The 93,138-nt window shown below is 71.1% G+C and carries 94 protein-coding genes and 3 riboswitches; of the genes, 12 read left to right on the top strand and 82 right to left on the bottom strand.

Going from position 1 to position 93,138, the window contains the following annotated elements:
* On the top strand, nt 1-280 hold a 280-nt coding region (locus VNG13_15935), incomplete at its 5' end, for a hypothetical protein (GenBank protein ID HVA62008.1).
* A gap of 39 nt (nt 281-319) precedes the next feature.
* Here the strand turns inward: VNG13_15935 and pheT are convergent.
* The 21 genes from pheT to VNG13_15830 all read right to left on the bottom strand — a co-directional run bounded on the left by pheT (nt 320) and on the right by VNG13_15830 (nt 20,650).
* Nucleotides 320-2,779, bottom strand: a complete 2,460-nt coding sequence (gene pheT / locus VNG13_15930) for a phenylalanine--tRNA ligase subunit beta (protein ID HVA62007.1) — start codon at nt 2,777-2,779, stop codon at nt 320-322.
* The gene (gene pheS / locus VNG13_15925) at nt 2,779-3,888 is read right to left on the bottom strand and encodes a phenylalanine--tRNA ligase subunit alpha (protein ID HVA62006.1); all 1,110 of its coding nucleotides are present in this window, start codon (nt 3,886-3,888) and stop codon (nt 2,779-2,781) included. The genes pheT and pheS overlap by 1 nt, the downstream gene beginning before the upstream one ends.
* A gap of 53 nt (nt 3,889-3,941) precedes the next feature.
* On the bottom strand, nt 3,942-4,991 hold the full coding sequence (locus tag VNG13_15920; GenBank protein ID HVA62005.1) for a HAMP domain-containing sensor histidine kinase: 1,050 nt from the start codon (nt 4,989-4,991) through the stop codon (nt 3,942-3,944).
* A gap of 18 nt (nt 4,992-5,009) precedes the next feature.
* On the bottom strand, nt 5,010-5,819 hold the full coding sequence (locus VNG13_15915; GenBank protein ID HVA62004.1) for an RNA methyltransferase: 810 nt from the start codon (nt 5,817-5,819) through the stop codon (nt 5,010-5,012).
* The gene (gene rplT, locus VNG13_15910; protein ID HVA62003.1) at nt 5,819-6,187 is read right to left on the bottom strand and encodes a 50S ribosomal protein L20; all 369 of its coding nucleotides are present in this window, start codon (nt 6,185-6,187) and stop codon (nt 5,819-5,821) included. Before rplT ends, VNG13_15915 begins: the two co-directional genes overlap by 1 nt.
* Nucleotides 6,188-6,216: 29 nt before the next feature.
* A complete protein-coding gene (gene rpmI / locus VNG13_15905) occupies nt 6,217-6,411 on the bottom strand; it encodes a 50S ribosomal protein L35 (protein HVA62002.1) in 195 nt (64 codons plus the stop codon).
* Nucleotides 6,412-6,443: 32 nt separating this feature from the next.
* Nucleotides 6,444-7,007: a translation initiation factor IF-3 gene (gene infC / locus VNG13_15900; GenBank protein ID HVA62001.1), complete on the bottom strand. Its 564-nt coding sequence runs from the start codon at nt 7,005-7,007 to the stop codon at nt 6,444-6,446.
* 397 nt (nt 7,008-7,404) lie between these two features.
* Complete coding sequence (locus VNG13_15895; protein ID HVA62000.1) at nt 7,405-8,199, bottom strand: alpha/beta hydrolase; 795 nt, start codon at nt 8,197-8,199, stop codon at nt 7,405-7,407.
* An 11-nt stretch (nt 8,200-8,210) separates the two neighbouring features.
* Nucleotides 8,211-9,101, bottom strand: a complete 891-nt coding sequence (locus VNG13_15890) for a DMT family transporter (GenBank protein HVA61999.1) — start codon at nt 9,099-9,101, stop codon at nt 8,211-8,213.
* Between the two features lie 46 nt (nt 9,102-9,147).
* A complete protein-coding gene (gene hisG, locus VNG13_15885) occupies nt 9,148-10,023 on the bottom strand; it encodes an ATP phosphoribosyltransferase (GenBank protein HVA61998.1) in 876 nt (291 codons plus the stop codon).
* Between the two features lie 34 nt (nt 10,024-10,057).
* On the bottom strand, nt 10,058-10,546 hold the full coding sequence (gene ribH / locus VNG13_15880) for a 6,7-dimethyl-8-ribityllumazine synthase (GenBank protein HVA61997.1): 489 nt from the start codon (nt 10,544-10,546) through the stop codon (nt 10,058-10,060).
* The gene (locus tag VNG13_15875; GenBank protein ID HVA61996.1) at nt 10,543-11,865 is read right to left on the bottom strand and encodes a bifunctional 3,4-dihydroxy-2-butanone-4-phosphate synthase/GTP cyclohydrolase II; all 1,323 of its coding nucleotides are present in this window, start codon (nt 11,863-11,865) and stop codon (nt 10,543-10,545) included. Before VNG13_15875 ends, ribH begins: the two co-directional genes overlap by 4 nt.
* Nucleotides 11,862-12,467 (bottom strand): riboflavin synthase, encoded by a 606-nt coding sequence (locus VNG13_15870; protein HVA61995.1) that lies wholly within the window; start codon nt 12,465-12,467, stop codon nt 11,862-11,864. Before VNG13_15870 ends, VNG13_15875 begins: the two co-directional genes overlap by 4 nt.
* Nucleotides 12,468-12,471: 4 nt before the next feature.
* Nucleotides 12,472-13,542, bottom strand: a complete 1,071-nt coding sequence (ribD, locus tag VNG13_15865) for a bifunctional diaminohydroxyphosphoribosylaminopyrimidine deaminase/5-amino-6-(5-phosphoribosylamino)uracil reductase RibD (protein HVA61994.1) — start codon at nt 13,540-13,542, stop codon at nt 12,472-12,474.
* An 89-nt stretch (nt 13,543-13,631) separates the two neighbouring features.
* Nucleotides 13,632-13,762: riboswitch (FMN riboswitch) on the bottom strand.
* A gap of 45 nt (nt 13,763-13,807) precedes the next feature.
* Nucleotides 13,808-14,755, bottom strand: a complete 948-nt coding sequence (locus VNG13_15860) for a response regulator (GenBank protein HVA61993.1) — start codon at nt 14,753-14,755, stop codon at nt 13,808-13,810.
* Nucleotides 14,752-15,432 carry a ribulose-phosphate 3-epimerase gene (gene rpe, locus VNG13_15855; GenBank protein HVA61992.1) on the bottom strand — a complete coding sequence of 227 codons (681 nt, stop codon included), beginning with the start codon at nt 15,430-15,432 and terminating at the stop codon, nt 14,752-14,754. Before rpe ends, VNG13_15860 begins: the two co-directional genes overlap by 4 nt.
* Before the next feature lie 63 nt (nt 15,433-15,495).
* Nucleotides 15,496-16,854, bottom strand: coding sequence for a transcription antitermination factor NusB (locus VNG13_15850; protein ID HVA61991.1), 1,359 nt, complete (start codon nt 16,852-16,854; stop codon nt 15,496-15,498).
* Nucleotides 16,851-17,777, bottom strand: a complete 927-nt coding sequence (gene fmt / locus VNG13_15845; protein HVA61990.1) for a methionyl-tRNA formyltransferase — start codon at nt 17,775-17,777, stop codon at nt 16,851-16,853. The genes VNG13_15850 and fmt overlap by 4 nt, the downstream gene beginning before the upstream one ends.
* Nucleotides 17,778-17,795: 18 nt before the next feature.
* Entirely contained in the window at nt 17,796-18,335 is a 540-nt protein-coding gene (gene def, locus VNG13_15840; protein ID HVA61989.1) for a peptide deformylase, read from the bottom strand.
* Between the two features lie 55 nt (nt 18,336-18,390).
* Entirely contained in the window at nt 18,391-20,376 is a 1,986-nt protein-coding gene (locus VNG13_15835) for a primosomal protein N' (GenBank protein ID HVA61988.1), read from the bottom strand.
* 91 nt (nt 20,377-20,467) lie between these two features.
* Nucleotides 20,468-20,650, bottom strand: coding sequence for a hypothetical protein (locus VNG13_15830; protein ID HVA61987.1), 183 nt, complete (start codon nt 20,648-20,650; stop codon nt 20,468-20,470).
* Between the two features lie 16 nt (nt 20,651-20,666).
* Here VNG13_15830 and VNG13_15825 point away from each other — a divergent pair, with 16 nt between their 5' ends.
* The 3 genes from VNG13_15825 to VNG13_15815 all read left to right on the top strand — a co-directional run bounded on the left by VNG13_15825 (nt 20,667) and on the right by VNG13_15815 (nt 21,683).
* Nucleotides 20,667-21,053, top strand: coding sequence for a hypothetical protein (locus VNG13_15825; protein HVA61986.1), 387 nt, complete (start codon nt 20,667-20,669; stop codon nt 21,051-21,053).
* 15 nt (nt 21,054-21,068) lie between these two features.
* Nucleotides 21,069-21,212 (top strand): hypothetical protein, encoded by a 144-nt coding sequence (locus VNG13_15820; protein ID HVA61985.1) that lies wholly within the window; start codon nt 21,069-21,071, stop codon nt 21,210-21,212.
* Between the two features lie 84 nt (nt 21,213-21,296).
* Nucleotides 21,297-21,683, top strand: a complete 387-nt coding sequence (locus VNG13_15815) for a hypothetical protein (protein ID HVA61984.1) — start codon at nt 21,297-21,299, stop codon at nt 21,681-21,683.
* A gap of 525 nt (nt 21,684-22,208) precedes the next feature.
* Here the strand turns inward: VNG13_15815 and metK are convergent.
* The 17 genes from metK to pyrR all read right to left on the bottom strand — a co-directional run bounded on the left by metK (nt 22,209) and on the right by pyrR (nt 41,076).
* On the bottom strand, nt 22,209-23,399 hold the full coding sequence (gene metK / locus VNG13_15810; GenBank protein ID HVA61983.1) for a methionine adenosyltransferase: 1,191 nt from the start codon (nt 23,397-23,399) through the stop codon (nt 22,209-22,211).
* A 32-nt stretch (nt 23,400-23,431) separates the two neighbouring features.
* Nucleotides 23,432-24,664, bottom strand: coding sequence for a bifunctional phosphopantothenoylcysteine decarboxylase/phosphopantothenate--cysteine ligase CoaBC (coaBC, locus tag VNG13_15805; GenBank protein HVA61982.1), 1,233 nt, complete (start codon nt 24,662-24,664; stop codon nt 23,432-23,434).
* 10 nt (nt 24,665-24,674) lie between these two features.
* Nucleotides 24,675-24,938 carry a DNA-directed RNA polymerase subunit omega gene (gene rpoZ, locus VNG13_15800; GenBank protein HVA61981.1) on the bottom strand — a complete coding sequence of 88 codons (264 nt, stop codon included), beginning with the start codon at nt 24,936-24,938 and terminating at the stop codon, nt 24,675-24,677.
* Between the two features lie 17 nt (nt 24,939-24,955).
* Nucleotides 24,956-25,510 carry a guanylate kinase gene (gene gmk / locus VNG13_15795; GenBank protein ID HVA61980.1) on the bottom strand — a complete coding sequence of 185 codons (555 nt, stop codon included), beginning with the start codon at nt 25,508-25,510 and terminating at the stop codon, nt 24,956-24,958.
* Nucleotides 25,500-25,829, bottom strand: a complete 330-nt coding sequence (gene mihF, locus VNG13_15790; protein HVA61979.1) for an integration host factor, actinobacterial type — start codon at nt 25,827-25,829, stop codon at nt 25,500-25,502. The genes gmk and mihF overlap by 11 nt, the downstream gene beginning before the upstream one ends.
* 78 nt (nt 25,830-25,907) lie before the next feature.
* Nucleotides 25,908-26,036: a hypothetical protein gene (locus tag VNG13_15785; GenBank protein HVA61978.1), complete on the bottom strand. Its 129-nt coding sequence runs from the start codon at nt 26,034-26,036 to the stop codon at nt 25,908-25,910.
* A 256-nt stretch (nt 26,037-26,292) separates the two neighbouring features.
* Complete coding sequence (locus VNG13_15780; protein HVA61977.1) at nt 26,293-26,718, bottom strand: response regulator; 426 nt, start codon at nt 26,716-26,718, stop codon at nt 26,293-26,295.
* A complete protein-coding gene (locus VNG13_15775) occupies nt 26,715-28,529 on the bottom strand; it encodes an ATP-binding protein (protein HVA61976.1) in 1,815 nt (604 codons plus the stop codon). The genes VNG13_15780 and VNG13_15775 overlap by 4 nt, the downstream gene beginning before the upstream one ends.
* Nucleotides 28,499-31,108: an EAL domain-containing protein gene (locus VNG13_15770; protein HVA61975.1), complete on the bottom strand. Its 2,610-nt coding sequence runs from the start codon at nt 31,106-31,108 to the stop codon at nt 28,499-28,501. The genes VNG13_15775 and VNG13_15770 overlap by 31 nt, the downstream gene beginning before the upstream one ends.
* Nucleotides 31,109-31,234: 126 nt before the next feature.
* The gene (pyrF, locus tag VNG13_15765; protein HVA61974.1) at nt 31,235-31,930 is read right to left on the bottom strand and encodes an orotidine-5'-phosphate decarboxylase; all 696 of its coding nucleotides are present in this window, start codon (nt 31,928-31,930) and stop codon (nt 31,235-31,237) included.
* The gene (locus tag VNG13_15760) at nt 31,927-33,000 is read right to left on the bottom strand and encodes a dihydroorotate dehydrogenase (GenBank protein ID HVA61973.1); all 1,074 of its coding nucleotides are present in this window, start codon (nt 32,998-33,000) and stop codon (nt 31,927-31,929) included. The genes pyrF and VNG13_15760 overlap by 4 nt, the downstream gene beginning before the upstream one ends.
* On the bottom strand, nt 32,997-33,878 hold the full coding sequence (locus VNG13_15755) for a dihydroorotate dehydrogenase electron transfer subunit (protein ID HVA61972.1): 882 nt from the start codon (nt 33,876-33,878) through the stop codon (nt 32,997-32,999). Before VNG13_15755 ends, VNG13_15760 begins: the two co-directional genes overlap by 4 nt.
* Complete coding sequence (carB, locus tag VNG13_15750; GenBank protein ID HVA61971.1) at nt 33,875-37,144, bottom strand: carbamoyl-phosphate synthase large subunit; 3,270 nt, start codon at nt 37,142-37,144, stop codon at nt 33,875-33,877. Before carB ends, VNG13_15755 begins: the two co-directional genes overlap by 4 nt.
* Complete coding sequence (gene carA, locus VNG13_15745) at nt 37,144-38,238, bottom strand: glutamine-hydrolyzing carbamoyl-phosphate synthase small subunit (GenBank protein ID HVA61970.1); 1,095 nt, start codon at nt 38,236-38,238, stop codon at nt 37,144-37,146. The genes carB and carA overlap by 1 nt, the downstream gene beginning before the upstream one ends.
* Before the next feature lie 8 nt (nt 38,239-38,246).
* On the bottom strand, nt 38,247-39,536 hold the full coding sequence (locus tag VNG13_15740) for a dihydroorotase (protein ID HVA61969.1): 1,290 nt from the start codon (nt 39,534-39,536) through the stop codon (nt 38,247-38,249).
* Nucleotides 39,533-40,462 carry an aspartate carbamoyltransferase catalytic subunit gene (locus VNG13_15735; GenBank protein ID HVA61968.1) on the bottom strand — a complete coding sequence of 310 codons (930 nt, stop codon included), beginning with the start codon at nt 40,460-40,462 and terminating at the stop codon, nt 39,533-39,535. The genes VNG13_15740 and VNG13_15735 overlap by 4 nt, the downstream gene beginning before the upstream one ends.
* A complete protein-coding gene (gene pyrR / locus VNG13_15730) occupies nt 40,459-41,076 on the bottom strand; it encodes a bifunctional pyr operon transcriptional regulator/uracil phosphoribosyltransferase PyrR (protein HVA61967.1) in 618 nt (205 codons plus the stop codon). Before pyrR ends, VNG13_15735 begins: the two co-directional genes overlap by 4 nt.
* 346 nt (nt 41,077-41,422) lie before the next feature.
* On the opposite strand from pyrR, the gene VNG13_15725 reads away from it, so the two are divergent.
* Nucleotides 41,423-41,935: a transcriptional regulator gene (locus VNG13_15725; protein HVA61966.1), complete on the top strand. Its 513-nt coding sequence runs from the start codon at nt 41,423-41,425 to the stop codon at nt 41,933-41,935.
* 9 nt (nt 41,936-41,944) lie between these two features.
* Here VNG13_15725 and nusB read toward each other — a convergent pair whose 3' ends face one another.
* From nusB to VNG13_15560, 33 genes are all read right to left on the bottom strand, one after another.
* Complete coding sequence (nusB, locus tag VNG13_15720) at nt 41,945-42,355, bottom strand: transcription antitermination factor NusB (protein ID HVA61965.1); 411 nt, start codon at nt 42,353-42,355, stop codon at nt 41,945-41,947.
* Between the two features lie 4 nt (nt 42,356-42,359).
* Nucleotides 42,360-42,923 (bottom strand): elongation factor P, encoded by a 564-nt coding sequence (gene efp, locus VNG13_15715; GenBank protein HVA61964.1) that lies wholly within the window; start codon nt 42,921-42,923, stop codon nt 42,360-42,362.
* A gap of 9 nt (nt 42,924-42,932) precedes the next feature.
* Nucleotides 42,933-43,388 (bottom strand): type II 3-dehydroquinate dehydratase, encoded by a 456-nt coding sequence (gene aroQ, locus VNG13_15710; GenBank protein ID HVA61963.1) that lies wholly within the window; start codon nt 43,386-43,388, stop codon nt 42,933-42,935.
* Nucleotides 43,385-44,437: a 3-dehydroquinate synthase gene (gene aroB, locus VNG13_15705; protein ID HVA61962.1), complete on the bottom strand. Its 1,053-nt coding sequence runs from the start codon at nt 44,435-44,437 to the stop codon at nt 43,385-43,387. Before aroB ends, aroQ begins: the two co-directional genes overlap by 4 nt.
* Nucleotides 44,434-44,937, bottom strand: a complete 504-nt coding sequence (locus tag VNG13_15700; protein HVA61961.1) for a shikimate kinase — start codon at nt 44,935-44,937, stop codon at nt 44,434-44,436. Before VNG13_15700 ends, aroB begins: the two co-directional genes overlap by 4 nt.
* A 7-nt stretch (nt 44,938-44,944) precedes the next feature.
* Entirely contained in the window at nt 44,945-46,120 is a 1,176-nt protein-coding gene (gene aroC, locus VNG13_15695; GenBank protein HVA61960.1) for a chorismate synthase, read from the bottom strand.
* 93 nt (nt 46,121-46,213) lie between these two features.
* Nucleotides 46,214-46,870, bottom strand: a complete 657-nt coding sequence (locus VNG13_15690; GenBank protein ID HVA61959.1) for a hypothetical protein — start codon at nt 46,868-46,870, stop codon at nt 46,214-46,216.
* Between the two features lie 12 nt (nt 46,871-46,882).
* Nucleotides 46,883-47,545: a type 4a pilus biogenesis protein PilO gene (gene pilO / locus VNG13_15685; protein ID HVA61958.1), complete on the bottom strand. Its 663-nt coding sequence runs from the start codon at nt 47,543-47,545 to the stop codon at nt 46,883-46,885.
* Nucleotide 47,546: 1 nt separating this feature from the next.
* Nucleotides 47,547-48,227, bottom strand: a complete 681-nt coding sequence (locus VNG13_15680) for a PilN domain-containing protein (protein ID HVA61957.1) — start codon at nt 48,225-48,227, stop codon at nt 47,547-47,549.
* The gene (pilM, locus tag VNG13_15675) at nt 48,224-49,294 is read right to left on the bottom strand and encodes a type IV pilus assembly protein PilM (protein HVA61956.1); all 1,071 of its coding nucleotides are present in this window, start codon (nt 49,292-49,294) and stop codon (nt 48,224-48,226) included. The genes VNG13_15680 and pilM overlap by 4 nt, the downstream gene beginning before the upstream one ends.
* 178 nt (nt 49,295-49,472) lie before the next feature.
* Complete coding sequence (locus tag VNG13_15670) at nt 49,473-50,255, bottom strand: prepilin peptidase (GenBank protein ID HVA61955.1); 783 nt, start codon at nt 50,253-50,255, stop codon at nt 49,473-49,475.
* Between the two features lie 33 nt (nt 50,256-50,288).
* Nucleotides 50,289-51,743, bottom strand: coding sequence for a pilus assembly PilX N-terminal domain-containing protein (locus tag VNG13_15665; protein HVA61954.1), 1,455 nt, complete (start codon nt 51,741-51,743; stop codon nt 50,289-50,291).
* A complete protein-coding gene (locus VNG13_15660; protein ID HVA61953.1) occupies nt 51,740-52,558 on the bottom strand; it encodes a prepilin-type N-terminal cleavage/methylation domain-containing protein in 819 nt (272 codons plus the stop codon). The genes VNG13_15665 and VNG13_15660 overlap by 4 nt, the downstream gene beginning before the upstream one ends.
* Complete coding sequence (locus tag VNG13_15655; GenBank protein ID HVA61952.1) at nt 52,555-54,345, bottom strand: type II secretion system protein; 1,791 nt, start codon at nt 54,343-54,345, stop codon at nt 52,555-52,557. Before VNG13_15655 ends, VNG13_15660 begins: the two co-directional genes overlap by 4 nt.
* Nucleotides 54,326-54,883, bottom strand: a complete 558-nt coding sequence (locus tag VNG13_15650) for a GspH/FimT family pseudopilin (protein HVA61951.1) — start codon at nt 54,881-54,883, stop codon at nt 54,326-54,328. The genes VNG13_15655 and VNG13_15650 overlap by 20 nt, the downstream gene beginning before the upstream one ends.
* A gap of 241 nt (nt 54,884-55,124) precedes the next feature.
* On the bottom strand, nt 55,125-55,583 hold the full coding sequence (locus tag VNG13_15645) for a prepilin-type N-terminal cleavage/methylation domain-containing protein (protein HVA61950.1): 459 nt from the start codon (nt 55,581-55,583) through the stop codon (nt 55,125-55,127).
* An 81-nt stretch (nt 55,584-55,664) separates the two neighbouring features.
* A riboswitch (cyclic di-GMP riboswitch) is annotated at nt 55,665-55,744 on the bottom strand.
* A gap of 151 nt (nt 55,745-55,895) precedes the next feature.
* Nucleotides 55,896-57,119 carry a type II secretion system F family protein gene (locus VNG13_15640; protein HVA61949.1) on the bottom strand — a complete coding sequence of 408 codons (1,224 nt, stop codon included), beginning with the start codon at nt 57,117-57,119 and terminating at the stop codon, nt 55,896-55,898.
* Nucleotides 57,120-57,133: 14 nt separating this feature from the next.
* Nucleotides 57,134-58,399, bottom strand: coding sequence for a type IV pilus twitching motility protein PilT (locus tag VNG13_15635; GenBank protein HVA61948.1), 1,266 nt, complete (start codon nt 58,397-58,399; stop codon nt 57,134-57,136).
* Nucleotides 58,400-58,635: 236 nt separating this feature from the next.
* Nucleotides 58,636-60,297 (bottom strand): ATPase, T2SS/T4P/T4SS family, encoded by a 1,662-nt coding sequence (locus tag VNG13_15630; protein ID HVA61947.1) that lies wholly within the window; start codon nt 60,295-60,297, stop codon nt 58,636-58,638.
* A gap of 79 nt (nt 60,298-60,376) precedes the next feature.
* Complete coding sequence (locus VNG13_15625; GenBank protein HVA61946.1) at nt 60,377-62,284, bottom strand: O-antigen ligase family protein; 1,908 nt, start codon at nt 62,282-62,284, stop codon at nt 60,377-60,379.
* 167 nt (nt 62,285-62,451) lie between these two features.
* The gene (locus VNG13_15620; protein HVA61945.1) at nt 62,452-64,398 is read right to left on the bottom strand and encodes a DUF1972 domain-containing protein; all 1,947 of its coding nucleotides are present in this window, start codon (nt 64,396-64,398) and stop codon (nt 62,452-62,454) included.
* A 120-nt stretch (nt 64,399-64,518) separates the two neighbouring features.
* Complete coding sequence (locus VNG13_15615) at nt 64,519-65,349, bottom strand: class I SAM-dependent methyltransferase (protein ID HVA61944.1); 831 nt, start codon at nt 65,347-65,349, stop codon at nt 64,519-64,521.
* Between the two features lie 166 nt (nt 65,350-65,515).
* Complete coding sequence (locus tag VNG13_15610; GenBank protein HVA61943.1) at nt 65,516-66,910, bottom strand: oligosaccharide flippase family protein; 1,395 nt, start codon at nt 66,908-66,910, stop codon at nt 65,516-65,518.
* 61 nt (nt 66,911-66,971) lie between these two features.
* The gene (locus tag VNG13_15605; protein HVA61942.1) at nt 66,972-67,892 is read right to left on the bottom strand and encodes a glycosyltransferase; all 921 of its coding nucleotides are present in this window, start codon (nt 67,890-67,892) and stop codon (nt 66,972-66,974) included.
* A 104-nt stretch (nt 67,893-67,996) separates the two neighbouring features.
* Nucleotides 67,997-68,920 (bottom strand): hypothetical protein, encoded by a 924-nt coding sequence (locus VNG13_15600; protein ID HVA61941.1) that lies wholly within the window; start codon nt 68,918-68,920, stop codon nt 67,997-67,999.
* A 296-nt stretch (nt 68,921-69,216) separates the two neighbouring features.
* Nucleotides 69,217-70,677 (bottom strand): sugar transferase, encoded by a 1,461-nt coding sequence (locus VNG13_15595; GenBank protein ID HVA61940.1) that lies wholly within the window; start codon nt 70,675-70,677, stop codon nt 69,217-69,219.
* On the bottom strand, nt 70,674-70,934 hold the full coding sequence (locus VNG13_15590) for a hypothetical protein (protein HVA61939.1): 261 nt from the start codon (nt 70,932-70,934) through the stop codon (nt 70,674-70,676). The genes VNG13_15595 and VNG13_15590 overlap by 4 nt, the downstream gene beginning before the upstream one ends.
* 2 nt (nt 70,935-70,936) lie before the next feature.
* The gene (locus tag VNG13_15585) at nt 70,937-71,515 is read right to left on the bottom strand and encodes an ATP/GTP-binding protein (GenBank protein HVA61938.1); all 579 of its coding nucleotides are present in this window, start codon (nt 71,513-71,515) and stop codon (nt 70,937-70,939) included.
* A 1-nt stretch (nt 71,516) separates the two neighbouring features.
* The gene (locus VNG13_15580) at nt 71,517-72,683 is read right to left on the bottom strand and encodes a DUF4388 domain-containing protein (GenBank protein ID HVA61937.1); all 1,167 of its coding nucleotides are present in this window, start codon (nt 72,681-72,683) and stop codon (nt 71,517-71,519) included.
* A 36-nt stretch (nt 72,684-72,719) separates the two neighbouring features.
* Entirely contained in the window at nt 72,720-73,271 is a 552-nt protein-coding gene (locus VNG13_15575) for a roadblock/LC7 domain-containing protein (protein HVA61936.1), read from the bottom strand.
* Nucleotides 73,272-73,363: 92 nt separating this feature from the next.
* Nucleotides 73,364-74,242 (bottom strand): CPBP family intramembrane glutamic endopeptidase, encoded by an 879-nt coding sequence (locus VNG13_15570; protein HVA61935.1) that lies wholly within the window; start codon nt 74,240-74,242, stop codon nt 73,364-73,366.
* A 28-nt stretch (nt 74,243-74,270) separates the two neighbouring features.
* Nucleotides 74,271-74,951: an aquaporin gene (locus VNG13_15565; GenBank protein ID HVA61934.1), complete on the bottom strand. Its 681-nt coding sequence runs from the start codon at nt 74,949-74,951 to the stop codon at nt 74,271-74,273.
* A complete protein-coding gene (locus VNG13_15560) occupies nt 74,948-75,355 on the bottom strand; it encodes an ArsI/CadI family heavy metal resistance metalloenzyme (GenBank protein ID HVA61933.1) in 408 nt (135 codons plus the stop codon). The genes VNG13_15565 and VNG13_15560 overlap by 4 nt, the downstream gene beginning before the upstream one ends.
* Before the next feature lie 81 nt (nt 75,356-75,436).
* Between VNG13_15560 and VNG13_15555 the strand changes: the two genes are divergently transcribed.
* Entirely contained in the window at nt 75,437-75,787 is a 351-nt protein-coding gene (locus tag VNG13_15555; protein HVA61932.1) for an Rv2640c family ArsR-like transcriptional regulator, read from the top strand.
* Nucleotides 75,788-76,225: 438 nt separating this feature from the next.
* Here the strand turns inward: VNG13_15555 and VNG13_15550 are convergent, their stop codons facing one another.
* From VNG13_15550 to VNG13_15515, 8 genes are all read right to left on the bottom strand, one after another.
* Nucleotides 76,226-76,549 carry a hypothetical protein gene (locus VNG13_15550; protein HVA61931.1) on the bottom strand — a complete coding sequence of 108 codons (324 nt, stop codon included), beginning with the start codon at nt 76,547-76,549 and terminating at the stop codon, nt 76,226-76,228.
* Between the two features lie 369 nt (nt 76,550-76,918).
* The gene (locus VNG13_15545) at nt 76,919-77,713 is read right to left on the bottom strand and encodes a shikimate dehydrogenase (protein HVA61930.1); all 795 of its coding nucleotides are present in this window, start codon (nt 77,711-77,713) and stop codon (nt 76,919-76,921) included.
* A 17-nt stretch (nt 77,714-77,730) separates the two neighbouring features.
* Nucleotides 77,731-78,843 carry an endolytic transglycosylase MltG gene (gene mltG / locus VNG13_15540; GenBank protein HVA61929.1) on the bottom strand — a complete coding sequence of 371 codons (1,113 nt, stop codon included), beginning with the start codon at nt 78,841-78,843 and terminating at the stop codon, nt 77,731-77,733.
* Complete coding sequence (ruvX, locus tag VNG13_15535; GenBank protein HVA61928.1) at nt 78,836-79,285, bottom strand: Holliday junction resolvase RuvX; 450 nt, start codon at nt 79,283-79,285, stop codon at nt 78,836-78,838. The genes mltG and ruvX overlap by 8 nt, the downstream gene beginning before the upstream one ends.
* An 8-nt stretch (nt 79,286-79,293) precedes the next feature.
* Nucleotides 79,294-81,969 carry an alanine--tRNA ligase gene (gene alaS, locus VNG13_15530; GenBank protein HVA61927.1) on the bottom strand — a complete coding sequence of 892 codons (2,676 nt, stop codon included), beginning with the start codon at nt 81,967-81,969 and terminating at the stop codon, nt 79,294-79,296.
* Nucleotides 81,969-82,199: a DUF6167 family protein gene (locus tag VNG13_15525; GenBank protein ID HVA61926.1), complete on the bottom strand. Its 231-nt coding sequence runs from the start codon at nt 82,197-82,199 to the stop codon at nt 81,969-81,971. The genes alaS and VNG13_15525 overlap by 1 nt, the downstream gene beginning before the upstream one ends.
* A gap of 4 nt (nt 82,200-82,203) precedes the next feature.
* Entirely contained in the window at nt 82,204-82,632 is a 429-nt protein-coding gene (locus VNG13_15520; GenBank protein HVA61925.1) for a DUF948 domain-containing protein, read from the bottom strand.
* Nucleotides 82,633-82,644: 12 nt separating this feature from the next.
* Entirely contained in the window at nt 82,645-83,973 is a 1,329-nt protein-coding gene (locus tag VNG13_15515; GenBank protein ID HVA61924.1) for a replication-associated recombination protein A, read from the bottom strand.
* 37 nt (nt 83,974-84,010) lie between these two features.
* Here VNG13_15515 and VNG13_15510 point away from each other — a divergent pair, with 37 nt between their 5' ends.
* The 3 genes from VNG13_15510 to VNG13_15500 all read left to right on the top strand — a co-directional run bounded on the left by VNG13_15510 (nt 84,011) and on the right by VNG13_15500 (nt 85,976).
* Nucleotides 84,011-84,757 (top strand): hypothetical protein, encoded by a 747-nt coding sequence (locus tag VNG13_15510; protein HVA61923.1) that lies wholly within the window; start codon nt 84,011-84,013, stop codon nt 84,755-84,757.
* Complete coding sequence (locus VNG13_15505; protein HVA61922.1) at nt 84,741-84,983, top strand: hypothetical protein; 243 nt, start codon at nt 84,741-84,743, stop codon at nt 84,981-84,983. Before VNG13_15510 ends, VNG13_15505 begins: the two co-directional genes overlap by 17 nt.
* A gap of 126 nt (nt 84,984-85,109) precedes the next feature.
* Complete coding sequence (locus VNG13_15500) at nt 85,110-85,976, top strand: phosphatase PAP2 family protein (protein HVA61921.1); 867 nt, start codon at nt 85,110-85,112, stop codon at nt 85,974-85,976.
* 283 nt (nt 85,977-86,259) lie between these two features.
* Here VNG13_15500 and aspS read toward each other — a convergent pair whose 3' ends face one another.
* The 3 genes from aspS to VNG13_15485 are packed head-to-tail and all read right to left on the bottom strand — an operon-like array spanning nt 86,260 to nt 89,947.
* Nucleotides 86,260-88,023: an aspartate--tRNA ligase gene (aspS, locus tag VNG13_15495; GenBank protein ID HVA61920.1), complete on the bottom strand. Its 1,764-nt coding sequence runs from the start codon at nt 88,021-88,023 to the stop codon at nt 86,260-86,262.
* On the bottom strand, nt 88,020-89,273 hold the full coding sequence (gene hisS / locus VNG13_15490; protein HVA61919.1) for a histidine--tRNA ligase: 1,254 nt from the start codon (nt 89,271-89,273) through the stop codon (nt 88,020-88,022). Before hisS ends, aspS begins: the two co-directional genes overlap by 4 nt.
* Nucleotides 89,274-89,275: 2 nt before the next feature.
* Complete coding sequence (locus VNG13_15485) at nt 89,276-89,947, bottom strand: MBL fold metallo-hydrolase (protein HVA61918.1); 672 nt, start codon at nt 89,945-89,947, stop codon at nt 89,276-89,278.
* Between the two features lie 103 nt (nt 89,948-90,050).
* Between VNG13_15485 and VNG13_15480 the strand changes: the two genes are divergently transcribed.
* The 3 genes from VNG13_15480 to VNG13_15470 all read left to right on the top strand — a co-directional run bounded on the left by VNG13_15480 (nt 90,051) and on the right by VNG13_15470 (nt 92,777).
* Nucleotides 90,051-90,866, top strand: a complete 816-nt coding sequence (locus VNG13_15480; protein ID HVA61917.1) for a peptidylprolyl isomerase — start codon at nt 90,051-90,053, stop codon at nt 90,864-90,866.
* A 142-nt stretch (nt 90,867-91,008) separates the two neighbouring features.
* Nucleotides 91,009-91,153, top strand: a riboswitch (cyclic di-AMP (ydaO/yuaA leader).
* Nucleotides 91,154-91,156: 3 nt separating this feature from the next.
* Nucleotides 91,157-92,041 (top strand): hypothetical protein, encoded by an 885-nt coding sequence (locus VNG13_15475; protein HVA61916.1) that lies wholly within the window; start codon nt 91,157-91,159, stop codon nt 92,039-92,041.
* A gap of 232 nt (nt 92,042-92,273) precedes the next feature.
* Nucleotides 92,274-92,777 (top strand): hypothetical protein, encoded by a 504-nt coding sequence (locus VNG13_15470; GenBank protein ID HVA61915.1) that lies wholly within the window; start codon nt 92,274-92,276, stop codon nt 92,775-92,777.
* The last annotated feature ends 361 nt before the right edge of the window (nt 92,778-93,138 follow it).

Genomic DNA, 93,138 nt, shown 5'->3' with positions numbered 1-93,138 from the left:
AACCGCCTACCCGGTGCAGGTCAGCGGGCTGGCCGGCGTCCCGTCCACAGCGACGGCGGTCGCGGTGAACATCACCGCGATCGGCCCGACCGGCGTCGGCTACCTGGAGGCCTACCCGGACGGCACCACCCGCCCGATCGCCTCCACCGTGAACTACACCCCGGGTGGCACCACCGCGAACTTCCAGGTGGTCGCACTCGGCAGCAACGGCCGGCTCGACCTGTACTCCGCGAGCTCGCCGGTCAACGTCGCCATCGACGTGGTCGGCTACCTGAACTGATGTGCGGCCGACGGCCGGTGTCCTCGTGAGCGCGGAGCGCTAGGAGCGCAGGGTCGCACCGTGCCGCTCGGCCGCCACCCGGACGGCCCCGTCCCGGAGCGCCAGCGCCTCCTCCGCGGTGAGCGTCCGGTCCTGGGCGCGCAGCCGGAGGTTGTATGCAAGCGACTTCTTTCCGTGGCCCACCTGCGGTCCGGTGTATACGTCGAAGAGCCTCAGCGACTCGAGCAGCGGCCCGGTCCCGTCGCGTAACGCGACGGCGAGGTCCGCGGCCGTGACTGCGGTGTCCACGACGAGCGCCACGTCGAGCGTGGCCACCGGGAACGGGGAGACGGCGGGCGCGGGAACCTGGTCGACCGCCGCGGCCAACAGCGGGGCCAGGGCGAATTCCGCCGCGCACGTCCGAGACGGGAGGCCGAATGCCTCGACCACTCGCGGGTGCAACTCGCCGGCGTGGCCGATGACGCCCCCTTCAATGACGAGCTCGGCACACCGTCCCGGGTGCCAGGGCGGCGCGGCTCCAGCCCGGACGACCAGGTTCACCCCGAGCTCCCCGGCCACGGCCCGTGCCGCACCGACCGCATCCGCCCAGCTGGCCCGCCGGCCGTCCCCCCACCATCCGGGCAACTCACGGTCCCCGCCGAGCACCACTCCGACCTGTACGGGCTGGTCGGGCAGCGCGGCCTCGATCGCGTCAAGCTCCGCCCGGCTCGGTCGCCGGCTCGAGACCGGCGCGGGGGCCGGCCCGGCACCCGGGCGGGCTCGGAACACCGGGGCGATCTCGAAGATCCCAAGGTCGGCGAAGCCACGTCCCAGGTTGCGCAGGAGCGCCGCGAGCAGCCCGGGGAGCAGGCTGGCCCGCAGCATCGATTCCTCCTCCGACAGCGGGTTGGCGACGGTCACCGAGGGCCGGCGTGGATCGGCCTCGGGGAGCAGGAGGGCGGGGGCGGCATCCGGTCCGACGAACGGGGCGGTGTGCACCTCGATGTAGCCGGCCGCGGCAAGCGCCCGACTGGCAACCCGGCGGCGACGCTGGTCTGGGGTGAGCCCCCTGCCGGCGGGCGCGGCCGGCAGGCGCACCGGCAACTGGTCATACCCCTCGAGCCGGGCGATCTCCTCGACGAGATCGACTGCCGCGGTGAGGTCGGGGCGCCAGGAAGGGGGGACGACCGTCAGCGGATCTTCACCTGTCAGCGTGGCGCCGACGTCGTCGAGGCGCCGCCGGATCGTGTCCGCCGGGTAGCGGATGCCCGTGATCCGAGCGGGCAGAGCGAGCGGCAGGGTCAGGGTCGGGCGACCCGGCCGGCCGTCGATGTCCGTGACGTCCGCCGCGGCGGTCGCTCCGGCGTGCTCGAGCAGGAGCTGGACGGCGAGCTGAGCGGCGACCGGAGCCAGCGCATCGTCGACGCCCCGCTCGAACCGGCGCGACGCCTCGGTCGACAACCGGTGGCGGCGCGCGGTCCGAGCGACCGAGGCCGGGTCGAAGTGCGCCGCCTCGATCACGACCGACGTTGTCGTCGGACCCACCTCTGTCGGGCCGCCACCCATGACGCCGGCCAACCCGATCGGTCCGCTGCCGTCGGCGATTACGAGGTCGTCCGGGTCGAGGTCGCGAGTCAAACCGTCGAGGGTCGCCAGGCGTTCTCCGGGCAAGGCCCTGCGGACGACGATCTGTCCGACCAGGCGGCCGGCGTCGAAGGCATGCAGCGGCTGACCGAGGTCCAGCAGGACGTAGTTGGTCACGTCGACGGTGAGCGAGATCGGCCGCATCCCGGCGACCGTCAGTCGACGGGCCAGCCAGGGTGGCGTCGGCCGGGACGGGTCGATGCGCTCGACCCCCCGAGCGACGTACCGATCGCAACCGATGAAGTCCTCGACCCGGACGGCAGGTCCGCCGGGGCGCAGGCGAGGCATCTTCACCTGCGCGGCCGGGTCCCGGTAGCGGACCCCGAGAGCAGCGGCAGCCTCCCTGGCGACACCGCGAATCGACAGGCAGTACCCGCGATCCGGCGTGACCGCGATGTCGAGGATGTCGTCGGCCAGGCCGAGCACCCGGACGACGTCGGCGCCGAGCTCGAGGTCCGCGGCGAGGACCAGGATGCCGGCATGGTCGTCGGAGAGCCCGAGCTCCCGGCCGGAGCAGATCATCCCCTCGGACGTCCGGCGGTACGCCTCGCGGGCCTCGATCCGAACCCCCCCGGGCAAGCCGGCACCGGGTTTGGCGAGCGCGACCAGGTCGCCGACAGCGAAGTTCGTGGCACCGCAGATCACGCTACGCACGGTGTCACCGTCGTCGACCCGGCAGTAGCGGATGGGCTTCTTGACCCCGGTGACCTCTTCGATGTCGAGAACCCGGGCGACGACGACGTTCGCTATGTCCGACCCGAGCGACTCGACGCGTTCCACCTCGAGACCGACCCGGATCAGGGCGTCGGCGATCCCGCGGGCAGGCGCGCCGGCCAGGTCGGCATAGTCAGCGAGCCAGGAAACCGGAACCCGCATCAGACCTCCCGGCCGAGGGCGAGCGGGATCCGAATGTCGCCCTCGACGAGATGGCGGACGTCCGCAATCCCATGTCGGAACATCAGCGCCCGTTCGAGGCCCATCCCGAACGCGAAACCGGTGTAGCGGTCCGGGTCGATCCCGGTCGCGGCGAACAGCGCGGGATGGACCATTCCCGCCCCGCCCCACTCGATCCATCCCTCCGAGCCGCACACCCGGCACGGGTCGGCACCAACCTCGATGGACGCCCCGCGGCAGGAGAAGCAGAGCAGGTCCACCTCGGCCGACGGTTCGGTGAACGGAAAAAAGGAGGGCCGCAGGCGGGTCCGCAGTCCGCTGCCGAACAGCGCGGACACGAACGTGTCCAGGGTGCCCTTGAGGTCGCCCATCGTGATGCCCTCGTCCACGGCGAGCCCCTCGACCTGGCTGAAGACCGGAGTGTGGGTAGCGTCCAGCGGATCGTTGCGGTAAGTGCGTCCCGGGCAGATTACGTAGACGGGCAGGGGCCGCTCGAGCAGCGCGCGGATCTGCACCGGCGACGTGTGCGTGCGCAACACGAGATTCGACCCGGCCGGGGCCACGTACAGGCTGTCCTGGGCGGCGCGGGCCGGATGGTCGGCGGGAAAGTTCAGTGCATCGAAGTTGAACCATTCGGCCTCGACCTCGGGGCCCTCGGCGAGCTCGTAGCCCATCGCCACGAAGATGTCGGTGACCCGCTCCTGGATGAGCGTCAGCGGGTGTCTTGCCCCGGCTGGGCGGCGGTCCCACGGCAGGGTGACGTCGACGGTCTCGGCGAGCAGGGTGGTTGCGTCGCGTTCGGCTTCGAGGCTGCGCAGGCGGCCCTCGTAGGCCAAGGTCAAGCGAGCCAGCGCGGCGTTGACGGCCCTCCCCGCATCCGCCTTCGCCTGCGGGGGCAGGGCACCTATCTCACGTCGGGCCAACGCGATCGGTGACCCGTTGCCGAGCTGGGCGACATGCTCCGCGGCCAACGCGTCGAGGCTGGCCGCCGCGGCGAACGCCGCCAGCCCCTCCTCGACGGCGCGCTTGACCGCCGCCGGGGCCAACGCGGCCACCTGCTTGGGATCGAAGGGATCGTTGGGCGCGGACATGGCTCCTCGTCGTTCGCGGGGGCGGCGGGCTGCGGCCCGGCCGGCTGGCGCGCTCAGGCGTACTCGGGCGCGCCGGCCGGCAGGGCCACGGTAAATCGCGCGCCACCGGCGTCGGTGGAACCGAACCCGATGGTTCCGCCATGCGCCTCGACCAGCCCGCGGGCCAGGTAGAGACCGAGCCCGCTGCCGGCGCGGCGTCCGCCGCGCCAGAACTTGGTGAACAGCCGCGGCGCGACGTCGGGCGGCACCCCTTCGCCCTCGTCCGTGACCTCGACGAGGGCCCCGGGCTCCGGATGCCGCGGGGAGATCGTCAGGGTGATCCGACCGGCGCCATGCCGTAGCGCATTGTCGACGAGGTTGCCGAACACCTGCGTGAGCTTGTCCGGGTCGGCCCACATCTCGGGCAGCGGGCCGGTTTCGACAACGACGAAACGGTCCGCCGCCTCCCCCGCACCCACCCGGCCGGCGACCACGGTGCGGGCGAGCGCCGGCACGTCGACGACCTGCCGGCGCAGCTCGAGCCGGCCGGCGTCGATCCGCGACACGTCGAGCAACTCGCCGATCAACCGGGTCACCCGGTCCGCGTCCGCGTTCACGGTTGTCAGCATCAGCTTCTTTTGCTCGTCGCTGAATCGATCCCATTTCGCGAGCAGGGTGGCGGTGAAGCCTTTGACGCTGGTCAGCGGCGACCGCAGCTCGTGCGAGACGACCGAGACCAACTCGGCCCGGTTCCGTTCCTGCCGCTCCCGCACGGCGGCGTCACGCAACACGACGACCAACCGCTCGAGGGGTTGGCCTCGACCGGGCCGGACGAAACGGGCGGACAGCAGGACCTCACGCGCCGGGCGCCCTTCCCCCGGGGCGATCTCGAGCAGGCGCTCGGGCACTCCGGTCCGGGAGACCAGACCGGCGTACGGGCGGATGCCCGCCCACCAGTCCCGGCCGGCCGGGTCCCGGACCGGAACCACCTCGGCATAGCAGCGGCCGACGGCGACCGACGGGTCGACGCGGAGCAGGCGCGCCGCGACCCGGTTGACCAGGGTGACGGCGCCGCGCGCGTCGGCGACCACCACGCCGTCCGGGAGATCGTCGGGGTCCACCACGAGGAGCGAGCGTACCGGCTACCGGGCGCCCGAACGTTGCGCCCGCGCGGAGGAATACAGACACACCGCGGCTGCCGCCGCCAGGTTGAGCGACTCCGCGCGACCATGAATCGGAACCCGGACCACCCGGTCGGCGAGGCCCGCGACCTCGTCGGGCAGGCCCCAGGCCTCGTTGCCGAACAGCCAGCCGGTCGGCCGGCCCAACGCCCCATCGTCGGCCAGCCGGTCCAGATCGTCCGAGCCGGCCGCGTCAGCGGCGAGGACCGTCAGCCCGGCCGACCGGCATGCGGCGACCGCGTCGGTCACCGGCACCCCGACGGCGATCGGTAGATGGAACAGCGAACCGGCCGAGGCCCGGACGCATTTCGCGTTGTAGACGTCGACCGAGCGGTCGGTGAGCACCACGGCGTCCGCTCCTGCCGCGTCGGCCGAGCGGAGCAGCGTGCCAGCATTGCCGGGGTCGCGAACGGAGGCGAGCACCGCGACGAGGCGAGCCCCGTTGCTAACCGCGGACTCCAGCGGGACGTGGCACATCGTGGCAACGGCCACGATGCCCTGCGGGCTGACCGTCTGGGCGAGGGAAGCCATGACTTCGCTGCTGACGACGTGAACTTCAACCCCCCCGACGAGCAGATCGCCGTGCCGGCTAGCAGCCTCGGGGGTGGCGAACAGTTCGCGGACCAGGCCGCGTCCGTCCTCCAGGGCCTCGCGCACCGCCTGCGGCCCTTCCACCAGGAAGGCGCCCGCCGCCGAACGCAAGGCCCGTTTGGCCAGCCGCCGAGCGGCCGCGACCCGGGGCGCCCGAACCGACGTGGTCAGCGCGGGGATCAGGCCGCCGTCGACGGCAGGGCGCTACGCGCGGACTCGACGAGCACCGCGAATGCGGCCGGGTCCACGACCGCCAAGTCGGCCAGGTGCTTGCGGTCGACCTCGATCCCGGCGGCCTTGAGGCCTTGGATGAATCGGTTGTACGTCATCCCGTTGGCCCGCGAGGCGGCGTTGATCCGCTGGATCCACAGCGACCGGAAATCGCCCTTACGTGCCCGGCGGTCCCGGTACGCGTAGGTCATCGAGTGGAGCATCTGCTCCTTGGCCTTGCGATAGAGCCGGGACCGCTGGCCCCGGTACCCGCTGGCCCGCTCGAGGACGGTTCGGCGCTTTTTGTGGGCGTTGACCGCCCGCTTTACGCGTGCCACTGGAAGGACTCCTTGCTAGCGCGTGGTGGTCAGAGACCGAGGAGGCGTCGAACCCGGTTGTTTTCGGCCGGAGCCATGACGACCTCGTTCTTCAGTCGCCGGGTCCGGGTCGAGGCCTTGTGCTCGAGCAGGTGGTTGCGGTTGGCTCGACGGCGCATGATCTTGCCCGAGCCGGTGATCCGGAACCGCTTCCCCGACCCGCTATGGGTCTTGTTCTTCGGCATGTCTCCCTCGTCGTGTGGTCGCCCGGGCCGGGCTACGGCATCGCTGGGGCGGGTGCCGGCAGCGGCCGTTTGGACTCGGCCTTGATGTTGCGGTGCGGCGTCATCACCATGATCATGTTTCGTCCGTCCTGCTTCGGCGCGGCTTCGACGTAGCCGAGTTCGGCAACGTCCTCGGCCAGCCGCTGAAGGAGCCGGAGGCCGAGCTCCGGTCGGGACTGCTCCCGGCCGCGGAACATGATTGTGATCTTGACCTTGTCGCCCTGCTTGAGGAACCGAACGACGTGACCCTTCTTGGTCTCGTAGTCGTGCGGGTCGATCTTCGGTCGGAGCTTCATCTCCTTGATGACCGTGTGCGCCTGGTTGCGTCGCGCCTCACGGGCCTTCTGCGCGTTCTCGTATTTCCATTTCCCGTAGTCCATGAGCTTGCAGACCGGGGGCCGGGCCGTTGGAGCGACTTCGACGAGGTCGAGGTCGGCCTCCTGGGCCAGCCGCAGGGCGTCGCCGATCGCGACGATCCCGACCTGCTCGCCCCCCGGCCCGACGAGACGCACTTCGGGGACGCGGATCCGATCGTTGATGCGGGGTTCGACGCTGATGGGGCCTCCTCGGGCTCGCGGTCAGTTGAGCGCGCAGCCCCAGCCCTCCGGACGTCGCCATCCAGCACGGCGACGCGCTACCGCCCGCGTTCGCAGCGAGCGGTTGACCGGACCCGACGACCTGCCGGCCGAGCGGGTGGGAGCAGGGACTCCACTTGATCGTGACGCCCGGCACGCCGGGCCCCACAGGTCCGGTTTGAGCGTAACAGAGTCCACCCGGGCACGGGGGCCCGCTCCGGGCGGGGCGCCCCGTCCCCTCCTGGGCACCCGGATCGCCGCGAGTGTGCAATTTCCGACGCCTCCCACGGCGAGTCGCGTCGGAAATTGCACACTCGCCCCGGGCACCCGCCACGGGCACTCGCCCCGGGCACCCGCCCCGGGCCCCGCGGGTGGCCGATCAGGCCGGCAGCGCGCCGAGGAACTCCCGGATCGCCTGATTCACCGGCTCGGGATGGGTGAGGTTCGCAGCATGCGCGGCTCCGGGGACAAGGACGACGCCACCCGCCCCGGGCAGGCCGGCGGCCAGCGCCTCCGCGCGCTCGCGTGGGATCGCGACATCGACCTCGCCGTGCACCACGAGCGCCGGCTGGGTGATCTCCGGGAGCCGCTCGGTGAGGTCCTCGCGGCCGAGCAGCGTCCGGCTGGCCTCCACCAGCATCTCGTCGAGCGGGCGGCGCTTCCATTCGCTGATCCACGGGGCCCAGACCGCCGGATCGGCGCCCAGGATCAGATACGCGATACCGGTGGCCGCGTCGTCGGCGAGCCCCTCCGCACGCCAGGTCTCGGCGATCTGGAGGTAGACCTCATCGGCCCCGGGCTGTTCGAGGCCCGCCTGGGAGTCGAGCAGCACGAGGGCGCGAACCCGCTCCGGAGCGAGCAGCGCAACCCGCAGCGACGCGAAGCCGCCCTGGCTCATCCCGGCGAAGACCGCCCGCTCGATCCCGAGGTGATCGAGCAGCGCCAACGCGTCCCGGGCCGAATCCCAGTAGTCGAAGGGCCCGGAGGCGATGGTCTCCCCGTGCGCGCGGGCATCCCAGCTGATGCACCGGTAATCGCCGCTGAACGCCGCCGTCTGCGGGGCGAACATCCGCCGATTCATGAGCAGTCCGTGACTGAAGACCAGTGCCGGCCCCGAACCACCGGTGTCGTCGTAGGCGAGCGTCGGGCCATCGGGCAGGCGCAGGGTCGGCATGGCCGTTGATCCTAGACGGCAACGGCGCGCCGGGTGCTTGCCACCGCCACCGCGATCAGGGTGAGCACGACGCCGACCCCGGCGACCGCGGTCAGCGGAGCTCTCGGCTCGGGGAACACCAGGTCCAACAGAACGGATCCGGCCAGCTGACCCCCGACGGTCGCGAGGGAGATCCGGAGGACGCCGAGCCGCCGTACCGCGGCTGCCGCTGCCGCGATGTAGACCGCCCCGTAGAGCCCTCCGGTGTAGAACCACCAGGTACCCGGCCAGCTCGGACGAGGCAACGCCCCGGCCGCCGCGGCGGCGACCGCGACGGCGGCGAGTCCGGCAAGCCCCACGGCGAACGAGATGAGCGCGGCCACGGCCACGTCGTCGGCCACCCGGCGAAGCTGGCCGTTGACCGCCTGCTGGCCGGCGGAGGCAAAGCCGGCGGCAACGATCGCAATGAACAGCAGGGGCTGGCCGGCCCGGGCCGGCCGGCCGATCGCGCCCAGCCCGACCGCGGCCACCGCCAGGGCGGCGCCGGCCAAGCGCCGCCGGGTCACCGGCTGGTGACCACCCGGGCCCAGCCCGACCCGGTCGACGAGCAGGGCGCCTGCGGTGGTGCCCGCGACGAGGCAGACGCTGACCAGCGAAACCCCGATCCGCGGCGCCCCCGCGGCGCTCGACGCGACCACCAGGCCGCCGGCGAGTCCACCCAGCCAGTAGTACCAGCGGGTCGGACCGGATCGGAGCCGGGCGAGCCCGGCACGGCTGCCCGCCCGGGCGGTCACGATGACCGCGAGCAGGGCGGTGCCGCCGGCGAAGGAGACCAGGGAAGCGAGTAGCGCCGAGTGCATCCCCACGCCGAGCGCGCCGTTCACCCGGGCCTGAACGCCGAGCAGCGCACCGGCGGCCACCATCGCTGCGAGTGGTCCGCCGACCGGCGAGCGCCCCGGCCGCGGGTCGCTACTCGACAATCTTCGAGATCGGCAGCTCGAGGATGTCCCGGGCGCCGGCGGCCTTCAACGCCGGGATCAGCGTGTTGACGCCCCGTTTCGCCACCACCGTCTCGACCGCGTGGAACGCCCCGGAGGCGAGTGCCGTCACTGTGGGCGACGTCATCGACGGCAGCAGACCCAGCACGGCCGACAGTTGCTCGTCCCCGACGTTGAGTTTGATCAAGCATTGGCCGCGGGCCCTGATCGCCCCCAGCAGCAGGGTGGAGATATCGGCGATCGCCGCACGTTTCTCCGGGTCCGCGAACGCGGCCGTGTTGGCGATCAGCTCGGTCCGGGAGACCAGCAGCGTCTCGATGATCTTCAGGCCGTGCCGGCGCAGGCTGGCACCGGTCTCGGTGACGTCGACGATCGCGTCGACGATGTCGGGCACCTTGGCTTCGGTCGCCCCGTAGGAAGGAACGATGATCGCCTCGACGCCGGCCTTGGCGAAGAACCGCCGGGTCAGCTCCGGGTACTCGGTGGAGACTCGGATCCCGGCCGGCAGATCGGTGCCTTGCTCGGCCGGGTGCTCCTTCGGTACGGCGAGGACTATCCGGACCGGGTTGGCGGTCGCCTTGGAGTACTCCAGCTCGGTCACCGAGGCGACCTCGGTGTCGGTCTCGGCGATCCAGTCCCGCCCGGTGATCCCGAGGTCGAACAGGCCTTCCTCGACGTAGCGGGGAATCTCCTGTGGGCGCAGCAGGCTCACCCGGTCGATCCTCGGATCGTCGATCGTGGCGTGGTAGTCCCGGTCGGTTGTCCGGCGCACGGCCAGGTCCGCGGCGTCGAAAAGTTCCAGGGTGGCCCTTTCCAGGGAGCCCTTGGGTAGCACGAGGGACAGCACGGTCGCCAGGGTAGGGGGCGGCGCGCCGGAAGGCTCAATCCCCCCGTCGGATGGCGCGTAGCAGCAGCGCGGTGGAAACCGCGGCGAAGGCAGCCTCCCGGCCCTTGTCCTGCGTCGAACCGGGCAGCCCGCAGCGGTCCAGGGCCTGCGTCTCCGTGTCGCAGGTGAGGACGCCTAACCCGATCGGTACCCCGGTGTCCAGCGACACCCGGAGGCAGCCGTCGGTCGCGGCGCGGCAGACGTAGTCGAAGTGCGGCGTGCCGCCCCGGATGACGACGCCGAGGCAGATCACGGCATCCGGTCTGCGCTCGGCTAGTGCCCGGGCGACGATCGGCAGCTCGAACGCCCCCGGGACGCGAACCACCGCCGCGTCTTCGACGCCGCAGGTGTCGAGCGCACGCATGGCGCCGTCGAGCAGCCCGTCGGTGACCGACTCGTGCCACCGGGTGGCCGCGAGGGCGATCCGCAGCCCCCGACCGTCGGGCGGCTCCGGATCGGCCACGGGTGCGCCGCGGCCGCTCACGGCATGACCTGGCCAACGGCAACCGCGCCTACCCCCGCATGACCGATGAACGCGAAGCCCGGCCGCAGGGCGTCGGCGCTGGCCTCCGTCGCCTCCTCGTCCGGCAGGTCGGGCAGGTCATGACCCATCCGGTCCCGCTTAGTCACCAGATAGCGCAGGTTCTCCGCGGTGGCTGTCACCGGCAACGCCACCCGCTCGACGATCGACAAACCGTAGCCCTCGAGTCCGGCGCGCTTGGCCGGGTTGTTGGTCAACAGCCGCATCGAACGGATCCCCAGGTCGACCAGGATCTGCGCGCCGATCCCGTAGTCGCGGGCGTCCGCGGGCAACCCGAGGTTGAGGTTGGCATCGACGGTGTCCTGCCCCAGGTCCTGAAGCTGGTAGGCCCATAACTTGTGCAGCAGCCCGATGCCTCGACCCTCGTGACCGCGGACGTAGAGCACGACCCCCCGACCCTCGGCGGCTACGGTCGCCAGCGCGGAGTCGAGCTGCGGCCCGCAGTCGCAGCGCCGCGATCCGAACACGTCGCCGGTGAGGCATTCGGAGTGCACCCGCACGAGCACCCGTTCGCCGTCGCCGATGTCGCCGCGGACGAGGGCGATGTGATCGGTACCGTCGACAAGGCTCTGGTACCCGACGGCCCGGAACGCGCCGTGCCGGGTCGGGATCCGGGCTTCGGCTACCGCTCGGATCTGGCGCTCCGTGTGCCGGCGATGCGCGATGAGCGCTGCGATCGAGATGAGCGGGAGGTCGTGCCGTTCGGCGAAGGTCACCAGCTCGGGCAGCCGGGCCATCGAGCCATCCTCGTTGACGATCTCGCAGAGCACCCCGGCCGGGCGCAGTCCGGCCAGCCGGGCCAGGTCGACGGCGGCCTCGGTGTGCCCGGCCCGGCGCAGAACACCACCGTCCCGGGCACGCAGCGGAACGACGTGACCGGGCCGAGTGAAATCTGCGGCGGTCGCTTCCGGGTCGGCCAGCAGCCGGATGGTCCGCGACCGATCCGCCGCCGAGATGCCGGTCGTGACGTTCTCCCGGGCGTCGACCGTCACGGTGTACGCCGTGCCGCGGCGGTCCTGATTGATGTGGTACATCGGCGGCAGCTCGAGTCGATCGCAGTCGGCCTCGGTGAGCGGGGCGCAGACGAAGCCACTGGTATAGCGGATCATGAAACCCAACAGTTCCGGGGTCGCCATCTGCGCGGCGAAGATGAGGTCGCCCTCGTTCTCCCGGTTGGCGTCGTCGACAACAACCACCGCCCGGCCAGCCGCGACCTCGGCGATGGCCCGTTCGACGGAAGAAAAGAACGGCTGGTCGGTCATGGTTGCTCCGGGATGTGAGGAGTGAGCATCTTCTCGACGTACTTCGCGAGCACGTCGACTTCGAGATTCAACCGGGAACCCGGGCCGGCGGCGCCGAGGGTCGTCGCCTCGAGGGTGGCCGGGATCAAACCGACGGTGAACGCCGACTGGTCCACCGAGACGACGGTGAGGCTGACCCCGTCGACGGCGATCGACCCCTTCTCCACGATGTAGCGGTCGAGACCGGCCGGCAACGAGATCCGGACGGCTTCCCACCGCTCGCCGGGGATCCGTTCGAGGACGACCCCAACCCCGTCGACGTGGCCTTGGACCAGGTGGCCGCCGAGCCGCGTCGAGGGGGTGACCGCCCGCTCGAGGTTGACCGCTTCGCCGGGGCTAAGGGCACCCAGACTGGAACGGGCCAGCGTCTCCGCCATGACGTCGGCGGCGAACCGGTCCGCCTCGACCCGCACGGCAGTGAGGCACACACCGTTTACCGCGACGGAGTCCCCCGGCCGCAGATCGGCCGTCACCGTCGGGCCGCGGACCGAAAGCACGGCGGACGCGGCCCCGGCGGCCACCGCGATGACGGTCCCGCGCTCCTCCACGATCCCGGTGAACATGGCGTCAGCCGTCCCGGAGGGGTCGGGCGATGACCCGCAGATCGCAGCCCACCACGGAAACGTCCTCGAACCGCCAGCGTTGCGCGTCCGACATCGTCGCGATCCCGACGTCGCCGAGGACCGGCGTCCCGGCCCCGAGCAGGGCCGGCGCCAGGTAGATGACGGCCCGATCGACCAGGCCTGCCCGGACGAACGAGCCAGCGAGCCGGGCTCCCCCCTCCAGCAGGACACTTCGGACGCCGCGGGCAGCCAGTGCCTCGAGCAAGGAGAGCGGGTCCAGTCCGCCCGGTCCTTCATCGACTTTAACGACACCCTCCCCCACCGCCTCGCACCCGGAGCCGACGGCGACCAGTGAGCCTGGTCCGAGGACTCGTGCGGTCCGTGGGGTGCGGCCGTGTGGATCGGCGACCACGCGAAGGGGCTGCGGACCCGGTGCGTCCCGGACGGTGAGCTCCGGATCGTCGGCGAGCACGGTTCCGATGCCGACGAGGACCGCGTCGTGCCGGGAACGCAGGGCGTGGGCGTCGGACCGAGCGGCGCTGTCGGTGATCCAGCGACTACTGCCGTCGACGGCAGCGGTCCGGCCGTCCAGGGTGGTCGCGGACTTCCAGGTCACGACCGGACGCCCGGCCGCGACAGCGGTCAGCCACCCGGCGAGGGCCGCTCCGGCCCGGGCTTCCGCCGCCAGCACGCCACCTTCGACGCAGACCTGCGCCTCCCGCAAACGGGCGGCCCCGCCGCCGAACGGCGGTTGCGGATCGGCGGCGGCGTGCACCACTCGACGGACCCCGGCGGCGACCAGCGCCTCGGTGCAGGCCGGAGTTCGACCCCGGGCAGCGCACGGTTCCAGGGTGACCACCACCGTGCCGCCGGCGGCTGCCGGACCGGCTTCGGCGAGGGCCACGACCTCCGCGTGCGGGCCGCCCCGCGGCGCGCTGACCCCGGTCCCGACCACCGCCCCGGACGGGTCCAGCACCACCGCACCCACCGTTGGGTTCGGGTGCCCCTGCCAGGGCGCGGCGTCGGCAAGCGCGAGGGCGCGGCGCATCGCCGCGATCTCGGTGGCGCTGGCCACGGGCCGACCTCCTCACCGGCGCGTGACGGGGCGGCGGAGGCGACGGCGCGACGTTCCGAGAGCCCGCTGGACGGGCGCCCGGGACGGCACCGCGCGCTGCCTCCCATCCGGACTCTCACCGTCGGTCCCGGAATTTCACCGGGTCCACCGGCCGCCGGCTGCGGTCGGGTCGCGGACTGTCACCGCCGGTTCGGAATTGCACCGACCCCGGAGCGCGCGTTGCGTTCGATCACAGTGTGCCACGCGCCGCCGGCCGCGCCCGCTATCAGGTCAGCGTGATCGAAGCGGGATCGGAGCGTCGGTCGATCGCGATCGAGGATCCCGGGGTGCCCTTCGCCACGGCCTTCATCTCGGTGGCGACCGCAACCGACTCCCGGTGGTCGCGGAAATGTCGCCGGTCGCTCGTTGCGACGCCGATCGAGACCCCGACCAGCGGGTACTCGTGCACCTGCCCCCGCCGGTCAACTACCGAGAGGTGCCCACGGGCCACGTCGGCCGGATCGTGCAGCGCAGGGACCGCGGCGTCGAAGGCGGTGACCATCCGGGTGCACAACGGCTCGGCCTGGTCCGGGGAGCAGATCACGACGAAGTCGTCGCCGCCGACATGCCCGACGAACGGGGTCGGCGCGCCTACCGAGTCGGCGGCGGATTTGATCGTCGTGGCGAGCAGCAGGAGGACCTCGTCGCCCCGGAGGAACCCGTAGCAGTCGTTGTAGGCCTTGAAGTTGTCGAGGTCTGCGTAGCAGATGGCCACCGGGGCCGATTCGGTGATCCGGCTCGCCAGCTCGGCTTCGATCCGGGTATTCCCGGGCAGCCCGGTGAGCGGCGAAAGCGCTCGGATCTCCGCGGTCCGGCGCAGGGTGAAACGGACCCGGGTGACCAGCTCCAACGGGTCGAACGGTTTGGCCAGATAGTCGTCGGCCCCGGCCGCCAACCCGACGAGGTGCTCGGCGGTGACCTGGCTCGTCGTCAACAGGATCACCGGAAGGTTCGCCGTCCTCGGACTGCGGCGCAGTTCCCGGCAAACCGCGAACCCGTCGAGATCGGGCAGGATCACGTCGAGCAGGACGAGGTCGGCGTGCCAGTCCGCAGCGATCGCGAGCGCCTGCGCGCCGTCGTGGGCCAGCCGTACGTCGAAGCCCTCCAGCCGGAGGTTCGTCTCGATGAAGCGGGCCACGATCCGGTCGTCGTCGACGACGAGAACCCGGTTCATGCTTCCCCCTCCGCGCGGGCGGCCCCCTCGGCGGCCAGCCGCAGCCGGCGCACCGCCGCCGCCGGGTCCGGCCCGGAGAACACCGCGGACCCGGCGACGAAGACGTCCGCGCCGGCCTCCGCGCATTCGACGATGGTGGTCTCGTCCACCCCGCCGTCGACCTGCAGCCATAGCGCCAGGTCCCGGCCGCGGATCAACTCGCGGGCCCGGCGCAACTTCGGCAGAACGTCCGCCCGGAACGCTTGGCCGCCGAAACCGGGTTCGACGGTCATGATGAGCAGGAGGTCGAACTCGCCGAGCAGGTCCTCGTAAGGCTCGACCGGGGTGTCCGGCTTGAGTGCGATTCCGGCACGCGATCCGGCCGCCCGCAGGGTTCGGGCCAGCCGCGCCGGGTCGGCCGCCGCTTCGACATGGAAGGTCACGCCACCCGCACCCGCCTCGGCGTATCCGGGCGCCCACCGGTCCGGATCGTCGATCATGAGGTGACAGTCCAGCGGTAGCTCGGTGTGCCGCATCAGGCTCTCCACGACCGGTAGCCCGATCGTCAGATTCGGCACGAAGTGGTTGTCCATGACATCGACGTGCAGCCAGTCGGCGACGTCGGCGACGGCGTTCGCCTCGTCGGCGAGTCGCGCGAAGTCGGCGGACAGGATGCTCGGCGAGATTTGCACACCCACCTCGACTCCCTGCTCGCGACCTCGCCGGAGTCTACGGGCGCGAAGCCGGATCCCGGTCGAAGTTCAGGTCCGCTCCCCCACCCTGATCAGGGCGAAGTACATGGCATCGGTGCCGTGCCGGTGCGGCCACAGTTGCACATCCGGACCTGCGCCCAGGTCGGGGACGCCGGCGAAGAATGGCCTGGCGTCGACCAGGGTCAGCTGGGGCCGGTCATCGAGCGCGCCCGCGACCACCGTCCTGGTTTCCGCGAGATGCGGTGAACAGGTGGCGTAGCCGAGCAGGCCCCCGGGCCGAACTGCATCCAGGCCGGCGCTGAGCAACTCGCGCTGCAACCCGGCCAGCCGGGCCACGTCCGCGGGCCCCCGCCGCCAACGGCTCTCCGGCCGCCGACGCAGCGCGCCCAGGCCACTACAGGGTGCGTCGAGCAGAACCCGGTCGAAGCTCTCGGTTCGCCATGCCGGCACCCGGCCGTCGGCCTGCACGACCACCGCCGCACCGTCCAGGGTCCGCATCGTGAGCCGGGCGCGGTGGGCTGACGGCTCCACGGCGAGCAGTCGCGCGCCCCGTGCGCCCGCGATCCCGGCAAGCACCGCGGCCTTGCCGCCGGGACCGGCCGCGAGGTCGAGCCAGTGCTGGTCCGCGTCCAGCGCCGGCGCGGCCATCGCGAGCGCCACCAGTTGGCTGCCGACGTCCTGGACGGCGGCCCGGCCGTCCGCAACGGCGGGAATGTCGCCGGGGTCACCCGCGGCCAGTTCGACTCCCAGCGGCGAGAAGTCGCTGGCCCGGGCCTCCGGCCCGGCCTCGGCGAGCAGCTCCGCGCGCGCGATCCGCCCCGGCCGGGCGACCAGGGAGACCGCCGGCCGGGCCGAGCCCGCAGCCAGCGCCGCCGCCAGCTCCGCGCCCGCGCCGACCGCGGTGAGGGAGTCGGCGAAGGCGTGCACGATCCACGTCGGATAGCCGTAGCGCAGCCCCAGGTCGGACGCCGGATCGCCGGTGGCGAGGTGCCCTAGCCAGCCCTCCCAGTCCCGCTGCGCCACCCGGCGCAGCACCGCGTTGGCGAACTTCGCCGGCCCGGGGCCGACCGCCGCACGGGTCAGGTCCACCGTGGTCGAGACGGCGGCGTGTGCCGGAACGCGCAGGTGCAGCAGCTGGTAGGCGCCGATCCGGAGCGCGTCCAGCAGGGGCGGATCGATCTCGGCGAGTGGCCGGCTGGCGGCGGCGGCGAGGACGGCGTCGAGGCTGCCGAGCCAGCGCAGGGTTCCGTAGCCGAGCTCGGTGGCCAACGCGGCGTCGCGGCCTTCGATCTGGCGTTCTCGCAGCAGCCCGGGCAGGACCAGGTTCGCGTAGGCGTCCCGGGCGGCGACGGCCCGTAGCAGTTGGTACGCAGCGGCCCGGGCCCGGTCCGGGGGGCCAGCGGTCACCGGAACCGGTCGCCCGGTCCAGGTCGTGCCCCGCGCGCCCAGGCCTCCGCCGCCATCGCCCGGCGCCCTTCGGGCTGGACCCCCCCGAGCTGCACGTCGAGGCTGCCGGTGCCGACGAGAACAGCCTCGCGGGTCACGCGTAACTGTCCCGGGTCCAAGTCGGAGCTGGCGGTCAGCTCCACCGGCGCCAGCTTGATCCGTCGCCCGGCGTATGTGGTCCAGGCACCGGGCGCCGGGGTGCAGGCCCGGATCCTCCGGTCCACGGCCGGCGCCGGGTCAGGCCAGCGGATCCGGGCGTCTTCGACGCCGAGCTTCGGCGCCAGGCTGACCCCGTCGAGGGGCTGCGGGCGGGCCGAGAGCCGACCGTCTTCGATCCCGTCGAGGGTGGCGACGAGGAGTTCGGCGCCGATCCGCGCTAGCCGGTCGAGGAGTTCCCCAGCCGTCTCACGCGGACCGATTTCAGCCGTGACGACCCCGTAGACCGGCCCGGTGTCGAGCCCCTCCTCGATCCGGAACGTGCTTGCCCCGGTGACGTCGTCACCGGCGAGCAGCGCGTGCTGCACCGGAGCCGCCCCGCGCCACGCGGGCAGCAGCGAGAAATGCAGGTTGATCCAGCCGCGGGGTGGAATGTCGAGAGCGGCCGGCGGTAGCAATGCGCCGTAGGCGACTACCGGACAGCAGTCCGGGGCCAGGTCGGTCAGTCGAGAAAGCAACTCGGTGTCGCCGGGTCGGCGTGGCGTCAGCACCTCGAGGCCGGCCTGCTCGGCTCGAACCCGCACCGGGCTCGGGCGGCCCGCCCGGCCGCGCCCGGCCGGGGCATCCGGACGGGTCAGCACGGCGAGCACCTCGTGCCGAGGCGCGGCCAGGATCGTATCGAGGGCGGGCACCGCGACCGCCGGTGTACCGGCGAAGACCAGGCGCACTCTGCCGCGACGCCCGCGTCAGCCGGGACCGGGATGGGGTGACAACCGGAAGGCCGGCACCGGCTCGCCGGCCCATTCCGCCTCCCGGATCGCCTTCATCGCCAGCTTGCGGCGCTCGGAATCGAGCCGGTCGATGAACAGCACCCCGTCGAGGTGGTCGGTCTCGTGTTGGACGCATCGGGCTAGCAACGAACTGCCCTCGAGGAGGACCGGATCGCCGTACATGTCGAACCCGCGGGCCACGACCCGTTGCGCTCGCCGGGTCGGGAACGCCAAGCCGGGGAAGGACAGGCACCCTTCCTCGCCGTCCTGCTCCTCCTCGGACAGCTCACCGATCACCGGGTTGACCAGATGGCCGACCTGGTCGTCGGCGTCGTAGGTGAATACCCGGAGCAGCACGCCGATCTGCGGAGCGGCCAAGCCGGCTCCGGGAGCGTCGATCATCGTTTCGGTGAGGTCGCGGACGAGTAGGCGAAGCTCCTTGTCGAAGGTCGTCACCGGCTCCGCGACGGCACGGAGCACCGGATCGCCGAACAGGCGAATCGGCTGCACGGCCATGCGGGCTCTCCTCGTCGGGCCGGGTGGGCCGCTCCAGTCTACGGACGTCCGGTGCTCAGCCGAGTTCTCGCGGATCGAGCTGCACCCGCACCGGCTCGATCGCCTTGCGCGCGGACCGCACGGCCGCGGCGGCCTTGAGTCCGGCCGCCAACCGCGCGCCGTCGCGGCGGGGCACCCGGAGCAGCAGGCGTTCCGCCGACCCGTTGCCGACCGGCACCGGTCCCAGCCGTTCAACGGAATCCGGCAGATCGCTGGCGGCGAGCAGGTCGGCGACGGCCGCGGGTGCCCCGCTGATCGCGGCCAGCCGAACGGCGGGCGGGAATCGCAGCTGCGTGCGTTCCTCCAGTTCGTCGTCGGCGAAGCCGATCGGATCCCAACGGATCAGGGCCTGGACCGGACGAATGCCGCCATCGGCCACGACAACCACTCGTCCGCCTTCGCCAGCCGGCCGGACGAGTGCCGCGGCCGCCGCCCAGCGACGCAGCGCCTCCTCTGCGGCTCGCAGGTCGGGCCGAGTCAGCAGGGCCCACCCGTCGAGGAGCAGAGCGGCCGCGTACCCACCGGAAGGCACCGGCTCGGCCCCGGGGGTGGCGACGACCAGCACGGGGTCGGTCGACACCGTGGCCAGCACCTCGTCCCGCCCGCTGGTCCGGACCGGCACGCCGGGGAACGCCCGGCCGAGTTCTTCCGCGGTGCGCCGTGCCCCGACGACGACCGCCCGCGCGCGGGTCGAACCGCACTCCGGGCAATGCCAGTCGGCAGCCGGCCGCCCGCACCAGCGGCAGGCCGGAGGGGAGCCGGGCCCCGGGCCGGGCAGGCCGAGCGGCCCGGCGCAGCGGTGGCAGCGGGCCGAGGCCCGACATGCGGCGCAGGCGAGCGTCGGGATGTACCCGCGCCGGGGCACCTGGATCAGCACGGGTCCGGTTCGAAGGCCGTCCCGGGCGGCGGACCAGGCAACGCTGGGCAATCGGGCGGCCTGCGCCGCGGCATCCCGGGCGAGCTCGTGATCCTCCCCGGAGGCGTTGACCCGTGGGGCGCGTTCCCGGACCGCCGCCCGGCTCGGGGCCAGCCGGTTCGCCCAGCGGCTGCGGCACAGTGCGGCACCCTCGGCGGTGCAGACGAAGCCGCCGACCAGGAGACCGGCCGACTCGAGGTGCGCTCGCAGGGCCAACACCTCTCGGACGTGCGGGTACGGGGCCCGTGGTTCCGCGTGCAGATCGTCGCCGTCGTCCCAACAGACCACGAGACCGAGCCGGGTCACCGGCGCGAAGGACGCGGAGCGGGTGCCGACGACGGCACGTACCGCCCCACGCCGAACCGCGAGCCAGCGCCGGTACCGCTCGGCGGGCCCGAGGTCCGCGGACAACTCGACGTGCCGGCCCGGCCCGAGCCGCTGCCGCAATGCCTGACCCACCCGGGTCACGTCGCGGGCATCGGGAACGATCAACAGGGCCGAGCGGCCACTTGCCAGCGTGGCGGCGGCCGCCGTTGCCAGCTCGGCCGGCCAACCCGGCCCCGGCAGCGCGGTCCACACGGCCCGCGGGCGGCCACCCTCCGCTATGGCGGCGAGGAACTGCGCCCCTCCCGCATAGTCCGACCAGCCGCCGGCCGGCGGTCGTTCGACCGGTTCGTGCGCCGACCGGCCCGCGGGTTCCGCCTCGACAGCGGCGTGGCGGGGCGGGATGGCGAGCCGGAGCACGTCGGCGAGCGTCCCGGCATAACGGTCAGCGACCGCCCGGGCGAGTGTTTCGAGCTCCGGGCTGAGCACGGGTTCGGCGGACACGGAGCGGACCAGGAAGGAGAGGTCACCGGCGTGCTCGGAGCCGTCCAACCGCGCCAAGACGAATCCGTCGACCAGCCGGCCGGCAAAGCGAACCCGAACGCGGGACCCCGGGACCGCGAGCTCATCGGCGCCCTCTGGGACGAGGTAGTCGAAGGGCCGGTCCAGGTGCGCCAGCGGGATATCGACAGCCACTCGGGCAACCGGCCGGTCCCCGGCCGGCCGGAGTTCGCGGCGGGACGCCGCCGAGGTCCTTCCCACGGGTCTGGTGTATCAGCCGGTGCCGACAACGCGAGAAGGCCGGGACCGCAACGCTGCGGTCCCGGCCTTCTCGCGGTTGTTGCACGAGGCCTCAGCCAGTCGACTTCTTCCGACCGGCGGCTATCCCGAGCACCCCGCCGCCGATGACGAGCAGGGCCAGCGCGATCAGCCGCTCGACGTCGGAACCGGTGAAGGGCAAGTCGCCCGCGCTCAATGTCTCGCCCAGCACGCTGGTCACCGGACGGTTGAAGCTGACCCCCAGCACCTTGGTCACCGGACGGTTGAAGCTGATGCCCAGGACGTTGGTGCAGCCGCTGGCGGTGGGGTTCGTCGCGCAGCTGGTCGGCGGCTTGGTCGTGCAGGGGTGGGCCACGGTCGGCGTGCAACCCGGCGTGGTCGTGCACGGGTGGGCCACGGTCGGCGTGCAACCCGGCGTGGTCGTGCACGGGTGGGCCACGGTCGGCGTGCAACCCGGCGTGGTCGTGCACGGAGCGGACGCCGTCGGCGTGCAACCCGGCGTGGTCGTGCACGGAGCGGACGCCGTCGGCGTGCAACCCGGCGTGGTCGTGCACGGGGCGGACGCCGTCGGGGTGCAGGTCGGTGGCGTGGTGCCCGCCTTGCACCCGGTGTGCGCGGGGTTCGTGCGACCGATCCCGTGGTTGCGGTTGCATTCGTAGCCGGCGTCATGGTGCGTGCCATTCGACCCGATCTGGTTCACCTGGCCGGGCGGGTTCTTGTTGTCCGCCTTGCCCACGCAGCCGGCGCAGGGCTTCCCGGTCGCCTTGCCGTTCCCGTTGCCGTTGCCCGACGGCGAGCCGTCGCGGGTCGAGCAGTAGGTGCCGCCGGAACACTGACCGTTCGCCCCGCCGGTGTTCTGGTCGGCGTTGGACGTGGGCTGCGGCTGGCTTGCGTTGCCACTGGTGCCCGCCGTCCCCTGGCTGTGGTTCGAGCTGGAGCTCGCACTGGACGTGGAGGAGGTGGAACTGGTTGACGTGGAGGAGGTGGCGCCCGAGCTGGCGCTGGAGTCGGCCTGGCTGGGGTCTGCATTGCCGACGCCATGGTCGTTGGAGTGGCCGTTGCTGTGCGCGGCGGCCGACGAACTGTGGCTCGAGTCGGCGAATGCCGGGCTGCCGAACAGCCCGACGGCGGGTAGGGCCAGCGCGAGGGCAGATACGAGCGTGAGCGCGCGGGCTGGGCGAGATCGAGACATCGGAAACTCCGTCCGGGTGGGGGCGGATGTCCGTGTCGTCGTGGCGGCCTCGAGCCGGTCTCGCCACTGGTTCCCTGGACGGTCTTGGCGACCGTAGTTCCTCCGTGCCGCGCCCCCGCGCGGTCGGTGAGGACCGTCCAGATCAACACCTCTCCAGGCCATCCGAGCCGGCACAGGCGCCCGCACAGCACTGGATAGGTCGGTCTCGCCATTAGCTCCCCGGGCGGTCTAGGCGACCGGGTCTCTCCGCGCCCACAGCAGCGTGCCGTGGGCCGGTGGGGACCGCCCGGATCAGGGCCTCCCGGAGGGATTGCTCCCCCCGACGACCGCCACTGGTGTGGTGGCCGCTAACAGGAATATGACAGGGGATGCACGCTCAGTCACCGGCCATTCGGCCTAGTTCACCCGGACGGAGTAATGGTCCGATCACCCGTCGTTAGGTGCGCCACTCGACCGCGGTCGGTGTTCTGGCCACCCGGGCGGCGAGTGGGCGGTTTGCCCGGGCACAAACGCCCACTCGCCTCGTGGCAGCGCAGCACAACCGCCCACTCGCCGGGCGGCCGAGCGCGGATGCGGTGGCGGCGGCGGTGGCGGGGCGGGGGCGGGGGCGGGGGCGGCGGCGCTACCCGGCCGCGCGCTTGAGGGCCTCGACCCGGTCGAGGGCCTCCCAGGTGAAGTCGAGCTCGGGCCGGCCGAAGTGGCCGTAGGCCGCGGTCTGGGCGTAGATCGGGCGCAGCAGGTCGAGGTCGCGGATGATCGCCGCGGGGCGGAGGTCGAACACCTCGAGGACCGCCTGCTGGATGGCCTCGTCGGAGAGCCGCCCGGTACCGAAGGTGTCGACGAAGGTGCCCACCGGGTGCGCCTTGCCGATGGCGTACGCGACCTGGACCTCGCATCGTTGGGCGAGTCCGGCCGCCACCACGTTCTTGGCCACCCAGCGCAGCGCGTAGGCGGCGGAGCGGTCCACCTTGGACGGGTCCTTGCCGGAGAACGCGCCGCCGCCGTGGCGGGCCATCCCCCCGTACGTGTCCACGATGATCTTGCGGCCGGTGAGGCCGGCATCCCCCATCGGCCCACCGATCTCGAAACGGCCGGTCGGGTTGACGAGCAGTCGGTATCCGTCGGTGTCGATGTCCAGGGCGGCGATCTCCGCCTCGATTACGTGCTCGGCGACGTCTGGCTTGAGGAGGGTCTCGATGTCGATGTCCGGCGCGTGCTGGCTGGAAACGACGACGGTGTCCAGCCGGGTCGGCTGGCCGTCGACGTACTCGATGGTCACCTGCGTCTTGCCGTCCGGGCGCAGGTAGGGGATGACCCCCTCCTTGCGGGCGGCGGTGAGCCGGCGGGCCAGCCGGTGGGCGAGCGCGATCGGCAGCGGCATGAGCTCCGGCGTCTCGGTGCAGGCGTAGCCGAACATCAGTCCCTGGTCGCCCGCGCCCTGCCGGTCCAGCTCGTCGTCCACGCCCTCGGCGCGATGCTCGTAGGCGTCGTCGACCCCCTGCGCGATGTCCGGCGACTGGGCCCCGATCGACACCGAGACCCCGCACGACGCGCCGTCGAATCCCTTCTTCGACGAGTCGTAGCCGATCCCGAGGATGACTTCGCGAACGATCGCCGGGATGTCGGCGTAGGCCTCGGTGGTCACCTCCCCGGCAACGTGCACCTGACCAGTAGTGATCATGGTCTCGACGGCGACCCGGCTCCTGGCGTCGTCCTTGAGCAGCGCGTCCAGGATCGAGTCGCTGATCTGATCCGCGATCTTGTCCGGGTGGCCTTCGGTCACGGATTCCGAGGTGAACAGGCGACGGGGCACGGGATCTCCAGAAGGTCGGGTTGTCGCGGAGTCTACCGAGCCCCCGCCCGCCAGCGTTCCGCCACGAGGTCCCACACCCGATGCGCCAGCGCTTCCTTCGGGCCGTGCGGCACCTCGACCGCCGAGCCGTCCGAGCCGAGGATCACGGCGCTGTTGTCGACCGACTCGAAGCCCCGATCGACGCCGACCTGGTTCACTACCAACAAGTCGACCCTTTTACGAGCCATCTTCTCCCGACCGTGGGCTAGTACGTCGTCGGTCTCGGCGGCGAAACCGACCACGATCTGGTCGTCCCGGCTCCGTTCGGCCGCCAGCTCGGTGAGGATGTCTTCGGTGCGGACCAGTTGTAATGGCGCGGGATCCGCGGCCGCGTCTTTCTTCAGCTTCGACACCGCCCGCTCGGCGGGGCGGAAGTCGGCCACCGCCGCGGCCATGACCACGGCGTCGGCGTCAAGCGCGGCGGCCAGCACCGCGCTTCGCATCTGGGCGGCCGAGCCGACGGTGACGAGCTTCGCCCCCGCCGGCTCGGGCAGCACGACGTGCGCGGAGACCAGGGTGACCTCGGCGCCCCGGGCCAGCGCGGTCCGGGCCAGCGCGTAGCCCTGACGCCCGCTTGAGCGGTTGCCGAGGAAGCGCACCGGGTCGAGGTACTCGCGGGTCCCGCCCGCGGAGACCACGACCCGCCGGCCGGCGAGGTCGCGCGGCTCCGCGGCGTCGGCCCGGGCCAGCAAGGTACGGGCCAGGGCGTAGAGCTCCGCCGGCTCCGGCAGCCGCCCGGGACCCGAATCGGCGCCGGTGAGCCGCCCGACGGCCGGATCGACCACCAGCACCCCGCGGGCGCGCAGCGTCGCCACGTTGTCCTGGGTTGCCGGGTGGGTCCACATCTCGGTGTGCATGGCCGGCGCGAACAAGACCGGGCACTGGGCGGTTAGGAGCACCGCGGTCAGCAGGTCGTCGGCGCGCCCGGTCGCCGCCCGGGCGATCAGGTCGGCGGTCGCCGGTGCCACCACGACCAGGTCGGCCTCCCGGCCGAGCCGCACATGGCCGACGGAATGCGGGTCGGCCCACACGTCGGTGGAGACCGGCTCCCCGGACAGGGCGGCCCAGGTCGCCTCGCCGACGAAGCGCAACGCGGCCGCGGTGGGGACCACCCGGACCCGGTGGCCGCCTTCGGTGAACAGCCGGAGGAGCTCGCAGGCCTTGTAGGCGGCGATCCCACCGGCGACGCCGAGAACGACCCGGGGACGCCGCTCGAGGTCGGCCATCGGCCCAGACTCAGACGTCGAGTTGCTCGTAGGTCAGCAGACCCTCGTTGATCTCGCGGAGGCCGATCGACAGCGGCTTCTCGTGGATGTGGGTGTCGAGCAGCGGGCCGACGTACTCCAGCAGCCCCTCGCCGAGCTGCGAGTAGTACGCGTTGATCTGGCGGGCCCGCTTGGCCGCGTAGATGACCAGGGCGTACTTGGACTCCACCCGCTCGAGCAGATCGTCGATCGGGGGGTTCGTGATGCCCTCGGGGGCGGCAACGGTGCCGGACACAGGTCTCCTAGTCGCAGTCAGCCAGACATCAAGGCTACCAGCCGGCCGGCCGCGCTCTCGACGTGATCGTTGACGACCACCGCGTCGAACTCGTCCTCGGAGGCCAGCTCCACCCGGGCGCGGTCGAGCCGGGCCCGACGCCGGACCGCGTCTTCGGTCCCTCGCCCGGCCAGCCGGCGGACCAGCTCCTCCCAGGACGGCGGCGCCAGGAAGACGAGGAAGGCCTCCGGCATCGCCGCCCGCACCTGCCGAGCGCCCTGCAGGTCGATCTCCAGCAGCGCCGGCTGCCCGGCGGCCAGCCGCTCCAGCACGGGCCGCTTCGGCGTGCCGTACCGGTGGCCCGCGTAGCTGGCGTGCTCGAGCAGCTCCCCGGCCGCGGCCGCCCGCTCGAACTCGGCCGGGTCGACGAACCGGTAGGTCACGCCGTCGATGTCACCGGGGCGCGGCGCCCGGGTGGTCAGCGACACCGAGACCCAGACCTCCGGATGGCTGCGCCGGACCTCGGCGACCACGCTGCCCTTGCCGACGCCGGACGGTCCGGACACGACGGTGAGCCGGCGTTCAGCCGTCACTGGCGCCGGTGGCGAACTCGCGTTCGAGGGCCGCCCGCTGGTTCGCCCCGAGCCCGCGGACCCGACGGGACGGGGAGATCCCGAGCTGCTCCATGATCCGCTGAGCCCGGATCTTGCCGACGCCCGGCATCGCCTCCAGGACGGCCGAGACCTTCATCTTGCCCACCACGTCGTCCCGCTCGCCGCTGTCGAGAACGTCGGTGAGCGAGGCGCCGGCGTGCTTGAGCCGGTCTTTCACGACGGCCCGGGCGCGGCGGGCCGCCGTGGCCTTGGCCAGCGCGGCGGCGCGCTGTTCGGCGGTCAGGTGCGGGATCGGCACGTGGTCACCTCGGTTGTCGGCACGCGCGCGAACGCTAGCGACTTCGAGGCCCTCCCGGCAACGTGACCGGCTCTTCTCCTAGCGGCGGCGTTGCATCACGAACGGGTCGCTCGACGGTCGGGTCCGCCGGTCGCCGAGGTAGATCCGCGCCGGGCTCGCCGCTTTCCCGTTGATCTGCAAGGAGAATCGGATGTCCTTGGACAGCACCGTGAGATCCGCATGCTCCAGGTCGACCCGGCGGTAGCCGATCGGCTCGGTGGCCGTGATCGCCCCGCTGAAGGCGGCCTTCTCGGGTCCCGGGTGCGTCCGGCGCCCGGTCGGGCAGCTGTCCGACGTGGTGGTGGACGGCGCCGCCCGGGGGCGACCGCGAGCGCGGTGCCGAACAGGACCGGGATGGCGGTCTTCCTCATGGTGGCCCCCGGGTCGGGGGACGGTTGCCGTTCCGTTCGGGGCCGGTAAGCCGCTACTCGGGCGGGCTGGGCAGCCGGGTGAGCTCGCTCCAGTACTCGGCGAGGGCGCGGACGCCGTCGCGCAGGCCGTCGAGGGTGGCCCCCTTCACCGAATAGGCGTTGCCGCCGAGCCGGTAGGTGCTCTCGATGTCCTCGCGCCGGTCCGAGGAGGACAGCACCACGGTCGGGATCGTCCGCAGCTCGGCCGACTCCTTGATCTCACGCAGCACACCGAGCCCGTCGACCTTCGGCATCTTCAGATCGAGGACGATCAGGTGTGGGCGAGACCGATCGGCGTACTCGCCGCGCCGGTGCAGGAAGTCGAGCGCGGCGGCCCCGTCCGAGACGGTCTCGATCTCGACCCCGGGGGCGCGGAAACCGCGCGCGGTGAAGAACGCGTGGTCCGGGTTGTCCTCCGCGATCAGCACGCGGGTCGTCATGCCGAACCATCCGATCCGCTAGTGGCGAATGCCGGCCAGCGCCGGACCAGGGCGGCCGGAAACCACATCTGCACGCAAGCGCCGCCGCCCGGCCGGGCGGCCAGCTCGATCCGCCCGCCGGCCGACTCCATGATCCGTCGGCAGACGGCTAGCCCGATCCCGGTTCCCGGGCTACCGCCGCCGGCCGGCTCGAGCCGTTCGAACATCCGGAAGACCTGCTCCCGGTAGGCCTCCGGGACCCCGACCCCGTCGTCGGTCACGGTGACGAGCGCCGCGCCGTCGAGTTGCGCGGTGGCGCGGACCGTGACGGTCACGTCCGGACGACCGGAGTGGCGGACCGCGTTCTCGATGAGGTTGGTGAACAGCTGCCGGCTCCGCAGATCGTTCATCCAGAGCACGGGCAGTGGCTCCTCGACGGCGACCCGCACCCCGGGGTGCTGGCTCTCGACCTCGTCCGCGACCTCGGCGGCCAGGCGGCGCACCTCGACCTCGATCGCGGAGGTGTCCGCCCGACCGACCCGGGACAGGTCGAGCAGGTCCTGGATCAGATCCGTCATGTAGGCGACGTTCGCATCCATCCGGCTCAGGTAGTGCCCGGCGCCGTCCGGCAGGAGCTCGCCGTAGTCCTCGCGCAGATACCCGAGGTAGCCGGCGAGGGAGATCAGCGGGCTCCGCAGGTCGTGCGAGACGCTGTACAGCACGCTCTGCAACTCCTCGTTGGCCGCCTCGGCCCGGTCCCGGGCCCGCTGCTCCTCGGCGTAGGCGTGCCCCCGGGCCAGTGCGAGGTCGGCGCGCTGACCGAGGGTTTCGAGCAGGTGCATCTCGTCGGCGCCGAAGAGCGGCGTGGCCGCCGAGACCTGAGCGACCAGCCAGGCCGACTGGAGCCGGCAGGCCACCAGATCGCCGGGCAGCTGGCAGGTGCCGCCGTCCCCGGAGCCTGGCAGCTCGCCGGCGGCCCGGGCCAGATCGTCCGGGCTCATCCGGTATGAGTCGATGCATCGCCCGTCCAGGCCGAGCAGCGCCGCCCCGGATCCGCCGACCAGCCGGGTGATGTGCGGCAGCAAGAGCCCCGCGACCCGCTCGGGCGTGAGCGCCGACATCAGCTCCGCCTCGGCCTCGGCCAGCTGGCGCGCTTCGGGCTGGCGCCAGAGAACGCGCAGGAAACCCGGCAGGGCGAAGGCGAGGACGAACAGCAGGATGGACACCAGCGCCATGCCCGCGACGACCACCTGGAACGACGTCGGGTTGCTGGCCGGGCCGAATCCGCTCACGACGAGGGTCACCGCGAGCGCCAGGGTCCCGGAGGCGAGCAAGCGGAGCCGGCGGCGCACCACGGTGGGCTGTCCCCGACCGGCTCGCCACAAGCCGGTCCCGGAGATGAACGACTGGACCACCCAGGCGAGCAGCGCGACGGCGAGCCAGATCCAGAACCAGACCGGGCGGCGCTCCCCACGCAACGGCAGTCGGGGTAGGGCGGCGGTGCCGACCAGCACCGCCAAGGTGCACGCCGTCGCCAGGCGTCGGCCGCCGATGCCGGCCAGCGCCTCGGCGAGCCGCACGAACAGGTAGGGGACGATGAACAGGACGGCGAGCACGACCTTGGCATAGAGGAGATAGCCCAAGGAGTGGGTCGGCCGGGGGGCCCAGACGCCGAGCAGGGTGATCGCGGTGAAGATGCCGAAGATCCCGACCAGCCAGGCCGTGCCGGCCGGGCGGGGCGGGCGGCGGCGCAGGATCGCCAGCAGCACGCCGCCGAAGGCCAGCACCTCGGCGATGTGGATCATGTCGAGCGCGGTCTGCGCGGGCTGCATCGGTCAGCCCCCTTCGCCTGGGAGTGCCGCCCGGACATCGGCTCCGGCGTCGCGCGGGACAGGGACGGCGGGCGGGACCACGCTGCCCGCGGGCGAGCGCAGCCAGTCGAGCGCGGTCGCGGGCGCCGGGCGGCCCAGCAGGTAGCCCTGCGCGAACGCCACGTCGAGGGCCAGCAGCTCCGCGAGCTGCGCGCGGTCCTCGACCCCTCAGCGATGACCCTCAGCCGCAGGGCATCGGCCAGCCGGACCACCGCGGTGACGATCGCCAACCGGTCCGGGTCGCGGTCCAACCCGTCGACGAAGCTCCGATCGATCTTGAGGATGTCCACGTCGAGGCGCTGGAGGTAGGCCAGCGACGAGTAGCCCGTGCCGAAATCGTCGATCGCGAGCATGACCCCGTCCTGGCGCAGGCTGTTCAAGGCGGCGTGGATGACCGGATCGTCGGCCAGGAGCAGGGACTCGGTGATCTCCAGGCAGAGCAGATGCGGCGCCAGGCCGGACCGGCTCGCCGTGTCGAGCAGCGCGCGATCGGAGTTCGCCCGGTTCAGCTGGCGCGGGGAGAGGTTCACCGACAACCAGAGCGGCACGGCGCCCCGGGTCCGGTTCCAGTCCACGACGGTGCGACACGACAGGTCGAGGACCCGGCGGCCGAGCTCCTCGATCATGCCGGTTTCCTCGGCGATCGGGATGAAGCTGGCCGGATCCCTGATCCCGTGCTGCGGGTGCGACCAGCGGGCCAGCGCCTCGACGGCGACCACGCTCTGGGTCATCAGGTCGACGATCGGCTGATAGAAGACGGTGATCTCATCCCGGTCGAGCGCGGACCGCAGCGCCTGCTCGGTGTCCATCCGGCTGCGCACGGCGGCCCGCATCCGGGCGTCGAAGACCTCGTAGCGACCGCGACCGGCCTCCTTCGCCCGGTACATCGCCGCGTCGGCGTCGCGCAGCAAGCCCTCGGTGTCGCCGATGGTGCCGGGCCCGGCCAGCGCGATGCCCATGCTGGCGGTCACCCGGACCTCGCGGTCGCCGACGTTGAACGGCCGGGTCAGCGCGGCGGCGAGCCGCTCCGCCACGTCGAGCACCGCGCGCTCGTCGCGCAGGTCCTCGCACAGCACCACGAACTCGTCCCCGCCGAAACGCGCCAGCGTGTCCGGGAGGCGGATCGCCTCGCTCAACGCGCCGGCGACCTGCACCAGCAGCTGATCGCCCACCCGATGGCTCAGGCTGTCGTTGAGCAGCTTGAACCGGTCGAGGTCCAGGAAGATCACGCCGACGAAGCCGGCGCGGCGCCGGGCCACCAGCAGGGCCCGTTCCAGCCGGTCGGCGAGCAGCACCCGGTTCGCCAGGCCGGTGAGGGCGTCGTGCACGGCGGCATGCGCGACGGCGTCCTCGGCGAGCTTCTGGTCGGTCACGTCCTGAACCGCCCCGACCACCTTCGTCGGGTGCCCGTTCGAGCCCCGGTTGCGGACCTCGATCCGGCAGTCCAGCCAGCGTTGCGTGCCGTCCGGATGGTTCAGGCGGTGCTGGAAGCTCACCGGGATCCCGGCGGTCGCCGCCCGGCGCAGCAGCTCGGTGACCGCCGGCCGCTCGCTGGGCGGCACCCGGGTCACGTATGCGGCGAACAGGGCGTCGGTGTGCGGCATCTGCTCGGGGGGGATGCCGAGCAGGCGGCCCAGCTCGGGCGAGGAGTCGACGCGCCCGGTGACCAGGTCGTGTTCGAAGCTGCCGAGCCGGGCGACCCGCTGGGCTTCCGCGAGCTGCGCCTCACGGTTGACCAGCGCAGTCTGCGCGCGCCGGGCGGCCGTCACGTCGGTGAAGGTGACCACCACCCCGGCGACGGCTGCCTCGTCGTCGTCGAAGATCGGCCGGACCCGCGCCTCGACCACGATCGCCGAGCCGTCGGCCCGGGTGAGGATCTGGTCCCCCAGGTCGACCGGCTCGGCGCTGGACAGAGCCGCCTCCAGGCCGCACTCGTCGTCGGGTCCGCGACAGCCGACCAGGTCGTGCCACCGGGCGCCCGCCACGTCCCCCGCCCGGTATCCGATGATCTCCGCGGCCCCCGGGTTGAGGTAGGTGCACCGGCCGTCGCGGTCGAGCCAGCAGATCCCCTCGGCGATCGCCTCGAGGACGAGGCGGAGGCGATCGGCGATGGCGACCTGGGAACGCTCGGCCCGGGCCCGGGCGCTGCGCTCGATGGCGAAGCGCAGCGAACGGGCGATCAGCGCCGGGTCGACGCGGCCTTTGACCAGGTAGTCCTGCGCCCCGGTCTGTAGCGCCGTCACCCCGAGCGCGTCGCTGTCGTTTCCGGTGAGGACGACGATCGGGACGTCGCCGGCCGCGCGGCGCACCATCTCGAGGGCCTCGAGCCCGCGGGCATCGGGCAGGGTGAGGTCGCAGAGCACGCAGTCGATCGGACTCCCGGCGGCCAGCGCCTCGACCGCCGCGGCGGCCGAGCCGACATGCTCCACGTGGACCTGCGGGGCGTCGAGACCGGCGAGCCCACGGGTCAGGATGAAGGCATGGTCGGGGTCGTCCTCTACGAGGAGGACGACCAGGCGGCCCCCGTTGGGACCAGCCATCTTTGCCTCGCCTTCGGGGTGGTGGGCGTCGCCAGCATGACCCGAAGCGGCCGGTCTAGATCGGGTTCGGGGCATAAATGGCCAAGAGACGACCCGAACTGGCCAGGACGGCCTGGGCCGTTCTGGCTAGCCGGCTCGGCCGATCGCCGCAGCCAGCCGGGCGGCGACCGCACCTGGGTCGGCGGCGCCGGTGATCGGCCGGCCGATGACCAGCAGGTCGGCGCCGTCGGCGAGCGCGCGCTCCGGGGTGGCGACCCGGGCCTGGTCCTGCGCGTCGTCGCCCGCCGGCCGGACGCCCGGCGTGATCAGCGTGACGTCCGGGCCGACCTCGGCCCGGACCAGCGCAACCTCCTGCGGGGAGCAGACCAGCGCCCGCGCACCGGCCCCCACCGCGAGAACCGCCAGCCGGCGCACCGCATCCGCAGGTGGTCCGGACACGCCGACGGCGGCCAGGTCCCCGGCGTCGAGGGAGGTGAGCACGGTGACCCCCGCGATGGCGACCTCCGGGGCGGCCTCGACCGCCGCCCGCACCATCGCCGCGCCGCCGAGCGCGTGCGCGGTCAGGTAGCGCGGCTTCAACCTGGCAACGGACCTCGCCGCAAGGGCGACCTGGGCCGGGATGTCGTGCAGCTTGAGGTCGAGAAAAAGATCCACCCCGCTGGCCCCGCGGACCGCTTCGACGATCCCGGGGCCGGACCGGCAGAACAGGCCCAGCCCGACCTTGACCGTTGAGACGTAGGGGGTGACGGCGGCCGCCCAGGCGGCCGCCGTCACGATGTCGGGAGCGTCGAGGGCGACCGCGATCGGGGCCCGTTCGTTCACCGGACGTCCTCGAAGCTGACCGGTCGGCGGGCCGGCGGCTCGGGTAGCTCCTCGGCGTCCCCGGGTGGGTCCGCGGCCGCGGGGATCGAGGGCTCGGGTGGGTGATGGGCCAGGCCAACGACGTCGGACACCCGCGCGACGCCGCGGTCGGCGAGCAGCCGACTCAGCTCGCCGAGGACCCGGACGGGTGCCCGCGGGTCGTGGAAGACCACCGTGCCGACGCTGACCGCGGAGGCACCGGCGAGCAGGAACTCCAGCGCGTCGTGGCCGGTCCGGATGCCCCCCATCCCGAGGATCGGGACCTGCGGCAGCGCCGCGTGCACCTGCCAGACGCAGCGGACCGCGACCGGGCGGATCGCCGGACCGGACAGGCCACCGGTCACCCCGGCGAGGACCGGGCGCATCCGGGTCGTGTCGATCGCCATGCCGAGCATGGTGTTGATCATCGACAGGCCGTCGGCGCCGGCCTGCACGCAGGACCGGGCGACCGCGACGATGTCGGTCACGTCCGGGGAGAGCTTGGCGAAGACCGGGACGGCGCTGTTCGTGGTGCGCCGCACCGCGGCGATGACCTCCGCGGCGGCTCGCGGGTCGCAGGCGAACACCTGCCCCCGGTCGTCGACGTTGGGGCACGAGATGTTCACCTCGAGCAGGCTGACCGGGCTGCCGCGCAGCCGGGCGGCGAGCTTGGTGTACTCGTCGACGCTGCCGCCGGCGATCGACACGACGGCGCGGGCACCGTGTTCGACGAGCCAGGGCAGGTCCTTGTCGAGGAACGCGTCGATCCCCGGCCCCTGGAGGCCGATCGAGTTCAGCAGGCCGCTCGGGGTTTCCGCCATCCGCGGCGTCGGGCGGCCGCTGCGCGGACCGAGCATGATGGACTTGGTGACGATCCCGCCCAGGACTGCCACGTCGAAGAACTGGCCGAGCTCCTGACCGGCGGCGGCGCAACCCGAGGCGGTGAACACCGGGTTCGGGAACTCCACCCCGCCGAGCACGGTCCGCAGGTCCACGTCGACCGGGGGGCGGTCGGGGCCCGGCCGGCCGGTGACGATCACCCCGTCGCTCACCGGTCCCGGCCCCCTTCCGCGCCGGCGAGGGCCCCGAGCGCGTCGCCCGGGACGCTGCCGAGATCCGGCCAACGTACGCGCTCGCCGCGGAACACCGGGCCCTCCACGCAGGAGCGCACCATCCGGGTGACCCCGTCGTCCCCGACGACCGGGAGCACGCAGGTCATGCACACCCCGATCCCGCAGGCCATCGACTCCTCGACCGCGACCTGGACCGGGATCCCGACACCCCCGTCGGCCTCCGCCGCGATCCGGGTGACCGCTTCGAGCATCGGCATCGGGCCGCAGGCGTAGACAACCTCGGTCCGGGTCCGGTCGATGATGTCGGCCAGCACGTCGGAAACCCGCCCGGCCTCCCCGTAGGACCCGTCCTCGGTGGTGAACACGACGCTCGCGGCCATCCGCTTCGCGTCCAGGGCACCGAACAGGCGATCCGCCGTCGCCGCGCCCAGCACGACGTCGACCCGGCAGCCGCGGCCGCGCAGCGCCTCGGCGAGCGGGAAGAGCGGCGCGGAGCCGTACCCGCCCCCGACCAGCAGGCAGTTCGCCGGGCTGCGCGGAAGGCCGAACGGGCGGCCCAGCGGGCCCACGACGTCGATCGGGTCGTGCGGTCGCTGCCGGGCCAGCCAGGCCGTGCCCTGCCCGGTCACCGCGAAGACGAACTCGACGGTCCCGCCGTACACCCCGCGCTCGCGGACCTGGTACACCGAGAACGCCCGCCGGCAGAGCATCGCCGAGCCCTCACCACCGACCGCGACCGCGACGAACTGGCCGGGCCGGGTGTGCTCGGCGATCCCGGACGCCACCACGGTCATGGCGTGGTAGGCGCCCATCTGCTTGACGGTCAGAACCTCCCCGCGGACCTGGACCGGGCTCATCCGACTCCTCTCGCGGCTCGGCCGGCGGCGAGCCGGGCGTGATGTTCCTGCAACGGGCGCACCCCGACGTCACCGCGGACCAGCGCCTCGATGCCCTGGACGCAGGCGCCCAGCCCCTGGACGGTCGTCACGCAGGGGACCCCCCGGGTCACCGCGGCGGTGCGAATCTCGTACCCGTCGAGCCGCGGGCCGACCCCGAACGGCGTGTTGACGATCAGGTCGACGCCGCCGTCGAGGATCATCTCGACCACCGTGGGTTCCCCGGCGGGTCCCCGGCCGGCGGAGTGCTTGCGGACCACGGTGGCGGCCACCCCGTTGCGCCGGAGCACGTCCGCCGTTCCCTCGGTGGCGAGGACGTCGAAGCCGAGGTCGGCCAGCCGTTTCACCGGCCAGACCATCGCCCGCTTGTCCCGGTTCGCGACGCTGACGAACACCCGCCCCTTGGTCGGGATCCCCCCGTACGCGGCCTCCTGCGACTTGGCGAACGCGGTGCCGAACGTGTCGTCGATGCCCATCACCTCGCCGGTGGACTTCATCTCCGGGCCGAGGATGGTGTCGACGCCGAGGAACCGGCCGAACGGAAGCACCGCCTCCTTGACCGACACCGGCGCGTCGAAGGGCAGGTCGGCCCCGTCCCCGGCGGGCAGCATCCCGGCGGTCCGAAGCTCGGCGATGCTCGCCCCGAGCATGATCCGGGCGGCCGCCTTCGCCAGCGGGACGGCGGTGGCCTTCGACACGAACGGCACCGTCCGGCTGGCCCGCGGGTTCGCCTCGAGCACGTACAGGGTGTCGCCGGCCAGGGCGTACTGGACGTTGAGCAGGCCCCGGACCCCGACGCCCCGGGCGATGGCCTCGGTGGAGCGGCGGATCTGCTCGATCTCGCCGCGGCCGAGGGTGATCGGGGGCAGCGCGCAGGCCGAGTCGCCGGAGTGGATGCCGGCCTCCTCGATGTGCTCCATGACCCCGCCGAGGAACAGCTCGGTCCCGTCGAACAGCGCATCCACGTCGATCTCGACGGCATCGTCGAGGAACCGGTCGACGAGCACCGGGTGCTCGGGGCTGATCTGGGTGGCCCGCTCGATGTAGCCGCCGAGCATCGACTCGTCGTAGACGATCTCCATCCCGCGACCGCCGAGCACGTAGGAGGGACGGACCAGCACCGGGTACCCGATCGTGTCGGCGATCGCCTTCGCCTCCGGGAACGACGTCGCGGTTCCGTGCCGCGGGGCCGGCAGGCCGGCCGCCGCGAGGACCCGGCCGAATGACCCGCGGTCCTCGGCCAGGTGGATCGCCTCCGGGGGCGTCCCGACGATCGGCACGCCGGCCGCCTCCAGCCGCCGGGCCAGGCCGAGCGGCGTCTGGCCGCCGAGCTGCACGACAACACCGACCAGCTGGCCGGTCGCCTGCTCCGCGTGCACCACCTCGAGGACGTCCTCGAAGGTCAGCGGCTCGAAATAGAGCCGGCCGCTGGTGTCGTAGTCGGTGGAGACGGTCTCCGGGTTGCAGTTCACCATGACCGTCTCGTAGCCCGCCTCGGCGAGGGCGAAGCTGGCGTGCACGCAGGCGTAGTCGAACTCGATGCCCTGCCCGATCCGGTTGGGGCCACTTCCCAGGATGATCACCTTGGGTCGGTCCGAGCCCGCGACCTCGGTCTCCTCGTCGTAGCTGGAGTAGTGGTAGGGGGTTCTGGCGGCGAACTCGGCGGCGCAGGTGTCGACCGTCTTGTACACCGGGCGGACGCCGAACCGGTGCCGGATCTCCCGGATCCGGTCCTCGCTGGTGCTCAGCAGCTCGGCGATCTGCCGGTCGGAGAAGCCGTGCCGCTTCGCCCGGCGCAGCGCCGCCGGCTCGAGGGAGACGGTGCGGCTCACCTCGTCGATCAGGGCCACCTGGTCGACGAACCACGGGTCGATCGTCGACGCCGCGCTGACCTCGGCGACCGAATGGCCGAGCCGGAGGGCGTCGAGGACGTCGTGCAGCCGGCGCTCGTGTGCCATCCGGCAGCGGGCGAGGGCATCGGGCCGGGGCGGGTCGGCCCAGGAGAACGCCGCCCCGGGCAGCTCCAGCGAGCGCATCGCCTTCTGTAGCGCCTCCGGGAAGGACCGACCCAGGGCCATCGCCTCGCCGACGCTCTTCATCGTCGTCGTCAGTTCCGGGTCGGCCGCCGGGAACTTCTCGAAGGCGAACCGGGGGATCTTGACGACCACGTAGTCGAGGGTCGGTTCGAAGCTGGCCGGGGTCTCGCCGGTGATGTCGTTCGGGATCTCGTCGAGGGTGTAGCCGATCGCGAGCCGCGCGGCGATCTTCGCGATCGGGAACCCGGTGGCCTTCGAGGCGAGCGCCGAGGACCGGGACACCCGGGGGTTCATCTCGATGACGACCAGCCGGCCGTCGGCCGGGTTCACCGCGAACTGGATGTTCGAGCCGCCGGTGTCGACGCCGACCGCGCGGATGACCGCGATCCCGACGTCGCGCATCCGCTGGTATTCGCGGTCGGTGAGGGTCATCGTCGGCGCGACGGTGATCGAGTCCCCGGTGTGCACGCCCATCGGGTCGAGATTCTCGATCGAGCAGACGACGACGACGTTGTCGGCCCGGTCCCGCATCAGCTCGAGCTCGAACTCCTTCCAGCCGAGCACGCTCTGCTCGACGAGCACCTCCCGGGACGGGCTGGCGGCGATCCCGGCCGCCACGGCCGCGCGGAGCTGTTCGGGATCGCGGGCGAGCCCGGACCCGCCGCCGCCCATCGTGAAGCTAGGCCGGACGACCAGCGGATAGCCGAGCCGCGCGGCGACGTCGAGGGCTTCGGCGGGGCTGCGCACGACCGCGCTGTCCGGCACGTCGCAACCGGCGGCGCGGACCAGGTCCTTGAAAGCCTGCCGGTCCTCCCCGGCCCGGATCGCCGCGATCGACGCCCCGATGAGCTCGACACCGAACTCCGCCAGGACGCCGGACTCGGCGAGGGCGACCGCGGTGTTCAGCGCGGTCTGCCCGCCGAGGGTGGGCAGCAGCGCGTCCGGGCGCTCCCGCTCGATCACCTTGCGGACCACCTCCGGGGTGATCGGCTCGATGTAGGTGGCGTCGGCGAACTCCGGGTCGGTCATGATCGTCGCCGGGTTGGAGTTGACCAGGATCACCCGCAGCCCCTCGTCGAGCAGGACTCGGCAGGCCTGGGTTCCGGAGTAGTCGAACTCGCAGGCCTGGCCGATGACGATCGGCCCGGAACCGATGACGAGGACGCTGGACAGGTCCGCGCGGCGCGGCATCAGCGCCCCCCGTCCATCAGCCGGGTGAACTCGGCGAACAGGCCGGTGGCGTCGTGCGGGCCCGGTGCGGCCTCGGGGTGGTACTGCACCGAGAAGGCCGGGCGGTCGAGGCAGCGCAGCCCTTCGACCACCCCGTCGTTGAGGTTGACGTGGCTGACCTCGACCCGACCGAACTCGGTGTCCACCGGCGCGCCGGTCGGCGCGTCGACCGCGAACCCGTGGTTGTGGCTGGTGATCGCCACCCGGCCGGTCCGCCGATCCTGGACCGGCTGGTTGACCCCGCGGTGGCCGTAGCGCAACTTGTAGGTGCCGAACCCGAGGGCCCGGCCGAGCACCTGGTGGCCGAAGCAGATCCCAAACACCGGCACCCCCGCGGCCAGCACCCCGCGGATCGCCGCGACCGCGTAGTCGGCGGTGGCCGGATCACCCGGCCCGTTGGAGAAGAACACCCCGTCCGGCTCGTGAGCGAGCAGGTCGGCGGCGGTGCTCGTCGCCGGCAGCACACGGGTCTCGACCCCCCGCTCGGCGAGGTAGGCCGGCGTCGAGCGTTTGATCCCGAGGTCCAGCGCGGCGACCCGGTAGCGCACCTCACCGGCCGCGGGGACCACGTAGGGCTCGGCGGTGCTCACCTCCCGGGCAAGGTCCGCGCCGACCATTCCCGGGCTCGCGGTGACCCGGGTCAGCAGCGCCGCCGGGTCGGACTCGACACTGGAGACGCCGACCCGCATCGCGCCGCGCTCCCGCAGATGGCGGGTCAGCGCCCGGGTGTCGATCCCGGCGATGCCGACCACCCCCTGGGCGACCAGAGCGTCGGCGAGGCCGCCGCGGGCGCGGTGGTTGCTCGGGATCCGGGCCGGGTCGCGGACGGCGTACCCGGCCACCCAGATCCGGTCGGACTCCGGGTCGGCGTCGTTGACCCCGGTGTTGCCGATCTGCGGGGCGGTCATGACGACCACCTGCCGGTGGTAGGACGGGTCGGTGAGGGTCTCCTGGTAGCCGGTCATGCCGGTGTTGAACACCGCCTCGCCGAGGGCCTCGCCGGGCGCGCCGTACGCCGAACCGGTGAAGACGCGGCCATCTTCGAGGACCAGCATCGCGCCGCTCACGTGGGCTTGCCTTCCAGCACGGTCGGCCGGCCGGCGAGGAACGTGGCGACCACCCGGGCCGGCAGCACCAGTCCCGCGAACGGGGTGTTGCGGCTCTTCGACGCCAGCTGGGACGCCTCCACCCGCCATCGGGCGGCGGGGTCGACGAGGGTGAGGTTGGCCTTCCCCCCCGGCGTGATCCGACCGCCCTGACCGGACAGCCCGCCGATCCGTGCCGGCCTGGTGGACATCCGGTCGGCGAGCCCGGCCCAGTCGAGGCGCCCGGTCTCCACCATCGCCTCGACGACGACGCCGAGCGCGGTCTCGAGGCCGAGCATGCCGAACGCGGCGGCCGCCCACTCGGTCTCCTTGTCCTCCAGGGCGTGCGGGGCGTGGTCGGTGGCGACCGCGTCGATGGTGCCGTCGGCGAGGCCGGCCCGAAGCGCCTCGACGTCCTCGGCGGTGCGCAGCGGGGGGTTCACCTTGTAGACCGGGTCGTAGCCGGCGACGAGGTCTTCGGTCAGCAGCAGGTGGTGCGGCGTCACCTCCGCGGTGACCCGCCAACCCTTGGCCTTGGCCCACCGGATCAGCTCGACCGAGCCGGCGGTCGACACGTGGCAGACGTGCAGCCGGGATCCGACATGCCCGGCGAGCACGCAGTCCCGAGCGATGATCGCCTCCTCGGCGGCCGCCGGCCAACCGGTCAGGCCGAGCTCCCCGGAACGCACGCCCTCGTTCATCTGCGCACCCTCGGTGAGCCGCGGCTCCTGAGCGTGCTGCGCGATGACCCCGTCGAAGGCCTTGACGTATTCCAGGGCCCGGCGCATGAGGACCGGGTCGGCCACGCAGTTCCCGTCGTCGGAGAACACCCGGACCCGGGCCGCGGAATCGGCCATCGCGCCGAGCTCGGCGAGCCGGGCCCCGGCCAGGCCGACCGTGACCGCGCCGACCGGGTGCACGTCGGCGTGCCCGGCTTCCCGACCGAGCCGCCAGACCTGCTCGACCACCCCGGCGACGTCGGCCACCGGGTCGGTGTTCGCCATCGCGTGCACCGCGGTGTAACCGCCGAGCGCCGCCGCCAACGTGCCGGACTCGACGGTTTCGGCGTCCTCCCGGCCGGGCTCGCGAAGGTGGGTGTGCAGGTCCACGAGGCCGGGTAGGGCGATGAGCCCGCCGGCGTCCAGGACGGTCGCTCCCGCCGGGGCGCTCAGGTGCTCGGCGACGTCGAGGATGAGGCCATCGTTGAAGAAAATGTCCTGGGGAGGGGCACCCACGATCTTTGCCCCGGTCAACAGCCAGCCGCTCATCCGCCGGTTCCTTCGACCGCTCCGCCGAGCAGCAGGTAGAGCGCCGCCATCCGGACGCTGACCCCGTTGGCGACCTGCTCGACGATCGTCGAGCGGACCGAGTCGGCGACTTCGGCGGCGATCTCCATGCCCCGGTTCATCGGGCCCGGGTGCATGACGATCGAGTCGTCGGGCAGCAGGGCCATCCGGCGGGCGTCGAGCCCGTAGCGCCGGGAGTACTCGCGGGCGCTGGGAAAGAACGCCGCGTTCATCCGCTCGCGCTGCACCCGCAGCATCATGACGACGTCGCTTTTCGGCAGCACGGCGTCGAGATCGTAGGAGACCTCGACCGGCCACCGCTCGATCCCCATCGGGAACAGCGTGGGCGGTGCGACCACGGTGACGTGCGCACCGAGGGTGTCGAGGAGCAACGTGTTGGAGCGGGCGACGCGCGAGTGCAGGACATCGCCGACGATCGCGACCCGCAGATCGGCGATCCGGCCGAGCCGGCTGCGCATGGTGTACGCGTCGAGCAGGGCCTGGGTGGGGTGCTCGTGGGTCCCGTCGCCGGCGTTGATCACCGAGCCGCGGATCCAGGTCGCCAGCCGGTGCGGCGCGCCGGAAGCCCAGTGCCGGACGACGACGGCGTCGGCGCCCATCGCCTCGAGGGTGAGTGCCGTGTCCTTGAGCGACTCGCCCTTGGACACGCTCGACCCCTTCGCGGAGAAGTTGATGACATCCGCGGACAGCCGCTTCGCGGCCACCTCGAAGCTGGTGCGGGTCCGGGTGGAGTCCTCGAAGAACAGGTTGACGACGGTCCGGCCGCGCAGGGTGGGCAGCTTCTTGATCGGCCGGTCAGCCACCCGGGCGAGCTCCTCGGCGGTGTCGAGGAGGAGGAGGGCGTCGTCGCGGCTGAGGTCCGCGGCGGAGAGCAGATGGCGGTTCATGACCCGGCCCCGGGGAAAGCGGCGGGGGCGGCGGGGTCCGCCGGGCCGAGCAGGACCGCGTCGCGGCCGTCGTTCTCGGCCAGCAGCACGTGCACGGTCTCGCGCAGCGAGGTCGGCAGGTTCTTCCCGACGTAGTCGGCCCGGATCGGCAGCTCGCGGTGCCCCCGGTCGACGAGGACTGCGAGCTGGACCGACTGCGGGCGGCCGAGGTCGGCGAGCGCGTCGAGCGCCGCCCGGACCGTCCGGCCGGAGAACAGCACGTCGTCGACGAGCACGACCACCTTGCCGTCGACGCCGTCCGGCGGCAGGTCGGTCGCGGCGAGCGCCCGGACGCCGCGCAGCCGCAGGTCGTCGCGGTAGAGCGTGGGGTCGACGCTGCCGGCCGGGACGGCTCGGCCCTCGACGTCGTTGATCTTCGCGGCCAACCGGCGGGCCAGCGTGACGCCGCGGGTGGGGATGCCGAGCAGGACGACGTCCACGCCGCCTTTGGTGCGTTCCAGGACTTCGTGGGCGATTCTCGTCAACGCCCGGCTCACGCCATCGGCGTCGAGCACCGGGCGGGCCGCGGCGGGATCCCCGGTCACCGGCCGGGGCCGTTTCGGGACAGCTGTCACGAACCGGACCTCCTTCCCCGCCTCGCAGGACGGGTCTTAAAGGACGTCGGGGAAAGCGCGTTCACCGTACCGCATTCCCGCCCCAGCGAGCGCGGAAGCGCACTCGGGCGGGGTTGCTTCGTGCCGCTGAGTGATCGCCCGACACGCAGAGTTCCGAGCATGGGCCTTGACCAGCGACCTTCGGGCACTTACCGTTACGCTCTGTAACTGGGAGCGAGGCGATGACTCCTGGGGGTCCGCGGTCACCACGCGCCCGACGGCCGATCCGGCCGGTGGGCGCATCCCCAGGACGAGCCACTGGTGAGACCGACGTTCCGCTCCAGACCGCATCCTCCCCGGAGCCCAAATGACCGAAGAACAGCCCTCGGGCTATGCCAAGGCGTTGGGCGCTCGGCTGCGCGCCATCCGGACCCAGCAGGGCTTGTCCCTGCACGGGGTCGAGGAGAAGTCCAACGGCCGCTGGAAGGCCGTGGTCGTCGGCTCCTACGAGCGTGGGGACCGGGCGGTCACCGTCCAGCGGCTGGCGGAGCTCGCCGACTTCTACAGCGTTCCGGTGTCCGAATTGCTCCCGGAGGGCATCTCCTCCGCTGCCGCGAGCGAGCCGCCGCCGAGGATCGTCATCGACCTCGAGCTGCTACAGGGCGTCCCGGCCGACGAGGCGGGTCCTTTGCACCGGTATGCGGCCACGATCCAGAGCCAGCGCGGTGACTACAACGGGCGGGTGCTCTCGATCCGCCAGGAGGACCTGCGGTCCCTCGCCGTCATCTACGACCGCTCCCCCGGCGACCTGACCGAGAAGCTCATCTCCTGGGGGGTCCTGAACCCGGAAGCCCGGCGGGCGGTCGACGCGGGGGTGTGACCCGCGGGCTCACCGGGCCAGGGTCGGCTTGAGCTCGAGCAGCCGCCCGAGCAACCCGTTGATGAACGCCGGCGACTCGTCGGTCGACAGCTGGCGGGCCAGCCGAACCGCCTCGTCGACCACCACCGGATCCGGTACGTCGTCGCACCAGAGCAGTTCGAACACCCCCACCCGGAGCAGGGCCCGGTCGACGGCGGGCATCCGGTCGAGGGTCCACCCGACCGCGTAGGTGCTGAGCAGCTCGTCGATCCGCTCGGCGTGCGCCCGAACCCCCTCGACCAGTTCCGCGGTGTAGGCGGACACCGGCGGGTCGGCGTCCGCCTGCCGGGCCTCGAGGGTCACCAGCGGGTCGAGCCCGCGCTGGTCGGACTCGAACAGGACGTCGAGCGCACGTTTGCGGGCCTTGCCGCGGGCGGACAACGGATCAGCTGTTGACGCGGCCGAGATAGCGCCCGTCGCGGGTGTCGACCTTGACCTTCTCGCCGGTCGTCAGGAACAGCGGAACCTGGATGGTGGCGCCGGTTTCCAGGGTGGCCGACTTCGTCCCGCCGGTCGAGCGGTCCCCCTGCACGCCCGGCTCGGTCTCGGCGATGAGCAGCTCCACCGAGGCGGGGAGCTCGACGTAGAGCGGGGTGCCCTCGTGCACGGCGACGGTCGCGGTCATGTTCTCCAGCAGGTAGCTGCTCACCTCGCCCACCGTGGCGGCCGGGACGTGGGTCTGGTCGTAGGTCTCGGTGTCCATGAACACGAAGTCGGCGCCCTCCTTGTACAGGTAGGACATCTCCCGTTTGTCCACGGTCGCCACCTCGACCTTGACGCCGGCGTTGAAGGTCCGCTCGACGACCTGGCCGGTGAGGATGTTCTTCAGCTTGGTCCGGACGAACGCTCCGCCCTTGCCCGGCTTGACGTGCTGGAACTCCACCACGTTCCACAGCACGCCGTCGATGGCGAGGGCCATCCCGTTCTTGAGGTCGTTGGTCGTCGCCATTGGCCCAAACTACCCGGTGGGGCGGCGTTCTCCGCCCAGCAGCCCGGCCACCGCGTGCAGCGCCAGCCGGTAGGAGTCAAGGCCGAAACCGGCGATCGAACCGACGCACACCCCGGCGGTGACGCTGGTGTGCCGGAACTCCTCACGGGCCGCCGGGTTGGACAGATGAACCTCGATCACCGGCGCGTTCACCGCGGCGACCGCGTCGCGGACCGCGTAGGAGTAATGGGTGAACGCCGCGGCGTTGAGGATCACCGCGTCGGCGTTGTCGGCCGCGTCGTGCAACCAGCCGATCAGGGTCGCCTCGTCGTCGCTCTGGCGGACGTCGACGTCGAGGCCCAGGTCGGCGGCCGTGGCGGCGCACACGGCCACCAGGTCGGCGTAGTCGGCGCGACCGTAGATCTCCGGCTCGCGTTGACCGAGCCGCCCGAGGTTGGGCCCGTTGAGCACGTAGACGGTCTTCATCCGCAGACCTCCGCGTAGACATCGGCCAGCTGCTGGTCGTCCGGGGCGTCGACCACCGCGGGGCGACCCATTGCCTCGAGAACGACGAAACGTAGCCGCGACCCCCGGGCTTTCTTGTCCGAGCGCATCGACTCCAGCAGCTCCGGCCAGGCCTCCGGCCGGTAGGCCGTCGGCAGGCCGAGTCCGGTGAGGATCTCGCGGTGGCGGTCCACGTCGCGCGCGGCCAGCCCGGCGACCCGCCGGCTCAACGCCGCGGCGTAGACCAACCCGACGCTGACCGCCTCGCCGTGGCGCCACCGGTAACCCTCGACCCGCTCCAGGGCGTGGGCGAGCGTGTGCCCGTAGTTGAGCACGGCCCGCAGCCCGGATTCCCGCAGGTCCGCGCCGACCACTCGGGCCTTCACCTCGACCGAGCGGACCACCAGTTCCTCGAGGTGGCGCTGCGGTCCGGCGTCGATGAGCTCAAGGATCCGGGCGTCCGCGATGAACCCGCACTTCGCCACCTCGGCCAGGCCGCTGGCGAGCTCGACGGCCGGCAGCGAGTCGAGCAGTTCGAGGTCGCAGACGACGCCCGCCGGCGGATGGAAGGCGCCGACCAGGTTCTTGCCGGCCGCCGTGTTGATCCCCGTCTTGCCGCCGACTGCCGCGTCGACCATCCCGAGCAGCGTCGTAGGAACCAGCCCCAGCCGCACTCCGCGCAGCCAGGTGGCCGCGACGAAGCCGGCCGCGTCGGTCGTGGCGCCGCCCCCTACGCCGAGGACCGCGTCGGTGCGGGTCAGGCGAAGCTCACCGAGCCTCGCCCACAGCTCGACCACCACCGCGCTGTCCTTCGCGGCTTCGCCGTCCGGAACGGGCAGCGCGGTCGCGGTGACCCCGGCGTCGCGCAGCGCCGCCTGGATCCGGTCGGCGAGGTGCGCGAGGCTCGCCGGGTGGACGATCGCCACCGTCCCGGCCGAGCCGACCAGTGCGGGCAGGGCGGCGTCCAATGCGCCCCGGCCGATGGTGACGGTGTACGGGGCGGGGCCTTCGACCACGACGTCCGCGCTCACCCGAGGGCTTCCAGCACGTCGGCGGCGACTTCCTCCGCGGACCGGCCGTCGGTGGCCACGGTCACCGTCGCCACCTCCTCGTAGAGCGCCCGGCGGTCGTCGAGCATCCGCTTTAGCTCGGCGCGCGGGTTGAGCACGAGCAGCGGGCGGGCGGCGTCGAAGCCGACGCGGCGCGCGGCATCCGTCAACCCGACGTCGAGGAACACCACCCGGGCGCCGCGCAGCCGATGTCGGGTCTCCAGGTCGAGCACCGCGCCGCCGCCCAGCGCGAGCACCCCATCGTGCTCGGCCAGCGCGGTGGCGACCGCGGTCCGCTCCAGCGCCCGGAAATGCGCCTCGCCATATTCGACGAACAGGTCGGCGACGCTCATCCCGGCGCGGGTCTCCACGTCCTGGTCGGTGTCCCGGAAGTCGACGCCACGGCGTTCGGCGACGATCCGCCCGACCGTCGTCTTGCCCGAGCCGGGCGCCCCGACGAGGACGACCAGCGGAGGGCTCATCGGCGGCTCACCGGAGCACGAGCGAGCTGAGATAGCCCTCGAGGTTGCGCCGGGTCTCGCCGGCCGAGTCGCCGCCGAACTTCTCCAGCAGCGCATCGGCGAGGACCAGCGCCACCATCGCCTCGGCGACGACACCGGCCGCCGGGACCGCACACACGTCGCTGCGCTGCGCGATCGCCTTGGCCGGCTCCCCGGTGCGCACGTCGACCGTGGACAGCGGCCGGGACAGCGTCGAGATCGGCTTCATCGCCGCCCGGACCCGGAGCAGCTCGCCGGTGGTCATGCCGCCCTCGATCCCGCCGGAACGACCGGTCAGCCGCCGGACGCCGGCCGCGGTCGGCTCGATCTCGTCGTGCGCCTCGCTGCCGCGGCGGCGGGCGACCGCGAAACCGTCGCCCACCTCGACGCCCTTGATGGCCTGGATGCCCATCAGGGCGCCCGCGAGCCGCGAGTCGATCCGCCGGTCCCAGTGCACGTGACTGCCGAGCCCCGGCGGCAGGCCGTACACGACGACCTCGACGACGCCCCCGAGGGTGTCGGCGGCGGCCTTCGCGTCGTCGATCTCCGCCTGCATCGCGGCGCTCGTCGCCGGATCCAGGCAGCGCACCGGGTCGGCGTCGACGCGTTCGCCGTCGCCCGGCTCCGGCACACCGGCCGGTGCCTGCACGGCACCGATCGCGACCACGTGGCTGAGGACCCGGGCACCCGCGACCTGCTCGAGGAAGCGGCGGGCCACCGCGCCGAGCGCCACCCGGGCTGCGGTCTCGCGCGCACTGGCCCGCTCCAGCACCGGGCGCGCGTCGTCGAAGCCGTATTTCTGCATGCCGACCAGATCGGCGTGCCCGGGCCGCGGACGAGTTAGCGGTGCGGCGCGGGCGAGCCCGGCCAGCTCCGCCGGGTCGACCGGATCGGCCGCCATGACCGTCTGCCACTTGGGCCACTCGGTGTTGGCGACCTCCACGGCCAGCGGGCCGCCCTGGGTCAGCCCGTGCCGGACGCCACCGAGGAAGCGGATCTCGTCGCGCTCGAAGGACATCCGGGCGCCGCGACCGTATCCGCCCCGGCGCCGGGCGAGCTCGTCCGCCACCTCGTCGGTCGTCACCGCGACGCCCGCGGGGAGCCCTTCGAGGATGGCGACCAGCGCGGGACCGTGCGACTCCCCCGCCGTGAGCCAGCGCAGCATGGGCCGGATTGTTTCACGGTGATCGAACCCGACCCGTAAACGCGCCGCGTCCCCGCACGCGCTAGTACGGGGACGCGGGGTGCGACGGCTGGCTCAGCCGAGGTTGTGCCGGTTCGCGTAGCCCTGCTGGAGCTGGAACGGCGCGCCGTCCCCTTCCTGCACGGTGGCGGTGCCGCTGCTCAAGGCGAGCAGGGAGAAGACGCCGCCGAAGGCGGTGGCCTTCCCCTTCACCGGGGCAGCCACGTTCTGGACGACGGTGACCGTGCCGTCGGTCCAGCCGATGTCGAAGGTCGCGGTCTTGGTTCCGTTCTGGCTGTCCAACTCGATGAACGAGGGTGTGGCGGCCGCAACGGTCGAGGCGCTGGAGGTTCCACCGGTCGGCGCGACCGGCGCCGTCGTGGCGGCCGGCTTCGGGGCGGCTGGGGTCGCGGCCGGCTTCGGCGGGCTCAGCAGCGACATGAACGGGTCGCGGCCGATCACGTCGTTGTAGCTCGCCGGGAGGGTTTGCACGCTCGGCGCCTTCCGGCTCACGTGCTGCGCACCCGTGACGGGCACCCGGTGCACCAACGGCGCGGCGCTCGGGGCTGCGCTGGGCGAGCCCTTCAGGACCAGGAAGTAACCGGCCACCGCGACCAGGAGGACCGCGACGAGCACCCCGGCGAGCACGAGCCGCCGGTTGCGGCCGTCGCCCTCATCCAGCGCGGCCGACCCGGCGGCGACGGGCTCGAACGGAAAAGCGGACTCGGTCATGTCGGCTGTCTCCTAGTGCCCGACGCCGGCGCTGCCGGCGCTCGAGGTGGTGTCCGGGGTCGCGTTCATGAAGACCTGGCCGGTGATCGAGGCGTTCAGCACCGGCGAGCTGCCGAAGGAGCTCTTGGAGGCGGCGGTGTTGTTGCCCAGGGTCAGCTGGGTGACCCGCATGACCCTAGTCATGCTCTCGAGGTTGCTGAAGAACTGCTCGACGTTGAAGTAGGTTCCGCTGACCTGAAGGGTGACGTTGATCGCCGCCAGCGAGGGCGCCGCGGCCCGGGTGACCGGTGCCGTTCCGGTCGACGTCGTCCGCGCCGCGGAGGCGACCGGAGCGACGGCCACCGGGGTGGACGGTGACAGGGACAGCAGGTTGACGCCGGCCGCGTCCGCAGCCGAGCTGAGGCTGCGGATCAGCGCCGGGAGCGCCGGAGTGAACGGGATCTGCTGCGCCAGCGCGGCGAGCTTGGCCTGCTGGGCCGGCAGGCCCGGCTCCTGGGCCCGGCGCATCTGGATCTGGTTGGCCACCTGCGCGTTCGCGGACTGCTGCGTGGCGGTCTCAGCTCGCAGGCTGGACACCTGCGCGCGCTGTGGCGACACCAGCAGGAACCACCCCGCGGCGAGCAGGGCCAGGCAGCCGAGCCCCGTGAGCAGGGACCACTGGCGGATCTTCGTCATGTCAGTTTCCAGCCGTCGAAGTGAAACGCCCCGACAGAGCGCTGTTCGTGAGGACAACGGAGGCGTTGAAGGTCACCGGGGGTGTCCCCGCCGACGGGGTGGCCGCCACCGTGTCACCGGACAGGTAGGCGAAGGTGTAACCCGGCTCCTTTGCGAGCGAGTCCAGGAAGTTCGCGACGTCGTCGTGGGTGAAGGCGGCTCCGCTGAACGCCACCGAGCCGATTCCGGTCGGAACCAGCGCCGTGGCCGAGCTTGCCGTCGGTGCACCCGCCGAGCCGTTCTCCGTCGCCGTCACACCGGTCAGCCAGACGTTGTCCGGCAGGCTGATGCTCAGGTCGTTGAGGTAGTGCGACCACTGGATCTCCGACGACATCGCCTCGACCAGCATGGTCTGGCGGGCCGAAACCTCCTGGTAGGTGGCCTCGACGTTCGCGTAGCTCGCGAGCTGCCCCTGAAGGGTCACCTGCTGCTGGCGGGCCGCGTCCAGCTGCTGGCGGGCGGTGGCCACCCCGGAGTGTGCTGTCACGTACAGGCCGGCGACGACGACCACGGTGACCAGGCCGGCGGCGCCGAGGGCCAGCTGGACCCGACGCAACCGCTTCCGCTCCTCGATCTCGGGCGGGAGCAGGTTGGCGCGGGGCAGGACCCCGAAGCCGACCTTCGACTCGACTTGCGTGGTCACGAGGCCACCCCCATCGCGAGCCCGACCGGTACGGCCGCAACTGGCTCTACGTAGCTGAGTTGCTCGGGCGTGAGCCCGGTCTTGCCGACCTGTAGCCGGCTGAACGTTCCGGCCCGGTCGACCGGAAGCCGACAGCCCGCCGCCAGTCGATCGGAGAAGTTGGTGAGTCTGGCACCGCCACCGGAGACCCGGAGCCGGCCGAGGGGCACCGCCGCCGGCTGGGCCAGGTAGTAGTCGAGTGACCCGCGGATCTCCTCGACCAGCGCGGACGCGGCGCTTTCCAGGACGCGGGCCCCCGGGTGCTCGCTTGGCAGCGCGCCGGCGACCGGCGACATGCCGAGTTGCTGCTTGACCGTTTCGGCCTGCTCGAGCGGGACCCCGAGACGCTCGGCGACGGCCTCGGTGAGGTGCTCGCCGCCCATCATCAGGATCCGGACGAAGCGGGGCACGCCGTTCTGGTGGACGATGATGTTCGTAACTCTTGCGCCGACGTCGACGAGGGCCTCGGTCTGCTGCTCGCCGAGCGAGAGGTGGTCGACGTCGACGAGCGCGCGGAGCACGGCGAACGGGGTGAGGTCGACCTGGGTGAGGGTGAGACCGGCCTTCTCCACCGCGTTCAGCGAAGACAGGACCATCTCCCGGGCGGCGGCCACGAGAAGCACGCGCAGGGTCCGGGCGCCACTGTCGGACACGAATTCCTCGACCGGGTGGAAGTCCAGGATGGCCTGCTCGACCGGGATCGGCAGGACGTCCTGGACCAGCATCCCGAGGGAGCGGCGCAGCTCGTCGAGCGGCATCCACGGAAGGTCGACCTGGCGGACGATGACCCGCTGGTTGGCGACCCCGAGCGTGACCCGCTTGGTGCTGAACTTGCCCGAGGACCAGAGCCGCTTGATCGCCTCCGCCACGCTGTCCGGGTCGGCGACCTCGCCGTCACGCACGGCGCCGGGTGGCAGGGCTACCTGCCCGAATCGCTCGAGCGTGACCGTGCCGCGCGCTACCGACAGCTCTGCTGCCCGCACGCCGGAGGTCCCTATGTCGAGCCCTACGGTTTTCCGTCCAGCCACAGCGGATTACCTGCCTTCCGTGGCGTGCCACCGCGGCCGGTGGAAGCCGACCGCGGATTGATGTCAAGAAAGGGGATCGGCCGTCTGTGCCCTCCGCTTGAGCGAAGATGCAACTCCGCTGCGCCAACGGGGCTAGTTCCGGACGGGGCCGACCGCGGCGGTCCGCCTGCTCAAGGCATCAGTGGACGAAGACCGAGGTGTAGCCGTGGAAGATCTGCTGGCCGGCCAGGATGCCCGCGAGTGCTCCGAGCAGCAGGAACGGCCCGAACGGGATCCGCGAGCGCCGCCCGGCCACCCGGCGCAGCAAGAGTACGACCCCGTAGAGGCCACCGAGCAGGAAGCCGGCGAAGCTACCGACCACAAGAGCGCCCCAACCGATCCAGCCGAGGTACAGCCCCAGCACGCCGGAGAGCTTGACGTCGCCGAAGCCCATGCCCCCCGGGTAGACCAGGGCCAGCAGGAAGAAGCCGGCGAACAGCGCCACCATGGCGATCAGGGCCCGTTGGTAGGCCCACCAGTGCGGTCCGGCCGCGGCCGCCGCACCGAGCAGGACGATCCCGACGGCGTAGGACGGGAGGGTCAGCGAGTTCGGTAGCCGTTGCACGTCGATGTCGATCAGCGCGAGCGCCACGCCGACCGCACCGAGGTAGAGGAAGGCCGGCAGCGCGGCGTTCGCGCCCAGGCGCACAGCGAGCGTGGCGAACAGCGCGGCGGTCCCGAGCTCCACGAGCGGGTAGCGCGGGCTGATCCGAGCCCCGCAGGACCGGCAGGAGCCGCGGAGCAGCAGCCAGGACAGCACCGGGATGTTGTCCCGCGGTCGGATCGGCGTCGAGCATCCCGGGCACTTCGAGCCGGGCCGGACGATCGACTCCCCTCGCGGGACCCGCCAGATCACGACGTTGAGGAACGAGCCGATGACCAGGCCGAGCACGCCGCAGGCAGCGGCGAGGACGGCGGTCACGGGCGTATGTCTACCCGATCGTCGGGTTCTGGCCTACTGGAGGTTCTGGGTATCGACGGCCCGGTAGTTCGTGGTGGTCACGTTGAGCAGGCCGCCCGGCGGGTTGTCGCTGAAACATTCGTCCAACTCGTGGGTCTGGGTGCCCGTGACGTCGAGGTTCTTGACGAACAGCGTGCCGATCTGGCTGAAATTGTTCGTGCCACTGAACGTCCCCTCCGGGACGAAGATTGAGGCGACCAGTGGGGTCAGGTCCCCCCCGCTATCGAAACTCATGTTCCCGTACCTGACCACGATGATCAGACCCCACGCGTCGCAATTGCTGCTATCGCTCGGCTCACGGGTGTAGACGCTGGGGATGTCCTTCGACTCGTTAAAAGCCACCCACGGAAGGGAGCAGTTCGAACAGCTCGGGAAGTCGTAGTAGACCACCGGGAAGTGGACTCCCTGGCCTTGCAGGGTGGTGAGCGCACCGTTCAGACTAGAAGTCGAGGTACTGGTGAAGTAGGTACCCTCTGCCTGTGCTTCCGCCTTGAGCGCCTCGTACTCCGACGGGGTGAGGCCTCCCGGCACGTAACCGTAATTGGCCAGGTCGTTGGCAGAGAAGTACGACGTCGTGGGATAGCTCGGGTCGGTCCCTGGGTATTGCACGGCACCCTGCTGATAACACCCGTCGCCTGAGGTCAGCGGGCCACCGTTGCCGTCCTGATCGAACGGACGCGCAGTGTTGCAGGCCGGCGGATGTGCAGACCCTGCCGGCTTCACGCACTTGTTTCCCGGTCCGTAGGTGATGGTCCCGGCCGCGTGGACCGCCGCCGGGAGGTTGTAGGCCGGATCGACACCGGTCGGCGGGCACTTGATCTGCACATTACCGGGAACGAACAGGCTCACGGAGTCGAAAGAAGAGTTGCCGTTCGTGCCGACGGAGTCGGCGTAGATCCCGAGCGGGAAGTCCGCGGGGTTGACCGAGAGGTCGACGTCGACGCTGCGAGCACCGGGACCGGTACCGAAGAAGCCCGTCGAGTGGACCCGCAGCAGTTCGGGCACGGGCTGGGCGCCGGGAACGTAGGTCTGCAGCGTGCCGATCCAGACCCGGTAGCACGCCGTGCTGCCCGAGCAGGTGGTGCCGCCACCAGTCGAGACGGTCTGCGGGCTGCCGTCATTCGCCCAGGAAATGTTGGTACTGCAGGGATCACTCGTCTGCGTCCATCCAGTAGGTAGGTCGCTAGTCACCGCCTCGGCGCAGGTCAACGCACCGAGCCCGTTCGCTCGGATGTAGGAAATGGCCTCGGCGACGCCGGCGTCGCTGGTGGCCTGCGCACCGCCGGCCGCCCGGTCGTGGGCGGAGTTGCGAAGGCCGGCAGTGCCCACGACAGCGGCCGTAGTGCCCACCACACCGATCGCGATCACGAACATGATGACGACGACGAGGGCCACCCCCGAGTCGTCAGTCAGGCGGGCGCGCAGCCGGGTGATCCAGGAGGTACTCATGACGGGTTCACGTTCCTCAGTTCGACTCCGGTGGAGAACCGTTGGCTGTGGCCGGCCGCGGTCATCGTCATCTGGATCACCAACGAATTGATGTTGAGCAGCTCAGGCGTATCGAGGACGTTGTTGTCGTTCCCGACCGGCGGTCCCGACGCGTCCAGGTCGTACCAGGTGGTGGTGCCGGTGGCCTGCGGATCCAGCTTCGAGGCGTCCTGGTAGAGGTAGAGGTTGGACCGATAGAAGATCTCGAACGAGGTCACCTTGCCGCTGAGGAGAGGTTGCGCGCTCCCGCCACCGGCCGGTTGGCACGTGCCGGCGGTGACCGCACCGGGAAGGAGGTAGATCTGCTGCGCCGAGGGGTCCCAGCAGAAGGTCTCGGTCTCCGGATTGGTCGGGTCCACCGCGGGTGGCGGGTTGCACGGCTGGCCTACCGGGCTCAGGTTGTTCGACGTCACGCCGGCCACACACCCGTCGCCGTCGAAGTCCGCATTGAAAGTGACCGAAGTCACGCCGGTGACGGAGTAGTTCGGACCATCCGGGTTCTGCACGTCGGTGATCGCGGGCAGCGCCGTGGTCGCCCCCCCGGCGCCGAGCTGCTGGAGCGGGTTGGCCTGGGACAGGTCGAGCGCCATCCGGTTCAACGCCCCCCTGGCCTCCGCGGTCAGGTCGCTCTGGTTGACCGACAGCGCCGAGACCCGGCTGCTGGAGATCAGGGTGGTGAGCAGGATTCCGCCGACGATGGCGGAGAGCAGCATGGCGATCATCATTTCGATCAGCGTGAACCCGGCGTCGGCGGGCGCGCTGCGGAGCCGGTTCACCGGTTGTCCTCGGTGACGCAGGACAGCTGGCCGATCCCTACCGACACGCTCGAGTCCGGGTACGTGCTGCCGAGCACGGGCTGCGTAAGGACGCTCAGCACCTCGGGAATCGCGTGCAGCCCGACGTCCGAGCCGGAGGCGCCGCCGCTCTGCTGGACGATCGATCCGGCCAGCGTCCAGCTCTGGATGAACGTGGACAGCGGGACCGCCGTGGTGCCGTTGTAGCCGACCGTGATCGTGGCCGGGTTCGGTAGCGTCGGAGCCGACTGCCCGGCGGACCAGTTGACCGTGGTGGTGACGTATCCGCCCACGCTCGGCGACGTCTGGCTCCAGTAGGACAGGGTAAGCGCGTAGGAGCCGGTGGCGGACTGGCTGGTCGACACACACGAGATCGTGGCGTTCGACAGTGTGATCTCGACCAGCGGGTGACCGCCGGCGTAGCTCGTTCCGGTGAAGAGCTGGACCTGCTGCGTGAAGGTCGCCGTCGCCGTCGCCGCCACCGGCTTCCCGGAACTGAGGGAGGGCGTGTCGACGTTGCCGGCCGCGGCCACCACGTTACCGGCGCCGTCCGTGTTCGGCACGTAGACGACGGCCGAGCTGGAGGACATCCCCAGGGCGGGATCGGCGCCGGGGCCGCCGGCGAGCACGTTCGTGAAGGACAGCCCGGAACATGCCCCGCCGCTCTGCGCCTCGAGGCCGGCAGTGACGGTCGGGGCCGGAGTTCCGGTCTCGACGTCCGAGGGCACCTGGGGCTCGGCGTTTGCCACCGAGGAGGACGCATCGGTCACGTCGGTCGGGCCGAAGGCCCCCCAGCCGCAAGTCCCTTCGGCGCTGTCCGTCTGCTGAGCGCCGGACGTCGGGCTGTCCGGTCCGGCCGTACTGCTCGAGCCGGACGGCGCGACCACGCTTGCTGCGGCACCGTTGATCGACGTGATCGGATTACCCGTCTGGTCGGCCCGGTTGAAACTGGCGCCGACGGCTTGGGCGGCCGCCGAGGACTCGTTGGACAGGTTGGCGTTCAGCCCGACCTGAGCGAGCGTGCCGGTGAGAAGCGACGAGTCGTAGGCCGTGCTGCTGATGGTCAGGGCGGTCGCCCCGGCTTGGCCGAGGACGAGCGGAGCGTCGTGACCGGTGGCGCCGATCTCGGTGTAGACACGGGCCGAGTGGGACTGGGTGCCCGACGACCAGGAGGTCAGCACGGTAACTCCGACGAGCAGGGACGGCGGGTTGTCGGTTCCGACCGCTTCGTTGTTGTACGTCGACGGCGGGGTGACGGCCTGCGACGGGTTGGTGTTGGGGACGAGGAACTGGGTGTCGACGATCTCGGTGAAGCCGGTCGCCGCCGGGAGCTGGGTGAAGGTGACCTGGTAATAGGGGCCAGTCGGGGTTCCGCCGGCACCGGTCCCGTTGGCTACGTACACGCCGGTGCCCGACGGGCACGACACCGCCGCCGAGCCGCAACCGGTCGTGGCGGGGATGGTCACCGGGGTGGTGGAGGTGCTCGTGTAGTAGCTGTCCAGCATGTCGACGTAGGGGCCGTTCTGGAAGGCGACGTGGAACGGCAGGTTGCGCATGGCGTCGAGCCGTGACGTGGCGAGGTTCTTCGCCAGGGTCTCTTGCTTGGCCAATGCGGTCGCCCGCAACGCGTTGATGAACAGTGGCAGCGTGGCGGTGGCGACAATGCCAAGGATGGCCAGACCGACCATGACCTCGATCACGGTGAAGCCACCGGCGTCGGTAGATTTCCGAAGCCGCCGGGGCAGAGCTTTAGTGAACCAGCCAGACACGGCCCGTCAACCCCTCGACGTGAACGGTGTACGCGGAAGCGGAGTTCGTGCGGCTCACCGTTACGGTGCCGGCGAGGGCGTTACCACGCGGGTAGAAGTAGGCGCACGCATTGCTAGTCGGGCAACCGAGCGTGCTCCCCGACGGGGGGACGAAACCTGCGGTCAGGGTCACGCCGCTGCCGGTGACCACCCCGGTGGTCACCTGGACCGGCGGAGTGGACCCGGAGGGCGGGGTCGGGCAGTTGTACCGGTATTCGGTCCAGCCGGTCGAGCTCAGTGCCACGCAGTAGGTGCGGCCCTCGGCCTGGGCGCGGGTCGAAGCGTCGCGCAGGATCGCCAGGGTCTTCTGGGCGGTCGTGGACTCGTCCTGGCTGTTTATGTAGGCGTGCAGCCCCCAGACCGAGATGGCGCCGAGGATGCCCATTATGGCGATGGCCACGAGCAGTTCCAGGAGCGTGAATCCGGCCTCGCCCGTGGAATCCGCATCCGGCGCGAACGCGCGCGCGCGGGAGCACACCATACGGAGCAGGGCTTTCACATTGGGGCTATCGGCGATCCCGGCTGGACGCTTGAGGCCAGGAGCGGGATCCGCGGGTTTCATCCGATGGGAGTACCAGCATGTGGCGGACGGCCGATCGCGCGTCCGCCGGGCCCGTCCTTGTGGGCCGGGGCCCATTGCGCCGACGTGCTGAGCTCGGCCGGCATGGAAATGTCTGGGGCCCGCGGCAAGCCGCGGGCCCCAGACATTTCTGATCCGATCACTGATCGGACTGCTGAACCTAGTCGGTAGCCGGGCAACCCGTGACCGAGCTGGGCTGGAGCCCACCGTTGCCGCTGTCGTACACCCACACGTGGGATGATGCCGACGTGGCGGTCAAGCAGAAGCTGCCAGTCGCGGCCGTGCCAGTGGCTGTAGCGCCTGAGGCATTGTAGAGCGAGAAGACGAAAGCGGGAGCGCCGGTGTAGTTGCCGGCGGCCGAAAACTTGAAGCCGTCGTTGATCAGGTCCCCGCTAAGGGCGGTGTAGTAGCCTTGGTCGGTGTTGTAGGTCTCCTCCGCGGTGGCCGCGTTACGCAGGTCGGACTTGACCGCCGCGTCCCACGCCTTCTTCCGCTGGTTCAGGAAGACCGGGATGGCGATCGCCGCGAGGATGCCGATGATGATGATGACGACCAGGAGCTCGATGAGGGTGAAACCGCCCTCACCCTCCTCCTTCGCCTTCCGGATTCGAGCGAGCATGTCGTTCCTTCCATGATGACGATGGTGAGCCACGCTGGTTGGTGCTATCCCCCCTGCGCGGCTCCCCAACGGGGTGCCGGCTGAGGCAGCCAGGCTGACCCGGGCCCTCGGGTTCCTTGGCTTTGCGGCCCCGCCTCACGACGGGTGTGCCTTTCGCTGGCCGTGCGGCTCGTTGACGTTCCAGATATCGGTCTCCAGCCCCTCGGGCTTTAGCCCGGACCGCGATCCTCTCGAGCCCACCGCTGAGCGTTAAGCCCCAACCGGCCCGGCCCCACCAACGGAGCCGAGCCGGCAGGAGCAGTCGAAGCTTCGTCAGCCGGAGCCGATCAGGTTGTAGATGTTGAAGATCGGGAGGTAGAGCGCGATCACCATGCAGCCGATGATCCCGCCGAGAACCGCGATCATGACCGGTTCGATCAGCGAGGTGAGCGCCTCGGTCGTCGCCTCGACCTCCTGGTCGTAGAACTCGGCGATCTTCGCCAGCATGCCGTCCAGGGCACCGGTGTCCTCCCCGACCGACATCATCTGGACCACCATCGGTGGGAAGACCGCGTGGTTGACCAGAGGTCCGCTGAGCGATTCTCCCTGGCGGACGCTGTCCTGGACATCACGGACGGCCCGGGCGAGCACCACATTGCCGGTCGTGTCCGCGACGATGTCCAACGACTGGAGGATCGGGACGCCCGAGCGGATCATCGTACCGAGGTTGCGGGAGAAGCGGCTGAGTGCGACCTTCTGGAACAGGTTGCCGAAGATGGGGATCTTAAGTTTGAGCGGGTCCACGAAGTTGCGGACCTGATCGGTGCGCTTCACCTTCCCCCAGACCACGAACGCGGCGACACCCAGCACCAGCAGGATCGGGAATCCGATCTTCAACAGGTGCGAGGCGAAGACCAGCGCCCGGGTCGGCGCGGGAAGCCGGCCACCGAGCGAGCCGAACAGCTTCGCGAACGTCGGAACGATGAACAGCAGCATGACCGTGACCGCCATCATGGCGATGCAGAAGACCACGACCGGGTAGGTCATCGCGGACTTGATCTTGCCGCGCAGCTTGACCTCGGCCTCGTAGTTCTCCGCGATCTGCACCATCGTTGCGTCGAGGAAGCCGCCCACTTCGCCGGCCTTCGTCATGTTCACCATGAGCGGCGGGAAGATCTCCGGATGCACGGCGAGGGCCTGAGAGAGCGACTGGCCGGATTCGACTTCGTTCCGCACCTCGCCGACGGTCTTCGCTAGCAGCGGGTTCTCAGTCTGCTCGGCGAGGATGTTCAGGGCGCGCAGCAGCGACAACCCCGAGCTGATCATCGTCGCGAATTGGCGGGAGAAGATCGCCAGGTCCTTAAGCTTCACCTTCTTGCCGAAGCCTGGGATGCTGATTTCCTTCTTGAGCCCGGCGTTCTGCTCGCTGATGCTGACCGGGGCCATCCCCATGGCTTTGAGCCGCTGGACGACGGCCGCCTGGGAGGGCGCGTCGAGAGTCCCGTTCACCAGTTTGCCGCCGCGGTCACGGACCGAGTAGCTGTAGGTGGTCGACATTGTTGGCTAACCCTTCAGCTTCGGCCGCAGAGGCGATTGAAGTCCTCGACGTGGTGGCATTTCTCCAGGGCGGTTTCGTACGTGATCTGGCCCCCCTTGACGAGCTCGGCGAGGTGCTGGTCCATCGTGTGCATCCCGTGCTTGGCGCCGGCCTGCAGTGTGGAGTAGATCTGGTGGGTCTTTCCCTCACGGATCAGGTTGCGGATCGCCGGCGTCGCCACCAGCACCTCGGTCGCAACGACCCGTCCTTGCCCGTTGTAGGTCTTGCAAAGCGTCTGGCAGACCACGCCCTGGAGCGTTCCGGCGAGCTGCACGCGGATCTGCTGCTGCTGGTGGGGCGGGAAGACGTCGATCACCCGGTCGATGGTCTGCGCGGCGTCCTGGGTGTGCAGCGTTGCGAAGACCAGGTGACCGGTCTCCGCGGCGGTGAGCGCCACCGAGATCGTCTCGAGGTCACGCATTTCGCCGACCAGAACGATGTCCGGGTCCTGCCGGAGAACGTGCTTCAAGGCATTCCCGAACGAGTGGGTGTCCTCGCCGACCTCCCGCTGGTTCACGAGACAGGACTGGTGCCGGTGGAGGAACTCGATCGGGTCCTCGATGGTCATGATGTGGTCTTTGCGCTGCCGGTTCGCGAGATCGACGATCGAGGCGAGAGTGGTGGACTTCCCGGACCCGGTCGGACCGGTCACCAGCACGAACCCGCGTGGCATCATCGAGAAGTTGGAGATCGAAGGTGGTAGTCCGAGGTCTTCCAGCTTCTTGATCTCGAAAGGAATCAGCCGGAAGGCCGCACCGAGGGCATCGCGCTGCCGGTAGATGTTCACCCGGAACCTGGCCCGACCGGGCACCGAGTAGGCGAAGTCGAACTCGAGGTTCTCCTCGAACTTCTCCCGCTGACGCTGGGTGAGGACCGCGTAGAGCATCCGCTGGATGACCGGGGGCGTCAGCTCGGGCCGATCCTGCATCTGCTGAAGCGAGCCGTGCACGCGCAGGGTCGGGCGCGCGCCTGCGGTGATGTGCAGGTCGGAGCCGCCAGACTCGAGGAGGGTGATCAGCAGGTCGGTGAGCATTCCGCTCTCGACGTCGGTGTTTTCCTCGATCACGGCCCGGCCGTAGCCGGTCTCCGGTACCTCAGGAACCGATGTCGTTGGCGAGCTGGCCCGCACGTACCCGGGCGAGTCCTCACCGGCCGGTGTCGGGGCGGGTACCACCGGACCCGTCACCGGCGCCGGGGGGGCCAGGTCGGGCAACACCGAGGTGGGAGCGACCGTGTTCACCGGCGCGGACCCGATCCAGGCGGGCTCGGATCGATTGGGCACGGACCAGCTCGGGTCAAGCGGCGAGACCGAGCCGGTGCCGGACAGGTCAGCCGACCCCGCGTCGGATGGTCCAAAGTTGTCCACGATCGTGTCGTCCCCTCGACGATTGGCGTTCCCAGAGGGCATCGGCGGCGGGAGCAGCGGGCTTGAGCCGAACGGGTCAGCCCACCCGACGCCGCGAGGCGCTCGAGCCGTTACACCACCACTCGGAGGATCTCCTCGAGTGACGTCACACCTTTGAGCACCTTCGCCATGCCGTCTTCACGCAGGGTGACCAGGCCCTGCTCGCGGGCGGTGTGTCCGATCTGTGCCGCGGACGCGCGTTCCACCGCGAGCCGCTCGATCTCCTCGGTCACCACCATGACCTCATGCAGCGCGAGCCGGCCCTTGTAGCCGGTTTTCGCGCACGCCGAGCAGCCCTGCGCCCGGTACAGCGTCGGAAGGTCCATGCCGTCCTCCCATGGGAACCGGGAGCCGATCAGCTGCTCCCGGGTCGGGGTGTATGCCTCCCGGCATCGGGTGCAGAGCCGGCGCGCCAAACGCTGGGCGAGGATGCAGTCGAGCGCGGACCCGACGAGGAACGGCTCGATCTGCATTTCGATCAACCGGGTGATCGCACTGGGCGCGTCGTTGGTGTGCAGGGTGGACAGCACGAGGTGGCCGGTGAGCGACGCTTCGATGGCGATCTGGGCGGTCTCGTGGTCGCGGATCTCGCCGATCAGCACGATGTCGGGGTCGGAGCGCAGGATCGAGCGCAGCGCGGAGGCGAAGGTGAGACCCGCCTTCGAGTTGGTCTGCACCTGGTTCGTCCCGGCCAGCCGGTACTCGACCGGGTCCTCGACGGTGATGACGTTGACCTCGGGCTTCGAGACGATGTTCAGCGTCGCGTACAACGTCGTCGACTTACCCGAGCCGGTCGGGCCAGTCACCAGGATCATCCCGTAGGGCTTGGAAAAGCTCTGTGCGTAACGCTCGTAGTTCGCATCGCCGAAGCCGAGGTCGGACAGCTTCAGCATGGCTGTGGCGTTGTCCAGGATCCGCATGACCACCTTCTCCCCCCAGACCGTGGGGAGGGTGGCCACCCGGAGATCGACCTTGTTGCCGTTGACGACGACCGACAGCCGCCCGTCCTGGGGAATCCGGCGCTCGGCGATGTTGATGTCTGCCATGATCTTCAGGCGGCTTACCACGCCGGACTGGATGCTCTTCGGGGACCGCATGATCTCGTGCAGCACACCGTCGATGCGGAACCGAACCCGAAGGTCACGCTCGGTCGGCTCCACGTGGATGTCCGAAGCCCGGTCCTGCACGGCCTGGGTGATCAGCAGGTTGACGAACTTGACGATCGGAGCGTCCTCGACCACGTCGTGGACGTCGGTGAGGTCCTCGTCCTCGTCGGCCCCCATCGAGACGGTGAGGTCGTCGAGGTCGCCCTCGACCCGGTGGAAACGGTTGATGGCGCTGAGCACGTCACCGCGGGTCGAGACGACCGGCTTGACGTCCAGCCCGGTGAGCGAGCGGATGTCGTCGAGCGCGAAAACGTTGGCTGGATCGGCCATCGCGACGACGAGCTTGCCGTCCTCCCGACCGATCGGCAGAGCGGTGTAGCGGCGGCAGACCGCCGATGGGACGAGCGCGACCGCCGACGCGTCGACCTGGTAGTCGGCGAGGTCGACGAACTTGAGCCCGATCTGCGTGGCTAGGGCCGAGACAAGCTGGGACTCGGAAAGGATCCCGCGTTCGACCAAGACCCGGCCGAGGCTTCGGCCCACCCGCTGATGCTCTTCGTAGGCCTGGGCCAGCTGTGCCGCATCGACCAGGCCGTCCTGCAGCAGGATGTCACCTAGCTGCTTCACGGTGACACCTCCGGTCCGCGGTCGAACGGGCTCCCTGGGCGATTCATCGGCGGCCTTGCGCCCGTGCTGTACGGGTGGGTCACGAAGCGGCCGCCAGTTCGGCCGGGCACGACGCGGGGTCCGCGGGTGCGGCCGGCGCGGACAGCCCGTCCAAGGTGCCGTGGGCTCCCGGGGAAGCGAGGGCCCATGCGCAACGATCTACCTCGTCGAGCGCATTGGCGTCGATCGCGAGGAGGGCAGCAACGTCAGACGACGCCGCCAGCGACTGGGCCGCCACCGACTGGATGAGGTCGGTCACCAGGATCCGGCGCGCGGCTGCTCGATCGCCGAGATCGGCATAGGCCAGCCCGACCAGGTCGGCCACCGGGCCGAGATCGCCGTGCAGGCTGGCCAACGCGACGTCGAGTGCTTTTCGGGCCGCCACTGGTTCACCGAGAAGGGCGAGCGCACGAACCCGTTCGACGGCCAGTCGGCGGTCGACCTGAGCGGCGGCCGAGGTCCCGACCAGAGCCTGGAGAACCACCTGCCGTGGCAGCCTCAACGGACCACCCGGGGTGGCCGGAAGCGCGAACTCCAGGAGGGTGGCCCACGGACGGTAGCCCCCGAGGGGGCGCCGGGAGGCGCGCTCCACCGCGGCCACGGCGGTGGCCGGTGACTCGTGGCTGGCCCGCTCGAGCGCCGTTGTGGTGCCATCCGACCATGAGGTGGAAGCCGCGGCGAGCAGCGGGGTGGCGACGATCGCGGTGATGGCGAGCAGCGCGAGGGCCCGGAAGCCTCCGGATCGACCTCGGTCCGGCATAGTTCGGCGGTGGCGCGCTCCACCGAGCGCCGCCCCGGCCACGAGGGCGGTCATCGTGAACAGTGCCGGGTAGCTCCAGTCGAAGTCGACGGCGGAATGCGCCAGGAGGGCTAGGGCACCGAGGACGAGGCCGACGAGGACGACGTCGCCGTCGCGCCGGAACGCCGTCCAGGCGCGGCGCAGGAGCGCGGTTCCGATCGCAAGGCAGGCCAGCAGGAACGGCACGCCAAGCAGCAGGCCGCCGTCACTGACCGCCTGGAGGAGCCCGTTGTGGGCGTAGGTCGATCGGGCCCAGCTACTCGGCACAAGCCCGGTAGCGGCGACCGGAAGTGACCCGTAGCCACCGCCGGCGACCGGGTGGTGGGCGAACACGCGCCACGCCTCGACCCAGAAGTCGACGCGGTACCCGCCATTCGTAGCCAGGCTCTGGCCGGCGGCGGCGCGCGCCTGCAACGCCCCGAACGGCGATACCCGGTGCAGGAACAACGGCGGTCCGGTCAGCGCGATCACCGCGAGCGCACACAGACCACCGGCAACCCCCCATCGAGCCAACCGGCGGAGGCGTCCGCTCCGAGCGGCGACGACCAGACCGACGACGAGCCAACCAACTACGGCGCACGCCAGGGCAGCGCGGCTGGTGGACAGGACGATGCCCGCTACAGATAGTGGCGCGACGGCCCAGCCGACCGGGCGCAGCCGACGGTCGTCGCCGACGACGAGGGCCAACCCGGCCAGCGCTGGAGCGAGCAGAAACGCCGCGTACTGGTTGTGCCAGTAGAACGTGCCGACCATCGTGCGACCCGGTTGGCCGCCGTCCCAAAACGGCTCGAAAGCGTGCCCGAACTGGTCGAGGCCGGCCAACGCGACGGCGACCGCGAGGAGCCGCTGGCGGGTTGGGGTTCGGGCGTAGGCCATGGCCACCCAGAAGGCCACGACGGCGTAGACGTACGCGGCGGCCGTGTCCGCGCCGGTCCAGCCGGTGGGCGCGAACCCGCAGACCGCGATCGCTCCGGCCGCGACGGCGAGCCCGAGCGCCAGGACCCAGCGGGGCAGCCGGCTCCAGGGGCGGGTGAGAACGAGCGCAGGCACGATCGCCAGCAACGCCTCGGGAACTGCCCCGGGGGTTCGCCCACCGACCGCGTGCGTCAGGGGAATCGCCCACCAGGCAACCGCGCCGAGGACTGCCACGGTCTCGGGGACCTCGAGCTTGGTGAACCGGCGGGGGCCCGAGAGTGGGCGGGGCTCCGATTCGGCCTGGGCAGGCGGGCGATCTGTGAGGGCGGTCACGCCTGAGCTATCGGCCATTCGGGTGAACAGCTTGAAGCGCCGTCCAGCCGACCGTTGCATGGGCCGGGCTAGGGCCCAGCAGCATCACGCGACACGATCGGGGAGGGTTTGAGGTCGCTCGGGACGCTCCCCCCCAGCAGGGTCAGGTAGGCCTCGCCCACACTCGACCACGAGTATTGGGCGGCCGCCCAGTCCCGGGTCCTGGTACGCAAGACGGACAATTCCCCACGATCGAGTCTCTCCACGCGCCGCAGGAGCTCGGTGAGTTCGGTCTCGTCCGCGAAGAACCAGGCGCCGCCCGGCCCGGCAACCTCCCGGTTCTCCGGGGTGTCAAGGACGAGGCACAGGTTTCCGGCGCCCATCGCCTCGATCAACGCGGGATGGGTGCCGCCGACCTCGGTGGCCTGGATGTAGCAGCGCGCGTTGGCCTGCAGCGCCCGGTAGCCCGCACCGTAGACTGCGCCGGGGAGCACGGCCGTGGCAGCGGCGGCGCGGCGTACCGCGACGTCGAGGTCCGGGGCGTAGGCCGCGGAGCCGAGCATGACGAGTGGCAACTCCACCCCGGATGCGGCGTGCGCCGCAGCGACCAGCACCGGATTGTTCTCCGGCTCCCAGCGACTCACGTAGAGCACGTAGCCGTCCCGGACTACCGGGATCGCGGCCGGTAGTTGCCCGGAACCGCGCTCGAGCAGGTCAGCGCCGTAGGGGATCATCACCGAATCGCTGTCGTGCCGCACCCGGTAATAGGTGCGCACCTCCTCGGCGTCGGTGACGAGCACCGAGGCCAGCCGTACAGACATCCACTCCCCCATGCGATACCAGGTCCGCCCGGCGCTTCCCCACTTGCTGCGCCGCCACTCGAGGCCGTCGACGTTCAGGACGACCCGTCGGCCTGCGGCCCGCAGCAGCGGGATGACGGGGGCGTTGGCTGCGTTGCACAGGATCACGTTCCGCGGTCCGCCGCGCAGGATGAGGTGCAAGGCCGAGCCGAATGTATGGACGACCGTGTCGAGGTACTTGTTCCGGATCGTGGGCAACGTGATCAAGCGGATGCCGCGCCACGTCGATTCTTCGGTCGCGAAGTGCGTTCGGCAGTACACCGTGGTCGGGATCCCGTGGGCGACGAGATGGAGCGCGAGCCGCTCGGCGAAGGTCTCGAAGCCGCCATAGTTGGCCGGGATCCCTCGGGTCCCGAGAATGGCCACCCCGCCCGGGGGCTTACGGGCGGCGCTCCGGATGCCGCGCCGTCGCGGGTTAAGTCCCGCGGCCCGCAACAAGGGCACTCCGTGCAGGATGGCGATGCTCGCCACCCGTAAGTCCAGCTGGCCAACCTCGGGCGCGAGCAGCACATCGATGCCCTCGCCGGCCAGGCTCGCCGCGAGCTGTGCTACCTGCACGGCCGGCGACCCGGGGAGCATGATCAGTCCATCCAGATGAAGCTCTCGCGCGCGGGCCGCGATCTCGTCCGGTCCTAGCTCGCCCGGAAGGTCGCCGACGAGCTCGAAGGGCGCCCCCGGAGCCCGGGTCAGGTCGTTGCGCAGCCGACGGACGGCCGGGCCGGATCCCACCAGCGCATACCGCTCGAGCCCCAGGCCGAGCGGCGAGAGGATCCTGCGAAGTCGACGGACTAGGGCCCGCGACCCGACTCCGGCGACGATCAATAACAAGGTGACGAGCCCGACCCACCCCCGCGACACGCTGCCGGCGGTGACGATCTCCTCGACGATCCACAGCGCGAGCCCGACGCAGAAGGCCGCTCCGACCGTGGGCTCGACGTTGGACGCACCGCGGCGCAGGGCCGCCCGGCTGTACAACCCGGCCGCCCGTGCCGCCACCACCCAGCCCGCAGCCGCTCCCAGGCTCAACGCCTGGTAGCGCACGATTAGGGAAGCCGGAACGAGTTCCCCTCCGAAGCGCAGTACGTACGCGGAGTAGCAGGCGAGCAGCGCGAGACCGAAGTCGATCGGCACGAGGAGGCGGTCCGAGCGCCGTCGCAGCCGTAGGAGCGTCCGCACGCTGCGAGGTTACGGGGCTGACCTAACGTCCGGCCACGGCGCGCCGAGCTGCGGGCAGTGGCGACCATCGCGGCCGCGCTTTCGACAGCGGTCAACTCGCCGGGGATACGGCCGTGACCCTCACCGCAGAGGCATCTCAGCCGGTGTGAAGATTGCGCACAGGGTGTCGCCCCGATGGCGCGCATTAGCCACGTGCGCCAGCGCTTCGTAACCGATCATCCGCGCACGGGAGAAAGAAGCGCGGGCGCGCTGGTGCGGTAGAAGCCCGGGTTCCGCTGGGTCAACAAGTGGCTCCCCATAACGGATGAGTTCGCTACCCCAGAACTGGAACCCGGTACTTGCATAGCGCAGGGCTATAAGGCGCAGCCCGGCGCGAACCGCACAAGCGATCAGCCCCTCGCGGGAAAAGAGGGTGAAGTGTCTTGGCGCGTCGAGCTGCACCCAGTCGGGGCCATATCTGGCCCAGGCCGTTGAGGACACGGTGGGGACGTCAACGAGCAACTTCGCTCCCGGTGCGCACACCCGACCCGCTTGCTCGAGGAAGAGAGTCGGATCCCCTACATGCTCGAGAGAGTGATGAAAGGTCAGCAGATCCCATGTCTCACCGGAGATATCGCTCAACGTACCCGGGGTAACCAGGTCGCTGGCTGGGGCAAAGGCATCGACGCCGCTAAGGTGAAGGGGTACGCCTAACTCCCCAAGTCGGCGAAGCCACTCTCCGGTCCCTGCTCCGACGTCCAACAGCCGCTGACCAGGCGACGGGTCCAGCCACACCAAGGAGCGCAGGTCGTACCTGGGGAAAAGCTGGAAGAACAGGCAACCAGCCAAGGACCCGCGGCCTACCGCGAACCTGTCACGTGATTCGAAGAGCCAGGTCTTGAACTCTCCGCGATTTACCGTTTCGTTCGGTAACGGTCCCCGAAAGTAGGCGGCTGGGTAGAACTGGCTCATGTCGTCGGGAATGACCGCTATGGACAGGCTAGCGCAACGATCGCACCGCAGGTAGGTGAATTCCTGGCCTGTACCGAATAGGTTCTCGCGAAGCACAAGGGGCGTAACGCTCCTGTCGCCACAGGCACGACACCGATCAGAACCAGTCACGCCCCCCGATTGACTCTCAGGCAACTGTCCGCCGCCTTCCGGTCCAACCGAGCACTAGTGCGTAGATGCCGAACGGGGCGACGCCGGCCGCCAAGCGAACCTCCGGAGGCATGGGGAGCGCAATCAAGATAGCGGCGTAGATCCCCCACGCGATGGAGGCATAGATACCCCGCCGCCAACCTAGGATTACGAACCGCACGGCAACGCGCCGTCGGAGCAGACTCAGGGCCAAGACCGCGGCGATCAGTTCCGCGACCAGGGTCATTAGTGCTGCGCCTGCGATGCCGATAGTCGGGATGAGCACCAGGTTTCCAAGAAGATTCAACACCAGCACACTGATGTTTATCGGCAGTGCCACGGTCTCGAGTCGGGCCGAGATCAATCCCGCACCGGACACCGAATTGATCCAGGTCACGAGCCCTGCTGGCATGAGCAGCGCGAATGACAACGCCGCCGGTGCGTAGGTTTCTCCACCGGCAACGCGAACTATCGGGCCGCTCAAGACGTCGCACAAGACCACCAAGGGCAGGCCAAACCTGAACAGCAATGTCCATCCCGCCGTCAGGATCGCCTGAAATTCTGCTGGGCTGCGAGGCGCGGTCGCCGCAGGCAGCATCGAAGTTTGATAGAAGGTGCCCACGAGGAGCATGATCTCGAGTAGCCGGTAAGAAATGCCGTAGAGACCGACGCTGCGTGAGTTGAGCAGGGCGGCCACCAGCAGTGTGTCCAGCCGAAAGTAGAGCGTATTAATGACGAGCGCGACGCCGAGAGACGTCGAGTCGCGGAACAGCCGTATGATGAGCGCCCGGGAAGGCGGCGACCGGAACCATTTCCCGTCGACATACGTTCGCGGCAGAATCCACAGCGTGAGCCAGCTGATGGCCGTTCCAGTCGCCATCAGAAGCGTGCTGTAGGCAACCGCGCGGCCGGGCGCGAAAAGCGCCAGCAGGATCAGGCCGGACGAGCCCATGGTCCGTCCGATGAGATCCGCCATGGCCCAGCGCCGTAATCCGGCGCCGAGCTGCGCCGGGAGCTGACCGGCTCCGACGGCTGCCGCGGCGACAACCTGTGCACCACACCCGACGACGAACCACTGGGCCCCAACGAAACTGGGGAGCGCGACGAAGAGGATCCCGCACATCGGCAAGCCGAGCGCCAACGCGAGTCCTAGTCGCGCTGCAAACAGCGCCCGGGTCAGCTCGCCCAATGGCACCTCCTCACGCGAAGAGATTCGAATCGACGCAGCAAGAAGCCCGCCATCCACCAGCGAACTCGCGATCGAAACGGCGGTGATCCCGATCACATAGACCCCAAACTCGCTGGCCCCGACGTGATGCGTCAGGAGTACCACGCATGCGCCGGCGACCAGCACTGAGGTGAGTCGGGCGCTAGTCAGTATCGTTGTGTTCACCGCGACATCGCCGGCGTTCGGCGGGTGCCTCTCCGAGTCCCTCCCCGGGCCTCGAAGCTGCTCAGCAGGTTCGCACGTCACGGCTGATCCTTTGCGGCGCGGGCCCGGCCCTGCCGACAAGAGCGTGGTACGCCCCCCAGGCCATCGCGAGCAATTTGCGCATCCGACCCTGCTCCACGGTTAGAGCCAGCGCCACCGCCACGACCAGCCGCCGAAAGCTCACCAGGGCCCATCTCGGATAGCGCGCACCGTATCGCCGCAGAACCACCAAACGATTTCGGATGATGTAGTACCAACGAAACGGCGGGTGATCCGTGGCCACCGGGCGGTACCGTCCGCGACGAAAGCTTCGCTTTCGTGAACCACCAAGCTGGTGTTGCATGTCCAGGCCCACCACGGCATACACCTTTAGTCCTGCGTCCCTAACACGCAGGCAAAAGTCGGTATCCACCGAGTCGATGAATAGTCCTTCGTCGAACAAACCTACCCGGGCGAAGGTGCCCGCAGGTATGTACATACCGGATTGAAGAATTTCGTATGGTTCCTGAAGACCTGCCCTTACCTCCGATCCGTACGCCACGCCATCGATGTTCCCCGGCCCGATGACACCTAGGTCCGGCGACCCGGCATGCGCGAGTAGTTGTTCCACGAACACCGGCCCTATATCAGTGTCTTGGTCGAGCGTCACGACACCCTCGCAGCCAGTTTGCAGGCCGTGCCTCACTCCGCGATTGAGAGTCGCTGCGATCCCAAGGTTGGTGTGGTTTCTCAGTAGCGTGACCGCCCGGAGGCAGCCGATCCGCGCGAGCACCTCGGATGCGCCGGCTCCGCCCGGGTCATCGTCGAGAACAACCACCTCGTAGCGTGTGGACAGGGCTGCCACCCGTTCCACCAGCGTGAGGGTAGGCCGGAATGTCGGTATGATGACGCAGACGCGTCTAAGGCAGTAACCGGCGCGCTCGGCGTTATGCGAAACGGTCACCGCCGCCCTCCTCTCGCACGCGCCAACAAACAGCTCGGTGCGGGTCCCAGCTCCGAGGCGACCATCCGGCTGTGTCCGCGGATCCCATCGTTCCAGCTCATTCGTTATTTCGTGGTCTGGGACACGATCGCACTCGGAGGCGCGCGCAAAGCCGCTTCGATGCGGCGCCGCTTCTCCCGCATCTTCCGCCTGAGCCGGCCGGCATCGAGCAGCCCGGCCAGGGAGCCCCGCTCCACAGCGAGCACCCCGAGTATGACGACAGCGTCCCGGCCGAGGGTCCGAAGACGGCGTCCCGGGCGGCGGTGCCCGTATTTTGCTGCCAGGAGGAAACGGTTGCGAACGCTGAACGCGTTGACGCCCGCCCGGGTGCGAGACGTTCCTGGACTCCCCCGGTAGTGAACGCCCACCGGCCGATCCACGACGTAGGATGCAATCCCCAGGATGCCGGCGCGCAAGCCTAGCTCCGCGTCCTCTCGATAGGCAAAAAAGTCACCGTCGAAGAATTCTCCCGTGGTTGCGACGAGCGATGCGTGAATTTCCGCCGGCACGAGCATCAGAGCCCCTGTGACGCCCGCAACCTCTCGAAGCCGCCCGGTGAAGTTGATCTCATCGATCGGTCGGCCATGGGACTCATCGAGGTGCCGGGCAGAGCGCGTCCACACGATTCCGCGACTGTCCACAAGCGACGGCACCTTGCCCACAGCGTCTCTGGCCTGCAACAGAAGTGCTCCGGAAAGCAGCGACGGCCGCGACAGTTGCCGATCGGCTGCACACAACGCCGCAAGTGCGCCGTCATACAGACGGAGATCGGGGTTGATAACAAGGGCGTGCGTTGCGCCGTCCGTAAAGGCCTCGGCCAGCAAAAGGTTGTGGCCCCCCGCGAAGCCGAGATTCGTGCCGGGCCGATACACCGTGATCGGGATACGACTCTCCGCAAGAGCGCGCGGCAGACTCTCGACAGCGGGCCGCGGACCTTTCGCGGCAGTCGGAGTCACACCCTCGGCGGGCGACGAATCGACGTTGAGCAAGATCCGGAGCCGGCGCAGCTCGGGTTGCCGTTGTAGACCATCGATCGTCTCCCGGAGAAGACGGTCGTCTGAGTGGTAGAGGACCAGCGTTGCCTGAACTAGCAAGACGCCTCGTTTTTCTTCAGGAGCGCCGAGTGGAGCCTTCCTGGCCTCGGCCGCATGTTAAGTCATCTGGGTAGCGACGCCGGCTCGACCCACCGAGATCCGGTGTCACGGTTTCCGGGCCCGAGTCCGAAGCATCGCCCGCCCGATCCACTACACCCCGATTCGATCCGCCTCACCCACGGCAGCACACCTCAGTAGGCACCGCTCCCACGGACGGCGGCGGCCAATGTCCGTAGGATGATCACCAAATCCATCGGGAACGACCAGTTCTCCACGTAGAACAGGTCGAGCCGCACGCATTCCTCCCACGGCAGGTCGGATCGACCGTTGACCTGCCACAGCCCGGTCAGGCCCGGCTTGACGAGCAGTCGACGGCGCACGTCGTCGCCGTAGGCTGCGACCTCGCTCGGCAGCGGGGGCCGCGGTCCGACCAGGGACATCTCCCCGCTGGCGACGTTGAGCAGCTGCGGGAGCTCGTCGAGGGACCAGCGCCGCAGCCAGGCCCCGAGCGGCGTCACTCGCGGGTCGCGGCGCAGCTTGAAAAGCAACCCGTCGGCGTCGTTCCCGAGGTGTGCGGCGGCATGAGAGCGCTCGGCGTCGACGATCATCGTGCGCAGCTTCCAGATCCGGAATGTGCGTCCGTCCTGGCCGACCCGGACCTGGCGGAAGAACGCCGGTCCCGGGCTGCTCAACCGGACGGCGGCCGCCAGGGCAGCAAGCGGGAGGGCTAGCACGAGCAGGCCCAGCACGGCACCGATCCGGTCGAAGGCCCCCTTGGCGATCCGGCGGGGTCCGCCGAAGGTGGGACGCTCGATCTCGAGCAGCGGCACCGCTTCGACCGAGCGGATGCCGAGCCGAGGGCCGGCCACGTCCAGGAGCCCGGGGGCCACCAGCAGGTCGACCCGGCTGCTCTCCAGGCTCCACCCCAGCCGCCGCAGCCCACCGTCGCCGAGGCCCCCGTCCCCGAGCACGGCGATCGTGTCCGCTCCGGCGGCCTCGGCGGCCTCCGCGATCCCCAGATCTACCCCGATGACGGGCACGGCATCGATGTCGGTGAGACCGCCGGGAGCACCGGGCAGGCAGGCGGCGACCACCGAGTACCCGGCGTAGGGCACCCGGCGGAGCCGCACCACCATCGCGGCCACGTCCGACGCCGATCCGACGAGCAGGGTCCGGTGCAGGCACCGACCCCGGCGCCGGGCTCGGTGCAGCTCCTTGCGGGCCAGCCAGCGCAGTCCCAGGGACAGTCCGCAGACGGTCACGACGGTCGCCACGATGACGCTGCGCGACAGGTCGGCCTTGTCCACGAAGCCGAGCAGCACCAGCCCGCAGAGCAACCGGACCGCGCTGCCGACGACCCGGCGGAACTCCTCGCTGCCCACCCCGAGGACCCGCCGCTCGTAGCCGCCACTGCCGGCCAGGACACCGACCCAGGCCGCGCCGAGGAGGACCGCGAGCAACCGGGCATCCGTCCCGGCGACGTCCACGCCCCTGCCGTCGTAGCGGACGAGCACGACGGCGACCGACCCGGCGACCCCGGCGAAGGCGTCCAGGATGACCAGCTTGCGGCGGAACCGGCGCAACCACGGCGGCCCCGACGAGATCCGCTCGCCGGCCTGCCGCGGGGCGTGCAGTGAGGTGAGCTGGGTCAACGTGGGCGCTCCGTCATGGCCCGGGCGACTTCCCGAAACGCCTGCGCCGGGGACGACCCGCCGTCGAGGACCAACTCGCTGCCGTCGGTGAAGACCAGCCGGACGTCCCCGCTGACGCCGGCGACCAAGCGGCCCGGCGGCGAAACGGAGCCATCCAGGCTGGACCAGCCGGCGACGACGGCGCCCGGCGGGAGCGCACGGTGGCGACCGCCACGGGCTCGGGCAGCGCGGCGGGATCTGCTCCAGGGCCAGCGCACGGTCAGGCCTGTACGGCCGCCGGGGACTCCAGCGAGTCGACGACCGCGTAGAGGAGCGCGAGCAGCACGGCCTTGACCGACTCGCGATCGAGGGCATCGCAGGGCACGACCGGCACATCTGGTGCTAGTGACAGCGCGGCGCGGACCCGCGCCTCGTCGTCCTCGTCGAGGCCCTCCGCCCGGTTCAGTGCGACGACGAAGGGCACCCGCGCCATCCGGCGGAACGCCGACAGGATCCCGACCGCCTCCTCGAGCGAGTCCGGCCGGGAAGCGTCGACGAGAACTATGTAGCCGAGCATCCCTTCGCCGAGGATCTCCCACATGAAGTCGAACCGGTCCTGCCCGGGCGTACCGAACAGGTAGAGGACGAGGTCACGGTCGATGGTGATCCGACCGAAGTCCATCGCGACGGTCGTCTCGCTCTTGCGCGAGCGGGTCCCGTCGGTGATGTCTTTCTCCGTCGAGAGGACGGTGATCTCGCTGATCGTGCGGATCAGCGTGGTCTTCCCGGCAGAGAACGGCCCGGTCACGACGATCTTGACCGCAGTGCCGGTTCCGCGGCGGCGCGCACGTGTCGTCAACTCACAACCCCCGGACCCCGGCGATGAGCCGGAGCAGCAGACTCTTGTTGACACCCGGATCGCGTTCGATGACCGCTGCGGGCGCGGTCGCGACAGCGGCGTTCCCCGCGGCAGCGGCAACCGGGCTGCCGGCACTTGGGGAAACAGGCGCGCTGACCCGACGGCCGATCTGCACCGGGACGTCCTCCGCGTGCTCCGGGCGCCGGCGCGGAAGGAACGGCTCCGGCCGGGTCGGGGTGACCTCCGACCGACCGTCGGATTCGAAGTGGGTGACGTCCTCGACGATCGATTCGACCATCGATTCGACCATCGACTCGGGCACCGGCTCGGGATCGGCCGGGAGCCGGGACGCCTGCGAGACCGGCGGCTCGACCGCAGGCTCCGCAGATTCCGAGGCCGCCGACGGCGGATCCACACTCTCCAGGCGGCTGAGCAGGGACTGGCGACGGGCGATCGCCGCGACCCCCTCGTCGTCGTCGGTGCGCACGAGCCCGCGTTCGACCAGCTCGGCCAACGTCGACACAACGGCGTACTCCCCGCGCCCACCCAGCCGGCAGACTTCGGCGACGCTGCGGCGACCGTCCACCAGGGCGAGGACCGCCCACTCGTCACGGCTCACACTGGCATCCACCTGGACGCCGAGCGCGAGTGAAACGACGGCGGCCGGCGAGGGGATCGTGGCCGAGACCCGGGCCCATGATTCGAGCCGGCCGCGCGCGTCGGCGACCACCTCGTCCACCCCGCGGGTGACTCCCACGTCGTCCGGGTTGGCTTCGTCGACGACGAATGCGAAATCGCCGTCAGGCCAACGGAGCATGTCGAAAACCGTGTCGGTGATCTGCTCGCCGATCGCCTCGTGCAACACGGAGTCGTCGAGCACTGACAGCTGCTGAACGACCCGGGCGAGCCCCAGCGACGGGTCTGCCTCGACCCGATCGACCGCCTCGCTCAACGTGGCGTCGTCGATCAGACCACCGGCGGCGAGCCGGCGGCCGAGGGCCTGGCGGGAAAGGTCGGAGCAGCCACCCGTGATCGAACCCGCGGTGAAGTGCACGACGCCGGCCACGCCGGGCCGAGTCAGGTGCAGCGCGCCGGACTTCTTCGTCATGGACAGCAAAACAAAGATGTCCGGCAGGCTGAAGGCGTCGAGCGAGCCTTCCAGTCTCACGGTGTGCCCCGTCGGGTCGTTGATCGGTGGGCGGACTTAGGACCAGCTGGTGGGATCGGCGGGCACGGCCGCGACCGCGCCGTTCGTGGCATACGTCGGCCAGCTTGCGGCCGGCTCGTAGGACGGGTGCTCCACGGTGCCGAACGACTCTTCGGCTTCAACGACGGCCGGCTCCGCCGGCCCCCCCACAGCCGTGACCGGGTCCGCGGCACGCAGCGCGTCGGCGACCGCGACAGCCGCGCGGCGCACCTCGAAGAGCATCATCCCGACCTTGGCCCCGCGGCTGGCGACCGCGACTAGGACGGCCTCGTTGTCGGCGGATACCAGGAAGACGGTGCCGTTGTCACCCTCGATGTAGACCTGCGACAGCTCGCCGCGACCCAGGCCTTCGGCCGCACGCTCGCCGAGCGAGAGCAGGGCCGCGCTCATTGCGGCGACCCGGTCCTCGTCCATGCTGGCCGGCAGGGCGGAGGCCATCGGCAACCCGTCGAAGGACACGACGGCGGCGGCCTCGATCTCCGGAGCCTGCTGGAGCAGCTCGGTGATGGCGATCTGGAGCCGGCCCGAGCGGCTGGCGGAGTCGGACATGGGGCGCACCTCTTTCGGCAAGCACGGAGCCGTTGGCTTCCCCATGGCCATCGGCGGGCGGACCGGGTTGCTTGAACGCCCGCGTCGGCGGCTTAGTGTCCGGTCACCCCGATCGCGACCCCGAGCAGCAGCGCGTCGTAGAGCGCGTGCGCGGCCACGATCGGGATCAGCCGGCCCTTGCGCTGCCAGAATCCCCCGAAAAGCAGGCCGAGCGGGACCATGACGAGCGCGCTGATCCCGTAGTACACGTGGTAGCTCGTCCGCACGGCCACCGATATCGCAAGGGCGCGCCGGCGGGAGACCCCCAGTTGCTCGAGCCGGTGCAGCAGGTATCCGGTGACGACGAACTCCTCGACGAAGCCGGCGTTGGCCGCGGCCAGCAGACCGGGCAGCAGGTAGACCAGGGCGAGCCGGTGGCCGGTGGGCAGCGTGAATGCGGCGTGCGGGAACGTCCGCACAATCCAGACCCCGACCACCGCATTGACCACGAAGGTGCCCGGCCAGAGCAGTAGCGACCAGCCGGCGTCCGAGCGCGGCCGGGTGCGGTCCCAACCGATCGCGCGCAGCGATTCGCCGCTCCGGCCGAGCAGGTACCAGATCAGCAGCACCGGGGCGAAGGCGGCGAGCAGGTCGAGGGCAAGCAGCACGGCGGAGGCGACCGGGTGCCCGGCGACGACGACCGGGAATCGGGCGCGGGACTGGCCGGACAGCGCCTGGGCCAGGCCGGCCACCGCGCTGACGATGTAGGGAAGCGGGAAGAAGGCGAGGACGACGAGGATCTCGCGGCGCAGGACGATCCGCTCCGACGCGCCGACCGGCGCCGCCGGCGGGTGCTCGGCTTCGGGCAGGTAGAACTGCCACCCGGCCGGCGCCGGCGGCCAGGCGGGGTCGGGCTGCCAGCCCTCGGGCGGTAGCCACCCCGGCGGTGGCGGCGGCCAGCCCGGCGGCGCGCGGAAGACCGGGCCGACCATCCGGGCAGCATGCCAGAACGAACGCCGGCTACCGGGTCAGCTCCACGGCGAGCTCCCGGGCCTGCGGGTACAGGGCCCGGACCGCGGCCACCGCGGCCACGGTGCCGATCAGCTGAGCGACGAGAAACCCCGGCACGGACCGCGGCGCGATCCCGGCGAACGTGTCGGAGAACATCCGGGCGATCGTGACCGCGGCATTGGAGAAGCCGGTCGCCGCGAAGAAGTAGCTGGCGGTGACGTAGCAGCCGACGGCGTAGCCGACGTGGGCCCGGCGGCCGGACCGGACCACGCCGAACACGACGAGCAGCAGCCCGAACGTGGTCAGTCCCTCGGACAGCCACCGCCCGCTCCCGGTCCGGGCGTGGGTGGAGATGGCGATCGCCGGTCGGGAGAACATCAGGTTCGCGAGCACCGTTCCGGCGATCCCGCCCACGGTCTGGGCGACGGCGAACCCGACGGCCTCGCCGGTGCGGATCGCCCCGAAGATCCGTTCGGCCAGCGTCACCCAGGGATTGAAGGCGGCCGACACCGGACCGAGTGCGACGATCAGCGCCACGAGCATCGCGCCGGTTACCAGCGCGTTGGTCAGCAACCGCAGCGCGGGGTCCCCGGTCAGTCCGGTGACGAAGATTCCCGAGCCGACGACCGTCGCGACGAGCAGGGCGGTGCCGAGGAACTCGGCGAGCGCCTTGCGGGCGAACCCATTCACCCGGTGGCGCAGCAGGCCGTTCCATCGACCGTCGGCGCGGGGTCGCTGTCGGCGAGCACGGTGTAGTGCTCCCAGCGCTCGCCGTCCGGTGCGGTCAGCCAGAACTTGTCCTGCACCGCGTAGCAGCAGGTGGTGTTCAGCTCCTCGTCGGGACGAAATCCCCGCTCGGTCAGCCGGGCGAGCTGGGTCGCCAGCTCGGCGCTGGACCCTTCGACACCCAGGTGGTTCAGCGATCCGCCGCGGCCGGGATTCTCCAGAAGCACGAGCTTGAGCGGCGGCTCCGCGATCGCGAAGTTCGCGTACCCGGGGCGGCGCTTGGCCGGCTCGGTGCCGAAGAGCCGGGTATAGAACGCCACCGACTCCTCGATGTCATCGACGTTGAGTGCCAGCTGAAGCCGGGACATGACCACCTCTTTCGACGAACGTCTCGGACGTCACCGTTCCAGTTACCTTGACGTATGTCAAGAAGGTGGGAGGATCGGGGGGTGCCGAAGCCGCTGCCGGTCCTCGACGTCCGATCGCCGGTCTGTTGCGCCCCGATCGGCGCGGAGCGCACCGGGGACGACGCCGCGCTCCAGGTGGCGCTGCGGCTCAAGGCGCTGGCCGATCCGGTGCGAATCCGGCTGATGTCGATCCTGTTGACCGGGCCGGAAGCGTGCAACGGCGACCTGGCGGGTGCGGTGGGCCTCACCGACGCCACCGTCAGCCACCATCTCGGGCAGCTGCTCGCCGCCGGGCTGGTCGAGCGCGAGCGGCGCGGGATGAACGTCTACTACCGCGCGGTCCGGCCAGCGCTCGGTGCGCTGTGCCGGGTCATCGACCCGGACTGCTGCTGAGCCTCCCCGGCCGCCCGCATCATCGCCACCTCCTGCGCTCGCCCCTGGGACAAGGGCCGCGCTGATCGTCACGCCGCCAGCTTGCTTCGTCCTTGCCAGCGGTGGTCCCCTCGAATCGACTCGTCGCGTCCACTCGTCGCCATCGCAGCATCCCCGCAGACAGGATCCACCCCTGTTGCCGGCACAGACCTGACCTTGCGCTCCTTCATTTTGTGGGACATAATGATCGATGCGTTACCGGTAGGCCCGGTCGGCTCGTAAGCACCGGATAACTCGGTCTCGCATCCAGTTCGTGATCGAGCACTGCGGGCTGATCTTCATTCAGCGCGGAGCTACGGCCCCCCGAACGGATCGGTTGGTGTACCTCGGCGATGATCCGAACGGGGTTGCGCTGGAAGTGATGGCAGTCGAGGTCCCCGACGGCAGCGTGCTGGTAATTCACGCCATGAGGCTGCGGACGAAATATCGGTTCGAGTACCAGGAGGCGCAACGGTGGCGAAGGTAGACGCACGGGCAGGCGCCGCCGCGGGCAGCGACCAGGTGCCGCTTCGGCAACTGCGGTCGAAGGGCGGCGACGAACTGAGCCCCGAGGTGCTCGGCGCGTTGGCCGCGGAGGCGGAAGCCGGATACGACCTTGGCACGGCCAAGCGGCGGCGCGTCGGCCGGCCGCCGCTGAGCGCGCGGAAGGGTCCGGCTCGACGGCTGGGTATCCGGGTTGAGGACGAACTCGCAGATCAGCTCAAGGATCTGGCGCGGCGCCAAAATCGAGACGTCTCAGAGGTCGCTCGCGAGGCCTTGCGGCGTTACGTTGCAAGCGCGTAGCGTCCGGCGCCGGAGAATCCCGGCCTCCCCCATGGCGATTCTTGTCAAGCTGAGCCCGCGGTCAATTCTTTGGCCAGTGCCGCCTCAACCGTGGGGATGAGGCCATGTTCGAGGGCGTGCCGACGGGTGAAGCCACCGAGCGCCGGCTCGGCCTGATCGAGCCAGCGGGGGAAGTCGGACTCGGGGCCGCTGCTTCGCTCACCCGACTCCCATGTCCTTACGTATGGTAGACGTAATGACGGCATGCTACGGAGTCACCGCCCATGTCAAACCGGATGCGAGACCGCAGGCGTCCCGGCGCACCAGAAATCAGTGCTTGCTGCTGAGCGCACGCTCCCCGGCCTCCCGCATCGCCGCCACCGGCGGTTCCCGGCCGGTCATCAGCCGGACCGCCTCCGCCGCCTGGGCGACGAGCATGGCCAGGCCGCCCACCACTGGCGCACCGGCGGCCCCGGCCAGCCGGCCGAGCCCGGTCGGCCAACCCTGGTAGATGACGTCGACGACCGCAGCGCTCGCCGGCCAGCCCGCCCCGGCCAGCTCCTCCGCCGCGGCCGGTGGCACGGTCGAGACGACCAGACGCGCGCCGGTCACCAGCCGCGGCGCCGCCGCCCAGCCCGCGGCGGCCCCGCCCAAGGCTGCGACCTCGACGGCTGCCTCCATCCGGCGGGCGCACACCGTGATCGGGTCTGCCCCGAGCCGGATCAGGGCCGTCACGGCCGCCCGGGCGGCGCCACCCGCGCCGAGCACCAGCGCCGGGGCGCCGGTCACCTCGACGCCGGTCTCGCGCACCGCGGCGACGACGCCGGCGACGTCGGTGTTGTAGCCGATCCAGGCCGACGGCTCCGCGCCGTTGAAGACGATCGTGTTCACCGCCCCGACCTCCGCCGCGATCGGATCCGACGAGCCGACCAGACCGGCCGCGGCCAGCTTCAGCGGCTTGGTGAGCGAGACGCCGGCATGGTCGGCGGCCAGCCGGTGCAGGGTTGCCGGCAGCTCGACGACGCCGCAGTCGACGGCGCGATAGGTCCAGCCCAGACCGAGCGCGGCGTAGGCGGCCCGGTGCAGCACCGGCGACAGCGAGTGCGCGATGGGGCGGCCGAGCACGGCGGCCGCGGATCGGGTCAGTGGATGCCGCGGCTGGCCGCGATCGCCGCATCCTGCTCGTGCTGGGCGTACGTCGTCTCGAACGCCGTATCCCCCGCCTTGTCCATGGTGGTGAAGTACAGCCACGGGCCGGGGGCGGGATCCAGCGCCGCTTGGAGCGCGGCCGTGCCCGGATTCGCGATCGGCGTCGGGGGCAGCCCGGCGTGGATTCTCGTGTTGTAGGGGCTGGCGTCGGTCAGGTCCACGGCGGTGAGCGGACCGTGGTTCGGGCCGAGCACGTAGTAGAGCGTCGCGTCGCTCTGCAGCGGCATCCCACGGGCCAGCCGGTTGTCGAAGACCCGGGCGATCTTCGGCAGGTCGGCTGCCTTGAAACCTTCCCGCTGGACGATCGAGGCGATGCTCAGCACCGTGTAGGGCGACTGGCCGAGCCGCGCCGCACCGGTGGTCAGTTCGAGCTGGGCGGCGACCGCGGTGAACTTCGCCACCATCGCTCTCAACGCGGCCGTCGCGGTGGTCCCCGGTGGGAAGTCGTAGGTCGCCGGGAAGCAGAAACCTTCGAGCCGGCCGCCGGAGTAGCCGGGCAGCCCGAGCGCCGACGGGTCGGCGGCGGCGGCGGCGAGGGCGGCCCGGCTGATCGAAGTCCGGGCCGCGAGCCGGGCGAGGATCTCCGCGACGGTGAAACCCTCCGGGATGATCACCCGGCCGACGGCGGAACCCGGCGCGAGCAGCAGGTCGAGGGCGAGGCTCGCCTTCATATGCTTGTGCAGCAGGTAGTACCCGGGTGCGATCAACCGGGAGCGCGGGTCGTTGTTGGCCGCATCGGTGAACGCCTGCACGCTGGCGACCACCCCGTCGGCGTCCAGCGCCTGGCCGATCTGGGTGGCCGTCTCCCCCGAGACGACCGCGACGACGACCCGGCCGTATCCCGCGCCGGAGTAGTCCGGGGTGCCGAACAGGTGCGACAGGCCGTGCACGCCGGCCGCCAGACCGACCGCGGACAGCGACACGATGAGCACGATGGCCACCCCGAGGGCGAGCGGGGCGGCGAGGCGCCGTCGCGGTCGGGGAGTCGGCGGCCCGGGCATGTCTCCGTGGTCGAACCCGATGGCGGCGAGCCCGCGGTCAGGCATCGCCGGCCAGCTCCCCCGGCGGCCGCCCGGTACGCCGCTCCGCGTCCAGGGCGGCCTGGAGGATCACGGTGGCCGCCGCGGCGTCCACCCGGGCCCGGGCGCGCCGGCCGCGGACCCCGGCGGCGGCGAGGCCGGCGGTCGCCTGGACCGTGCTGAGCCGCTCGTCGACCAGCCGGACCGGGATCGGGGCGAGCACCCCGGCCAGGCCGGCGGCGTAGGCGCGGGCGGCCCGCTCGGCCGGGCCGGCCCGGCCGGACAGGCTGCGCGGCAGGCCGACGACGACCTCGACGCAGTCCCGCTCGACCACCAGCCGGCGCAGCTCTTCGAGCTCGGCTCCGGCCCGATCGCGGCGCAGCACCGCCACCGGCGCGGCGAGCACGCCGCCCGGATCGCAGCCGGCCACGCCGACCCGCACGGTGCCCACGTCGATGCCGAGTCGCATGCCGCGTCTCACCCGCCCGTGATGCGCCGGCCGACGGCGTCCCGGACCGCGGCCAACGCCTCCCCGACGCCTTCCGGCCGGGCACCGCCGCCCTGAGCGATGTCGTCCTTGCCGCCGCCACTGCCACCGACGGCCGCCGCTCCGGCCGCCACCAGCGGGCCGGCGGCCAGCCCGCGTTGCCGGCCGGCGTCATTGACCGCGACGACGAGGACGGCGCGGCCCTCACCGGCGGCCGCGACCGCGACGACGGCGGGCCGGGCCGGGTCGATCCGACCGCGAACGTCGAGGGCAAGCTTGCGCACATCGTCGGGCGTGGTGCCGACCGGCGCGGCGTGCGCGACCACCGCCACCCCGGAGACGTCCTGTGCCCCGGCGGCGAGCTGCGGCGCGGAGGCGAGCACCGCGCCGCTGCGCAGCCGCTCCAGCTCCTTCTCGGCGCCCCGCAACCGGTCGATCAGCTCACCGACCCGGCCGGGCAGCTCCTCGGGCCGGGTGTGCAACGTCTCGGCCAGCTGCCCGACGAGGACGTGTTCGCGGGCGAGGTGGCGGAACGCGTCGAGGCCGACGAGCGCATCGAGCCGGCGAACACCGGCCCCGATCGAGGACTCCCCGAGCAGCTTGACCAGCCCGAGCTGCCCGGACCGGGCGGCGTGCGTCCCGCCGCAAAGCTCGCGGGCGTAGTCGCCGACCTCCACCACCCGGACCTGTTCGCCGTACTTCTCGCCGAACAGGGCAAGCGCCCCGATCCGCTGCGCCTCCGCCTGGGTCGTGACGAAAGCCCGCACCTGGAGGTCGTCGATGAGGACCGAGTTCACCTCGTCCTCCACGTCGGCGAGCATCGACGACGGGACCCCGCCCGGGGAGGTGAAGTCGAAGCGGAGCCGTCCGGGGGCGTTGAGCGAACCGGCCTGGGCCGCGTGCTCACCGAGCGCCCGGCGGACCGCCTGGTGGATGAGGTGCGTGGCCGTGTGCGCCCGGCTGATCGCGCGCCGGCGCTCGACGTCGACCTCGGCGTAGCCGGCGGCCCCGACGAGCACCTCACCGGACCGCACCCGGGCCCGGTGCACCACCAGGTCCGGGAGCGGGCGCTGGACGTCGAGAACCTCGAGGACCGCCCCCGAGGCCAGCGTGAAGCTCCCCTCGTCGGCCAGCTGGCCGCCGGACTCGGCGTAGAACGGCGTGCGGTCCAGGATGAACTCGACCTCGGTGCCGGCGCCGGCGCTGGCCGCCGGCGCGTCGCCGACGAGCAGGCCCCGGACGCTGCCCTGCTCCGCCACCGAGGCGTAGCCGGTGAACTCGGTGGGCCCGGCCGCGTCGCGCACCGCCCGGTAAACCGACACGTCTACGTGGCCGGTCTTGCGGGCCTGCGCGTCGGCCTTGGCCCGGGCCCGCTGCTCGGCCATCAGCCGACGGAAGCCCTCCTCGTCGACCGCCAGCCCGCTCTCCCCCGCCATCTCCAGCGTCAGTTCGATCGGGAAGCCGAACGTGTCGTGCAGCGCGAACGCCGCGTCGCCGGAGAGCACGGCCGAGCCGGCGGTCCGGGTGTCGGCGGCGGCCCGTTCGAAGTGCGTCGTGCCGGTGCGCAAGGTGGCCAGGAAGGAATCCTCCTCCGCGGTCGCGACCGCGACGATCCGGGCGCGGCTCTCGGCGAGCTCCGGATAGGACGCAGCCATGATCTGCGCGGCCCGGCCGACCAGCGTTTCGGCGACCGCCCGGTCGGCGCCGAGCAAGCGGGCCCGCTGGATGATCCGGCGCAGCAGCCGGCGCAGCACGTAGCCCTGGCCCTCGTTGCCCGGGACGACGCCGTCGGCGATCAGCATGGCCGCTGTCCGCGAATGGTCGGCGATCACCCGCAGGCGGACGTCGTCCGGGTCCGACCCGCCGTAGCGGGTCCCGGTGAGCTCGACGGCCAGGTCGAGCAATGGCCGGAGCAGATCGGTCTCGAAAACGTTCTCCACGCCCTGGAGCAGCGTGGCGGTGCGCTCGACGCCGAGCCCGGTGTCGATGTTGCGACCGGGCAGCGGGCCGAGGATCGGATAGTCCTTGCCGGTGCCGGGGCCGCGCTCGGACTCCATGAACACCAGGTTCCAGACCTCGAGGTAACGCTCCTCGTCGACGACGGGGCCGCCCTCGCGACCGTGCTCGGGGCCCCGGTCGTAGTAGATCTCCGAGCAGGGGCCGCACGGTCCGGGCACGCCCATGTCCCAGAAGTTGTCCTGCATACCGCGCCGCTGCACCCGCCCGGGCGGCAGGCCGACCACGTCGGTCCACAGCCGGAACGCCTCGTCGTCGTCCTGGTAGACCGTCGCCCACAGCCGGTCCGGGTCGAATCCGAGGCCGCCGTCGACCGGGCTGGAGCTGAGCAGCTCCCAGGCCAGCGGGATGGCCCGTTCCTTGAAGTAGTCGCCGAAGGAGAAGTTGCCCGCCATCTGGAAGAAGGTCAGGTGCCGGGAGGTGGTGCCGACCACGTCGATGTCGACGGTGCGCACGCACTTCTGCACGCTGGCCGCGCGCGCGTAGGGGGGCTCCTGCTCGCCCAGGAAGTAAGGCTTGAACGGCGCCATCCCGGCCGGGATGAAAAGCAGCGTCGGGTCCCGCGTCGGCAGTGGGGAACTGGCGACCAGGGTGTGCCCGTGGCGCTGAAAGAAGGCGAGGAAGCGACGGTTGATCTCCGCGGAGTGCATCAGGCCACCTCGTCGGGCCGACCGTCGACCCCGAGCGCCGAACGCAACTCGGCCTCCCGCTCGGCTGCCGCGGCAGCAACCTCGTCGAAGAAGCCGCTCACCCGCTGGCCGAGCCCACCGGCCCGTTCGGTCAGGCCGGCCGGCGTCCAGGCGTTCGCGACCCGGCCGACCCGACGGACGACGAGGACACCCACGGTCGCGCCAAGCGCGAGCCAGAAGACCCGGCGCACGCCGTCAGCCGTCCCGCTTGGCCCGGCGCCGGGCGGCCCGCTGAGCCTTGAGCTCGTCCTTGACCCGCTTCTCGACGTCGGCCCGGTTCCGATCCCCGATCGCCCGGCGCACCCCGTAGGAGAAGGCGGCGACCTTGATGATCGGGCTGCCCACGGTGGCAGAGACCAGCGACGTCATCGCCGAGACATTGCCGGAGATCTCCTGGACATGCTCGGTGATCGAGTCCACCCGGCCGAGTTCGGTGTTCACCTGGCCGACGGTCAGCTTCATCTCGGCGATCAGCGGGACGGTCTCGTCGGTGACCCCGCGGACCAGGCCCCCGGCCGCGCCGATCACCTTGCCCAGCTTGACCAGGACGTAGCTGAGGAAGCAGACCAGGACGGCCCAGGCCACGGCGACGATGAGGGCGGCAACCTGTCCTCCGCTGAGCATGGGTCCCCTCTCCTAGTCCGGGCCGCGCAGCGCCGCCCGCAACTCGGCGATCCGGAGGCGGGCGGCCGGCTCGCCGCCCCGATCGGTCGGTTGGTAGTACTCCCGGCCGGTGACGGCGTCCGGCGCGTACTGCTGCGCCACGACACCGCCCGGGAAGTCGTGAGGATATCGGTACCCGGCCCCGTGCTGCAGGCGCTCCGCCGACCGGTAGTGCCCGTCGCGCAGATGCGTCGGCACCGGCCCGACCAGCCCGGCCCGCACATCCGCCGAAGCCGCGTCGATCGCCCTGACCACCGCGTTGGACTTCGGGGCCAGGGCCAGGTGGATCGTTGCCTGCGCCAGGTTGATCCGGGCCTCCGGCAAACCGATCAGCTCCAGCGCCTGCGCCGCCGCGACGGCGACCTGAAGGGCCGACGGGTCGGCCAGCCCGACGTCCTCGCTGGCCAGGATGACCAGCCGCCGGGCGACGAACCTGGGATCCTCCCCGGCCTCGAGCATCCGCGCCAGGTAGTGCAGGGCCGCGTCGACGTCCCCGCCGCGGATGCTCTTGATCAAGGCGCTCGCCACGTCGTAGTGCGAATCGCCGTCCCGGTCGTAGCGCAGCGCCGCCCGGTCGACGGCTGCCTCGAGGGTGGCCAGGTCGACCGCCGCCATCCCGGCGGCCCGGGCGGACTCCGCGCCGGCTTCCAGCGCGGTCAGCGCACGCCTGGCGTCCCCGGCGGCCATCCGGAGCAGGTGCTCCTCCGCGTCCGGGTCGAGGCTCACCGCGTCGGCGAGACCCCTCGGGTCAGCAAGTGCTCTACGAATGAGGAGGCGGAGATCGGCGTCGTTGAGGGGATGGAGCGTTAGTAGCAGGGACCTGGACATCAACGGGGCGATCACCGAGAAGAACGGATTCTCCGTGGTGGCCGCGATCAGGGTGACCCAACCGCGCTCGACCGGGCCGAGCAGCGCATCCTGCTGCGCCTTGGAGAACCGGTGCACCTCGTCGATGAACAGCACGGTGGACACGCCGTGCAGGCCACGGTCGGACCGGGCCGCAACGACCGCCTCCCGGACGTCCTTGACCCCGGCGTCGACCGCGGAGAGCTGTCGGAAGCGCCGTCCCGCGGCCGCCGCGACGAGCATGGCGAGGGTCGTCTTGCCGGAGCCGGGCGGGCCCCAGAGGATCAGCGCCCCACTGGCTCCGCCTTCGACCAACCGGCGCAGCGGGGCCCCGGCAGCGAGCAGATGATCCTGCCCGACGACCTCGTCGAGGCTCGCCGGGCGCATCCGGACGGCGAGCGGCGCGCCCGCGTCCTCGGCCTGGCGCGCCGACATCTCGAACAGGCTCTCGGCCATCGGTCGACCCTACGCCGGGGTTGTCTAGGCTGAGCCGGTGAACTCCGCGACCGTAGTTCTCGTCGTCGCGGTGTTCCTCGCCAGCGCGGTGGAGATGGTCGAGGCCCTCACCATCGTGCTCGCCGTCGGGCTCACCCGGGGGTGGCGCACCGCGTTCGAGGGGCTGGGTGCCGCGCTGCTCGTCCTGGCTGCGCTCGTCGCCGCGGCCGGCCCGGCGATCGTGCACTACGTGCCGCTGTCCGCGCTGCGCCTCGTCGTCGGTGCCATCCTGCTCATCTTCGGTCTCCAGTGGCTGCGCAAGGCCGTGCTGCGGGCGAGCGGGTACAAGCCCAAGCACGACGAGGACGCGATCTTCGCTGCGCAGGTGGCCGAGCTGTCCGCCGCCGGCCGCCGTCCTGGACGCGATGCGGTGGGGTTCACGGTGGCGTTCAAGGGGGTATTCCTCGAGGGGCTCGAGGTGGTCGTCATCGTGATCACCCTCGGCACGACCGGCGGCCACATCGGGCTTGCCGCACTGTCCGCGGGGGCCGCCGTCGTCCTCGTCGCCGCGGTGGGTGCGGTGCTCGCCCGGCAATTGGCAGGGGTCCCGGAGAACGCCATGAAAATGAGTGTGGGCCTAATGCTCGTCTCGTTCGGCACCTTCTGGAGCGGGGAGGGGCTGGGCGTGCACTGGCCCGGCTCCGACCTGGCGATCCCGGTGCTCGTCGGCTGCTACGCCGCGATCACCGCCCTCGTCGTCTCCACGCTGGGCCGCGGGCGGGTGACGGATGTCCGCCCGGCCTGAGCCGGTCACCCGACCACTCCCGATGCGCTGGCTGATCGGCTTCGGCCGGTTCTGGTGGGACTTCCTCGTCGGCGACACCCCGGAACTGTTCGTCGGCGCCCTCGTCGTGCTCGGCGTCGTAGCCGGCCTGGTGCACGGCGGGGCGCGCACGGCGGCGATCGCCGTGCTGCCGGTGCTGGTGGCCGGACTGCTCGTCGCCAGCGTCCTGCGCGGGCGCTCGAACTAGCCGGGGGCTCCGGTTCGGCGCTCCGGGTGCGGGGCTCCGGGTTCGGCGCTCCGGGTTCGGCGCTCCGGGTGCAGGGCTCCGGGTGCAGGGCTCCGGTTCCGGGGCTCCGATGCCGAAGCAAGACCCGTGAGCGAGACCAGCCTGATCGCCCGGGGTATGGCCCCGCCCGGCTGGGTCTGTGTCCAGTGCCGCGCGCGGAACGCGATGGGCGCCGACGTCTGCTCCGCGTGCCGGCGTCCGTTCGCCGCCGGCCTGATCGCTCCCCCTACCCGGGCGCCGATCGACCTGGCGGCACCGATCGGCGCGGCCCGCGAGCTCATCCTCGTCGTCGGGCTTTTCCTCGGTTGGCGACTGGTCGGCGCCCTGGGCGACCGGCAACCAGCGGCCGCCATCGCCAACGGACAGTGGCTCTGGCGCGTCGAGCGCGCGCTACACCTGCCGAGCGAGCTCGCGGTGCAACGCGCCTTCCTGCCCCATCACCTGCTGATCGAGCTGCTCAACGGCTTCTACATCGTTGCCCACGTCGGGTCGATGCTCGTCTTCCTGGGCTGGCTCTACCTCCGGCATCGGGACCGTTACCGACGGTGGCGCGCCGCGGTGATCGCCTTCACCGGCGCCTGCCTGCTCATCCAACTGGTTCCGGTCGCCCCGCCCCGCCTGGTCGGCGGCCTCGGGCTCGTCGACACCGGCCGGCTTTACCACCAATCGGTCTACGGCGCCGCCGCGAACCGCTGGACCGACCAGTTCGCCAGCCTGCCGTCGGTACACGTCGGCTGGGCGATCCTCATCGCGGTCGCGGTGATCACGGTGAGCCGCAGCCGGTGGAGGTGGCTCGTCTTGGCCCAGCCGGCACTCACCGGGCTGGCCGTCATCGTCACCGCGAACCATTTCTGGCTCGACGGCCTGCTCGCCGGCCTGCTGGTCGCCGCGGTGCTCGGCGTGCAGCGTTGGCGGCTGGGCCACCCGGGTGGGCACCCCGCGGCGACTGCCTGACCCCACCAGGACCCCTCGATACGGCGTGATCAGCCGCGAGTGTGCAATTTCCGACGCCTCTTGCCGGCGTCCAAGCGTGGGCCCGTGTCGGAAATTGCACACTCGGCGCCTGGCCCAACCCAACCCCGGCCCGGCCTCGGCCCGCGAGTGTGCAATTCCCGACGCCCGTCACCGGCCTTCCAGCGTGGGCCCGTGTCGGAAATTGCACACTCGGCGCCCGGCCCAGCCCAACCCCGGCCCAACCCCAACGCAACCCCAACCCAGCCCAACCCGGCCCGGCGCCCTAGCCGTCGGCTGGCGGGGGAACGGTGTCGATCCCCGCCTCCCGGCGTTGTTCCGAGGTGATCGGCGTCGGCGCCCCGGTGAGCGGGTCGCCGCCGCTCGACGCCTTGGGGAACGCCATCACTTCCCGGATCGCATCGGTGCCGGCCAGCACGGCAGCCAGCCGATCGAGGCCAAACGCGATCCCGCCGTGCGGAGGCGGCCCGTAGCGGAACGCCTCAAGTAGGAACCCGAACTTGCTCGCGGCCTCGGCCCGGGACAACCCGATCACGTCGAAAACCCGCTGCTGCATCTCGCCCCGATGGATCCGGATCGAGCCGCCGCCGAGCTCCATGCCATTGCCGACGACGTCGTAGGCCCGGGCCAGCGCAGCCTCCGGGTCGGTGTGGAAGCTCTCGCCCCATTCGGTGGTCGGCGCGGTGAACGGATGGTGCACCGCGGTCCAACCGCCGGCGTCGGTCGGCTCGAACATCGGCGCCTCGACGACCCAGACGAAGCGCCACTCGCCCTCGCGGACCAGCCCGCGGTCGCGCGCAACCGCAAGCCGGAGCGCGCCCAGCAACTCGAGCGTCCTCCGCCGCTCACCGGCGGCGATCAGGACAAGGTCGCCCGGCGCGGCGCCCGCGGCCGCCGCGAAGCCGGCCGTCTCCTGCTCCGAGAAGAACTTGGCTAGCGGCGAACGCAAGCTACCGTCCGGCTCGACCGCGACGTAGGCAAGGCCCTTGGCGCCTCGACCCTTCGCCCAGTCCACCCACGCGTCGAGCTCCCGCCGGGACAGCGACCCGCCACCGGCCATCGACACCGCGCCGATGTGCCCGGCGGTCGCGAAGACCCCGACCCCGGTCCCGGCGAAGAACCCGGTGAGGTCGACCAGCTCGAATTCGAAACGCAGGTCCGGCTTGTCGCTGCCGTAGCGGCGCATCGCCTCGGCGTAGGTCAACCGAGGGAAGGGAGTCGGCAGCTCGACGTCGAGCAGTTCGAGCCACAGCGTGGCGAGTAGCTCCTCGCTCAACGCGTACACATCTTCCTCGTCGAGGAAGGACAGCTCCACGTCGAGCTGGGTGAACTCGGGCGTGCGATCCGCCCGGAAGTCCTCGTCCCGGAAGCAGCGCGCGATCTGGTAGTACCGCTCGAACCCGGCGACCATGAGCAGCTGCTTGAACAGCTGGGGGGACTGTGGCAGGGCATACCAGTGGCCGGGCTGGAGTCGGACCGGCACGAGGAAGTCGCGTGCCCCCTCCGGTGTGGACCGGGTCAGGCTAGGCGTCTCGATGTCGAGGAAGCCGTGTGCCTCCATGACCCGCCGGATGATCGAGGTGAGCCGGGCCCGGACCCGCATCGCCCGGGCCGGCCCGGCCCGACGTAGGTCGAGATATCGGTAGCTCCAGCGTCGGGTCTCCTGCACCGAGCTGGTGATCTCCTCACCGGCGTCGATCGGGAAGGGCAACTCCGCGGCCGCCGAAAGCACCTCGAGGCTCTCCGCGACTACCTCCACGGCCCCTGTCGCCAGCTCCGGATTCTCGTTGCCGGGCGGACGGCAGGCGACCGTTCCGACGATGTGGATGCAGAACTCGGCACGCAGCTCATGTGCGGACTCGGCGGCCGGTCCCTCCCGGAACACGACCTGCACGATTCCGCCTACATCGCGCAGGTCGACGAACACGACGCCGCCGAGGTCCCGACGGCGTGCCACCCAACCAGCCAGCTCCACCCGACTGCCGGCATCCTCGATCCGCAGCCCGCCGGCCTCATGAGTCCGGATCATGCGAGCCGCTCGACGAGCCTCGCGACCAGGCCGTCCAGCGGAAATGCGACCTGCTCACCACTGGAAAGTTCCTTCACTTGAACGACGGCCTCGGCCAGATCCCGTTCCCCGGCGAGGATCGCGAACCGCGCTCCCGAGCGGTCGGCGGCTTTCATCGCGCCCTTGAGCCCACGGCCCCCGTACGCCAGGTCGGCGGCGACGCCGGCAGCCCGGAGTTCGAGGACCAGACGGAACAGGACGCCGCGAGCGCCGGCCCCGATCGGCACGGCAAACACGGCGCAGCCCGGTTCGACCGGGACGTCGATCGCCTCGGCAGCCAGCGCCAGGACGGTGCGGTCCACGCCCAGCGCCCAGCCGATCCCGGCCAGGGCATCCCCACCGATCTCCTCGGCCAGGCCGTCATAGCGACCGCCACCGCCGATCTCGGATTGAGCGCCGAGCCCGGGATGGTCGTAGGTGAAGGCCGTCCGGGTGTAGTAGTCCAGGCCACGGACCAAACGCGGTTCGTCGACGTAACCGATCCCGACCTCAGTGAGCAACTCGCGCACCTGGTCGTGGTAGCGGCGGCAGGCATCGCAGAGCGAGTCGGCGATCAGTGGGGCATCGGCCAGCTGCTGCTGCACATCGGGCCGCTTGTCGTCCAGCACCCGAAGGGGGTTCAGCTCGATCCGGCGCCGCGTCTCCTCGTCGAGAGCCAGCCCGCGGAGGAAGGACTGGAGTGCCTCCCGGTAGGCCGGCCGGCACTCCCGGTCGCCGAGGCTGTTGAGCAGCAACCGGAATTGTCGTAAGCCGAGGCCGCGGTACGCCTCCACACCGAGCGCGATCAGCTCCGCGTCCAGCGCGGGGTCCTCGACACCGAGCGCTTCCGCACCGACCTGGGTGAAGTGCCGGTAACGCCCGGCCTGCGGCTTCTCGTACCGGAAGAACGGGCCGCTGTACCAGAGCTTGACCGGTCGTCCGGCCTTGTCCAACCCGTGCTGGAGCACGGCGCGGACCACGCCGGCCGTTCCCTCCGGTCGCAAGGTCAGCGACTGACCACCTCGGCTCGTGAAGGTGTACATCTCCTTGCTCACGACATCGGTTGATTCCCCAACCCCGCGGCTGAACAGAGCGGTGTCTTCGAAGATCGGGGTCTCCACGTATCCATAGCCGGCCCGGCGCAGCGGCGCGGCCAGGCCAGCCCGGACGGCCAGTTGGCGTTCGGAGTCGGTGGGCAACAGATCGAAGGTGCCGCGCGGCGCCTGGAACACCGCTAGATCCCGCGACCCTGGCCGGCGAGCAGCCCGGTGAGGAAGGGGTTGCCGACACGCTCACGCCCGATCGTGGTCACCGGCCCGTGCCCAGGCCAGACCTCGGTCGTGTCCGGCAGCGCAAGGCAGACCCGAGCCAGCGAGTCGAGCATCGCCTGGCCGTCGCCTCCGGGCAGGTCGGTGCGGCCGATCGAGCCGGCGAAGAGCAGATCCCCGGAGAACAACCCCCCCGCCGTACCGAACGCCACCGATCCGGGGGTGTGCCCTGGGGCGTGGGCGACCCGGAGTTGCAGGCCGGCCAGCTCGAGGACCTCGCCATCGGCGAGGATCCGAACGTCGTCGGGTTCGCTCCAGGTGAGCCGGCCGAAAAGCGGGGTGCCCGGCGCCAGCCCAAGGCCGCTGCCCGGATCGGCGAGCTGCCCCCGATCATCTGGGTGGATCCAGGCCGGGATCCCCCGCGCGCCGCAGACCGGGACGACCGAGAACGTGTGGTCGAAGTGACCGTGGGTCAGCAGAACCGCCACCGGCCGCAGCCTGTGCTCCGCGAGCAGAGCGTCCAGAGCCGGCTCGGCGTCGATCCCCGGATCGACGACGACGCACTCCTCGCCCGGCGCCGGCGCGACGACCCAGCAGTTGGTCTGCGGCGGACCGGCGGGAAACCCGGCGACGAGCACGCGCGTCCTTTCTTCTTAGGCGGCCCCCGGAGACTACCGGCGGCGTACAACCGGGTTGCCCGGAGTCTCTAGACTCCGCGCAACCGAGACCGCAGGAGGGTTCGTGCCTTCGAGCAAGCGCCGCGAGCGTGAGATCGCCCGTCGCCGTTACGAGCGCCGGATGGCCCGTCGACAGGAGGCGCAGGCCCGGGCCCGGCGACGCAACCGAACGATTGGGGCCATCGCGGCAACCCTGGCGCTGGTCGGCGGGCTCTCCTACCTGGCCGTAGACCTCTCCGGGAGCCCGTCGCGCTCAGCCGCGTCCCCGCGGGCGACACCGACCCCGGTTGCCACGCTCTCCGCGCCACCCGCGGTCTTCAACGGCACGTGCAGCTTCCGGGCGGCGACCGGCGGCAAGGTGAAGAACGTCGGGATCCCACCGACGCGCGGAATCTCTGACCGCACCCCGGAGGTCATGACCATGGTGACCAACCGGGGCACGATCAAGATCCGGCTCAACACGGCGAAGGCGCCGTGCACGGCCTTTTCCTTCCGCTACCTCGCGAGCAAGGGCTACTTCGACCACTCGCCGTGCCACCGACTGACCACCACCTCCATCTACGTGCTCCAGTGCGGTGACCCGTTCGGGACCGGCACCGGCGGCCCCGGATACACGATTCCGGACGAGAATCTCGCCGGCGCCACCTATCCGGCCGGCACGGTGGCGATGGCGAACACCGGCACGGCGCACACCGGTGGCAGCCAGTTCTTCCTCGTCTACAAGAACACCCAGCTGCCGCCGCAGTACACACCGTTCGGCACGATCGTGTCCGGGTTGCCCGTACTGGCGACGGTGGCCCGGGCCGGCAGCACCCCGGCCGGGGACGGGAAGCCCAAGCTCTCCGTGGAGATCCTGAGGCTCACGGTTTCCAACGGCTGACCGGGACGAAGCGGACTCGGGGCCCGAACCCGGGCAACCTGCCTGGACGCCGGCGTGAAGGTCACCGTACGGTAACGGCTGGTCCGGGCCACCAGGTCCGGACCCCTTGCGGTCGGCTCGCCGAACCCTGCCCCCGACCGCGGGACCAGACGAGCCAGCGGGCAGGAGTGGGGGACCCACCAGTCCACTGGCCGGCCCTGCCGGCCTCGGGGTGAAGCCACGCATGTGGCCGGGCAGCCTTTCCGCCCGAACCCGACAGCTAACCCCGCAGGCGCCCGGAAGGATCCCCAGTGCCCCGCGTCCGGCTGCGCGCCCGGAACTTGATCGCCGTCCTGCGACGGCGATCGCAAAGCGCCGTCCACCAAGTGGTGCAGGCGGTGGCGATCGATGCGCTCGCCGCGGTTGTGGCCCTGGTCGCCCTCCCGGTCCGGCTGGGCCAGGTCGGACGGGGCGACTCCGCCGGGTTGCGCGACGGGCGGCTGATCGCCGTCGTGACCGCCGTGGTCGCGGTGGTCACCACGACGCTGGCCGTTTTGCCGGCCGCGGCCAGCGTGCGCCCGGGCACGCCGAGCTCGGCGCCGCTCCGTCAACCTTCCGTGGTGCTGCCGGCGGCGACCGCCCTACCGGCCCGGGCCGCGGCGCCCGGGCCGGCCCGGCTGGTTTGGGCCACCCGGTTCGCGACGCGTCCGATCACTCGGCCGCTGGCGGCGAGTCGGTCCGCGCTGCGCAGCGCGCTCGGCTTCGTCTTCCCGTTCGCGGACCCGGCGTCGGTGCAGTCACCGGGCGCGTGGACCCGCGACGACGGGGTCGACGTGAATGCGCTCGGCGACGCCTGCGGTTCAGCCGCGGTCCTCGTCGCCGTAGGCAACGCGACGGTCGTTCAGGAAGGCATCCCGGGCTTCGGGCCCAGCGCGCCGGTCCTGTCGATGAGCTCGGGACCGCTCGTCGGCCGATACGTCTACTACGGGCACACCGGCCCTGACCTGGTCCCGGTCGGCGCGTACGTGCACGCCGGGCAGCCGATCTCCGAAGTCGGCTGCGGAAGCGTGGGCTACTCCTTCGGTCCCCACCTGGAGATCGGCGTCAGCCTGCCCGGCGGCTCGACCTGTTGCCCGCCGTTCCAGGCCACGTCCCAGCTCATGTACCAGCTACTCGTGCAGGCTTACGAGCACTGATCGTCCGGGGTCGTCCGGGTCATGCCCCGGACGTGACCCGGTACGCGTCGTCTAGCTCCGGCCCAGCGTTGTCGCGCACAGCGAACGGTCGACCCGCTACTAAGGATGCCGAATCTAACGGGTGTCTTAGCGATCTTGGTGATCGCTGTGCAGCCGTTGGCCCGATCACAGGTTATCCACGACCCGTCGTTTCAACCCGGAAACTGGCAGCCCGGCCTTCCATGATGGAAGGGTGACTGAGTCTGACCGCCCGCTACCAGAGTCCGACGGCTCCGTGCATTCAGGGCCACCGCCTGGCGTCGAGCTTGCCTACGACGTGGCGGCGGCAAAGCTGTCTCAGCTGCTGGCCGACATAGATCAGCTCGACTCCAAAGCTGGCGTCGTCGTCAGCGTCTTGGTTGCGGCGGCGGGTGCGTTTCTCCTCGCAACCCACCTCCCCTTCGACTGGCGGGTCGTTGTGGCCTCCCTGCTGGGACTCGCAATCATCGCGGCCGCTGGCGCGTTTCTGGTTCGCCGGTACGAGGACGCACCGAATGCGGACGTCTTCGTCCGTTACGCCGAGGGGACGCCCGCCCAGATGAAGGAGCGGTTCATTCAGAACCTCTTGGATGCCCGCCGCCAGAACAGACAGAAGGTGTTCCTCAAGGGACTGCTCCTCAAAATTGCAATCACGCTGGCCGGGCTCGCAGGTGTCGCCGCTGTCACGGCTGTGGCGGGCGGAGTTAATTTCAGGTGATCACACTACCCATCTACCGGAGGTATCCTCGGGCTATGACGACGGAATCCGTCTCCGACATGGACCGGACTGACCCGGACGGAGCCGACCCCTGGCCCGTTTTGGAGCCGACCTATTCACCCCCGCCGGCCGTGGAAGGCGGAACAGAGTTCGTCGGTAAAGGCATGCCAGCACCCGAGCCTGCGAGTGCCGATCGGATCAGCCGCACCTGATTCGAATATCGTAACTACTCAGCCGGTCTTCGTCTGGTGACCGGCGTGGCGGCTTGATCGTTTGTCAGTTGATCGCCAGAGTTGGGCTTATCGGTGCCGTTGCTGGTGCCCTCGGCCGTACTTCCCCCTTGGCGGTCACTGTTGGTCGA

The sequence above is a fragment of the Mycobacteriales bacterium genome, from assembly GCA_035533475.1.
GTDB lineage: Bacteria > Actinomycetota > Actinomycetes > DATLTS01 > DATLTS01 > DATLTS01.
Note: the sequence above shows the minus strand (reverse complement) of the source record. Positions and strands in the feature narration are given on the sequence as shown.

What these genes read in the sequence shown, in the direction of transcription:
- pheT (HVA62007.1), bottom strand. Translation starts at nt 2,779, where the DNA reads ATGCGGGTTCCGGTTTCCTGGCTCGCTGACTATGCCGACCTGGCCGGC.
- pheS (HVA62006.1), bottom strand. Translation starts at nt 3,888, where the DNA reads ATGTCCGCGCCCAACGATCCCTTCGATCCCAAGCAGGTGGCCGCGTTG.
- rpmI (HVA62002.1), bottom strand. Translation starts at nt 6,411, where the DNA reads ATGCCGAAGAACAAGACCCATAGCGGGTCGGGGAAGCGGTTCCGGATC.
- VNG13_15895 (HVA62000.1), bottom strand. Translation starts at nt 8,199, where the DNA reads ATGCCGACCCTGCGCCTGCCCGATGGCCCGACGCTCGCCTACGACGAC.
- VNG13_15890 (HVA61999.1), bottom strand. Translation starts at nt 9,101, where the DNA reads ATGGTGGCCGCCGGTGCGCTGCTCGGCGTTCAGGCCCGGGTGAACGGC.
- VNG13_15875 (HVA61996.1), bottom strand. Translation starts at nt 11,865, where the DNA reads ATGACCGACCAGCCGTTCTTTTCTTCCGTCGAACGGGCCATCGCCGAG.
- VNG13_15870 (HVA61995.1), bottom strand. Translation starts at nt 12,467, where the DNA reads ATGTTCACCGGGATCGTGGAGGAGCGCGGGACCGTCATCGCGGTGGCC.
- VNG13_15860 (HVA61993.1), bottom strand. Translation starts at nt 14,755, where the DNA reads ATGAACCGGGTTCTCGTCGTCGACGACGACCGGATCGTGGCCCGCTTC.
- def (HVA61989.1), bottom strand. Translation starts at nt 18,335, where the DNA reads ATGGCCGTGCAGCCGATTCGCCTGTTCGGCGATCCGGTGCTCCGTGCC.
- VNG13_15825 (HVA61986.1), top strand. Translation starts at nt 20,667, where the DNA reads ATGCCCAGGACGTTGGTGCAGCCGCTGGCGGTGGGGTTCGTCGCGCAG.
- coaBC (HVA61982.1), bottom strand. Translation starts at nt 24,664, where the DNA reads ATGGCCGACCTCGAGCGGCGTCCCCGGGTCGTTCTCGGCGTCGCCGGT.
- VNG13_15780 (HVA61977.1), bottom strand. Translation starts at nt 26,718, where the DNA reads ATGACGACCCGCGTGCTGATCGCGGAGGACAACCCGGACCACGCGTTC.
- VNG13_15775 (HVA61976.1), bottom strand. Translation starts at nt 28,529, where the DNA reads ATGCAGCCCGCGCAGACCGCGCTCGACATGATCCACATCGCCGAGGTG.
- VNG13_15770 (HVA61975.1), bottom strand. Translation starts at nt 31,108, where the DNA reads ATGGCTGGTCCCAACGGGGGCCGCCTGGTCGTCCTCCTCGTAGAGGAC.
- VNG13_15755 (HVA61972.1), bottom strand. Translation starts at nt 33,878, where the DNA reads ATGAGCCCGGTCCAGGTCCGCGGGGAGGTTCTGACCGTCAAGCAGATG.
- carB (HVA61971.1), bottom strand. Translation starts at nt 37,144, where the DNA reads ATGCCGCGCCGCGCGGACCTGTCCAGCGTCCTCGTCATCGGTTCCGGG.
- carA (HVA61970.1), bottom strand. Translation starts at nt 38,238, where the DNA reads ATGCTGGTCCTCGAAGATGGCCGCGTCTTCACCGGTTCGGCGTACGGC.
- VNG13_15740 (HVA61969.1), bottom strand. Translation starts at nt 39,536, where the DNA reads ATGAGCGGCTGGCTGTTGACCGGGGCAAAGATCGTGGGTGCCCCTCCC.
- VNG13_15735 (HVA61968.1), bottom strand. Translation starts at nt 40,462, where the DNA reads ATGAACCGCCATCTGCTCTCCGCCGCGGACCTCAGCCGCGACGACGCC.
- VNG13_15725 (HVA61966.1), top strand. Translation starts at nt 41,423, where the DNA reads ATGACCGAAGAACAGCCCTCGGGCTATGCCAAGGCGTTGGGCGCTCGG.
- efp (HVA61964.1), bottom strand. Translation starts at nt 42,923, where the DNA reads ATGGCGACGACCAACGACCTCAAGAACGGGATGGCCCTCGCCATCGAC.
- aroQ (HVA61963.1), bottom strand. Translation starts at nt 43,388, where the DNA reads ATGAAGACCGTCTACGTGCTCAACGGGCCCAACCTCGGGCGGCTCGGT.
- VNG13_15700 (HVA61961.1), bottom strand. Translation starts at nt 44,937, where the DNA reads ATGAGCCCTCCGCTGGTCGTCCTCGTCGGGGCGCCCGGCTCGGGCAAG.
- aroC (HVA61960.1), bottom strand. Translation starts at nt 46,120, where the DNA reads ATGCTGCGCTGGCTCACGGCGGGGGAGTCGCACGGTCCCGCGCTGGTC.
- VNG13_15690 (HVA61959.1), bottom strand. Translation starts at nt 46,870, where the DNA reads ATGACCGAGTCCGCTTTTCCGTTCGAGCCCGTCGCCGCCGGGTCGGCC.
- pilO (HVA61958.1), bottom strand. Translation starts at nt 47,545, where the DNA reads ATGACGAAGATCCGCCAGTGGTCCCTGCTCACGGGGCTCGGCTGCCTG.
- VNG13_15665 (HVA61954.1), bottom strand. Translation starts at nt 51,743, where the DNA reads ATGAGTACCTCCTGGATCACCCGGCTGCGCGCCCGCCTGACTGACGAC.
- VNG13_15645 (HVA61950.1), bottom strand. Translation starts at nt 55,583, where the DNA reads ATGCTCGCTCGAATCCGGAAGGCGAAGGAGGAGGGTGAGGGCGGTTTC.
- VNG13_15640 (HVA61949.1), bottom strand. Translation starts at nt 57,119, where the DNA reads ATGTCGACCACCTACAGCTACTCGGTCCGTGACCGCGGCGGCAAACTG.
- VNG13_15615 (HVA61944.1), bottom strand. Translation starts at nt 65,349, where the DNA reads ATGAGCCAGTTCTACCCAGCCGCCTACTTTCGGGGACCGTTACCGAAC.
- VNG13_15575 (HVA61936.1), bottom strand. Translation starts at nt 73,271, where the DNA reads ATGTCCGACTCCGCCAGCCGCTCGGGCCGGCTCCAGATCGCCATCACC.
- VNG13_15570 (HVA61935.1), bottom strand. Translation starts at nt 74,242, where the DNA reads ATGGTCGGCCCGGTCTTCCGCGCGCCGCCGGGCTGGCCGCCGCCACCG.
- VNG13_15560 (HVA61933.1), bottom strand. Translation starts at nt 75,355, where the DNA reads ATGTCCCGGCTTCAGCTGGCACTCAACGTCGATGACATCGAGGAGTCG.
- mltG (HVA61929.1), bottom strand. Translation starts at nt 78,843, where the DNA reads ATGCCTGACCGCGGGCTCGCCGCCATCGGGTTCGACCACGGAGACATG.
- ruvX (HVA61928.1), bottom strand. Translation starts at nt 79,285, where the DNA reads ATGCGACTCGGCATCGACGTGGGCACCGTGCGGGTCGGCGTGGCCGGC.
- alaS (HVA61927.1), bottom strand. Translation starts at nt 81,969, where the DNA reads ATGCACTCCGCGGAGATCAACCGTCGCTTCCTCGCCTTCTTTCAGCGC.
- VNG13_15520 (HVA61925.1), bottom strand. Translation starts at nt 82,632, where the DNA reads ATGCTCAGCGGAGGACAGGTTGCCGCCCTCATCGTCGCCGTGGCCTGG.
- VNG13_15515 (HVA61924.1), bottom strand. Translation starts at nt 83,973, where the DNA reads ATGGCCGAGAGCCTGTTCGAGATGTCGGCGCGCCAGGCCGAGGACGCG.
- VNG13_15505 (HVA61922.1), top strand. Translation starts at nt 84,741, where the DNA reads ATGTCCGCCCGGCCTGAGCCGGTCACCCGACCACTCCCGATGCGCTGG.
- aspS (HVA61920.1), bottom strand. Translation starts at nt 88,023, where the DNA reads ATGATCCGGACTCATGAGGCCGGCGGGCTGCGGATCGAGGATGCCGGC.